We start from the raw sequence: 115,343 nt of genomic DNA on the forward strand, positions 1-115,343 counted from the left end.
ACAACCAACGGACAAAAGAAGCTAATCTTGTTGTATTCATTTGGAGAATTGAACCGTTTCGCTAATTTTGCACTCCAAACAAGCGCTGAAAAAGGGCCTATAGCTCATTCGGTTAGAGCAACTGACTCATAATCAGTAGGTGCCTGGTTCGATTCCAGGTGGGCCCACTTGAAAATCAAGCACTTACGAGATAAAACTCGATAAGTGCTTTTTTATTTGCAAACAATTTGAGGATTTTTCACTGTGAGTCCAGTGACTCAATCAGACTAATGACACATCGCCCTTGCGCTCCCACCATCTTAACCGACGAGACCACCTTATCAGGTCATCCGAGAACAAAGTAATTGAAAAACAAGCATTTAATTTAGATCCAATTAGTTATAACCGTTTATGTTTCCTATCTTCCAAGATGGAAAACAAACATATGATAGGGGGGTTGGTCTCGTTGCTAACAGACCCCCGGAAGCGGTTGACGATCAAAAAGTATTTGAAGCGTATTTACTATTGTGAAGAAATTGGCGACAGTAACAAAAAGATGCAGGCCTTTTTCGAAAGGGAGTTGATCCCTATTCCAGTGAACTGATTGATGCAATAAGATGATGTCCGGCGAGCCCTAGTGTAATATGCTAGGGCTCGCTTTTTTTCTGAAAGTCTATCCAAACCCGTATGCGCAAACTAGTCCGAGCCGCTCCATGTGCTAAGGCAACAACTTTTCCATGTTCACGGACACTCAAAAAGTCAGGTTTTAACGGCCATCGAGCAGGCCTTGCATCCCCGGCGTGAGGTGTATTAAAGCGTTTTTTGAAAGCGGATTATTCTCCAAGAAATGAAATATTATTCTAAATATTTCTTAATTGATTTTTATTTACAAAATTTTATTCTAAATTTGGTAAATATTTTAAAATAATGTTATGAATAAAGGAACAGTTAAGTTTTTTAATGATACCAAAGGGTTTGGGTTCATTGCTCCGGAAAATGGCGGAGATGATATTTTTGTACACACTAGTGGTCTCAATCACGATATCCGTGAGAATGACAGTGTATCTTACGAAGTAGAAGAAGGGAGAAAAGGCCTGAACGCAGTTAATGTAACTATTATCTAAGCGACCGGACATACAAAGTATAACAGAATCCTCCCGGTGTGGAGGATTTTTTGTTTTAGACCATATATTATGAAAACCAGCATCGAGCAACACCGGAGATCGTTACGGCAGATTGTGGCATCGCTATTAACAGAGCTGCCTGCTACGCTTTTTGGTAAAGTTCTGCTTTGCTCGACTGCGTTCCTTTCTATCCTGCTTTCCTTTTTGCTTCGGTTTGTACTGCAATACCGGAAATCGGTTATTCGAAAAAATTTAACAACCTCTTTCCCGACCAAACCTTCCCGCGAGATTCGTAAGCTTATGAGCGCTTATTACCGTCACATGAGCGATCTGCTACTTGAACCTTTTTTGTTTTACCTGGCCCCCGAGCGACTCAGAAAGCGTCTGGCCAACTACATAAATCCGGAAGTTCTGGAGTTGCTCTATACAGACCGTCGGCCAGTAATAGTATTCGCATCACATTACGGAAACTGGGAGTACCTGATAAATCTTCCGCAAGTGACGGACTACCCGGTATATTCAGCGTATTCGCCGATCAAAAATAGTTTGCTCGACAGCTTGATGATCAGACTGCGGTCATTTTTGGGAGTCAAACTTATCCCCAAAAAGGGATTCTACCGACAGGCGTTGTCACTACTGCGGCAAACTGCTATACCCAACTTGCTGGTTGTCATTGCGGATCAGCGGCCTGCGCCGGGAAACGACAAATTCCATATTTCTTTTCTGGACCAGGATACTGCCGTTCAAACGGGAGGGGAAAGGATGGCGGCATCATCGCATGCAGCAGTCGTCTATGTTGAATCCCAAAAAAGATCCCGTTTCAGCTACGAGTTTACATTTCGGCTGATGGAACATCCCGACCGATCCACACCCCTAAGCATTACAAAGGCCTACTACCATTTTCTCGAAAAGAGCATCAGCCGCGCGCCATCTTACTGGCTGTGGTCACACAACCGTTGGAAGATTCCGGCAGCCAATGCAATTCACGCATCTTAAATACTTACTATGGCCGCACATCTTATTCGGAAGGACACTGTTTTTCAACCTGATTCCAGCCGTGTAATTGCACGATTTCTATACAACGGAGACGATCGGAGCAGGCAGTTAATCTCGCTTATTCTCACCCTCGATACAAGCACCCAGGTACGGCAATTGAACAACGTCCTGAGAAAATACGCTAAACGGCACCGGAATATCCTGAAAGTGTTTGAGCGGCATTTCCGAAAGCTGGACTCCTTGCTAGAGACCATGAAAATCAACCCGCAGGACCTGGAAACAAAGCAGCGTCTGCTAATCGGTGCCTATTTCACGATGGAATACTCTATCGAAGCCGCCGCGTTCTTCAATCCGTCCATTGTGGCCGACCCGGACCAGTCCGGTACCGAGCCCGGTGAAACCCGGATTATCCTCAGCTTCCGTGCTACGGGGGAAGGCCATATATCTTCGATCGTATTCCGGTCTGCACTCATTGACCAAAATAATGATATCACCATCGATACACCGGGGCGATTGCTCGACTCTCCCGAGCATGTCCGGAACCACATATATAAGAAAAAGTCGTTTTTGTCGAAACTTGGCGAAATGCAGGACTTGGATAATCTTGCGTACCCGGCTATTGAAGGAAAACTAACGGAGACCTTCACTTACGAAGAGCTTAAAAGGTATGTGGAAGAAACCAGCAGTTTGCCGGGAATGGATATTCCGGGCGCGCTATTTCTCCGGGAGGTAATGTGGCTGGCCTCGTCGCATTACGAAATGGATTTCTCCCTGGACACCGACATTTCTGAACGCGTGATCTTTCCTATCGCCGATACGGAAAAGCGGGGTATCGAAGATGCTAGGTTTGTCTGTTTTACAGATGACAAGCAACAACAGACCTACTATGCTACTTACACCGCATACGACGGCGCCAATATACTGCCCAAGCTGTTGACTACCCGCGACTTTTACCATTTCAAAGTACTGCCGCTTCACGGAGAAATTGCGCAGAACAAGGGCATGGCACTGTTTCCCCGCAAAATCAACGGCAAATACGCCATGCTTTGCCGTATCGATGGCGTCAACAATTACATTGCTTACTCAGAAAATATTAGTGTTTGGCGAAAGGCAACTTTGATCCAGGCACCAAAGTTCCCCTGGGAATTTGTTCAAATTGGAAATTGTGGCTCGCCCATAGAAACGCGGGCCGGATGGCTGGTAATGACCCACGGAGTGGGACCGATGCGCGAGTACGTGCTTGGTGCCTCGCTGTTTGAACTGGAAAACCCTGAAAATGAAATCGGACGCTTGACTGATCCTTTACTAATCCCCAACGCAAGCGAGCGCGACGGCTATGTACCGAATGTGGTATATTCCTGCGGTGCCTTTGTGCACAACCAGAGTCTGATTATTCCCTACGCCACCTCCGACTATGCTTCTACCTACGCCGCAGTCAATTTGGAAGAATTGTTGGAAGACCTTCTCCGGGACAAAAGTTAACGGCCCAATATTTGTTCATACACCGTCAGGTAATTGTCAACCATCTTTTCTTTCGAAAACATGGCTTTCGCCCATTGGCGGCATTCCTGTCTGTCGAGTTGCCATATCTTTTCAACAGCCTCAACCGCCTCACCGATTGTCTGAACCAGGAAACCGGTTTTTCCGTCGACGACCAGCTCGCACATCGAGCCACGGTTGAAGGCGATTACAGGCGTGCCGCAGAACATCGATTCAGCGACACTTAAACCAAAGGGTTCGTCGAACTGAATCGGATGAAGCAGGGCGAGAGCCTTTCCCAGCAACGTTTTGCGCTCGGATGGCCCTACATTTCCAATATAATAAACGGATCTTTCGTCGATACAGGGTTTGATTTTTTGCTCAAAATAGGCGTCGTCCTGGATCAGCCCCGCGATCAACAGGATCTTTCCCGACTCCCTGGCTATCTGAATCGCTTCCATTGTTCCCTTCTCGGGATGGATACGCCCGAAAAACAGCAGATAATCCTGCGAACTTGTCTCGAAAGGAAAATCCTTGCCATCAACACCGTTATATACTGTTGCGATGTAATCCAGCTCGATGCTGCGGTCGGCATTGCTGATTGATGCGTACGAGCATGAGTCATTATACTTCCGGTACACATCCATAATTTTGGGAGAGGAAAAACCATGGATCGTCGTCAGCATCGGCGTGTGGATCAGTTTTGAGTAGGTCAATGGGAGAAAATCGAAATGATTGTGGATCAGATCAAACCGCCCGGCATTTTCCATTAAGTGACTGATATGCAAGCACTCTGCCACCTTCGGGTCGATATTCCTGTCTTCGGCGTAAGGTACCTCGCAAGTTCCCTCCAGAGTTGCCGCAGTTACCGAATCGGTTGTGGCAAAAAGCGTTACATCTATCCCCTTCTCGACGAGCCCTTCCGTCAGATACGAAGCCACCTGCTCCCAGGGGCCGTACTGCCGGGGCGGCGTACGCCAGGCGATCGATGACAATATAGCGACCTTCATACCAGTTCCGCATCCATTTTGGTGATCTCTTCAAACGCTTCAAGCACGCTCAAATGTGAGATCAGATAGGCCAATGTGCTTTCAGCCCCCTGGTTTCGGTTCACCCCTGAGCTTTCCAACCCGTCGCAACAACCTTTTGTTTCAAAATCGTAGAGGCTTACCCGGAGGTCGTTTTCTCCCAAAAACCACATGAAACAGGTGTATAGCTTCTGAATGTAAGACTGATCTTTGGTAAGCCGGAAAGCCTGATGGAACATCAATACCATGGCAAGCGCATCCAGCGGCTGCTGGGCAAACATCGATTGCTCGCGGTCTCTGCTGTACCAATCCTGGTTGCCCACAACCGATAAATAGCCGTTACGAAGCGTCACATCCGAAAGGAAATCCATACTCTCTCTGGCTACTTCTAAAACGCGGGGATCGTGTAAAAACTCTGCCGCATGCAAGAGTGCCAAAGGCAAAAATGCATTGTCGTAGGCCAGCAGGGATTCAAACCATTGCCAGTCATCGCTGCGGTGGATGTCGTAATCCGCAAGGAGCCTGTTGGTCAGGGTCTCCAGTATCTTGATCATCCCTTCGTCAGTCGGGTTGCTTTTGAGGTAATGGCACACCCCGACAATGGTGTTGGCAATACTTCGGATAGATTTTAGACTGGTAAAATTGGGAACGGCGGCGAAGAAAATCTCGCGGCCTGTCTGGTAATAGGCGTCATTAGGCGCATTACCGAGCAGATAACCCAAAGACCAGATCGTACGACCGAAAGAGTCCTCCGACCCAACTTCATCCAGGAAGTTTCGGTTGAAACTTAGGAAGTTCCGGAACATGCCGTCCTGGGTCTGCATGTAATTGATGTAGCTCAAATAGGTGGGCGACAGTTTTAGGGCGAGCGGATGCTTATTTCTTTTGTAGGTCATCAAAACCATCAGCAAAGCCCTCGCATTGTCATCCAGGCAATACCCTTCTTTCAGGTTTGGGATCCCGTATTTGGCGTGCTGAATAATGCCCGTGTCGTCGGTGAGCCGCTGCACATGATCGAGCAGGAATGGCGGAAGCGTAAGCGGGTCAAGAATCATCGGATTGCCCGATTCAATATCCAGCCCGATTTCCACTATTGACTCCGCCAATTCCAGGTATTTCTCCCCAATTTTCGGCCAGGTTATTTCGCGACCATAATCAAATGCATTTTTTCTGAGCTGCCACATTTGCTCGGGATGATCGAGCAATTCAAGGAGTATTTCGGTAAGTGCCGGCGAATCGTGGAAATTGAACAGGCGCCCCCTGCCATCGGCGAGCAGTTCTGCCGCATGCCAGTAGGGCGTAGAGATCACCGCATTACCGGCGCCGATCGCATAGGAAAGTGTCCCACTGGTGATCTGGGCCTCGCTGGTATAAGGGGTGATGTAGATATCGGAGGCCGAAAGGTATTTGAAAAGCTCGGCCTGACCGATGAACTCGTTCAGAAACACGACGTGCTTTTCAATTCCCAGTTGTTTGACCAGGCCTGCAAGGAAGACGCGGTATTCTTCCCCGGCATGTCTGACTACGTTGGGATGTGTTTTACCAAGCACAATGTAGACAAGTTGCGGGTACTTCTTAACTACCTCGGGCAAGGCCCTCAGGACTGTCTCAATCCCTTTGTTCCGCCCGATAAAGCCGAAGGTTAGCAGAACCTGTTTGGAGGAAAGCTTGAACTCTTTCTTCGCCAGAAGCTGGTCAAACTGTATATCTGGCACACCATGAGCGATCCGGGCGATCTTGTCGGCTGGCACCTGATACACCTCCGAAAGCATATCGACCGCCGTCTGGCTCATGACGACAACTGACTGCGCTATTTTGCATATCTCTGTCATAACAGCCTTCTGATTGTATGAAGGTGTTTTTAAAACGGTATGCAACGTCACTATCAACGGAATTTTTAATCGGTACAAAAGAGGCAGGATATAAATGCCGTTCTGCCCCCCGAATATGCCGAATTCGTGTTCGAGAATACATACATCCGCCCCGCTCAGGTCAATGACATTGGCCGCTTCGAGGTAATCGGTCTGCTCTTCCTGCCGGATAGTAAGCTTCACCTCTTTGGGATAATCGTAATGCAGGCCATTGTCGTCTATGGCGACCACAAAACCCTCAGAACCACTGACCAGGGCATCCGCTCCGACGGTAGAATGAAATAAGTTTTGGGTAAATGTGCCAATTCCGCACTCCCGGGGTGGGTAGGTTCCTATAAACGCAATTTTCATTTTTGCCGTTTGTTGATTTCTCCTAAGATAACCTAATTAAACCGCATTATCCGCGACTATTTCAGCAGCAGCTAAATACTTCCGCGAATCGCCATGAATTAATGAAAAGTGTTGAATATCAAGCAAAAGAACCTACCTTACAACAAAACTAAAAACCATGTCAACAGAAAAAAACCAGCAGAAAACCGACAAGAAAAAGCCCGCCAAAAACCTGAAAGAAAAGCGCGCGGACAAAAAGGAGAAACGGGATACTAAGTCGAAGGACGAATAGATGACGTGCGTTTCCGTCAAGCAATCAACTCAAAAATGATATGGCCAGCCAGCACTAAGTCTGGCTAGCTCTTTGACCGATTGCTATTTTATGGCTGCGACGCCCTTTACCGCACTCGGAAACCGCTCAAACACACGCGAGTCGTGCCCCGGCAAAATGTATTGGGGATCGCCGACGAGCGTTTTCATTCGCCTGATAGCATCCACGTAGCCTTTCGGGTCATGCGTACCGCCGGGAGAAGGCGGGGCGAGGTGATCCAGGCTGTAATAAATCCAGATGTTGTCGGATGCTATGATGACATTCTCCTTTCCATTGTTGACCAGCACATATTGAGAGTCATAAGTGTGCTTTGAACCCGTAAAAACCTTGATACCGGGCAATATCTCTTTGTTGTCTCCATCGATAAGATTGAGCTTGCCTACCAGATTCAACTCCACCACCGAGCGAACATCCTCCTTTGCAAGGCCTCCTTTGTTTCCATCCTTTTGCCATGCAGTACCCACGAAACCCTGGAAATCGAGCCGCTGCATCCATACCTGGGCATTGGGAAACAGGCCTAACCCTCCTATGTGGTCCCAATGCGGATGAGAAATGATAATGTCGGTAATGTCCCCGGCTTTTAAACCCACTTTCAGCAATGCCGAATCTGGCCGGATATAACCTGCAATTTTGAAAAACGCTTCTTCCTTCACTTTCTCAGGAAGAAACCCCGCATCTACCAGCACATTTTTGCCATTGCTTCCTTTCAGTACCCAAAACATGAAGCTGATCGGCACCGGTACGTCCTTGGGTGCCCCGTCGGCCCACTCTCCTTCATAAAACGGCTGGTCGGTTCCGGCAAATTTTATTGCAAAAACCTCGTATGCATTGTTCTGCTGGGCGTTTGCTGAAAACGCGATACAGAAAAGAAACCATAGCATAGCGATGCGGGCGGGCCTGATGCCTAGCGATTGTCTGTAAATTCGAAGCATAGGTTTGAGATAAAAATGTTTAGGTAAAAAACAGCGGATACTTGATCAGGCCGCTTATATCTGAAAACTTGAAGAAGACGAATATAAGGACTTCCAAGAGGAGAAATGGCAGCCGGGAGCACTTTCGGAACGGTAGTTGATGTGGTTTTAACTTATAAACAATCCATAAATGAAATCGATTCTCCTCTATTCTTTCCTTTTGTTCTCCGCAATTCAGGCATCTGCGCAGGCAAAACGAGAGATTTTCTTTGCTGATGTAACCATATATGTTGAGGGAAGCAAGTATTACCTTACCGGATCAAAAGGAGGAAGCGACGGGCCGCAAGGCTTTGCTTTCTTGGAATCCAAGGATCTGAAAACATGGGCAGTACCTGCAAAATCACAAGATTCGTTGGGTACTATTTTAACCAAAGGCGACCACACCTTCGGCACCAAGGGCTTCTGGGCTCCACAAATATTCAAAGATAAGGGCACCTATTACATTACCTACACAGCCGATGAACAAACGGTATTGGCGGAGTCGAAATCGTTATTGGGCCCGTACAGGCAAAGAGAAATCGGGCCTATTGATGGGTCCGAGAAAAATATCGACTCATATGTTTTCAAGGATACAGATGGCAAGTATTACCTCTACTGTGTACGCTTTGATAAAGGCAATTATTTGTATGCAGCAGAGTTCGACATGAATACGGGAAAGATAAAACCTCAGACCCTTAAAAGATGTTTCGAACGGACAGAACCCTGGGAGTCAACGCCTAACTACAAATCAGGCCCCATTATGGAGGGCCCGACCGTGATAAAATTGAAAAATAAATATTACCTGTTTTATTCGGCCAACCATTTCCAAAACATCGATTACGCTATTGGCTACGCCGTCGCCGATTCACCCTACGGGCCCTGGGTAAAATATAAGAATAACCCTATCATTCACCGCTCGATAGTTGGCGAGAACGGTTCCGGGCATGGTGACCTGTTTGAGGGGCTGGACAAGCAATTGTATTATGTATACCACATTCACAACTCCCCCAACAAGGTGGGCCCGCGCAGGACGCGCATAGTACCGGTAGTAAAGCATTGGGACGAGCGGGCCGGTGTTTATACTTTCAGTGTAAAAGGGAATGAGGTAATTGTGCCCGTATTGGCTGGCGAATAGGGAATCTACTTATGAGCCTTCTCCATGTCGAGTAGCCATTGCTTGCGCCATATCCCGCCACCGTAACCGGTTAGGCTGCCATCCGCGCCAACGACCCTGTGACAGGGTACAAGAATTGATATTTTGTTCATGCCATTGGCATTAGCTACCGCTCGAATTGCATTCGGGCTTGTAATCATCGCCGCCTGCTGCTGATAGCTTCGGGTTTCACCGTACGGTACAGTCTGCAATGCTTGCCAGACCTTGTTTTGAAAGTCCGAACCCACTTTATGAATGGGGACAGAAAATTCCTTCCTTGTCCCGGCAAAATACTCCCCAAGCTCTTTTTTCAGCAATGCGAAGTGCTCATTTTCGCCCTGAACGATAATGGCATTCATGGATTTTGAAAGAAAACGGAACTCGGTTTCCAGCATTTTCCTGTCCGTGAACTCCAACAGGCACAAACCCTCCTTTGTTGCGCAGGCAAACATGGTGCCCAAAGGTGTTTCGAGCCTTGTCAGGTCTATCACTTGCCGTGTTTTCCCCCCTAACGGCGAAAACCCGAAAATGCTCTTAAACGAGTCGCCGAAGCCGCTAAGGGAATCGAAACCGGAGTCAAAAGCCGCTGCTGTAACTGATTGGCCCTGCTGAATGTGTTTGAACGCGGAATTAATTCGGTACATTCTTTGGTATGCCTGAAAAGTCATTTGATGATTCTTCAGAAACCAGCGCCGGACCGAATGCGGTTCAAGCCCGAGGACACGCAGATCAGCGTCTTTAAATTTGAGGGATGGATCGTCGGTCAGCTTGTCCAAAAGCGAGCGGATAACTTCCGGCGTCTGATGTGCGTGTTCCAACGGTCTGCAAACCTTGCAAGGCCGGTACCCTTTCTGAAATGCCTCCTTTGCAGAAAAGACAAATTCGACATTTTCAATCTTAGGTTTTCGGGCGGTGCAGGTTGGGCGGCAAAAAATACCGGTTGTTTTTACGGCTGTAAAGAAAACACCTTCAAATTGGCTATCCTTTTCTATAATAGCCTGATACATCCTTTCTTTTGAAAGATTCATAGGTCCGATTTTGATTTGATAGCCAAAATTAGGACAGCTATAACAGGCCGACAACCGGAAAATTAACAAGTATTTTTTTGGCAACAACCGTGCTTTGCCGGCTATTTAAAGGATTACCATGATGTCCGGGTTGGGCCGGTCTCTTTTATCGAGATATTCCCAGGACACAATATCTTCTTCCGGGTAAATGTTGCCGGTATCCTCGGGTCCTTCGTCTCCAATGGCTTCCACAAATGCTTTCGAAGCCTTTTTATAGGTGCCTTCACGAGGAACGCCGTTCATATCTGTAAACAAAACCTGTGATTGGTCTTCCGGGAGCTTTCTGTCTTTCATTATTGTCGCATTTTGTAATAAAAAAAGGCATTTCTGCCCTCTTTTACTGCATTACCTCAAATTTTATGCCTGCATGCCGGATTTAATGACCCAACACAATGCCAAGTGTCAGTTCCAGCCTGGCCAGGCTTTCATATTCTTCTTTTTCAAGCTTAACGGTTTCCTTCCGTCCACCACTTTCTACATTTACCTTTGTAATGGTCCCACTCAGCAGCGAAAGGTTCAGGTATAATTTCGAACCATGGCTCATCCTCATCCCGTAACCGACTTCCAGCCCTACCCCCGCCGTACCACCGGTAATTCCGACGGGAGCTCCGTTGGCGCTCACCTGATCTTTATAGGCCTGATAGCCGATATTCCCTCCCATATATACTTCGCTTCCGGTCCTGAGAATAAACCTGTTCAGCCCGGACACTGCGAAGTAATTGAGATTGACCTTGTCTTCGAAACCGGTAGTTTTATACTGATAATGGCTATGATTGTACTTCACACCTAGTCCGAACGGCTCCGAAATGAAGTAATGGATATCCCCTCCCAACGTGTAGCCCGATTTCATTTTATTGATGTAGCTCCTGGCGCCCGAGGGAACCTGGTCGCTGGTACGAGCGATACGCCGCGAATAACCTCCCTGAAATCGGTACTGCCAGCGGCTGAATGTTGGTTTTGAAACGATTTCGACGGGAGTATCATAGAAGTCGGTACGTTTACTGGCGATGCTGCTGGCGGCCATCAGGGTTTTGGCAGGCACACCGAGTTTTTTGTAAGTAAAATACACATAGCCACCCTGCTCGCGCGTGATTTTGCACGGAATAGAATCCCCGGCAGTGGTTACAATAAGATCCTGGGCATACACGGCCCCGGCCCCGATCAGGCTGATCAGGAATGTTAAAAGAATGTTTTTCATCGGAAGGGCTTATTTACGTTTTTTGCCAATATATTCGATCTTGCCCGTCCGGCGATCAACCAGATCAAGGGTTGGGCGGCCTACTACCACACCCATTCCGACACCGCAGCGTATGTAATAGGTGCGGCCTTTTTTAATGTCGATGGGTATCGACGCTTTCGACTCGGTTTTAGCCCAAAGTTCCTGCGCGCCCTCCTTCCGTATTTCGATTTTCTGGCGGAATTTATTCGTGACACGGCATATTATCGAATCACCCAGACTCAGATTGTAGCTGACCAACGCCCCGGCACCGCCGTTACGGTAAACATAGAGAATAGCATGATCGATCAGCGAATCGGCTTCCGTTTCGACTTGTTTCAGTGCGGCAATCTGGTCCGTGTTGATCCTCAGAACCTCCGCGGTGATGCGGTGACAGGAACTCATAAAGTCCGGAGTTTTATGCTCGATGACCCGCACTGCATTACCGCCCGACTTTCTGGCCTCTTCTTTGGCTTTTTCCAGCACCACGGTATAGCTGCAATTGGTTGTCATGCCTGCATCACCAACCTTAACCGTCCCCAGCACTTCTGCCAGGCCCACACCGGTAGAGTCATTCGGCAGCACCCAAACCTCTTCCCTGAAATCGAGCGGCTCGTACTTTTGAGAAATTTTTGTTTTGATTTTCGGGGCACAGCCCGCAATGAGCAATAAACCGAACAGCGAAGTGATCGTAAACTTTTGAAACATAAATACTGACAGTAAATAGAGGGGAATAGAGATACATCGGTTACTTAGAGCCAAATCTAATTCAAACCGTTGCACTTAACCCATATCAACTATCAGAAACTTTAGAATTTTTTTGCAAACCGGATAAAATTCCCCCAATCGTAGGCTGTCATATTATGCTCGCCTTCCCGGTTATGGTAGCCGAAGTGCGGACCGATAATGGGCTTATCGATCCCGGGCGGGTCTTTGGGTAATTCCGGCTTGATCCCATACAAGGCATACACCGGTTCGGCGGCTTTCAATGCCAGAAATGTACCCCTGGGGTCGGCCCAGAGGTCTTTGGAAGCATTAGTCGCATACACTGGCCGCGGCGCGACGAGTGCGATGAGCATATGCTGGTCCACAGGCAGGGCATTTTCCTTGTCGTTATATTTCTTGTAATTATTGTTAAACCAATGCGGGAAGGTCGTATTGATACGGCTGATCCGCTCGCCGAACTGACGCCGGGCAAGGGCGGCACCCGTATTTCCTGAGCAGTTGGTGACGCAAGCGGCAAAGCGCCGGTCCTGCGCGGCCGCCCACAAAGACGTTTTTCCTCCCCGCGAATGTCCTACTACAATGACCTTTTTGGCATCTATATCCTTGTCCGTCTCAAAATAATCCATCACGCGGCTCGCACCCCACGCCCACGCGCCGATGGCCTTCATGCCATTGTCCATTTTCAATTGCTCGGGATAGAGTTTTTGCAAAACGCCCGTCATATAGGTATCCTTATTATCAGGCGCAAGATCGCTCACATGGAACGCCGCGATCGCAAAGCCACTGTCGATCACCATTTCAGCAGGCCAGAACTCGCTCTTTTTCACCCTTGTCGGGTCGGTATTCTCTTTTCCCCGGTTATTGATCAGCAAAAACACCGGTACCGGCTTCTTCACCTGCGTGGGCACGAAAAGCACAACATTAATCTGTACTGAATTCTTTTTTTTGAAAACCGTGACCCCCACCTGTTTCAAAACCGCTTTCCCGTCCATGACAGGGCGGTCGTCTTCCGTCAATGCGTAGCGGATACTGTCGTAATCGGTCGGCATTTTCCCGTAAATGTGGTCTTCGAAAAGCCTTAGCACTTCTGGCCTTCTCGATTTCTCCCATTTTTCGTCATTCCGGATCTTCTTTCCCGAAGTGGTTTTCAGTACATCGGGCAGCGTGTAATGCGGAACTTTCGCCTCGTCGTAGTTCTGGGCAAGTACCGGACAGGAAATTAGCAGGAGACAGAAAAGCGCTATTCGTTTCATGAAAAGTAATTGGGGTATTCATTTCAAAATAAAACGCGCAAATAACTGGTATTTACTGACAAAGCGCATATTAATCGGCTTTCCGAATATTTTTTTCCTAAACCACCCAACCTCCCGGCCACCCCTTGTAGTTTATTTTATTGGAAGCGCTTCTCCTGATTTATTATTCTAATAATTTAAACACTGATGGTCATGAGAACAGAAAAATGGCTGGTATTGTGCATTGCATTGCTGCTGATCCAGCTGGTCGCCTGCGAACGGGGAAAAATGGAAGAGAATGCGCCGGTGCCGGTTTCGGCGAGGACGGGGACGGATAGTACCGATACGGCAGGAACCGTGAAGCCGTATATCGTACTCGACAGTCCCGACACGATCCGTGCCAGGCAGCCTGCTACATTTAAATTTGTCGGCGGAAAAAAACAGAAAGTAGTGTGGCGTACCGTTCCGTTCGAATTTGTGCTGAACAACCACGGAACCAGCGCCGTTGTAACGTTTCAAAACCCGGGCAATTACCGTGTACTGGCGGTCGATAGCCTCGGTACCGACACAGCGTACCTGGATGTGGTCGTCAAAGGGAGCATCAATACCATCCCGAACTACGATCAGGCGATCCAGGAAGGCGACCAGCTCTACCTGACACCGACATCCAATCCCGACACGGCCAATTTCCTGGGAATCAGAATAGCCACTGCCAAACAGTACGAATGCAGCAATAGCTACCTGCAAATCCACTGGCCCGAGCCAGGCAACGGCCTTACTGTGGATGTAAAAGGTGTGGTCGCAGGAAATCGGTGCGATTCAGGCAAAACCACGGCGAAAGCTTTCATTACTGCGGGCTATATCAATGTAGAAAATTACACGAAGAACTTCGAAATCCGTTTCCAGAACAAAACTTACAGGGGCTCGTTTAAGAAAACCGGTAAACATTTCGAATTTACGTGGCCTTACGACAGTGGCGTGGTGTTCACAACCAAAACGTTATAAAGTTTCTCATTGAAATAAACCAGCCTGACCGGCCCGCATAATGCCGGTCAGGCATTTCAATACAATTTGGATTCATTAAACCAGATATTGGCGGGTTGCAGGCGGCGGGAGCGCCAGAGTCAGGAAAAATTGTACCGGCAATTTTACCCTGTCCTGTTTGCGCTTTGTAAAAACTTTTTTGAGGACAAACACGACATCATAACGGCGATCAACAACGGTATGCTGAAAGTGTTCGCGAACATCGATCAGTACGACGCGGCAAAGGGTGAGTTTTTCAGCTGGATGTACACCACCGTCCGCAATGCCGCCCTCACCCTGCTCCGCGACCGGAAGACACAGGCATTCGACTACGTGGAAATTGAGGATAGCATGGGCTTTGAATCCCAGGAAAACCCGTTTGAACAACTCTCGGCGAACGACATCCACGTGTACCTCATGCAATTGCCCGTTGCCACACGCCGGATTTGTAGTTTGTATTATATGGATGGATTCCCGGTGAAAGAGATAGCGAGCTCGCTGGCCATCAGCGAAGGCACCGTCAAGTGGCATTTAAGCGAGAGCAGGAACCGGCTGAAAGTAATTTTTGAAAACCTCCTCTGATGAAAAGGAACGACAAACATATCAACAAATTTCTCAACGAGCCGTTGCCGGACCCCGAAATTCCGGCGGACGATGCGTGGGCAAGTATGAGCGATATGCTGGCGACCGGTTCAGTCGAGGGAGCTAACGGTCAAAGCCAGCTTTCGAATGTCTGGAAAGCGATAGCCAGGTTCAAAGGATTGCTTATTGGTGCTTCGGTCGTAGTCACATCCGCGGTAGTTGCATTGATTGTCTTAAATGCGGAAACAAAAAATCAAAAACACACTGAAAATCAATCCATTAATTCCAACATTCAGGACTCTGCGTCAGATAATACGGATTTAAAAGCAAATGCTTTGAAACCCGGCACGGAACATACCGGCATTAGCACAACCAGTCCATCCGAGACATCGCCGTCCGAAGCACTAACTTCCGAAACACCATCGTCCCAAAAAATACCGTCTACGACTACATCGCCCGAAACTATTCCGTCAAAAATTACCCACGCGCCAGGTGCCTTCGGAGCAGCGGGTCGGGATGCTTCAAATGTTGCCCCTGAGAATCCCGCCATTTCCGGAAATCGGCGCATTGAAGACAAAAGCAAACGTTCGGGAACATCTCCGGCCAGTTCTCCCCGCATGCGTACGGGTGCCGCACAAGCCCGCACCACGCGCCCACGAGATACAAGCGTCGCAGCGGGCGTACGCGAGGACCAGCAGGACGCATTTCCCGGCCGTGCTGCCCACGAAAACAGAAATGAACCCGGCGCATTCTCCGGCCGCGTTACCCGGGAAACCGAAAATAGCGTATTTCCCGGCCATATTACCAGACAAAACAGCACCGCCCCTCCGGCAAACAAACTGAGCTCCGGACAGGCAGTGCAAGAAACTATTCCATCTTTTAGCCTTGAAAAAAATACCCATGCGGCACCTGCACAAATATCGCTCAACAACCTGGCATCGCTTTCCGGCCGTTTTGAGAGCAAGTACAATGAGCTGGGCAGGCTTGTTAAAAAGCCTGTTTTGCCAAATACGCCGCAACCACCGGTCAAATCCCGCAGTTCGATATGGCAGGACGTCCATTTCGGGCCCGAATGGAACATTAACCGATCTATTGTTTCGACGAACTACATGCTCACCGGCGCCGATAGTATCAAGCATCCGCTCCGACTGGCGGTCCCAAGTGTTTTTGTCTCAAAAAGCTGGAACAAGCACACCGCGACTTTCATATTCAACCCGATGCATTCCTATTTTGGCGATAAACAGGTAGTCGCCCAACGGGTAGATACATTGCGTATCACAGATTCGACCTTCAACCCGGTTTACCGTAATACCAATTTCATCAAGGCATTGGGCATAAATTTTTCTCTTCAATATCAATATCAGGCAACCTACGGGCTTGCTTTGGTAGGTGGAATGTCCTATGCCAGGTACACGGCCGCATTGCTACGAAAAGAAATCGAGTTCCTGGGGAATGTCTCTCCCGAAGCGCATTTAACGGTCAAAGGCCGGGATGCGCTGCAATCGTACATTCGCCCGCAACAATGGAACATCCGTGCCGGGATACTATTCCGGTCACGGACGGTATTCAAGGGTCGGTTGCAGGCCGGCATTACGTTCATTATCCCCGTATCAAACCTGTCTGCGAATGACCTCGAAAGTGTTAAATCTACCAATGTTCAGGGTTCGATCAGGTTTCTGCTTAAATAGCTAAACTCAGGCTGCCCCTTTCAGCTTCGCTACCGGCATATCCGGGTCATATTTCCCGAAAATCACCGGGACTTGCCCTTTATCTTCCGGTCCGCTTTTAGGAAGCGACGCCAGGTGCAGGTACAGGTAGTCAAATGCCTCTTTGATCGTCACCAACTCGTCCTTATTCTTGTCAGCGCCGCCTTGCAGGCCGTCCACCAGAAACTTCGTAAAGTATCCATGCCCAATGCTGACATTCTCGCTGGAATACTGATACGATCTCGCCGCCATCAGCACTACCAGACCCGACTCTTCGTCTTCAAACGACCGCACCGATACCGGCACCGGTTTCATTTCCACAACTTCCCGTGCCCGGTTTTTCATACTGCCCGACATGCACGCGTCTGCAAAACACAGCCTTGTTTTCGCACGGCATTTCCTGAAAACCTCCTTCACTTCTTTATGTTTAAGACTGGTATTCATGTTGCGCATATCGATATCGTAAGTCGCGAAGAAGCCATTGGCACCGTGACCGGCGAAGTAGAAGATAACGCGGTCGTCGGGGCCGGATTTTGCAAAAAACGCCTCCATTTGATTGATAATCTGCAACTTACTTGCCTGATTATCGATAAGCAGTGCGATATTTTCGGCCGGCACCGACCCTCCCGCAGGGCTTCTGAGAAAATCATAGAAAATACGCGCGTCGTCGTCGCAATACCGCAGGTCGTTGAGCTGGGCCTGTACACCGCTCTGCGGATCGGAGCCATTGAGGTAGTCGGAGATTCCGACAACAACGGCGTAGGTATTGCCTTCGTTTCCCGAGAAATCGGCGCCTTTCAGCCATTTATAGCCGTAGAATATCCCGGCGGCAACGGCTATGAAAATCAGGATGTTGGTTATATTTTTCATTGTGGTAAAGGTCAAAAAATGTTCGATTTGGTTTAGATTCAATTATCTCCTTGACGCTTCTTTGAAAAGCTCGGTACCCACTTTTTCCCAGAATGTCCCGGTATTGGTTTTAGGGCGTTGCTGTTTCGGTTTGGCAACGGGCTGATAGGGGCTCGATGCGTGCGCAAATGCTTCGTTAGAGCGGCCACGGTTGAGATTATTCAAAGCCTGTTGGGCATTGCGGTTGCCCTGGCCGGCCGACAGGCCGTAATAATATTTGGCGCGGGCTTCATTCACAGGCATCCCGAGCCCCATCTGGTACATTTTGCCAAGCTCAAACTGCGAGTAGCTCGAATTGCCCGCTACCGCTTTTTCAAACCAGTTTTTGGCCAGAGCGTAATCCTTGGTAACACCGTAGCCGCCTTCTTCATAAATGTATCCCAGGTAATCGGCAGCGCCGGTGAGCTGCTTTTTATCATAAGCTTCTTTGAAATACTCCGCAGCAGTTTCGAAGTTTTTAAGCGTTCCTTTGCCCCAGAAATGGAGATAGCCGATATTGTATTTCGCCCATTCAAAATCACCGCCTCTTTCATAGAAATCCATTGCTTTCTCATAATCCTGCACCGCCCCTCCCCGGCCATTCTGGTAAAATATGCCCAGGATGTTGTTGGTAGTGTCGTCCATCGCGAACGTACCGGCATATTTGTCAAGTATTTGAAACATCTGCTGGTAAGTGTTCGCAGAATCGGCAGCAAGGATGTTCGAATAGTTTGTAGACTTCGCCCAAGCCAGCTCTTTACGGGCAGTAGAGCGCCATAAAAAAAAATACACCAGGCCCATTCCGACCATCACCGCCGCAGCTGCGATCATTCCTTTTTTTGAAAGTACCCTCGGTATTTTGAATCCCGTTTTCTGTTTCAGCTTGATGCTGCATTCGCCGATCTGGTACCGTGCGTGCATATGTGCCGGGTCGAGCCGGAGGATTTCTTCATACAACCCAATCGCATCGCGTAAAGTCTGTTCTTTTTCAAAACCCGTTTTCGATGCGGCGAGCTGCACGAGGTGATCGGCGCGCACCGTCAGCTCCCTGGTATTGGCGAAAGGCTCGTCAATCCGGATCGTGCCTTCGTCGTTGACGGGTCTTTTCTCCTGAGGCTGGACGGAAGGGCTGCCCAGGATCTCGAGCAATTCCTCGGCACGCTGCACGCGTTTCGCATTATCGGGCACGAGGCATTTCTTGATCATGGTCCTGAACGGCTCCGGCACCTGGCTGATCTTATCAGAAACCTTGCCTTTTACAATCAGCTTGCTCACTTCCAGATTCCAGCTTTCCTGGCTCATCGAGCGCGAAGCATCGAACGGCAAATCGCCTGCGAACATCTGGTAAGCGATGATGCCCACCGCCCACAAGTCCACATTATGCCTGATCTCGCGGTTTTGGATTTGTTCGGGGGCAGCATAGGCGATGGAGAGCCCGATCGACGAATTTTCTACCGAGCGCGTATTGGTGTCGGCGAGCTTGCTCAATCCGAAATCGGTCAGTTTGGGCACCCAGCGATCGCCCTGCCGGTCCATGAGCACATTCTGCGGCTTCATGTCACGGTGGATAATGTGGTGTTTGTGCAAATGTCCTACGCCTTTGAGGATGCCTTCGAGAATCTGGTGTTTTTGGGGAACGGTTAATGCGTATTTCTTCAAAACATCGGCCAGATTGCCTTCCTGATAAAAGGTAAGGACCGCGAAATCGTAACGGACAGGCATAAACTGGAACCGGTAGCAATTACCGTAGCGCGCCACATTCTCATGCGAATCGAGTTCGTCGACGATTTGTTTCTCGTAAAGCAAATTAAATTTCTCATGCTTCACCTCAGCCACTTTAATAGCCACAAACCGTTTCTGCACCGAATCGAAGGCTTTATAAACCGAGCCGAAACCTCCTGCGCCGAGCATTGCCTTCTGGTCCTGGGTATCGAACTCGTATCGTTTTAAAAATTCTTCGTAAGTCATGATCGTAGGGTTTTGAAGTTCTTTTGCCCTTTGTCGGAGGTTCCGGCAGGAGGTCACCGCATTTTTTTATCTTTTTTTGAATGTCCTTTTTGTTTACCCTGCTTGACCGATTTCGATGGTTTCACCGGGTGCAATGCAATCACCGAATCCTTGGCGACGGCCACCTGCACAGGCTTGGGTTTCACCGGCTCGGGCTTGCGGTGGTGCCAGAAGTACCAGCCCGACGAGAACATGAGCACCGCGAAAACGATCCACACGTTCGTGCCGAAGGGTTTTCGTACAGAATCCTTTTTCCCAACCGTTTTTTGAGCCATTGCTTCGGAAGGCAGCAACTCCACCATCGGCATTTCCACCGATTGGATCGGCACGAGGTAGGCGGTAAAATTATCGTTACTAAATTGCTCGCAAAGCTTCCGCACCTGCTCCATTTTGGCATGATCCGACGTGGGCGCCGAAAGGATTTCCAGCAATGCATGCTCATCTAAACTTTCGAGAATACCGTCCGAGCAAAGAAAGAAATAGTCGCCCGCTACGAGGTCTGCAATGTGGTGGATATCGGCTTGGGTAGCCGGGTCGCCACCTTGCAACGCACGCATGATCACGTTCCTGCGGGGGTGCGTGCGGGCCTGTTCCTCGGTGATCACGCCCGCTTTTACAAGGTCGTTCACATAACTATGGTCACGCGTGCACCAGAGCACCTTTCCATTTCGCACGTGATACACGCGGCTGTCTCCAATGTGCGCTACTGTGGCCCCGCGCTCGTGCAGGTGCAGGAACGTGAGCGTAGTCGCCATTCCCTGCGAACCGGGATTTTCGTTACCATATCTTTCCATTTCCGCCTGGGCAAATGCGATGGCATTGTGGACCGCGGTATCATCGCTCACCGTAATGCGGTGGCGCTGATAATAAGCTGAAACGGAGCGACAAGCGAGGTCACTCGCGATTTCACCCTTTTCGCTGCCTCCTACCCCGTCGCAAACCATAAACAATGTATCGGCGGTAGTAGCCGCCCCGGGCGGGGGGAAAAGGTTGTCTTCATTATTGGCCCGTTTGCCCATTCCATGAACCGGAACGGGCTGATTTATCTGGATTTTCATAGCGTCGTCAGAAAAGTACTGTTTTGGCAAAATCAGTATTAGCCACGGTTTCGGCGGCCTTGCGGGCAGTTCCGGCCGCGGCGGCGGTCTTCAATGCCACTTTGGTTTTACCCAATTGCATAATGACCCCATCGACCAGTTCGACGGTCGTGCCGCGTTTGAGTGGATAGGTATCGATGAATGTAGGATTGGTACAATCGGGATGTTCGGAAACCCAGTATTTGTACACCCCTTCCTTACTTTTCACAACCTCGATCACCAGATGCCGCCGGCTCATATACCGATCCTGCGATTGGATCATCACTTCGCAAGGCTTACTCTCCGAAAACCGGCCCACAATCTGCAAGCCGGGTTTCAGGGGAAGCGTTTGTGATTCGGTGTATTCATCGTGGACGATCACCCAGCCTACCTCGGCGGGCTCGAAAATGAGGGTAGCCTCTTCAAATGCCGGGCGCTCCGCCGCAGGCAGTTCAATGCGGATGGGCGACTGGCAGCGAACGCAGGAAATCACGGGGTTCTGCGGCGACAATGCCTTTTCATTGACCCTCAGCCTAGCCTGGCACGATGGACAAACAACGATCATAGTTGTTGCGGTTAAATGTGGCTATTACGCGATGTCTTCCGGGTTCACCCACTCGTCCAGCCCGTCGAAATCACTGTCGTAATCCTCCTGGGTGTACACAATGTCGTATTCGTCGGTGTCCATGCTCACGCTATCCTCTTCGGCGACCACGGTCGAATCTGTTGCAGTGGAATCAGTAGTTGAGTCGGTCGCTACGGATGGGTCTGTTACTTCCTCCACCGCAGGCTCCACCTCGTAGTCATAGCTCACCATGGAGCCTTCGGCAGGCAGTTCGGCAAAACCGAACGCATTATCCAGCCACATATCCTGGAAAATCTCCTTCATTTCCTGCGGTAATGCAGCATACTCGTTGGGATGGCAGGTGTGATACAACTCTCCTTTCCATTCAAAAAGCTGCGCCGGGCCGGCTTTCTCGCGCGACCATGCGAAAGCCTCGTTGAAACTCATATCATCCGGCGCATTCACAATGCTGAGGTGGTCGGGTATGAGAAACACATTGGGCTGGCCGGCGGGGATCGAATCCTGTACCGGATTGTTTTCCGCAACGACCGTATCGGCAGGGGCAGTGGATTCGGTACTGTCCGACTTCGCTTCATCATCGCCAGCCGGAACGCCGCCCGGCGTGGTTTCATCCTTTTTAGTGTCGTCGCCCGTATGCACGTCGCCCGTATGCACGTCGCCCGCATACGCGTCGTACGCGATCGCGCCCATACCCGCGGCAGCGCCCGCGGCGATGGCTGTACCGGCTTTGCCTTTTGATTTTTTAGGGGTAACGGTTGCTTCCCGCGACAGCTCGCTGTCTTCTTCGATAATCTGGGTTTGCTCTGACATGGTCGTAGATTTTAGAAGTTTTCATTCATTTGAACCTTTATCGGAGCCGCTTTCAGAAGGTCACCGATTTTTTTGAAAAAAATTCTAAAACCATCTTGCTTTGCATTTCGGGCACTTTTTGAGGTGCTCGCAATCGTTCCATGTCAGCCAGTCGTAGTCGCGGAGCGGTTGTTGACAGGCCGGGCATACCCACAGGCGGCGTATATCTTCCTTCCATTTCACACGCCGGTTTTCCAGCCCGTAATGTCTGTTCATCAACAAAATGATCACCCGCCCGATGTACGGAATGGCGAGCATCACGTCGATCTTTTTCTGAATGTCGATCATCGCCACGCGCTCGTCTTCAAGCTTTTGCCAGACCGGGCGCATTTCTCCAAACTCGAAGGTGTAATCGTCGGGCTGCTTGTCGAAGCGGAATATCTTGCTGGCTTCAAAAGGCATTTTGCCCAGCAGAATGCTGCTGCGCGGGGTAAACTGCGTCTTCCGGATGCGAACGCCGTCCACAAATGTGCCGTTCGACGAGTCGTTGTCTTCCAGAATCCCCGAATGGTCGGGGCCGAGGGTTGCCAGGGCGTGGTAGCCGCTCACGCTCGGATGGTCCACCACAATATCATTATCCGGCTTGCGGCCAATGCGTAATTTCTGCGGACTCATGGTAGAAATGGGCTATAATGTTCTCAGGGCTGGGTCAATGGCGTGATCTGCTCCGCTTTGCGGATGGGGTAACTGTTATTTCCGATATGGAGGCGATATTGCTTCGTGTCCACATCGTACGCGATGCTGATCTTCTGCTGCTTTTCAGTCAGCTTGTCGGAGTATATTTCAAGAATGTCGTTGAAGCGGTAATGTGAGCGGTATTCCCTGCTTCTGATGATCGTAGCGTCGATCAGCTGCTTGTCTTGCAAAACCGGTTTGAAATCAACGGTTTTCCAGCTTAGCAAAGGCACGCGGAACACCTCGTTGCGTTCGTCCACGCGGATTTCCTGGTTACCAGTCGCATTATTACCCGCCGGGTTTATGTTATTCCAAACAGTCCACACGCCAATGATCAGGATCGCAACAGAAGCTGCAATGGCTGAATATGACCAGTTGCTCCATTGCAGTTTACGCAGAATGCCTTTTTTCTTCTTCGAACTGCTTTCGTCCGCAGCGATCGGTAGGGCATCCAATTCATGATGAAATGTCGTGAACATTCGGCGGAGGTCTTCTTTTTCTGCCTGGCTGCTGATGAGGTTTCGCACGGCTTCCTGCGCTTCCATTTCGAACCGAAAATCGGGATTGGCGGCCATTTCTGCTTCGAATGCGATCTTTTCCTCAGGCGTAAGCATGTCGTCGAGGTAGCGGTCAATGCGTTCGGTTTTGTCTTCGTTTTCCATGGGGTCAGCTGTAATGTTGTTTCAGCACATTTTTTCCCAGAAACCGCGCTTTGTCCATACACTTGTTCTTCTGGCTTTTGGCAGAATTTTCATCCGCAAAACCAAGCTTCGAAGCGATCTGCGTCATCGTCAGCTTTTCGTAGTAAAAGGCTTTCAGCAGCAGCATGCATTTTTCACCTATTTGTGCCAGCACTTTTTCAAGCGCGGGCAGGTAGGGTGTGCTGTCGTCCTCCTCTTCGATCACCGCCGTTTCCAGGTCCTCGTCGAAACCCGTCTGCATTTGTTTTCCCTTCTGCCGCAGCCGGTCGATCCACTTGTAATAGCAAACCGAGTACAAATAGGTAGAAAGCCTGCTGCTCAACTGGTCCAGCCGACCACCCCTGATCTGCAAAACGACCTCCATCATACAATCCTGGTACACGTCGCGCGCGTCGTCATCGCTTCCGCTGTTTTTCAGTACCAGGTGCAGGATTTTACCAAAATTATCCTTGTAAAAAAGCCCGAGGGCCTTTTCATTGCCATTCTTGATAGCCTGGATCAATGGAAAATCCGGAGAACCGATTTCTGTTGTCATAGGTAAGTCGTGAAGAAGAGGGAAACGTCACTATTAATTTAAAATATTTTCCTTTTAATATTCATAACAAACTGATTATAAAATCATTAGACAACAATCAGATACATCATCGGTTACAAAAAAGCGAACGAGGAGTGGCGCGAAGCTCCGCTTCGTGCTTAATATTCGCAGGGCTCTGGCCGGTCGTGCACACGTGACCGGCCAGAGCCCTGCGAATAACGTGCGCGAACGTCTACGTTCGCGCTATCGCTTAAATCTTGACCGCGAACGAAACCCCTAGGCTGCGGCCGTCTGAGCTCCAAACCCCGGCGCCGGGGTACATCGTAGGACGTTTGGTGAAGTATTGCTTGTTGGTGATGTTGTTCATACCGAAACGCAGCTTGTAATGCTGACCGAGGTAAAGCGTCGCATTCAGGTCGAGCAGACCGTAACCCGGCACTTTGCCGATAGTACCATTTACAGAAGGCTCTACGGTATTCAGCGGGTTAGCGAAGTTGGAGCTTACATAGCTATATTGAGCAGTTACCGAGAGTTTTTTATATTGAAATTGAATACCGTTTCTTGAAATCCAGGTAGGAACGCCTTCCACACGATTGCCGGATACGCTTTTGTTCTCACCGCCAGACACGGCTGTTCCGCGAACGTATCTGGCATCGAAATAGGATGTGGAAGTGAAAAACGAGAGTTCTGTCTGGGCTTCGCCACCATTGTATTGCCTGAATGCTGTGTATTCAAGATAAGCCTCTACGCCGCGGGTTCTGCTGTCGCCGGTGGTGGTGCGGTACAGGTAGGCGGTCCCGTTTTCGTCCTTCATCGACACAGTGCCCATCCGGTGGTTGATCATCACCTGGAACAGCCCGATATCATATTTCAAAACATCTCTGATATTACCGCCGACACCCGCTTCCAGGTTGTAGCCCGTCGCATCTTTCAGGTTTTTGTCCACCTTTTCCAAAACCGACCCGGGAATAATGTCCTTGAAAACCACCGGGCGGTAAGCCTGCGAGAAGCCTGCATAAGCCCTGCTATGCTCCCCGATCTTGTATTGCGAGCTAAGCCCGAAGAGCGGGAAGCTGTGCCTGATGGTATTGGGCAGGTTCTGCGGATCGTAGTAAGTGATCTTGCCCGTCATGTCGGTACCGCCTTTCTCCACACGTACACCTGGCGAAATGCTCAGTCGCGGGGTAATGAAAATGAGGTTTTCTACAAAAACGGCTATGTTATTGGTGGTCAGGTACATATCGCGACCGAACTGAGGGTCGGTTAGCGACAGGTCGAAATCACTGCCCGTCGTGCCTTTGCCCAATTGTCGGCGACGGAGCTTGTTGTGCATGTACTGAACGCCGCCCGAAACCACATGGCGGAAACCGAGGAAATCGTACTGATGCACAAGGCGCAGCTCGGAGGTGAAGCTTTTGAAATGATCAATATCCACCTGGCGCGTGCGGTAGGCATTGGTAACGCGGCTGATCGTGTCGGGAACATTGGCGAATGCATCGAACATCACGCTGTTCCGCGCACCGTAAACGCCCGAGGTGGTCAGTTTCAATTGCGTATTCGGGTTGATTTTCCAGTCCAGGACGATCGATGGCACATAAATGTCCGGATTGAAATAGTTACGTGAGCGGGTCGACTGGCGCGGGTCTTCTTTAAACATCGCGTCGGTCAGCGGCCCCGGGATTTGGTATACATATTCAGAACGGCCGAGCTCCGCTTTGATGCGGAAAGATTTACTGAATTCGTACATCAGGCTCACGTACTGCGACTCAGCGTCAGACTTTGCATTCTTGCGATAGCCATTGGAATGGCGCTTCTGGTAATAGGCTGAGTAGGTCAGCTTGCCCACCTTGCCGCCAATGGCATTGTAGGAGCTGAAAAGCCCGAAAGAACCTGCCCAATTAACGGTTTCGAACGTGAATGCTTTGGTCGTATCCGGGCTTTTAGTCACGTAGTTGATCATCCCGCCGAACTGCGCGCCGTATTGCAATGAGGATGTTCCCCTTACCAGCTCCACGCGCTGGATCGATTCCATAGCCGGACTGTAGTGGCTCGCGGGATAGCCGTACATGTCGGAGTTGGTGATGATGCCGTTCTGCCGGATGTTGTATTCCCAGGATCGGTGCGGGTCGAGGCCTCGGGTGGAAATATTGACCTGGTTGCCGCTGCCGTCCATATCGTACACGAATACGCCCGGGATTTTGGCAAAAATCTGCCGGCCCGTTTTCTCCGCGATATTGCCGTTCACGCCGTCGATCTGGACCACTTCGCTCTTTTTACCGGCGGTAATGTAAGTGTTATGGACGTCGGGGAGGCGTTCTGTGTGGATAGTATTCTTGCGTTCGCCTACGGTAACTTCGTTGAGGTCAAGCACTTTGTGGTAATCCTTCGTTTTGTCGGTTTGCGCCTGGGCACTTGGGAGAAGGGTGCAGAGAATGAGGATAATTAAGTAAAGTTGTTTCATTAGCGTTTGTACTTTCTGATGCCACGGCGGCCGCCGGCCGTGAAGACACCGTTGCGGCCGACCGCCAATTTAGTATTGTTCGGTACCAGGGTGGAAAGTGCGCCAGCTGTGCCAAAACTCCTGGTAGGCGTTAATGCGTTTCAGGTCATTGCCGGTGCCGGTGAGGCGTCTGCCGAGTAGGTCGTGGGAGCCGGTTTTGGTAAAAATGGTGTCGTTTCTGAATGTAAATGGCTCATTGATTGCTTTATCGAATGCGAAAAAGCTGTTGTTGTCGGCACCGAGTACCAAAGCAACGGCGGCCGGCCCTACCTGGCTGTTGATGATGCGCTCCTTTTTGAGGCGGTTCCAGTCGAATGCCTTGGCTGCGCCGCCGGCCTGAATGCCCACTACCCACGATTTTTCTTTCCACGGAAGCGTGTCGGTTTTAGTGAGTGCCGACTTCCCGCGACCAGATTCGTAGCGGCTCATGGAGTCGTATATGGCCTTATAAACCGGGTCGGGCTGCATTACCTTGCTATTTGGATGCAGTTTCAGCCATTGGCTCAATGAAGTTTGGGTACTGGCAAGCTCGGGAAGCATTTTGCCTTTCAGCGGACCGGCGATCGCCTCGCCGTTGACCTGCCGCCACCAGCTGCCGGTTTCGCCGTCTTCGAACATCGCATTGAAATGGTCCATTCCCACGAGCCTGAAAACCTCCGGTTTGCCATCGACCGTTGGCTCAAAAACCCGGCCTGTACGGCAAACGGTACAATAGGTTACCATGATGGGCTTCCCGCCGAGCACGTCGCGTACCTGATGATGGTAGCCAATATATTGGATCGGATAGGCCTTTGCTTCGCCATTATGCTCCACGCCGATCACCAGTCGGTCCATATCTACTTTATTAGTTGCCGCATCGTGCTGGATTACCTGCGAAGGTTGGTAAAACATCGTATCCGCAGCCATTTCGAAGTTCGTCGTGTAAGTAATGCCTGCCGCCAATAGCAGAAAAATGGCAGGCAGCCATTTCATTTTACCCGAAAAAACTGAAAACCCACCGACCACAACCATTGCCCAGAACAATATCCGTAGCGGCCAGCGCCATGTATGGAGTATATAGGAGGCATCAATGCTATTCATCTGCTGGCTGCCCGGCATGGGCATAATGAAGTAGACCTTCGCGATTTCGTAGAGGATAACACCGAGAATTCCGAGGTAAAAGAGCTTCTTCATATAGGATATTTCGAAAAAGAATCAGTGGAAGAGGCGCAGCGCGCCGAAAGAATTGTAGCAATTGTAAGAAATGGGTCCGCCAAGCGGCGAACCCGTTTGCCCAATATATTAACCTATGATAATACGCAAAACCACGTTCATTTGCTTCTGAATGTGACAAACAGCGCGACCAGGAAAGGCAGCGAGAATACCAGCAGGGCATTCCCGAAACCACCCAGCACCGTCACCAGGGAGCCAATGAAAAACACCGCCGTCGCGGTAAAGAACCGCCCGACGTTAAAACAAAAACCTGTGGCCGTGCCACGCACCGCAACCGGAAACAGCTCGGGAATGTAGCTGGACAATGCGCCCTGGCTGATCCCGAAGCAGAATGCCAGCATCGCCGTTTCGATGTAAATGATGCTGGAAAATGTGCGGTTGGTGATAAACAGCACGCCGCATAGCACTACGCAGCCAGTGAATGTGGCTATCAATGTATTTTTCTTGCCAAACCGGTTTATCAGAATGCCCGAAAAAATACCACCGGTGATGCCGCCCATTCCGAGGAGGATCATCAGCAACCCGCGCTCCTTCTGGCCGTCCTGCCCGCTCGCGAGCAACGACTGCGCCCACGTAGGCAACCACGAGAATATCCCCCAAAGTCCAATAAGCACCGCACCGAAAATCAGTGAGCCTTTAATGACATTAGGCCGGTTTTCAGCGTCGAAAATCCCCTCACTACCTTTCTGACCATCCCTCACTTGCTTTATACCTTTCCACCTATCCGATTCCGGCAAAAGCAGGAAGATCAGCAATGCCGCCACAACCGGGATCAATCCGATGCCGAATGCCGTCCGCCAGTCCGAAAACAGCAGGTTCAGACTGCCGGTGGTTACGATCCCGATGGGGAAGCAAACCGCCAGAATGCCGAGGATTACGGCCTTGCTACGCACATCCCATATTTCGGAAATATACACGGTCGTGATCAGCAGCACGCCGCCCACGCCCATTCCGGCCGTGAAACGAATGGCTAGCAAAGAGTACCAATCGGGCACGATGGTAACGAGGCAGGTGGAAACGCCGTACAATGCGGTCACCAGCGTCAGCGATTTCTTCCGGCCGATCCGATCGCTTACGACGCCGAACAGCAATCCGCCACACATCCATCCGTAGAGAAATATCGCGTTCACATACGCCCCTATCTCGCCCAGCTTCGCCTCACTCACCGCCGCGCCTTTCAGCTCGGGAATGGCTACCGGCAGGTATACCGACATCAGCGTCGAGACCGTGCCGCTTAATGTATAGGCGACCACACAAAGCGCGAATGCAAGCCATTTCCGGCTTACGCTGGTGGATTCTACGCGGGTTATTTCCAGAGTTTCCATAGCGGTTTAGCGGAAAAGTTGGTCGAAATTCAGACTGATATAATACAACCCTCCCACAGCCGGTGAGCCGTATGCCTGCACGATGTATTTGTTGGTGATATTGGAACCACCCAGTTTAACAACCGTTTTCAGGCTGGGAATGCGATAGCTAACCTGCGCATCGAGCAAGTTGTAGGCATTCACGCGGCCCGGACGCATTTCGGTAAATGTGCCGTACCAATCGAATGCTTCCTGCCAGTGCCAGGCCACATTGAAACCGATGCGATCTGTCAGGCGTGAATTGCCGAAAATCACATTGGACTTCCATTTCGGCGTGTTGAATGCCGGGATATTATTCGGATCGGCCTCGCCCATGTTGAAATCGATCCAGGTTGCATTCGCCGATACTTTGTAGTTTTTAGGTAAAGAGTAGGTCAAACCGGCGCTTACACCCTGGATCGACACTTTGTCTTTCGCATTGGTATATAACTGGTACAACTGCCGTCCCGCTCCCAGCAACTGCATAGCGGCCTCCTGGTTCACCGAGCCGTCGGCAGCCAAAATATTGGATGGCGCCGCAGCTACCACCGTGTTGATAATAAAATCAGTATACCGGCTGTAATAATAGTTCACATCAAATAACAGTTGTTTCGCAATCAGTCCCTTATACCCAATCTCATAGCTTTTCACTTTCTCCGATTTGATATAAGGCACATTCGATTTCACCAGCTTGTCCTTGTTGTTCGCAACGGCCTGGGGGAACGGGACTCCTTTTTGCATATCGGCTCCGAATGCCGCCGCAAATTGTGAGAACGAAGCAATCGTCACCGAGTTGGAATAGGCATTCAAACCCACAGAATTGACGGGCGCACCGCCGAGAATGATGATCGGGCCAACATTCAGCTTGATATACTGATCGCCGATCGTCGGGTTGCGAAAGCCGGTTTGGTAAGATGCGCGGAAATGGTGGTTTTCGCTGGGGGAGAAAACGGCGGAAGCACGCGGCGTGAAACGGCCATCGAAGTTCTCGTTCTTGTCGTAACGGCCCGAAACGGTCAGTTTCAAACGATCTTTCCAAAACGATTTCGAAGCCTGGGCAAAAACGCCGTACTCTTCGTTGGTCAGGTTTTTATCCTTGTCGTCGAAAAGCGTCCCGCCCGTGTTGAGAAAATACTTCCGGTAGTTGGCGCCGACCTGGAAATTGACCACTCTCAAAAGTGAACTGAAATCGTACATTCCTTCCACGTGATTCAGGCTGCACTGGCTGAGAATACCGGCACCTGCCAATCCACGTGTTTTAATCAACTGGTCTTTGGCTGTATTAAATGCGTCGGAACCCGGCGCAATGCGCCCCTGATCGGCGAAGCCGCGTGCGGCGGTATGGTTCTGCTGCGCGACACCGGTAACCGCGCCATTATAAGCTGCCGCGTACCTCGCAAACCAGGTCGAATCGGCTTTGTTGGGAGCGACGGTGTTGCCCGCGAGGTCTTTCACCCAGCTACGGTTGATCTGCTGGCCCAACGCCCGGGTATTGTAGGAATTGGTGGAATACTCGTGGTTGGTATAGGCACGCACGTAGAAATTACTTCCCCGGAGTTCCAGCCTGTGCTGCACGAATTTGAAATCGTTGATCACAAACCGGTTTGAACCGGTATACTGAGCCGTTCCCTGGTTGAAGTTGCCCTGGTAAATGGCTTCCAGCTTGTCGGTGATGCGGTAATGCAGCGCACCGCTCAGTTTCAGGCTGTAAACACCATAGGTAGCAAGGTCTTTTTCCTCGTAACCCGTGCGCGACACGCGGCCGATGTTCGGCAATGTCTGCGCCACTTCGTCGCCGTAGATGTTCAACGCATTCCGGCCGGGGTTGTTGGGACCGCGATTTTCCGGGTTGGTATTCGGATCAATGTCGGTGTAATCGTTGGCATACCAGTCGGTCCCTTTCAGATAAGATGCATTTACTTTGAATGCGAGTTTGTTGTTGAAGGCTTTCGCGTAACGGATAGCCAGGTCGTAAAGCGGCTTCGCTCCAAGGCCGGTACCATCGCCGAGGTGATTGATACCAAACTTCGTCTGGGCGCTCAGTCCCTGGTATTCAAATGGATTTTTGGTGCGTGTATTGAGCATTCCGTTGAATGCGATCGGGCCGTACAATGCGGAGGCTGCGCCGGGGATCAGTTCCGCACTTTCGACATCGATATCGTGCGGCCCGAAAAGATTGCCCATCGCAAACCCAAGGCCGGACGGCTGGTTATCAACTCCATCCACGAGTTGCAAAAAGCGGCTGTTGCCCGTTGTATTGAACCCGCGGGTGTTGATTTGCTTGTAAGTCAGACTGCTCGTTACCATATCGAGCGATTTCAGGTTTACCAAACCATCATAAAAATTGGCGGATGGCGTCTGCTGAATTGCGCGGGAATCCATTTTTTCGATGCTCACCGGCGACCGCAAAATGCTCTCTTCCACGCGTGAAGCCGTTACCACCACCTGGTTCAGCTCCTCGATCGACGGTACCAGGTTGATCCGCAACGCTTCCGAAGAAGCCACTTCTTTTTCCTGCCTCGCATAGCCCACGAGCGAGATGATCAATGTAGCGGGGATATTGGTTTTTAATTCAAAATAACCCTCAGTATTGGTAACGGCACCGGTATTCTTGCCCTTGACAGAAACCGAAACGCCCAAAACCGGCTTTTGCGACTCATTGTCAAAGATATGGCCCGAAATTTTCGTGTTCTGCGCTTCCACAATCTGCGCGGCGGCGCCCGGCGTGAAACACAAAGCAATGATGATGTATAGAAGAGGTAAAATTCTTTTCATAGGTTCGATTTAAATAGATCAGGAAGGTTAGTTCTGTTTTTTCAAATGGTCGTAACCGTTGGTCAGCCGGTTGTAACCGTGGTCCACTAAACGTTGGCCAAGGCCGGTATAAAATTGGGGGTCAGCCGGCGCCACGGTAGCCATACCGTCGACGTACCGGTTGTAAAGACAAAAAAGGCCTGCGATTAGTACCGTATCGTGGATTTCCACGTCCGTAGCACCCTCCGCCTCAGCATTCGCTATCGATTCGGCCGTTACTGCCTTGCCGCTCACCTGCACCTGCTTCGCGATTTTCAACAAAGCTTTCATTTTACTGCTCACCGGGGCTGCGTCGATATCCTGTTTCATGATCTCACAAGTTTCGGTTTCCCCCAGCAGCAGATCCGCGGCAGCTGTGTGTGCAGCAGTGCAAAACCGGCATTCATTGTTATGCGATACGATGGTCGCGATCAGTTCACGCTCCGCGGGCGTCAGCGAATTCTCGCCACGCAGAATAAATTGCGTCAGCTGACGTATAGGCTCGGCAGTTACCCGGCTGTATTCCAGCAATCCGGTAATGCCGGGCAAATGCTCCGGTAGTGGGATATGTGGCATGAGTGCTTTTGCTTAATGATTACGCCTCGATGGCATCTTGCTTGATCGGATACCGTACATAACCCGTAAACGCCATACGTTGCCCCATTTCGCGGTAGGCCTCGTTGTCTTGCGGTGCCCAGGTACCCAGTCCGTCCACATAGCGGTTGAACATGCAGAATGCTGCGGCAATGAGTACCGTATCGTGGATCTCCTTGTCGGCGGCACCTTCGGCTCGGGCCGCAGCAACGTCGGCGTCGGTCACTTCCTTGCCGCTTTTTTGCACTTTGGCAGCGATATTCAGCAATGCGCGGAGTTTGGGGGACACCTCAATCACCTGGAAACCCTGTTTGATGTCGTCGATCAAACTGAGGTCACAGCCTAAATGCGCCATCGCAGCCGAAGCGTGCGACGTATGGCAGAAATGGCAGTTGTTGAGGTACGATACGTGTGCCGCGATCAGTTCGCGCTCACCACTTGTGAGCGGCGATTCGCCGCGAAGCAGCGTTTCAGCCAATAATTGCAGCGGGCCAGCCGTTTCAGGCCGGAAGTTAAACAGTCCGACAATGCCGGGCAGCGATTCATCGGGTAGAGCAATATGCGCCATTGTGAGGGAAGATTTCTGGGTTAGTAAATCGGTCTTTCCTCCTGTGTGCGGCATTCACATGTGCAGCCGGGAGCATATACGCATCCACACATACGCGCGGGGAACGCAAGGCTCTTTACAGGAAGGATGAGAGGGGATGAACTAGGCCAGATCCGGCGGCGGGGATGGTATAGAAGAATATCTTTCAGGCAGAATAGATCTGACGGGAAATTGCAGGGCCATATCATCGGATGGCTCCCATTCCAGCACATAAAACGTATGCTGGCGACCAGCAGTCATGTATTCTTTAAGGAAATTCTTTAAAATGCTCGAATGCGCGTCTTTTTGTGGATCTAATGCCTGGCCGGTAACCTGATCGTTGATCTTCGAAACGAGGTCAGAAAAGCGGTCGCGGGCGTTCTGGTCAAACTCACAATGCACATATAACGTATCGTTGATGAGCTGCTGGCTTTTCATCTGGTAAAACTGCCCTTCGTGCTCGATCTGCCCCTGGACAGGCTCCGGTGCGTCCCAGTCATTCTGGTAAGGGACAGCCACGGGCACTTTGATCACAATATCCACAGAACCTGCCGCCTGCTCCACCAGGCCCTTTCCCTCAGAACTGATGGTATAGCGCTCCTCCGACAGGTAGACTATCGAATAGCCCACCATATTGTAAAGCAGCAGCCCCAGCAACAATATGGAAATGATCCTGCGCAATGTTGAAATATTGAAATTTTATGCTGTATGTACAAATGTATGGAAATGGTATTGAAATTTATGGAAGTAATTTAAAATTTTTGGTGTTTACCTCCCCGGGGCACATCGTTGGTAAGGGAGTCGCCCCCAAGTACTACATTTGTTCTGAACAATTCCTTATTAAGCCAAAACAACACAATGCCTTTCGTCAACTTCAAAACCAATAAAGTAATCAAAATCTGGGATGGAATCTATGGCACGCTGGGCCATTCGGAGCAGCAGACCTTCGGGCATTTTACGATCGATGCCGGAACGGTGCTGCCCGAGCATAGTCATTTCCATGAGCAGTGGTGCCATGTGCTGGAAGGCGAGCTGGAGTTTACCGTAGACGGGGAGACCGTGCTGCTCACGCCGGGGATGACGGCCCACATTCCGCCGCACGCGCCCCATTCCGCGATCGCGCATACGCAATGCAGGGTGATCGATTGCTTTACGCCCGCGCGCCAGGATTTTATTGAGCTCGAAAAGCAATCGTAACTCAGAGCCTTACGCCGGTGGTCCCACCTTTTTCCATGGAAATATCAATGGGCGCATTGGTTTTCCAGGCGCCGCGGGTGAAATCCGGGACATCGATGGAGTTGGAGCGGTGCGCTACCGACCATTCGCTGAGCGGACCAATGGAACTCCACAACGCAGCGTCGTACACGTCCTGATCGAGCGGTAGGCCGTTGCGCAGACAGTCGATGGTGCGCCAGTCCATGAGGAAATCCATGCCGCCGTGGCCGCCGACTTGTTTGGCAACCTCGCCTATTTTCTTCACAATAGGCGGTGTATGCGCTGTTTCGAGCGCTTTGTATTCTTCGGGCGAAAGCCATTCATGGCCTTTGGAAATCCGTGCCGGTTCGGGGTATTTTAATGCGGCGCCTTTGGTACCGCTCACAAGCTGAATGCGGGAGTACGGCCTCGGCGACGCGACGTCGAACTGCACCACAATCGTTTTACCCTTTTTGGTCCGGATCGTCGAAGTGTTCATCATCCCGTTAAATGGCTTCCCTACGAACGGTTTGAAATCCGGATCACTTATAGCCAGGCGTTTAGCAGTATCGCCCATCACAAAATCGTTGTTCGACATCGACACCAGGTAGTCCATCGCGTCGCCGCGGTTGATGTTCATTACCTGACAAATGGGCCCCAAGCCATGCGTGGGATAGAGATTACCAGTCCTTTGCGAAAGTTCTTTCAGCTCCCAAAACTGGTAAAAACGCTCCTTGTCAAATACATATTCCTGCAAATTGTGAATATAGGCGCCTTCCGCATGGACGATCTCCCCAAAGAACCCGTTGCGTGCCAGATTTAATGTAAGCAGCTCCGAAAAGTCGTAGCAACAGTTTTCGGTCATCATGCAATGCCTGCGCGTTTTTTCCGAAATCTCTACGAGTTCCCAGCATTCATCGATCGTCTTGGCCGCAGGCACTTCCACACACACGTGCTTGCCGTGGTTCATCGAAAACACGGCCATCGGCGTATGCAATGCCCATGGTGTCAGAATGTAAACAAGATCCAAGTCGCCTCGCTCGCTCAGCTTTTTCCAGGCATCTGCGTGGGTATGGTAGCCCTGCGGCTTGTGGCCATTACCGGCCACCAATTGAATCGCTTCGTTTACTTTCCCTTCCCGCAAATCACAAACCGCCCTGATTTCCACGCCTGCGATCTTGTTCAGGCGCTCCACCGCCGCCATTCCGCGGTTTCCCAGGCCGATAAAGCCTACCCGCACCGTTTCAAGCTTCGGGGTAGCGAAATTGCACATATTGAATTGCTGCGGACTCGTCGCGTTTGCCAGCGGCATTCCGGTCGCCCCTGACGGCAATGCCGCCGAGGCAAGTCCGAGACCGGTCATTTTAATAAAATCTCTGCGATGCTGATTCATCGGCGGCGCGGGTTATGCATTTGAAATGGATTCGCTCAAAAACTGCGGTGTATAACCATTTTCTTTCGCCCAGCGGACTGCGGTGAGAATTTTGTTCCGAAAATCGGGCTGGTAGTTGAAATAGGACGGATAGAAATATTGCTCATGTACCAGCAAATCGAGGTAGGGTGGCTTGGAACCGCTCTTTTCATGCTCGTCGAGGTGCGGTTTGATATCTTCCAGCTTTTTGGTATCGATCACGATGCTGGCACGCACGAAAGTGATATCCTCTGCCGTGTCGCGCCATACAAAGCGCTTTTTGAGATGCCTCCGCTGCTGGGCTGTGAGGTAGTATGAAGCAGATGGCAGGTTATCGTCCACATTGAAATATCCAACCTGCCCCACGTAACCCGCATCACGCATGGCCCGCGAGCCTTCGACAGTCGCTTCGCCCCAGTGAATGGTCGTCACCGAATGCATAACTTCCTGACCGGCAAACCTTCGGATTTCATTCATAATAAGGTCACAATCGCGTTTCACCTCCTCATAACCAGCATTCACATACGGCATGTCGGGAAACTCCTGCAATGCATGGAAGCTAAGCCGAAGCCAGTCTGCATTCGCTTTCCATTCATTTTTGTATTGGTCTGTAAAATCAGAGAGGTTGAATCCGTCCGTCTGGTAAAATAAGTTTAAATGGATTTTGGTCCCGTATTCCGCATTGACCTGTTTCAAAAAACCGAGATAGGGGTTATCGAAAAGGGAGTGATAGTGCTCTTTATTCTGCTGAATGTCACGCAAAAACCAGATATTATCATCAATCGACAACCGGTAATGCCCGGCGAAATCACTAAGCCAAAAAACATGAATGCCGATTTTTTCGCCGCTCACCCGATCTACCGCTTCCAGCCGGTTTTTATGTCCTTCTAAAAACACCTCTGCCTCGAAATGGCCGTCGGCACGCTCGGCTTGCACGCCATTTACAAAGATTTCAGCGTCTTCCGGCGCGGCAACTTTTACCGTAATTTTCAGTTTACCATCTAAAAAACGGCCGTCGAAGGCATGGAGCACGTCTCCTTCAATGGGAGCAATGAAGTTTAGTGGGTTATTCTGCATGATGAAAGTCGTTAGTAAGTCGCCCTGCCGCCCGAGAGATCGAATGTAAAGCCGGTTGTAAAACTATTCTCCGGTGAAACAATGAATGCGGCCATGTTAGCAGCTTCTTCGAGCGTGCCGCAACGTTTCATGGGAATTTTGTCGGTCATGTATTTAACCTGCGCTTCGGGCATTGCGTCCACCAGGGGTGTCCGGATCACCGCCGGCGCCAATGCATTCACAGTGATGCCAGTCTCGGCATATTCTTTCCCCTGCACTTTGGTCATCCCGATCACCGCCGCTTTCGAGGCCGAATAGGCCAGCATACCGGCGTTTCCTTCCTTTCCGGCAATGGACGCAATGTGTAGGATCCGGCCGTAGTTGTTTTCAAGCATGTACGGAAGCACCGCCTTCGCCGTATAAAAGCTAGCCATGAAATTGATATTGAACACCTTCTGCAAATTGACCGTATCTACCTCGTGACTTTTGATGTTGGTAGCACCCGTAATCCCGGCACAGTTGATCAGGATATCGATTTTACCAAAACGCTTCGCCACGCGCGCCACCGCCGCCGCAACCAGCTGCTCGTCGGTAACATCCACGCCGATGAGCTCCTCGCGCTCCTCATTACCTACGAATTCGTCATCCAATGCCTGCTCGTTCAAATCGAGCAAACCTATTCTGGCGCCTTCATTCAGTAACTTATGGGCGATTACGAGCCCAAGACCGGAAGCGGCACCCGTAATGACGGCCACCTGATTCTCGAAAGTGTTCATTTTACCAGCGCGTTTAGTGGTGTATTTAGTTTTGCTGGTTTTAAAAATACTCTTTTCTTTGTTTCTAATCACGCTTTCGATAAGGTTGTTTCCAATGACCTGATTTCCCACGTTTCGTCGTTTAACACATCCAATACCCTCTGATTTAATTCCTTAATATAGGAAACCGATGATGGATCGGGTATATACGCCGCCTTGCGTGCAATGCTGTTTTTAAGGATGCCGCGGGCCATTAGCAGCTCCTTCTCTGCATAATGGAACAGTTCCATGTTTTGGAGGGAGAAAAATATCTGGGGCATCACCTTTTCGAACAGGTCAAAAGCCTTTTGGTGTGCGCCCTGGTTGCGCAGCGTGAACACTTTCTGCAAAATGTCCGATACCGCCAGCCCCGGCATTACACCGCGGATACCCAGCGGAATCAATTCGAGCATATACAATCCTCCCCAGCCTTCAAAAAGCCCGATTTTCCCGCCGGTTTCTCTGATAATACCTTCAAACTTGGGCGCACAAAGCGGCTCTTCGAGTTTGAGGTATTTAAAATTCAGGTTTTCAGCCATTAATTCAGTGATAAAACCAACGCTGATAGATGAACCGCCGGGATTGAAATCCTGAATTAACACCGGGGTATCGGGTATGGACTGCAAAAATTCGGAAAGGTAGATTTTGAGCGACTCCTCCGGCAGGCTGAAAATCCGGGGCACCGCAAGCGATACCACATCCGCACCCGCAGCCACATTCGCCTGCGCCAGCCTGATCGCCTGTTTCAATGACGGGTGATTTGACTGCGCGACGATCTTCACGCGCCCGGCCGCATGCTCCACGGCTACGCGCACGACCTGCAATTTTTCGTCGTCGGTCAACTTGTAGAATTCACTGGCATAAGCAGGCAGGCATACCGCCTCGATGCCGCTCGAAACGGCAAAATCGATCAGGTCGCGCAGGGCTGCTTCGTCAATCTCTTCGTTTTCCGTAAATGGCGTCGGGATAATAGGCACGACGCCGAACAATTCGCTATCTGCATTCATACTCTTTGTTTTTTTATGGATTGACATTAACCAGTTCTTCCTCCTTCTTTTGCCGTGCCGCCTTGCTATCTACAATCGTGAGGATCAATGTGGAAGCGAGTACCAGCGCACCGCCGATAATGGCTTGGGTCTTCAATGTTTCACCCAAAACGAAAGCGGCGATAGGCAATCCCATGAACGTTATGAGGTAATTGGACAATGCGACCTGCGTGGCATCGAGATATCTGAGCACTTTAAAAAACAGCAGCATCGACAGGAAGTTGTGAAAGAGCGTGAGCGCGATCATGCCGGTCCAGGTTCTGGCGGTATAATCCGGTATCACGGAAAACATTTCCGGCTCGTAATACCACACCAGCGGCGCCAGCAGGATCACCATCACGAGGTAGGTGTAAAACACCATTTCCATCTCGGTGTATTGCTCGGCAACCTTTTTACAGCCTACATTATAATAGCCATTGCCCAGGATTGCGAGGAATATGAGCAGGTTACCCACCGCATATTGCGAGCTCATGTCCATGTTACGGATATCGTCCGTCGAGCAAAGCAGCACACCTACGATCGCGATCCCGAAGCTGATCCACCGAATGCGGTTCATTTTTTCTTTTAATATAAAAAATGCGAAAACTGCCGTCACGACCGGCAATGCGAGGATCAGGATGGCTGCATTGCTTGCAAGAGAATATTGCGTGCCCCAGGTCATCAGTACCTGAGAGGGAAATGCGCCTATGGCAGCCAGTTGCACGAAAATAAGAACGTCCCTGATTCTCTTATTTCCCTTTTTGAAGTCTCTCCATGCATAGGGCGCGAGAAAAATCGTAGCCAGCAACATCGGCAGCCACACCGTAAAATATGGCCCCACCTGATCCTGCGTAAGTTTAATGCACGTAAAATGGAACGACCAGATCAGGTTGCAGAAGAACAGGATAGTCCACGATAAAAAGGCTTTCTTCATAAGTGCGCCGTTAGGATTTTTCCGGTTTGATATTTTTTGAGCGCTTCGCAATCGAGCGCGACGCCGAGACCATCTCCCTGCGGCACTTTCGCGGCTCCGTTTTCGAATGCAATGGGTTCGGCCAGCAGGTCGTCCACCCGCACCAGTTCGCCGAAAATGTCCGACGGGATAGTACAATTAATGCTCGCCGCCGCGATATGCAGGCCCATTGCTTCCGAAACCCCCAAATCCACCTCCGACCCGCGCCAGCAGGGCTTGCCTTCCAGATGTGCGATCTCAGCCAGCAGCACACAATTGTATGCCGAGCCATTGAAATTGTAGCCATCAGCCGCGTCGGCACGTACGAACGTGATCATGTCGCGGATATCCTGCGTGTACGGGAGCGAAATGTGCCGGTATAATGGTATTCCAAGATGTTTTTTGAGGTATTTAAAACCTTCGACATCCGCATGCCGGACAGGGTCTTCCAACCCCAACATCACCTCCATTTCGACTCCTTCCATCAATTTCATCGTCGTGCCTACATCGTCCCAGCGCTGGTTCGGATCGAGCAGGACTTTAATACCCTTACCGCACTTCCGTTTGATTTCTTCAGTCCAAAGTCGCACCGGGTCTTCGTCGGAGCATTTGAATTTGAACACCTTATGGCCCTTCTGCATCGCTTCGAACGCCTTCTGAGCGGCGTCTTCCGGTGTTCGCCGGCCCGTCCAGCCCATGCAATCGACCGTTTCGCGGTAACCGCCTCCGAGTAACTGGTACACCGGCACATGCAACAGCTTTCCGGCCAGGTCGAGCACACAGCTTTCGAATGCCTCGTAAATACGCTGGTCGGTCACAGGCAGCCGGCGCCAGTTCAGTTTCAATATATCCTTGCCTACGAATTCCTGCATACTTTCGCGAATGAGGTCGCCGGAAGCGCTGCGATAGGTCTCGCCTATGCCTGTAAGCCCGTCCGCGAGGGTCATTTCGACGATCCATTTCGGCTGGTTGGCAAACTCCGTCCAGCTTTCGCCAGTCAGGAACTTTTGGGCGAATGCGCTGTCCTTGTCGAGTACCGTTTCCGAATTGAGGCTTCCCGGCCTGGCCGGCACGATCACTTCCGTGGCGCGGACCGATACGATTGTTGTCATTCCTGCGGGTATTTTTCTGCCAGCTTCCGAATGTCGTAGCTGAATTCGCTAAATGCCTTTTCCCATGCTTCGGCGCTTTCTTTGGTGTAGGGATAAAATCCCTGCGCATTGCCCACGCCCCTCGCACCCGAGGCTACCAATTTTTCCATCATTTCAGGGGTAGTCTGCCGGTTATCGAGGTCAGGGAACAGATCCTTCATTACCGTCAGATAAGCCGGAATGCCCGTCAGGTCCATGAAACGGAACGGCCCGGCGAATGTGATCCAGTAGCCCAGGTCGTTGCGCAGCGAGCGGTCGACGTCCTCGACCGTCGCATAGCCGTTTTCCACCAGATTGAATGCCTCTCGCAGCATTGCATACATAATTCGGTTGGTAATAAACCCGCGAATATCCTTCCGAAGCAGAGAAGGTTGCTTCCCCCAGCTTTCGGCCAGCTTCACCATCTCCCCGGCGTATTTCACATCCGAATCCTTTCCGCAAATCACCTCCATAAACCGGGTAATATGCGCCGGCTCCGCCCAGTGAATGCCCAGCAGCCTTTCGGGATGCCATAAACCGGCCTGCAAAACCGAAACCGGGATGGCCGAAGTGTTGCTGCCGATAATGGCGGTGTTTGAAAGCACATTTTCCAATGCCTTGTAAACGGCCTTTTTAGCCTCCACATCCTCGGTAATCGACTCGATTACCACTTCATGGTCGACCAGGTGTGCTATGTTGGTAGTAATGGTTAAACGTCCGACCGCCGTTTCGGGTAATTCTTTCAGCAGGCCTTCGTTGTGAAGTTCTGCCAGGAAGCCCAGAATACGTTTACGGGCAGGTTCAATCTCACTTTCTTCCCTGACCAGCGAGGTAACTTTATGCCCCGCCGCCAGGATACAAGTCGCGATGCTACTGCCCATTAACCCAAGTCCTACTGTGCCGATGCGTTCTTTTAAGCTCATTGTGATTAATGCAAAAACCAAGTGCGTAAACTAGCCGATCAGCGCAATGGCGTCGATCTCGATTTTGATGCCGTCCGCCAATACCGACTGAACGGTCGTCCGGGCGGGCAGAATACCTTTGAAAAACGAGGCGTAAGCGACATTATAGCGGTCAAAATCATTGATATCCTCCAAATGCACCGTGCATTTCATAATATCGTCGACCGTGCCGCCCGCCGCCTCCACGACCTTCTTCACGTGTTCGAGCGTAAGCAATGTCTCTTCCTCGATGGTGCCATGTTTTACCTCGCCCGTCGCCAGGTCCAGCGGCCCCTGCCCGCTCACGAACAGTAAGCCGTTTTTCAAAACACCGGCTGAATACGCGCCGGTGCTGACATTTTTATCCGGGTGCTTGATTTCTTGTTTGGGCATGGTGTGGGGCGTTTGCCGGGTTTTGTGAACGATTGGGCTGTTTGACCGCCGACCATGGACTGCCAACTGCCGATTACTTGTCGTTTATCTGATAAGATATTTTACTTCAACTGACTATCTCTCACTCATTCTGGCCATCCCTGACAACACCTGACTACAACCGCCCACCTATCTCCCACCCTGCGAAAGCCTGCAGAAACGTCACCAACGCTTCCGTTGCCTTACCGATCAAATGCGCGCCCTTTTCCGCTGTGGCTTTTTGAGGCTCTCCGCTGCTGCCATTGCTGGAAATGTACGCCGTTTGTTTAAAGAGTGTTACGCCCCGGTAAGGCTCATCGTCTTCCCAGGGAATGTAGCCATTGCTGGGTGGTCGTTCGGCGCGCGCAGCTTTCTCCATCCATACTTTTTCAGGAAAGAGGTGAAGCATCATGCTTGTTTCGTACTCGCAGGCGTGGCTCAGCGCGGGACTTTCCATCGGCGCTTCGCCGGCGAACGGCTTTCCGGCCATCTCCCAATACGTCACCAGGGCAATATTGACAGCATTTGCCTGCTCAAAATCGGCACTGAGGACCGCCAGGGCCTGTTTCACCGGGGTAATGTTACCGCCATGGCCATTCAACAGCACGATCCTTCGAAAGCCATTTTGCAGCAAAGAGCCCACCATATCCACAATTACCTGTGTGTATAATGCCGGATTGATGCTGATCGTCCCGCCGAACGACAAATGATGGTGACTGGAACCATACGGCAATGCCGGGCAAAGCAATATGCGATCAGGCAACGATGCCTCCGCGGCACCTGCAAGGTGCGCAACGATATCCGTATCCGTCGACACCGCCATGTGCGGCCCGTGCTGCTCGATCGCGCCGAGTGGAAGTATTACTACCACGTCTTCAATCAATGTCCGGATCGACGGATAATTCAGATTCGCGAATAACATAGCGGAAGTTCAGGACAGGCTGTTGATCAAAAGTATTGATTAATTTTTTGTTTACAAAATTTATATAAAATAGTTTACAAAAAAACTTTGGTAGTCATTTTATCACTAATTCTTCATGGCAAATTCATAAAGTAGCCGCAGCAATCCAGCCAGCTATTTTCTCTCGAAACCTAAAAATCAGGCTTGAATAACACGTCAAATGGCTGGTCAGCGACGTGATCGGACCTGTTTTCAATGCGATAGCTAACCACCTTAAGGTAAAGCTTTTGCCATAACCCGTACTCCACGTCGAATCGGCCGAGCATCGTATTGAGGCGATAGGGCATGTACTCCGAACGCCAGGCCTCGGAATAGGCCGTTTTGAGCTCGCCGGCTTCATCCATCACATCCACAAGCAGGCCATGACATGGATATGCGAGGTCATAAACCACGAAATCGTTCTTCTTCCGCACCAGCATCGACTCGTTCCACCTGTCGCACACCGTTTTAGCCCACAGAAAACGCGTCGCCGTGTAGGCCATCAACCTTGCAGTAACAATCATGGAGTGAATGAATGCGGTATCTTGCGAGCTGCATTTAGCCAATGCCCCGATCAGCTCTGCCTGCGCCGCCTCGCCTGATTTACGTGCATTCCGGAAATCGGCGGCATGTTCGTTCGTGTTTTTGAGGTAGTAAGGCAAAAACGGGTTCGACCAACTTTCGATGATCGTTCCGCGCGGCATGCCGTTCGTATTACGCCCGAGGCATTTATCGAGGGAAGCATTCGCAGCAGCAAGATGATCAAACGCCTTTTGCATTTCCCCGGCCACTTTCGGATACATCACGCGACTGTACATTTCCGTAAAATGCTTTTTTTCCGGCACCGATCCTTGCCATGCCCCGATGCAGCCGTAAGCCATAAACAGCCACGAAGCCCGCACAAACGGCTCCACCGGGTCCGTCCACACCGAATGGATGAACCCGAGTGCATGATGCTTCACCCCGGCTTGCAGGCAGAGATCTATATTGTCGTAGGTATAGGCGGCATCGGGATAGATATGGCCCCAGCCAGATACGGCAGGCTGGATAAAAAACGGCTTTTTCTCCCTCAAAATCGGGTTAAGATACCGGTTGATCTCCACCGTGTCCGGCTTGTATTCCCACAATACGGGGATTACTCCCTCCGGGATCCTTTTAATAATATCCGGATAGTAATTGTTCATATCCGTCCACGCAAGCACGGTTTTACCATACTTTTTCAACTCCCCCTCTACGAATGCAAGCTGCTGCACCCAAAGGTCTTCGGCATTGATACGCACGTCTTTATCGTCGGCAATACGCTTCGTTTCCCAGGTTTCGTCAAACCCGACATGGATAAATGGCCCCGGAAAAAGTTCGGCATATTGGCTGATCCAGTCTTTCAGCACTGCATTTGTTGCCGGCTTGCGCGGGTCGAGCTCGTGGCCGTACTGCCCGATCGCCAGACCAGCATATTGCTCGTTTCTCAGCAGTTCGTGCAAATGCCCGTATAAGTTCAGGAACGGCACCACGTCCATGTGCCGCTGCTTTCCATAGGCAATAATGTCGCGGATTTGCGCCTGGGTGTAACCCGAACGGTACCCGATTGCCGGATAGCCTTTCAATTCAATACTAACCTCATTATAAAAATAGTATTGGTTGGTCTTCCACCGTACCAGAAAGTCGATCTGCCGTTTGATTTCCGCGACAGTCGGCAGGCCGCCGTGCGCAAAATCCATCATCACTCCGCGGTAGGTGAGCGCAGGCCGGTCTTCGATCACTACTCCGGGGATAAATGCAGTTTTGCCCTGGCCGGTTATCAGCTGTCGCAATGTCTGCACGGCATAGTACAATCCCGCGGAAGTACGCGCATCCACACGTACACCCCTGCCCGAGATGGTCAGCTTGTAACGCTCCCTTTCACTCTTGCCGTTCATTTCAGAAACTTCCGGCAATGCACCACCTGGCTCCCGTACAACCCATTGAAATGTTGCCAGGGCAGCAGACGGCGCTTTTTTTATACTTTCCCCGGCAGACTCACCAAGCATGGCCTTCAACTCCTCCAGAGCAAATCGTACCTCACTAGGCGCCGAAGCGGGAATCCAAACGGTCAGCCTCGATACCGGCAGTTTTTCGTCCGTATAGCGTACCGTTTCCGGCTGCGGGAGAAGTACAGGTGTGTTTTGCGCAAAAGCACGGGTAATGAGCAGGCAGGCAATGAAAAGGCGGTTGAGCATTTGTTTAGTGTTCAGTTTTTATCCCACCAAAGCGGTGTCGCTGCATTGTCGGGCCCGCCGAGCATTTTAACGGCCTTTTCAACCTCAGCGGCATTGGTTTGTTTTTCAGTATCCAAAAAAGGCATCCGGCGAATGAATGTACCTTCCGGCAAATCTGAATTTTCACTGTGAACGACCGGATACAGCTTCGGAAGCCCTGTTCTTCTTACCTCAGCCCAGCCTTCCATGCCGTCCGGGAACAACGCGAGCCATTTCTGCTGTGCTACCTGCTTGCGCTGCATGCTTTCCGAGGTACTCCATTTCACGGGATAGTCGTTTACCGCAGGCGAATTCATCCCATCCTTTGGCGCAATGGGCAGGGCTGTATTCGAGATGTATTTCGCAATAGCCGCCTGGTCGGCGACACCCCATTGTGCCATGGAAGTTTGAATGCCTTTTTTGTAAAAATCTTCGGCCGTCCCGCCCATATTCCAGCCATTAAGGGCACCTTCGGCCCGAAGGAAATAGGCCTCAGCCGCGTGCAGGATGTTTTGCGGCACGTTGTAAGTGGTTTTCCAATCGTTTCCTACCCAGGTGGCCCAGCGGGTTCCCATATTGGAATTGAAAAGCCGGGAGTTGATATCGACGATTTTTTCCGACGTGAACAATCCGTTACGGACACCCTCGTAAGTCCCCGTCGAAACGGACGGTTGGAAATAAATCGGCAGTCGCGGATCTCCATACCCTTTCAGAATCGATTCCATCGAAGCACTCATGCGCACATCGTCCCAGCCGGCCGTAACGGCTAAACCATTGTACTCGGCATAAGTAGTGGTCGATTTCGGCATATATGCATCATCGGCGATGTCGGTAATCACACCTGCCGCAACAGCCGCTTCCGCCTGCTGCTTTGCCATTTCCGGGTTCACTTTCGAGATCCGCAATGCCAAACGCAAGCGAAGGGTGTTGGCAAATTTCATCCAGGCCGTCGCCGGCGCTGCATTTTTGTTATAAACCAGGTCGTAAGTACCGAACGGCTTGTCGCCTGAACGCGATTTGAGGACTGCCGAAGCTGCGTCCAGCCGTTTAAAAAAGTCGTAATAAACCGAGTCCTGCGGCGTGTAGGAAACATACCGCTTACCCGAAGCGGCATCGGAGTAGGGAATCGGCCCGAAGTAATCGGTAACGCGGTGAAACATCCAAACCCACCAGATGTTCGCCAGCGCATTCTCGGCGCTTTGCGTTTCCGTTCCGGCGATAATCGTTTTCAGTTGCGGTGCAGCCGCCGTGTACACCGGGTTCCAGCACGCGGGCATCCAATCCTGCCGGATCACGTAGCGGTCGGTCGGGAACGAATGCGCGGCTTGCGACAAAAACTGGGAGTACACCGAGGCGATCGTCCCCTCACCCACCTCGAAGTTGTCGGGACTGAGTGTTGGGCTCATTAACGCATAGGCGAACATGAACGGATATTCCTTGCTACCCACGCTGCTGATCTTGGTAGCGTCGGTATTCAGCGAATCGAAATTGTCGGTACAGCCCGCCAGGATAGCCACAATGGCCACTGGCAGCATTTTCGTGAGTCCCCGACCTATATTTTTAATCCTGGTCAACATAATGAGCTGTTTTTAGAATGATAGTTTGAGGTTCAATCCTATGTTCCTGGTCGATGGCAAATTAAAATACTCGATACCCTGATAATTGCTGTTACCGAAACTCATTTCAGGGTCGAAATCCATCTTCCGCTTGCCAATGCCGGGAATGTCGAGTATCGCATTGCCGCGGTAAATGAAGAAGAGGTTGCGGGCGACGACCGATAGCCTTGCCGAACTGAGCAAGCCGGGCAGGTTTTTGAAATCATAACCAAGCGATAATTCGCGTACACGAACGTTGGTGGCATGGTAAGTAAAAAACTCTCCCCAGGAGTAATCACCCTGCGCGACCGTCTGCCAGAATGCCTCCGCATTAACCGGTTTGGTATTCGGAGCCCCCTCAGCCGTTACACCTTCGACTACCCACGATCCCGCGTCGCGGAATTTTTCGGTATCTATACCCGTACCGTTAGCGGCCATTTGCGCGGCAGTACCCGATGTGATCACACCTCCAAACTTGCCGTCCACGAGCACATTAAGCGCCCAGTTCTTGTAGCTGAAATTATTGCTAAAGCCGGCTGAGAATTTCGGGTTATAGTTACCCAGTTTCTCGACCGCGTCCGTTTTGACAGGCACACCTTTGTCGCTCACCACATATTTACCGTTCAGTGTTTTCCATTTATAGCCGTACAAATCCCCGAAAGCGCCGCCTTCCTTAATCAATGGCGTTGCCGTACGCACGCTCGTGGACGACCCCAGGTACAACTGGCTAACGCCGTCGTAGAGCTCCACAACTTTGCTGTTATTCACTGCGTAGTTCAGCCCGATATTCCAGTTAAAATCCTTTCCAACAACCGGTTTTACCGAAAGCACTGCTTCAAATCCTTTGTTCTGAATATTCCCGGCATTCACATTCAACGTCGAATAGCCCGAAGAAGCCGGTGACGCTACGCGCAGTAGTTGGTTTTTAGAATTGGTTTTGTAGTAGGTCAAATCGATGCCCAGGCGATTGTTATAGAACCGCCATTCGGTCCCCAATTCAATCGACTGAGTCAATTCCGGTTTCAGATTCGCAATTGCTTTGGTGCTGCTGCTGGCTATGTAGCCCCCAAAACCCCCACGGATATAAGTATACGTCTGACCCAGCAGGTAAGGATCCGCGTCATTACCGACCTTCGTAAATGATCCCCGTACTTTACCCAGGTTCACCCATTGCGGCAACTTCACCATCTCGGAAATGACTGCCGACAGACCTACGGACGGATAGAAATAGGAATAGGGCGATGGCAGTGTGCTCGACCAGTCGTTGCGGGCGGTCAGGTCCAGGAAGAGGTAATCCTTGTAGCCGAACTGAACTGTTCCATACAGCGACTGCAATTGTCTTCTCGCCGTAGCAGTTTCCGTTTTAAGTGTCGTGGCATAGCTCAGGTCATATTTGTTGGCGAAGCCAAGCCCGTCGGCTGCATTGATCCGGTGCCGCATACTCCGGTTGAGAATTGAACCACCCAGGTTATACGTCAGTTTCAAATCCGGCGCAATGTGGTTTGTACCGGTCAGCAAAAGATCGGCATTACGCTCGGCGATGTAATCATTGCCTTCGGAATAATATCCACCCGGCTGGCGGGCATAGTTGACGGTATTGTTGGCGTATTTCTGGCTGATAAAATCATTGTAACTATCCGAACTCACCCTTCCCTGGATGTTCAGCCAGTCGGTCAGTTTGTATCTCAAAACAAACAATCCTGTTACGCGACTGCGGTTTTCGTCGCGATGGGTATTGTTGATCGTCCAGTATGGATTCATATAAACCGCGTCGGGGGTGGTCCAGAAAGTAGGTGTTTCCACGCCGGTAACATCTACTTTTTTATAAGACTTAAGGGTTTCGGGATCAACGCTGCGCGGCATCCGGTATGTATTGGCCACCACCATACCGTCGCCTCCCACGCCGGGCTTGTTGAAAATATTCTGCAGCATATAGGTCACTTTGGCATCCGCAGAAAGCCGGCTCGTGATATCGAAGCTCAACCTTGCATTGAAAGTATTCCTGGACAGCCTGTTGTGGGGCACGATTCCATTGATATAATTATTGGCATAAGAAAAATAGGACTGCACTTTCTCCGAGCCGCCACTCACTCCCACCGAGTTATTTGTGGACACCGCAGTCTTGAAAAAATCCCTGACATTGTCGGGATATGCTTTCAATGAAACGGTATTACCCGTCCAATCCTGCACGCTCTGGCCGGTAATGGGAGCACCCCAGCTTCCGTTAGTAAGTGTTGAGTAAACGCCGCCCGATCCCTGGCTGTAAGTATTCTGCAGAGACGGTGTAACAAGTGCCTTATCAATGGTCACGCCGGAATTGACATTCACATTAACTTTCCCGCTTTTTCCCTTTTTGGTCGTGATCATAATCACCCCGTTTGCAGCGCGGCTACCGTAAAGTGCGGCTCCCGCGGCACCTTTGAGCACATTGATCGACTCAATATCGTCGGGATTGATGCTCGATGCCCCGTCGCTCCCGCTATGCCCGCCCGCGTCGTAGCCTACCTGGCCTGCGGGCGTGGAGTTATCGATAGCCACGCCATCCACGACGATCAGCGCATTGTTAGAGCCCTGAATCGACCGGTTTCCCCGCAAAACGATCCTGGTGGCACCACCGGGGCCGTTCGCAGAAGGCGTAATGGTAAGCCCGGCAATTTTTCCTGAAAGTGTGTTGGTAAAATTGGCATCCCGGATCTCATTTACCTGATCGCCACCTATTTTCTGGGTCGCGTAGGTGAGCGTCTTGGCTGCCCGCTCGATCCCCAGCGCCGTTACCACCACTTCCTGCAAGCCCATGGCGTCGTCCGCCAGCGTAATTTCTCCCAGTGCGCTCTGGTTCCCAATCGGCACCTCCTGCGTCTTCATGCCGATATACGAAACCACGACGGAGGCGGCGCTTTCCGGCACCGAAATGTCGAACATGCCATCCTTGTCGGCAATGGCCCCCAAAGTAGAATGCTTTACCACGATAGACGCCCCGGGCACCGGCGCGCCCTTCTGGTCGATGACTTTCCCTGTGATCTTTTTACTCTGCTGTGCATAGGTCTCACTGACGTGGGCTGCTACCGCCAGCACACATATCAGCAGCGAGAGAACCCGAAAACGGTTACGTATACGAAACCGCAGCAAAGGAATCTCAGAAGGAAGAGATTCCGGGAATTTTAGAGATTTTTTCATAAACGAAGATTTCGGAACAGTAATGGGTTTAACAGGGCAACGGAAAACGCCTATCCCCGGACGAGGTGGGCGCACAAGAGGCTATCTAAATTATGTTAACAAATATATTATTTTTTTGTCAACAAAAAAATTTAGAAAAAATTATTGTTTGTCACTTAAAGCAAACGATCTATCGAGAATACGACAGCCAGCCAAATACGCGTCGACCGCAATCCTTTTGAACAGAAATTCCTTTGGCAAAAAAAAGCCGGTTTCAAGAGGAGAAACCGGCCTGTGGAACACAAAATGTATTATTGATCTGTCACGCCAGATCCATTGACGCGACTTCACCGCGTATGAGATGTTTTAAAAGTGCTTCCTCCGCGCGCTTGATATCACGATCCTTAATTCCCGCAACGATCTCACGATGCTCCTGGTCCGTCAGCTCGTAGTCGTCCATATGCGTTTGGGTTTTACCCAGTTTCTGGTGAAACAAAGGAATATTACTGGCCTGGTACAAATCAACAAGCCGCTCATTACCAGCACATTCTATTAATGTCTCATGAAATTTAACATCCGCCTCACATGCACCGCCAAAATACCCGCGCTCAACCATCGAGGAGAAGTCATCGCAAATACGGTCGAGTTCGGAAATCTGCCCGGCTGTGATTTTCTGGATCAGCAACCGCAATGCACCCACTTCCAGGATCTCGCGAAGCTCGCGGATCTTGTGGCTGTCTTCAAGCGTTAGCGTCTTCACAAAAAAGCCTCCTTTTTCCCCTTGCACAATCAGCTGTTCACCTAAAAGCCGCGTCAGCGCCTCCCGGATTGCCATTCTATTGACATCCAACTTCTTAGACCATTCATCTTCTTTGAGCCGCGTGCCCGAAGTGAGCTGGTTCGAAAGTATCTTTTTCCGCAATTCTGTGTAGGCCCTGTTCGAAAGTGAGTCTTCTTTCATTCCAATGTAAACAATAATTCAAAATTTAGTAAACCAAAACTTTTCATATAAAGGTAAGCAATAATCATAAACTTCTGTATCGGCGTAAGATCAACACTCGGAGACTTAACTCGAAAAGCATTTCAGTTTTAAGTCATTTTTACCGTATTTTACTCTGGGAATATCGCCCGGTTACAAATACCCACTACCTTGTCTACCCGTATTCAATCACTGCTGCTGCTAGCTTTGACACTTTCAACTATATTGTCGGGCTGTTTGCGCAAAAAACAACCAAACCAATCGGCCAAGGTGTACATCGACGAGCGCGATGGCCACTACAAGGTGGTGAGAAACGGAGTACCCTACGACATCAGGGGTGCCGGAGGCTATTCCCATTTCCGCGAACTACGCGATGCCGGCGGAAATACCCTGCGTACCTGGGATACCACAAACCTTGCTCAAATTCTCGACAGTGCGCAAAGACACGATCTGGCGGTAATCGTAGGCCTTCCGCTACCTAATAGCGGCGATATCCCTTTTTATACTAATCCTCAAATTACCAAAACCCGTTACAGCGCATTGCAATCCGTTATCAAACGGTACAGAAACCATCCTGCGGTGCTAATGTGGTGCCTGGGGAACGAACTGGACTTCCCTTACAAATGGACATACGGAAATTTTTACGACTCGTTCAACGAGCTTACCGACATGATCCACCGGGAAGATCCCGACCATCCGGTCACAACCACCGTTTTGAACTTCAATAAAAAATACATTTTCAATATCCTATTGCGTTGCGACATCGACGTGATCTCTTTCAACATTTTCAGTAATTTACCCTTGCTGCGCAACGACCTCGACGATTTTGCCTGGCTTTGGAGAGGCCCTTACATGCTGCTCGAATGGGGTATCAACGGACCATGGAAGGGAACTGAGCAAACGGCCTGGGGGGCATACATCGAGGACACCAGTAAAAAGAAGGCCGAGATTTACCAAGAGCGGTATCAACGATACATGCCGCTGGAAGATCCCCGTTTTTTGGGCGCCTGTATTTTCTTCTGGGGTAACAAGCAGGAAACGACCCATACGTGGTTCAGTATATTCGATGAAAACGGCAATGCTTCGGAGGCTGTTGGTACAATGCAGAGGGTTTGGACGGGCCAACCATCGCCGGTTATCTATCCCCAGGTAAAATATATGTTGCTAAATGGCCAGGGCGCGCGCGACAATGTGCTGCTGAACCCGGCTGTACCGGCATCGGCGGAAGTGCTGCTTTTAAAAGGGCACGACCGCATCCGATCGATCCGTTGGCAGGTCTTTCGGGAAGACTGGTATCGCAAAAACGGGATCAACAGCACGCGGAAGCTAATGCCGGTCGCAACGGCAGAAAACTCCGGCCAAAACCTCCGCCTCACATTTCCAACACCGAAGGAGGAAGGGCCCTACCGGATTTTTGCAACGATTTATGACAATGAGGGGAATTTCGCTTCATGCAACACCCCATTTTATGTTGTAGGAGCGCCATGAAGCAAGCATTATACGTAAAACCTCCCTCCCGGAAGCAGCTGATCATGCTGCGGCTGATGATCTTCTTCGGATTGGTCTCGATGGGATTTTTTCTTTCCAGTATTCTCTCCGAGGCGGTCAGGGGCTTTGCACCGCTATACTGGATGCTAGTAGTGACGTTTGTTTTCACCTGCCTGAAAGTGCTGCACGAGTGGTATCATTACCTGTTCATCACCGTTCCTGCGACACCGACGCTCACACGCCGGTATACGGTTGACATTTTCACGACTTTTTGCGCAGGCGAGCCTTACGAAATGATCGTAGAGACACTGACTGCGATACAGGCCATTACCTATCCGCATGAAACTTACCTGTGCGACGAAGCTGATGATCCTTACCTGCGGGAGGTCTGCGCGCGACTGGGTGTGCATCACGTAACGCGCACTGACAAACGGAACGCCAAAGCCGGGAACATTAATAATGCATTGCGCATTTCAAAAGGAGAACTTTGTGTGGTGCTCGACCCTGACCACGTCCCTTTCCCCGACTTCCTCGACCCGATTGTCTCGCATTTCGACAACCCTGAAATCGGCTACGTGCAAATTGTGCAGGCCTACAAAAATCATGACGAGGGCCTTATAGCGAAAGGTGCCGCTCAGCAAACCTACCAGTTTTACGGCCCGATGATGATGACCATGAACCACTATGGAACGGTGCTCGCAATCGGCGCGAACTGTACTTTCCGCCGCACCGCGCTGGAATCCATTGGCGGACATGCGGCTGGGCTGGCGGAAGACATGCATACCTCCATGCAACTGCATGCGAAGGGGTGGAAGTCGATGTATGTGCCCGCCGTGCTGGCTCGCGGACTGGTGCCTTCGACCCTATCAGCCTATTACAAACAACAGTTGAAATGGTCGCGCGGGGTGTTTGACCTGTTTGTGCACGTTTATCCGAAGCTTTTCTCCAAGTTTACGTGGAGCCAGCGCATCCATTACGGGACGATCCCCTTGCATTATTTATCGGGCTTCATTTTCCTGATCAACTTCCTGATTCCCATCCTGGCGCTGATATTCGACGTCAGCCCGATGCATTTCGACCTTACCGATTTCCTGCTGGTCAGTCTGCCGATGGTTTCCTGCATTATCCTCATCCGGCATTTTGTGCAATGGTGGGTAATGGAGGATGAGGAACGCGGATTTCACGTGATAGGGGGCCTGCTGATGATCGGGACCTGGTGGATTTTCATTCTGGGTGTCCTTTACACGATTTCAGGCAAGAAAATTCCCTACGTACCTACGCCAAAGGATGGCAACGAAGCCAACAACTGGCCGCTGAACGTCCCGAACCTGGCAGTACTCGGCATATCCTTAATGGCCATCGTTTACGGCCTGTATCAGGACCTGAACCCATACAATCTTATTATGGCCGGGTTTGCAGGCCTGAACTGCTTCTTCATGTGCTTCAATATCGCCGCAAGCCGACAACAGCAAATCCGTCAATTTTCCGGCTCTTCGCGCTTCCTGAGTACTGCATTTGGGGCAATTAAGGAATTGAAGGGCAATTTCTGGATTCTGCGCAGACGCATTTACAGTGGTGTGAGGACTTCGGCTTTTCTGATCACCGTGCTGCTTATCAGCTTCATCGTATATTTCAGACGTTTCAATCCCCAACTCGAACAAAACCTGGCCATCTCGATTGAAAACCAGGTATATGCCCTCAGCCTGACAAAGCGAAAACCTCCACGGCAGCCTGATGTTCCCGCACTTTTCCGCGCGATGGGCGTTCGTGAGCCTAATGCAAAAGGCACACAAAAATCCGTTGCATTTTTTAAAGGGACGCGTGGGGTGAACTACACCAAAGGCCATAACTGGTCGCGCCGGTACCCGGCATTCACAAAGCACGAGCTTGAAGCCGACCTCGCGCAAATGAGCCAGGCGGGCATCAATGCGATCCGGCATTTCGGTCCCGGCATTTATGATTACAATATAATGAAGGCAACGGGGCGGGCGGGAATCCGGGTGCATTATACTTTCTGGGTACCCGAAACGCTTGATTTCGTAGCGGATAAAAGCGGTGCCGACGACCTTGCCAGTGAAATACTGGCCACCGTGAGCCGGCTCCAATATCAAAAACACATTGTGTCCTGGAACATCGGCAATGCCGCCATTCAGCGCCACCGCCGTTCAGAAAGTACCGAGGAGCAAAAGCAATATCTGTATTGGTTAAAAAAAACCAGCGAAGCCATTAAGAAAATCGACGGTTCACGTCCGGTTACAGTAGATCTTGAAATAAATGCCGAAACTCAAAAGCTCGCCTATCTGATCAAGCAGGTTGCACCCGCGATTGATGCATTCGGGCTGGTGTTGACGGACGTGGGGGAAAAACCCGTAGAAGGGACCCTTCGGAAGATTACAGTTCCTTACTATTTCAGCTACATCGGCGCAGATGGACTGGCAAGCTCCCGGGAACGGCAGGCCGGAACATTTATTTCCAACTGGCAGGACGAAAAGATTGTCGAGCACGTAAGTTTTGATGGCCTGCACGACTATGCCGGCAGGCCGAAGCATTCATTGCAAATACTGAAGTCGATATGGAGCGGCGGAGAAGCCCCCCTACCTGTCCCACATTTCAAAATTCTTAAACCAGCCATCGCTACATTCGAAGGTACCCTGCTGGATTACCACGCGATTATCCTCCAAAATGGCCAATGGAAAGTTCTTAATGGACCAATAAATGGCATTCAGCTTGAATGGAAACTTGTCAGAACGGACGGCTTCAACAATCCTGTTGAAATGACCGATGCCGGAAACGGGCCCCGGTTGACTTTGACCATTCCGAAACATCCGTCCTTGTATCAATTGTACCTGTACGTCCTGCGGGGCGAAACGGTAAGTGCCATCGTCAAATCAGAATTGAATACGCCGCTGGAACCTGCGAAAAAAGCCTGGGACCGTTAACGCCCGGATTTCAATGCCCCTACGAAGCGATCGAAAGTAGATTGGCTGATACCCCAGTCAGGCGGCGGGATATCACCCCAGACCTCCGGGTTATCGGCAAGATTGAAATAAGATACACCGACCACTTCCCCGTGGGCAGCTAATACCGCCCCGGCTTTTTCCAACCATTCGGCCTGGAAGTCTTCCGGGCCTTTCACACCAAATTCCGTTATAAAAATTGGTTTGGAGGTCCAACGCATGCGCCATACCTTGCGGTTGAAAATCGTTTCGAAAGATTCCTGTTTCGTCGGATCGGTAATATTTTTATCCGGCAAGCCGTAGATGGCGATACTGACGAAGTCGACCGCGTCGCCACCCGGATACCATTCCATAGAACCTCTGTCCCCGGCAGGGCCCCACACTTTATTAACATTTTTCACTCCTTTCCCCAGCTCCATAAAATGCCGATAAGCCTTGATGTACAAAACAGGGTCCTGGCTTTGCCATGAATACCTGTGTATGGGTATTTCCATTTCGTGTGCAAAACGGACGTAAACCGGAAGATTAGTCTTCGAAATCGTGTAAAAGAGCGATTTGAACTCCTCATCGTAAACGCCCAGAATAGTATTTTGCAACACCGAAGAATCCTTTCGGACCTTGCCGTCGCGCCAGGGCTCTACGGACACGATCACCTGGTGCCCACGCCCGACGATTGCCTCGAAATCCCTCGCAAAACTGCCTGTTTGAATATTCACCAGGTCGACAAACAAATGCTCGGCCTGCACGACTTTGGAACCCGCAAGTGTCTGCTTCGGATCATACACGCCCAAAAGCGGCGGAGCATTGGCTGGTCTGCCCTTCGGCGGGTTAATCGTGTATTCCTGAAAAAGCCATGTAGAATCACGTTTGAGCTCCTTTGCCGCCTCCCTTAAATCACTTTGCAATGCATTAACAAGACTATCGTTACCGGTAGCAAACACCCAAACCGGTTTGTTCATCAACCGCGTCCGAATTAACTTTCTCCGGAGCGAGGTCCTTAGGTCAGGATCCCGTGGAAAAGCCGTCGCCGCCAGCTCGCTTGGGCCATTCACCGAGATTCCAATCGCGTCTACCACATCGCCTCCCGGCCAGTACTCTTCCGTCCCCGGGTAACCGGCCGGTGACCACATAATTTGCAAAGCGGGCTTTGTATTCCGGCAAGTTTTAGCCACATGCCTGAATGCCCCGATATAATCGACCGGAGATTGGTATTGCCACGAATAGCGTTGCACGGGCACTTCCATATCGGGGTCCCAGCGAAGGTAAACGCGTTTTGCGTCAGGCAATAGCCGGCAGAGGGAACGCAGTGCATCGTCGAATGCACCGTCAGTCACCATACCTAACGCCCCGTCCTGGCCGGCCACTACTGTCAGAAGTAAATCCTTGTCGGCAACGAGCCCTTTTAGCGCAGCAGCAAGCGGCGCCTCTGTCGTATTTGGATGAAGTTGAATTGAAATATGTTGGAGGTCCGGGTTGGCCACGCCTATGGAATCGGCCCTGTTGATATATCCAACAGGCTGCTCTGCAAAGGCGGCGTTCAGCACGTCAGCAGAATGGCCATCCGATTTAAAAAGTGGAGAGAACCTTATTACATAGCCTGCGGTTACCGCGGTCAATGTCAGCGCGGCAATGAGTAAAACACCTTTAAACTTCATAGAGGCCCGAAAAAATGCATGACGGGCTTAAATTAGTAAATTCAATGACGTCGAAGCGCAGAAGGTAGCTAATATATGTACAAAAAAGAACCGGGCAATGATTAGACTCTGCGGTGTCCACCATGCCCGGTATTAGTGTGCGTTATTTAATTCTATTCAGTGCCTGATGTGAAAATTTAACCGTTGCTTAAACCAGCTCGCTTTCATAGAGCATCCCGATGTGTGCTGGCGGGTAACTGAGAATCCGGTTAAATTCGGTAATGGCCTGGTTGATCTGGCGCTGCGTGATCCCGCTGTATTCCATCAGGATCACCTTGGCCTGTTGTGCGCTGGAACGCTTCATTTTCCAGTATTGAGGGTGGTTGACCCCGATCGGTGTGCGAAAGTATTTCTCTTTGGGTTCGCGGATTAAAATCTCGCAATCCGTATCGCGCTGCGGATTATCATGGAGGAAGTAACTTTTTACAACGACTTTGACCTCCCTGCCGCTTTTTAGTTGAAAAATTTTCTCGTGAATCATGACTTGTCTTTTAAGAATTAAGGATCGGTGAATATGCTGAACTGCTGACCAAGCTTGGGCTCCCTTAAAACTTTCATACCAACAGCACTTGTAAAACCTGTACAAACTTCGCTGCTGCCATGGACATTTCAGCAAATTGATTAGTAAACGGTCGATTCAATGATCCTTCGGTAACATTCTGATTTATAGGCAAGTAAATTTACGTACTATATTAGTCAACTACGTGCCCCACAAATTGTGCCGTGTTGTCCAATATCTTCCCACCCCTTCTGAACCCCAGCCCACAGGCTTCCCCCGCATAGAATACACCGGCCTGGTAAGTACGGCCATCGGCGTCCATAGGAAGGGCAACGTATTCCTGGTAAATGCGCGATTGCCCATCGTATTCCCCTGCCGCAGTTTCCAGTACCTCGCCCCCCTTGTCGTGGATGGTAACATTCGCACCTTCGCGTCCCAGCAACACCTTGCTCACCGATTTTTTATGTGGCAGCACGTAACGCTCGGTTTGTAGCAGCAAGGGATGATATGGGTAAAGGTCCCACAGAATTTTTAAAATGTATTTGGATTGAAATAACAACGTGTAGGCGGGGTTCAGAACGACCGCCTTCCTGTTCTTCACGATCTCAGTGAGCATGGCGGCCAGTTCCGGCTCGTCGGTTCCAATGTGTTCCCAGGGCACCAGCCTAAACCAGAAATCAAACCGGACAAAATGCCCGTGTTCTGCCTCCTGGCTGAATATTCCCTCACCGTTTGAAAATTCCACATCGTCGATGTACGCGAATTCGGCATCGAAACCTGCTTCTTTCGCCGCTTCCATCAACACGGCCACATTGGTGTCGTCTTCGGGGTAACCGCGCATGGCCGAGAACAACATCGACGGTGTGAGATCGCTGTTTTCTTCCTTTAAATAAACAAACTGGCCTACCAGTGTTTCAAACACCGTATTGAACTGTTTCGATTCGTCCATCCCGTTCATACGCAAATGCGCCCATTGCACAACGGCCGTTTCGGGAATGCAGGTGGCGGTATCGGCATTAAACTCGATCAGTTTGACCGGCTCATCGTTAAACCCTCCGGCGAAGTCAAACCGGCCGTACAGGTGGATTTGCCTGTCGTCGCTCCAAGAAAATTTGATTAGCTCGATGAGGTTCTCCGGGATACCCATTTCCTTGAAAAGGCCTTGATCGATGGCATATTGCCCCGCTTCGACCAGCATATCGTATAATGTACCCGCAGCTTCATAGTAGCTCTCGGCCTGTTGTTCGCTAACGACTACCATATCATTGACAACGTAGGGCGACGTGTCGGTGCCCAGAGCCCAATCCCAGCCGGCTTTTTGCAACGCATCTTGCGGCGGATTGGGCAGTGATTTCAGTTTTACCATTGTTGGAGTATAAAGTTTATGAGTAACTCCTCAGCCGCCACTTCGGCTGGACGACCTCCCGAAGAACCCTTTGCGACCTCCCGCGGGCCTTGTTGTGACTGTCCGCACCGAACGGGAAGTTTCCACGCCCAACGCCGCGCTGCGCGAGCTCGCCCATGCGCCCGGGTTGGCGTAGAAGGACCGGCTGCGTTCGGCGCCCATTCTGTCGCGGTAGTTGTTCATGTAAGAATAGGAAGAATTGCGGCCGAGCAGATAACCTATTCCGCCGTAAAGCAACATGCTCGAAAGCCCGCTATGATGGCTCATGTTGGGATTCGATCGGATTTCTTCGTCGATCAGCGCCTTCGCTGCCATCGGGTTCAGCGTGTCTTTGTGGCCGTCGAGGTACGAGACGATCGCCTGGGAACTATCGGCCGGGACGTTTTCTTCGCTGATAATCTTGAACTCACCCGGGCTTACCTCCCTGATGAAGGAGCGGATACCTTTGCCGTACGATGTCTCTTCGTAACTGTACTCCGATTCATCGTCATTTGAAGAACAGGAGACGAGCGCCGTGCCGGACAGCAATGCCAGCGCCAATGCACCGCCCATACTGATGTCTTTTACCTTCCTGATAAAAGATCCCTTTCGTAAATGTGACATAGTATTGATTTTCTGTTGAGGATTTTTCAAAAGTAATGCATGAAAACCGGCCCCGACGAATGAATCGTGCCAGTGGTTTTTCCGGTGGATATCGCAACCTGTGGACTTACAGACGGCAAAAAAATTGAGCATAACCGGTAGTTAACCCAGCTATGCTCAATGTACATTAACAAATAAGAATATCAGGCCTTTTTCGCGATTTTCTCGATGGCACCGACCAGTTTATCCAAATCGCTCAGCTTCGTGTACACGTGTGGCGTCACGCGTACGCAATGGATATTTTCCCAGTTTATCCCCACCGTATGGATCTGATAATCTTTCATCAGCTTGCCGTCCAGCTCCTCCGGTTTCATGCCTTCGATGCTTACACCGGCTATGGCGCAGGAGAATTCAGGTTTAAGTGAAGTATGGATTTTCACGCCGGGAATTTGTGCGGCCTTTTCTGCCCAATATTTTTTGAGATAATGAATCCTGTCCTGTTTACGTTTGCTGCCGATCCCTTCCTGAAAATTAATCGCTTCGCCTATGGCCTGTTCGATCGGAAAGCTACGGGTGCCAAGCGTTTCAAACTTGCGGATATTGCCGCTTTTTGGCTCGCCATTGCAAAGCAGCGGCCATATTTTCTCGATTTTATCCTTTTTGATCCACATCATCCCGCTGCCCACCGGTGCGCTGAGGAACTTGTGCAGGCTCGTGCCAAAGTAGTCGCATTCGAGGTCGGGAATTTTATAATCAAGCAAACCAAATGTGTGCGCGCCGTCGCAAACCACCTCGATACCTTTGGCATGTGCCATTTGGGCGATCTTCTTCACGGGCATGATTTGGCCCACCCAGTTGATAATGTGGGTTACATGAATGATTTTGGTTCTGGGAGTGATCGCGTCGGCATAAGCCTTTACGATCTGTTCGTCGTTTTCAATGGGAAAATCGAAGGAGAGCTGCTTGTAGACCAGGCCATCTCGCATTTGGCGCTGTTTCCAGGCTTGCACCATGTTCGGATAATCCTGCAAAGTGCCGATGATTTCATCGCCTTTTTCGAGCGGCAAGCCGAAAATGATGGTATTCAACGCCTCCGTCGCATTGCGGTTAATCGCGATTTCCTCGGCATCGGTACCCGCCAGCTTGGCCAGGCGCTGGCGGAGCGGCTCGCGACCTTTATCCATAATCCGCCACATATAATAGGAAGGCCCTTGCGCAGCGGCTTTGTTGTATTTATCCAGAGCCTCCTGCACGACGATCGGCGAGGGCGAAACGCCTCCATTGTTAAGGATAATGATTTCGCTTTTGCTGGCAGTGTAGGCATCCTGAATGACCGACCAGTATTCCTCGTTGCTTGCGCTGGCTGGTTTCCAAAGGCTTTCTGCTTCGAGGAATTGCTCCGCGTGGAGCTCGTTGAAAAGGCTGTTGATTCCGAAAGCACCCATACTGAGGGCAGCACTCTTCCGGAAAAAAGAACGGCGGTTGTTCATAAAATTTCGTTTAAGGAATAGTAATGGAGTGAAGTACAATATATTGAATATCTACTTCAAACCCAATTACTCAGCCCCTAAACCGTCCTTCACGGCGGCTTCTTTCAGCCATTCGTAGGTATTTGCGGGCATGGGAAGCCCGTCAGCGTCAAGTTGGAGAAACATCAGATGCAAATGTGTGGGCGACCGTTTCTGGTAGGCATTGTAACCCGAGCGGCCCATCTCCGAGATCTTGTCCCCGGCATTGACCCACTGCCCTGGCTGCACTTCCACGATGTTGTTATGGGCATAATAGAAAAGACCGTCGAGGCAGGGGTCGTAGATCCATATCCAGTTCCCGCCACGGTACTCACTGTCGTATTTCCAGCTCGTTTCAGTGGCTACCACCAGGCCGGAAGTGAACGCAAGAACATCGATCGGCTGCCAGGTACGGTCGTCCAGCACGTCCTGGTCTTTGTCTCGTACGAAAAGATCGTGGGCAGGATGGCTACCGGTGACATTCATATCGAAAAGGTCGAAACCATCGGGCCGGTAACCGCGGCCTCTTGCCCCTACCGACTCTCTGGCCGAGTAAGATTTTACAGGAAAAACGAAATACGAGGAGTCAATGGACCTGCAGGTATCTCTTCTGAATTCAGCCCTGAGGTTCCGCATGACGGCCCCGAATGCCGCACGGGCCGAATCGGGAGAGATCACATTATCGCGGATATCCATCTGTATCTGATGGAAAGTCCGGCAGTATTCTGCAATTTTATCGGAAGATTCGCTCTGGTTCGTCAAACCGGCCATACAGATCACCAACACAATCCCGGCAATTCTTTTAAATGTCATCAACAATGCGTTAATCAACCCCTTTTCTTTCACTTAAACCCTGTTTTTAAAGAACGATAGCGAAATGGCTCACTAATAAAAAAGTCTTGCAAAGGTATCCGTTCTATATTAAATAAATGCAGAGAAGTTCTTTATTGGTCAAACACTAAAATCAGATTACAATGCAAAAACGTCGTTTTGGACGCACTGGCTGGGAAATCAGCGAAGTAGGTTATGGCATGTGGGGACTGGCAGGTTGGACTGGCTCCGACCGCAAGGAAACGGACGACTCCCTCAACCTGGCCGTTGAATCGGGTGTCAATTTCTTCGATACGGCCTGGGGCTATGGCGAAGGCCTGAGCGAGCGCATCCTGGGCGAGCTGATCAAACGCTATCCCGATAAGAAGTTGTACGCCGCTACCAAAATACCGCCTAAAAACCGCCAATGGCCATCGCGCCCGGAATTTGCGTTGAAAAACGTGTTCCCCGCCGACTACATTGTCGAATACACCGAAAAAAGCCTTCAAAACCTGGGTACCGAGCAGATAGACCTGCTGCAATTCCACGTTTGGGAAGATGCGTGGGCAGAAGAAGACGAATGGAAAGAAGCCATTCAAAAATTGACGAAAGAAGGAAAAGTAGGGGCCTGGGGCATCAGTATCAACCGCTGGGAGCCAAATAACGCTTTGAAAACGCTTGAAACCGGCTTGATCGACGCGGTTCAGGTGATTTACAACATTTTCGACCAGGCACCGGAGGATAATCTATTCCCCCTTTGCCGGAAGCTGGATATCGGCGTCATCGCCCGCGTGCCGTTCGACGAAGGTACGCTCACCGGCACGTTGACCAAGGAAACTACATTCCCGGCCGACGACTGGCGCTCTACCTATTTCGTCCCCGAAAACCTGAATAAGAGCGTGGACCACGCCGAAGCATTGCGCGCCGACATTCCCGCAGGGATGACGATGGCAGAACTTGCGCTGCGTTTCATCCTCAACAATCCCGACGTTCACACGACGATTCCGGGCATGCGGAGGCTTCAAAATGTACGCGCAAACGTAGCCGTGAGCGACGGCGTGAGACTCGATACAGCAGTGGCCGAAAAAATGAAAGCCCACCGCTGGGACCGCCAGCCTACCAAGTGGTCGCAATAGCTATTTAAAACGAATGCCTTCCCAACCAGGAAGGCATTCGTTTTTTTAATCAACCAATTTTAACGGTATAACTTGCTATCGACCGAAAACCGCCCTGGTCCGGTAAGCAGCAATGCGATGTACACGAACAGAAATGAAAGGCCGTGTTCCTGCTTATCGATCCCATCCGGCGCGTGAACGATAAATATGACCACGAGCATCGTGAAGATAAGTGGCAAAAGCGCCGCGCGGGTCACCAACCCGAGAATCACCAGAATAGAACAGCCGAACTCAGCACAGATCGTCAGCAGATAGGAAAGCTCCTCACCTATTCCGATCGGGTCAGCAAATGAATGATCGCCGCCCAGGAAATTCGTCAGTTTGGCATAGCCGTGGATGAGCATGAGACATGAAATGCCAACCCGAAGGATCAGCACCGCCCAATCCACCGACACAGGCAGTTTGATTGGTTTCAAAAATCGTTTGAGCATAGTGGGTTAAATTGGTTTATAAAACTGGATTCGCAAAGGCTAAACCAATGCCATGGCGAAGATAGTTTCGCAATCGACCCCATGTAACCGAATTTTTAATTTCCTTATATCAAGTTTTATTTTTAGGTTTGTCTAAATTTATATTAAGATGAAAGTAAATTAATTATTCGACCATACTATGATACTACGCATACTCTTACTGTTCAGTTGCTTGCCATTTACCGCCTGGGCGCAGTTTTCACTTTCCGGAAAAATCTCCCTGGAAGGACAGGCCGACCCGGCATTCGGTGCGTCGGTTTATATCAATGAGTTAAAGACCGGCACAACCGCCGATACTGCGGGTTATTTTCGCCTGGCGGGCATTCCCAAAGGCAGCTATACCATTCGCGTGAGCTACATTTCGCTGCCTACGATCACCGAAAAAAATGTACGGATTGACCGGGACATCAAGAAGGATTTTGTAATGAAATCGGGTGCCAATGCATTGGAAGAAGTGGTTGTAACAGGCACAATGAAGGAAGTTTCGAAGCTCGACAGCCCTGTGCCGGTCGATATCATTACCTCTAAATTCCTTTATAAAAACCCCGTCCCCAGCATATTCGAAGGATTAAGTTATGTAAATGGGGTGCGGCCACAGCTCAATTGCAATGTCTGCAACACGGGCGATATCCATATTAACGGGCTCGAAGGCCCCTACACAATGGTCCTCATCGACGGCATGCCGATGGTGAGCGGGCTTTCCACGGTATATGGGCTTTCTGGCATTCCAAACAGCCTGATCGAGCGCGTTGAGATCGTCAAAGGACCTGCGTCTACACTGTATGGTTCGGAGGCCGTGGGTGGTTTGATCAATATTATCACCAAAAATCCCTCTAAGGCGCCGCGGTTTTCCGCCGATGCATTCAGCACTGCCTGGCGAGACTACAATGTGGACCTGGGCGTTAAATTCACTCCCGGCGAAAAAAGCAGTTCGTTGCTGGGCATCAACTATTTCAATTACCAAAACCCCATTGACAATAACAAAGACGGGTTTACCGACATGACCCTGCAAAACCGCATTTCGATCTTCAACAAATGGTCGTTCGACCTGAAAAACAACAGGCAAGCCAATATAGCTGCGCGCTACTATTACGAAGACCGCTGGGGCGGCCAAATGCAATGGAACCGATCGTACCGCGGTGGCGATCAGGTTTATGGTGAAAGTATTTATACCAAACGTTTTGAGGTACTTGGAAACTACCAGCTACCGATGCCGGAAAAGGTAACGCTGCAATACTCTTTCAGCTCACACAACCAGAATTCGGCATACGGCCATGTGCCATTCAATGCCGACCAAAAAATCGTGTTTGCACAGTTTTTGTGGGACAAAGAGATCGGCAAGCACAGCCTCTTGATGGGAACGCCGTTCCGTTATACATTCTACAACGACAATACGCCTGCTACCCGCTACGCCGACGGCCAGGACCACGCCGACAAGATTTACCTACCGGGAATATTTATCCAGGACGAGATCAAAAGCGGGCCGCATTCTATTCTTTTGGGCGCGCGCTACGACTATAACAGCCGCCACGGGAGCATTTTTACACCAAGAGCTGCGTACAAATACAAGTTTAACCAGACAGACGTGGTCCGTTTAAACATCGGCCGCGGCTTCCGAATCGTGAACCTATTTACCGAAGATCATGCCGCATTGACCGGCTCGCGCGAGGTAATTTTGAAAGAAGCACTGAAACCCGAGCAAAGCTGGAATGGAAATATCAACTTCGTCAAGAAGATCGTGACGGGCAATTCGTTCATCGGAATCGACGCTTCGGTGTTTTATACCTACTTCACAAACCGAATCCTGCCCGACTACGATACGAATCCCAACGAAATTATTTACGACAATCTTGACGGTTATGCAGTATCGAAAGGCATTAGTATGAACCTCGATTTCAACTTTCCATTCCCTCTGAAAATCATCGCCGGCGGTACCTACATGGATAATTTCCAGAAAGAAAACGGCGTGCGTTTCAGGCCGGTACTCACCGAAAAGTTCACAGGTACCTGGTCGGTTTCCTACGAAATTCAAAAGGCGGGGCTCTCGATCGATTACACGGGAAACATTTATGGCCCGATGCGCCTGCCGATCCTGAGCGAGGACGATCCGCGCGCCGCGAACTCGCCGGTATGGTCTTTGCAGAATATCCAGATGACCAAAAAGTTTGACAATGGACTGGAAATTTACGGGGGTGTCAAAAATCTGCTCAACTTCACCCCCCCCGCCAATTCGATCGCCCGCGCGAACGATCCGTTCGACAAGAACGTCAAATTTGACGGGCAGGGACAGGTTATTGCAACGCCTGAGAATCCTTACCGGCTGACATTCGACCCATCGTATGTTTTTGCCCCAAATCAGGGCATCAGGGCGTTTTTGGGGATGAGATACACGCTCAGATGAGGTTAATGCTCTTTGTTAAAAAATGTCGAATGAAATGTTATTATATAACTTTTCAAAGATCACAAACATTTAGCATGTTGATATTCATTGATTTGAATAATTTTTGATTGTATCTTTGAGCCATCAACCAATTAACACTACAAGTTATGGCATTAGCAAAACAGTTTGTAAAAAGTAAATCTGTTTACAAAGTGACGTTTACAGTTCCCGCCGAGGCAGCCTCGGAAGCGAAGAAAGTTGCCCTCGTAGGCGAGTTCAATGGCTGGAACCCGGAAGAAGCAATCGCATTGAAAAAACAGAAAGACGGTTCATTCAAAGCCAGTCTCGAGCTGGGTGCCGGAGAATATCAGTTCCGCTATATACTCGACGGTGACAAGTGGGAAAACGACTGGGAAGCAGACAAATATGTCCCGGCCGGTGTAGATGCTACCGAAAATTCAGTAGTAGTTCTTTAATCGATCAGGAATCAATAAAAAAACCGGAAAGCAGCGACGCTTTCCGGTTTTTTTATAGGTTAAATACAAATAGCGGTTATCAAATCGCGAAGCTGTCACTCTCCACATAGGCCTTGATCAGCGCTTCCTCACCTTCTTTGCCTTGCTGCGAATTGCCGTGTTCCATACCCATGATGAACGACTTACCTTCTTTCTTGCTGCGGTCGTAGATGTATTTGAAGATATTTTTATAGTTGATTTCGCCGGTTGTCGGTTCTTTACGGCCTGGTTCGTCCCCAATCTGGAAGTAGTCGATCTCGCTCCACGTCCGGTCGATATTATAGATCAGGCGACCTTCATTTTTCTGCATGTGGTAAATATCGTACAGGATCTTGCAGGACTTGCTGTTCACACCGCGGCAAATTTCGTAAGTCTGATCAGAAGTTCTCAGGAACAGGTTCGGTGAATCGCTCAGCGGTTCGAGCACCATTACCAGCCCGTGCGGTTCGAGGATTTCGGCACCCCGGCGCAATGCGTCGATCACATGGCCGGTTTGTACGCCTATCGGCAGGTTTCTTTCAAAATCGCCCGGAACGACCGTCATCCATTTTGCATTCACGCGTTTTGCCACTTCAACAGCCTTTTTACAGCCATTGAGGAAGATATCGATATATTCCTTTTTGCCAGCCGCTAATGTATTGGCCCCGTTACCACCTTTATCAACTACAAATACGCCCATTTCCATACCCAAGCGGCTCATTTCTTTGGCGATCGCCTCCTGTTGCTCCACAGGACGACCCATCATACCGTTGTCTTCCAGCGCCATAAACCCCTGGTCTGCCATAAATTTAAGCTGGTCGATCACATCCTTCCCGGCGCTGTTCTGGAACATACCGAAGTGAGAAGCGTATTTAAGCTTAAACTTGTTTTTGGCCATCGGGGCGGTGGCAAATGCATCTCCTGCTGCGATTGCGGCACCAGCCAAACCAAGCGTAGATTTTACAAAATTTCTGCGGAGCATAAATGTTTCGATGTTATTTGTTTCAGATTGTAAAGCTGTACAGTTCGGAAATATACCCCAAAATCGCCCTTGAATCTTCGTCCTACTCGCTTTTTCTGCGTTTGCGGCGCTCTTTTTTACCACTTTTCGGCTGTTCTTCGGGTGTGGTCACCACTTCCTCCACGGGAGGTTTAGGCAAATAGGGAGCCAATTGAGCTTTAATCTCTTCCCGGAATGCATTCTTTACCCCTTCCAATGCGGCCTCCTTCACTTCTCCGCTGATCTGGTCGGATCTCAGCAATTTCACGACCGCCTCCTCTCCCGGCCAGCTTCCGCCGAGGTAACGCGCGGCATTCTTACGGACGCTCATGGGTTCGCCTGCATCTAGCAATGTCGATCGTAACAGGTACACCGATTCGGCACTTCCAACCGTCTGAATAGAAGCCAGCAGCGCCGATTTATTCACCTCATTCATACCCGCCAATTTCTGCGTAACATAAGAAATACCGGCTTGTTCCAGCAGCAATGCACCCGCATCGCGACCGATTACTTCATCGGATTTGCCCAATGCAAGTTTCAACAACCGGCCATTCTCCGATTCCAGCTCGTAGCGTGTCATCAGATCGATGTAATGCTCGGTACCGTAAGTTTCGTCGAGGAGCTTGTTCAGCGCGGTCAACCCCTGTTGAGAGTTTGTTACAAATGATTTATCCAAGTGCAGCAGCGCCAGTTTGCTTACTTCGATGCGATCTGACGAAGGAACATTTAAGACACTCAAAAGCGCCTGTGTTTTCTCGTAACCCGCATGGAAAAAATCGAAAGACCGGAAATAGCGGAGCCGGCTTTTGAAACTCACCGACGTGTCGGCTGCCAGTTCGCTTAAATAGGGAATGGCCTTGCGTGTACGTGCGAGCCAGATAATGTCCTTGCCGGCGTCGGTCATCCACGGTTTTGTGCCTGCTCTTTCGAGCCACGCGGGGAAAAGGCGCTCCCACTGGTCGTAAGCACCGATGCTGAGTGCTTCCACGGTCCAGCGGTCGTTGCCTTTGTATTGTTTTGCCAATTGCAACCACACATCCAGGGCTTCGTAGGTGTGGTTATGGTTGATGGCCAACGCACATTCGCGGCGCACCTGCGGGTCGCGGTCGGAAGTAAGGCGTTTGATATATTCGGTCGGGTCGCTGTTACGCTGACGCACGGCGCGCAATGCGGTAATGCGCAGGTTTGGGTTCAGCTCGCGGAAACCAATATCAAGATTTCGGTAGTTGAAGCCTTCAATGCGATTTAATACCCACAATGCGCGGGCACGAAGCTTCGGATTGCCATTATAAAGCCTGAAAAGCTCTTCCAAAAACGGCTCGGCAGCCCAGCCGTGCTTTACACATGCATTCCAGGCCAGGTAGCGCTGCGACAGATTCGGGCTTTGCAATGCCTTTACCGCCTGCTCGGGAATTGTAAGGTCAAAAACGGGTATTTTATAAGGCGTGCCGGTTGGCGCGACGCGGAAAATGCGGCCACGGCTGCGGTCTTTCATTTTGTTGGAGCCTATAACAGGGTCATACCAATCGGAAATGATAAGTGAGCCGTCCGGCGCGACGCAAACATCCGTCGGCCGGAACCATTTGTCTCGCTTGCCTTCGAGAATAGGCAGAATACCCGTGGATTTATAGCCGGCACCCTCATTTTGGACCGGAAATGCGCTCACGTAGCCTTGCCCGGCATCGGCAAGCAAGATCTGGTCCCAATAGCGTCGTGGCAACAGATCTCCTTCGTAGATGGTCATACCCATTGGAAAGCCGGAACCGGTTTCCAGCAAATCAGGCACTACGCCAGGGTCATTCTGGTGCCAGTGGCGGCGTGGAATTTCGTCTTCCAGATTGGTACGGTTGAGACGCCAGCTTGCACTGGTCATTTCATCGATATAGCCAAAATTACCATTCTCCATCACATACGACACCCTGTCGGCCCCATTACCCGGTTCCTCCTGGTCCGACTGCCACATGGTACCATAGCTATCCACAGCCACTTCCCAGCCATTGCGGAAGTTTTCGGCCATAACCTCGACTTTGGTAAAATCCTGCTCGCAGCGGAACACCACGCCTTGTTTATATTGCCTGAAATCAATTGGTCTTTCGTATTTGTCAAGCAGCGGGCGATCCTGGCCATCGACCAATTGCCGGCCTGCATTACCGAAGTTAAAGTAAAACTTGCCGTCCGGCCCGAACACAAACGAATGCACACCCGCATCGTGCTGCGTGCCGCCGATTCCTTTAAAAAGAATTTCCTTTGTATCTGCCTTATCATCGCCGTTAACATCCGTAAAAAGCCAAACATACGGGCTCTGCGAAACCACCGCTTTATTGCCCATTACCCAAATACCCAGCGGCGCATTAAGCTCCGGTCCCTGGTAAAATACTTTGGTAACATCCGCCTTTCCGTCACCATCCTTATCCTCCATGATCACAATGCGATCGCCCTGCCCGAGCTCCGATTTACCGTTCACGGCCGGCCGGTAATTGTACGACTCGCATGCCCACACGCGCCCGCGATGGTCGACATCGATATTAATCGGGTTGATCACATTCGGTTCCGAGGCAAAGAGCGTAGCTTCCAGCCCGTCCGCTGCCTGTACGCCCGCCACTGCATTACGCGAGAAGCGCCGCTCGGTCTCCGACAGCGCCGCATAGGCACTATCCGGATCAACAACTACCAATGAATCAACAACTTGACTAAAACCTTGAAAAGAAAGGGAAAGAAAAAGGCACGCAGCACACCACGCAGATCTCACGATAAAGAATTGTTTCAAAACGAATTTTTGATGATGCAGATAATTTCCAAAACGATATAAAAATACCTTATGTTTTGGGAATTACGAAATGGAGTTTTGGAAAGTTGTAACCTTTCGGCGATTTGAAGTGGCTTGATTCAGAAGTGAAAGGTGATTAAATTTCTTTAAGAATTACATGCACTATCAGTATTTATGAAGGAAAAATCAGGCATTTGCTAAACAAAAAGAGGAGCCCTTCGGCTCCTCTTTCATCTCTATTTCTTCTTCAAACTACTCAGGTAATCCACCAAACTCACCAACTCCTCCGTACTCATCGCATCCTGCAAGCCCGACGGCATCATTGAATCTTTGAGTTGTTTAATGGATTTAACTTGCGACATTTTGAATTCCTGGGTCGAGCCGCCGGGAAATTTGAGAATCAGGTCGGTTTCAGTTTTGCTTGAAATGATTCCTGAAACGGCGGTACCGTCTTTTAATGTCACCTCAAAACCTTCGTAACCAAAACCAATACCCGCGCTCGGATCGAAAATGGCTGAATATTGTGCCTCTTTTGGGAGCTTACTTCCGATTTCAGAGAGTTTCGGGCCGAAATCCATGCCTTCTCCGTTTACCTGGTGGCAAACCGAGCAATAGGATGTAAATACCTGCTTGCCTTTCGCGATATCACCTTTCATACCTACGAGTTCTTTCACCTCAGGGTGCTTTTTGGCAGCTACGGCCGGTCCATCCAGGTATTTGGCAGCTTCCAGCTTGACCGATTTTCGCCATGCACCATTCAGGCCTTGTACCGCGGCGGTTTTTGCCTCACCGTTTAGTTTTCCTTCTTTCAGTAACACCAGCACCTGGTCTTCGCCGCTCATTGTTCCACCCAACGATTTGGCCGCGATCGTACGCAGGTCCTCCGCATAACTATCCTCAGTAGCAACGGTTTTCAATATTTCGAGCGCGTCCTTACTTCCTACGGATCTCAGCGACGCCAGCGCGTTCGCACTCTTACTTTTATCCGAACCTTTCACCACATTCCAAACCAGCGGTGCACCACCTTGTTTAATCAATTGCGAAGCCGCGGCCGATCCGGCGCGACTGGCCGATTGCTCCAATGCCATCGCAAGAAGCCGCTGATTTTCAGATGAAAGCTCATATTTTGCAACGAGTTCGAGGTAGGCTTGTGTGCCGTAGGTCGCGTCGAGCATCTTTTTCAACGCGGCCATCGCCTCAGGCGTTTGCTTCACAAATGCGGGATCAAGATGGCGCATGACCAGTTCATTCACTTTGTCCTGGTCTTTACCGGATCCGTTCGTGAGTTTCAGCAATGCCATTGATTTTTCGCGACCAGCCGAATTGAAGTCGAATGCCCGGAAATAACGAAGCCTGCTTTTCAAATCGACTGTCGGATCTCCGGCAAGCGAGGCCAGCAACGGAACCGATTCCTTACCGCGCGAGCGCCATACGATGTCCTTACCTGCCTGCGTAGCTACCGGATTTGCACCCGCTTTGGCAAGCCAGGCTTTAAAAAACGAATCCCACTGCCCATCAGCGCCGATCCCGAGGGCTTCGAGGTACCAACGGTCTTTTCCATCATACTGCTGCGCAATCGATGCCCACAACGCGGGGGCATCGGGCGACGGGTTATGGTGCAATAGCAACACGCATTCGCGGCGAACCTGTGGCTCGGCGTCTTTGGACAATGTTTTGATGTAAGGAATCACATCCAGGTGTTTCGATTCGGAAGCTGCGCGAAGGCCCGCAATACGGATGTCCGCATTAGCATCTTTAATTGCCAGATCAACTGCTTTTTTCGCAGTTAACGGCCATTTGCTAAGCAGCCAAAGCGCCCGGGCACGCATGCGTGGCTCGGCATTTTTGTTGGTAAATAGCTTTTCAAGTGCAGGAGCTGCTTTTACACCCATCCCATTTAATGCAGTCCAGGCCTGGTAACGAATGGATAAGTTTGGATTCTGCAATGCTTCCACAGCACCTGGTACCGTTGTAAAATCAGCTTTTTGAATGCGGTAGGGTGTATTTAAAGGTGCAACACGGTAAATGCGGCCTTTCCCCTGGTCACCGGCCTGGTGACCACCCACGCCCGGATCGTACCAGTCGGAAACCAGCAGCGAGCCGTCGGGCGCTACGCAGACGTCAGATGGACGAAACCACTGGTCACGCTTACCGTCTACCACGTTTACGATTTTGGCTGAATAACCTGCACCTGCTTTCTCGACGGGATACGAGCGTACCACATTATGGCCCGGTTCGCAATGGATCATTTGTCCCCAAAATTCCTTTGGAAGCAATTTCCCCTCGTAAACGACCATACCAGTCGGTGAACCCGAGCCGGTCTGCAACAGGTTTGGCACCACGCCCGGGTCGTTCAAATGCCAGTGGCGGTAAGGGATCGAGTCTTCCATATTGGTGCGGTTCGCACGCCAGCCAGCACCGGTCATTTCGTCGGTATAGCCGTAGTTACCGTATTGCATGACGTAATTGATGCGCACACCCTTGTTACCATCGTCGTCGTTGTCCGACTGCCACATTGTACCATAGCTATCGACCGCCACTTCGAAATTGTTCCGGAAGTTGTTGCCGAGTACTTCAATATTGGTAAAGTCAGGATCGCAGCGAAAAACCATACCCTGTCTCAACTTTGAGAAATCGATAGGCTTGCCATCTTTTCCCACGACAGGATTGCCCTTTCCGTCGAGCAGATGGTCACCTTCATTTCCAAAATTGAAATACAATTTACCGTCCGGCCCAAATACGAATGCATGCATACCGTGATCGTGCTGATCACCGCCGATGCCTTCGAAAATGACTTCTTTTTTATCCGCTTTCAAATCGCCGTTCTCGTCGGTGAAGAGCCATACATACGGACTTTGGGAAACAATTACCTTATTACCCATCACCCAAACGCCCAGTGGCGCATTGATTTCTGCCCCTTGATAAAAGACCGTCGATTTATCGGACTTGCCATCACCATTGGTGTCTTCCAGTACCATAATGCGGTCGCCCTCATTTTTCGTAGGATTCCCGTTGATTGCCGGACGATAGTTATACGCTTCGCAGACCCACACCCTCCCGAGGTGGTCCACATCGATGTTCGTCGGGTTAGTGATCGCCGGTTCCGATGCGAAAAGGGTTGCTTCCAGACCATTGGCAGTCGTCAGGCCGGCTACGGCATACTTCGACGACCGTTTTTGGGCATCGGTGAGGTCTTTGTAAAGCGTGTCCGCCGAAGCGGCGTCAATCGTACTCGGATTCGAACGCTGATAAGAGGCGACCATCAAACCGGCCAGCATGCAGCCCGCGGGGAAGAGGATAAGCGATTTTTTGAAGTTCATGGGTAAATCGAGCGCTTTTTGGCCTTGAATCAGAAAGCATTAGCCTGATCCAGGGCCTATACGTGTCATTTTTACAATAATAATTTTAATTACGTGTATAAGAGACCACCTACTTATATTTACTATCATGAAAAAGACTTTTTTTTCCTGCATTGCACTTTGCATTGCTGCTGAAATTTCAGCCCAAAATATTCCATCGCCGGATATTCAGATCAAAACAGCGGTAATGGCCGCCCCTTCGGACAAACAGGCTGGTGCCAAAGTTTATGGTTACGGCACCGACGGTACGTTCAAGATCCTGCGCGAGGGCAGCAACGATTTCGTTTGCCTGGCCGACGACCCTAAAAAAGAAGACATCGGCGTATCGTGCTACCTTGCCGAGCTGGATGCATTTATGGAGCGCGGGCGTGTGCTGGCCAAAGAGGGTAAGAATCAAAAGGAGATTTTTGACATCCGCGAAAAAGAAGTGAAAGAAGGCACATTGAAAATGCCGAAGCAATCATCGACACTATACGTTCTGTCCGGCTCGAAGGATAATTACGACGCCGCCACCGGTTCGCTCAAAAATGGTTACCTGCGCTATGTCGTTTATATTCCGTTCGCCACAGCCGAAAGTACGGGACTACCCCTGAAACCCGATGTTCCGGGTATGCCGTGGATCATGGACCCGGGCACGCACCGCGCGCATATAATGATCAATCCGCCGAAACCGTAGACGCTTGACGGGCATTTTGAGGGTATATTACGTCAGCGCGCGTCTTTTCGAGGAAAAGCAACGAGAAATCGATGAAAAAAACTGCACGTATACTTACCGTTTTGAGCCTGCTCGCGTTATCAAGTCCATCTATGGCACAAACTGAGACCATTAACCTTTGGCCGGAAGGCAAAATCCCCAATTTTAAAACGAGTGACATTGAAGAAAAATCGGTAACCGACGCGCAGGGAATCCTGCGGATCAGCGGCGTTACCGTTCCGACCATTGCAGCCTATATTGCACCGAAAGAGAAGGCGACAGGCGCTGCGGTGATGATCTGCCCGGGTGGCGGCTATGGCATACTCGCTGCTTCGCACGAGGGAAGTGACTTTGCCAAATGGTTTAATGACCGGGGTATTTCCGCATTTGTCCTTAAATACCGGCTGCCCAACGAGAAAGCGATGGCGCATCAGCACGAAGTACCGCTGATGGACGCGATGCAAGGCATGAAACTGATCCGGCAGAATGCCACCAAATGGGGTATTGATGTGAACAAGATCGGCGTGATGGGCTTTTCGGCCGGGGGGCACCTTGCAGCAACGCTTTCGACCCATCACAATATGGGTGAAAAAGCGTCCGCCGACGGCAAACCGAATTTTTCGATATTGATTTACCCGGTAATCTCGTTTCAGCCGGCGATCTCGCACGGAGGCTCGCGCGACAACCTGCTTGGACCGGAAAAATCGGACGAATTGATTAAATATTACTCCAACGAATTGCAGGTTTCGGATCAGACGCCGCCCGCATTTCTCGTTCATGCGATGGACGATACGGGCGTGCCGGTCGAGAACAGCATCGAATATTATCTGGCGCTAAAAAAGAAAAAAATCCCTGCGGAGATGCATTTGTACCCAAAAGGCGGGCACGGCTACGGCATGCGCACCGAAGGAAAAGGCTCTCTTGCCAACTGGCCTGCGGCCATGGAAGGCTGGCTGAAAGCAATGGGATACCAGAAAAATTGACCGCGACGATGAATTAATCCCTAGTTTTGAAGAAAAATCAACGCTAGGGATTAGTCATTTTATGAATGCTTTTAACCGTCTGGTGATCAATAAGCGATCGCTCCTCTTTATTGTATTGGCTATTGCTGCCTTTGCCACGCTTCAATCGGTATTCTCCCACCCGAAAACCTTTGCGAACCAGCCGCAACTTTACACTACTTATAATAATTATGTCATCTTCAAGCAATCCTTCTTCCATTTGATAGAAGGGAAAAACCTGTATAGATGGCATGTCAACGAGCATTGGGATCTGTTCAAGTACAGCCCGGCATTCGCGCTTGTTTTTGGTATACTCTCCATTATGCCAACGTTTGTCGGCCTCTTCTTCTGGAATCTGATCAATGTGGCCGTACTCTTCTTCTCGGTGTATTTTCTTCCAAGAATCGGCCTCCGAACAAAGGGACTTATGGTCGCCTTTATGCTGGTAGAGTTGCTTACAGCCACGCAAAACGAACAAAGCAATGCATTAATCGCCGGCTTGCTGCTATTTGCGTTCGGATTCCTCGAAAGGGATAAATACTGGATGGCATCGCTGTGTATCGTTAGCACAATCTTTATTAAACTGTTCGGTATTGTAGCGCTGGCATTGTACCTGCTGTATCCGAACAAGTTCAAGCTGGCCTATACGACCGCGGCCTGGGTAATTTTGCTTACGATACTCCCGATCGTCGTGGTAAGTCCCGAGCAATTTGTGGTCCTCTACAAAACCTGGTGGAAGCTGCTTGCGGCCGACCGTGACTTTTCTGATGGCTTATCGGTAATAGGCTGGCTGAAAATCTGGTTTTCCATGAATGTGAACAAAACTTACGTCAATTTAATAGGTGTTGCACTGTTCTGCCTACCCTTACTTAAAATCAAATCGTACGGCAATTTCGTTTTCCGGGCATTGATGCTGGCTTCGGTACTGGTATGGGTGGTCATTTTCAACCACCGCGCCGAATCTCCGACCTTTATCATCGCTATTGCCGGAGTGGCGGTCTGGTATTATTTGCAGGCTCCTACCAAACTCAATTACGTCCTGCTCGTGCTCGCGTTTGTGTTTACCACACTATCGCCTACCGATCTGTTTCCTCCATTTGTCCGCAATCAGTACTTCTGGCCGTATGTAGTAAAAGCGGTACCCTGCATTATTATCTGGGGCAAGATCATCTATGACCTCCTTTTCACCGAGTTACTTCCACGACCAACCGAAGCAGAGATAGCGCAATAAAATCAGCGCAAAAAAATGCGTTACAGGAGTGCTGCGGCTGCATCCTGTAACGCGTAAAAATTATTGATACTGAATTAATTCACACCCAAAAGCGTACGGTTTACTTCCCGCACTTCTTTGGTAGACAGGTAAATACTTTTGACGATCTTCTCATTGTCGTTGGAAATTTCGAGGGTATAAACGCCGTCACCCATTTCGTCGAAACTTATTTTCCGCCCGGTTTTGGTGATATACTTGGGCACAAATTCCTCATGAATCAGCTTTCCTTTGCTGTCCATCAAGCGAATAGCTACTTTTTCACCCTTTTCTTTTTCCATCATCACATTCATCGACATGGTGTTACGCACACGATACATGCCTACACGAAATTTCTCACAAGTGTTGTTTTTGCATTCCGCCTTGGGTGAAACGATTGGGTCTGCTTGTACCTGGGCAGCAACGGTAAACAATGCGAATGTAGCAGCAACGGCGGTTTTTAAGATGTTCCTCATGGCTCTTGAAGGTTAACTGATTGGTTCATTAAAGTTGATTTCGAACCAATGAGGTAACCGCCCGGGCCATTGTTGCATACAAAGTTTGGACGGCAAAATAGGTGGTTAAGCGGAGTCAGCCCCCGATCGCGATCATCTCCCGATTCTGCTCATACTCCGATTTGGCTTGTTGCTTGGAGAAGCTGGCGTGGCCGCCGTGAGCGAAGTGTTTTTTCTGGAAATGCGCGTAAATGAGTTGGCGGACATCATCGCCTCTACGCAATGGCGTAAGAAGATCTACTTCGGATGTATCGAAAAGGCAGTTCTTCAACTTGCCGTCGGCGGTGAGGCGGATCCGGTTGCACCCTTCGCAAAATGGATGGGTTACAGTGCCAATGATCCCGAAAGTCCCCAGGCCATCATTTACCTGAAATCGCCGGGCAGTGTCGTGCAATTCCCCAGCGACAGGCTGAAATTCATACTCCTGACCAATCGCTGACAATAAATCGGCATAGGAGACGATTTTGGACATATCCCACTGATTGCCTTTGAAAGGCATGAATTCAATGAAACGCACATGAAGATTAGGCTCGGCCAGCGTCATTCTCACGAAATCGTTCACTTCGTCATCGTTCGTTCCGCGCATTACTACCATGTTGAGTTTCACAACAAACCCTTCATTTAAAAGCAGTCGAATGTGGTCAAGTGTTTTGACGAAGTGGTCCCTTTTCGTGATCGACTTGAACCGTTCCTCCTGAAGAGTGTCCAGGCTGACGTTCAGGGAAGTAACCCCGGCCGTCTTCAATTGCGGAATAAACTGATCGATATAAACCGCATTGGTAGTCAACGTGAGTGAGGCGGGAAGTTTTCCCAGCTCGGAAATGATTTCGGCGGCATCTTTACGGACCAACGGCTCTCCTCCGGTAAGCCGGATTTTCTCAACACCCATTTCAACAAACAAACCGGCCAGGTAGGAAATCTCATCGGCTTGCATAAGCCATTTGGACGGCATGAATTGCATATCCTCCTGCGGCATACAATAGGTACAACGAAGATTGCACTTATCCGTCAGTGAAATACGCAGATAAGTGTGCTTGCGACCAAATGTATCCAGAATAGGCAGTGCCATCGTTTGTTGTTAATCGTGTTTCTTTCCTTCTAAAACATTAAAAACGTGTAAAACATGCGGGAAAAGCGCGTCAATATATTCAGTTACGCCGCCTGTGCTTCCCGGCATGGTGATTACCAGCATTTCGCCAATAAAACCGGCCGCAGATCTCGACAACATAGAGGTCGGAACCCGCTCCTGGCCATAGTGGCGGGCGGTCTCGGCAATACCCGGAATTTCGCGGTCAAGCAGTTCGGAAACCGCTTCGGGCGTCACGTCACGGGGTGACAAACCAGTACCGCCGGTGAGCAGTACCATGTTGTAGCCCGCACTTTGTAATGAAAGCAATTTGCTTTGAATACCCGCCCGGTCGTCCGCGATAATGCTGTAATCGCCTACTTCCAGGCTAAAAGCAGCTAGTTTTTCTATAATCTTCTTACCGGATCTGTCTTCACCGATCCCTTTCGAAATACTATCGGAGCAAACTACCACAGCTACTTTCAAACCTTCCGGCGCCGCCTTGCGGTCACTTTTTCCACCTTTTTTCTCCAACAACCGAATATTCCGTATTTCGACGCCCTTATCAATCGGTTTGAGCATGTCGTACATCGTCAGTGCCACCACCGACGCGCCGTGCATGGCCTCTACTTCTACGCCCGTCTTATATATTGTCTTGACAGTCAACTCAATGACAATCGTCAAACCTTCGATCCTATATTGAACGCCGGTATATTCCACCGGGATCGGATGGCAGTCGGGCAGCAAATCGGGCGTTTTCTTCACTGCCAGAAAGCCGGCTGCTTTTGCCATTTCAAAAACATCGCCTTTCGGCACAGTCCTGTTTTGAATCGCCTCCACCGTCTCCGGCTTGCTTACCTGCACAATTGCCTGTGCGGTGGCAATGCGGAGTGTGTTGGTCTTATGGGTAATGTCAACCATTAATAATCTTATTTATTCTCCTTCCAGACATGCTGCCCCGCCTCACCTATCAGCTCTTTGCCAAAAATGGGCACGTTGGCCTTAATCTCTTCCACAATATATTCCGAAGCCTCAAATGCCGCCCTTCGATGGGGGGATGACACGAATACGAAAAGGCTAATCTCGCCTGTCGGAACAAGGCCCAGGCTGTGGTAAATATGCATACACGTAAGCTCGAATTTCGCAAACGCGGCCTCACGGATGTCGTAAAATGCCTGTTCGGCCATTTCCTCATAGGCCGTATAGTCGATTCCCGTTACCGGTCCGCCTTCCTTCTGATCCGCGCGAATCTGCCCGAGAAAGATCGCATGAGCACCAATCCCCGTTTTGGATTGATGGCTTGCGATCGACTTCGCGACAAAATCAGGGCTGATAGGCCCTTGAATAAAAACCTTTTTGGGTTTATGTGCTTTTTCCATGTCCTCCTGTTATCCTCCTGCAAACGGCGGCAGCAATGCAATCTCGGCCGGGGTTTCTATCAATAAAAAATCCTCCGAAATTCGCTGATTGACCGCTATTTTGAATTTTTTCTCCCGCATAGCCGGGTATTTGTCCAGTATTTGTTCACGGAACTGCCCCACCGTCAGGCCACCGGCTGCGTTCCAGACTTCGTCCGAAAGCCCGGCGATCTCGGCCAGCATTCCGAAATATTTGACTTGAAAACTCATTGGTATCTTATCATCATTCAATCCAATAACCCGCAACTGGTTCCCCGGGTTCAGAACGGAAGCAAATGTACTTCTACGAGCTCGCCCGCTTCCACACGATTCTGCCCGACAGGTAAATAGATAATCGCATTCGAAACTGCGAACGAGCCTATCACAAACGATTCCTGCCCGTCGAGCGAGACGACTTCGCTACCTTCAACCCTTGCTTTCAGAAACTCGTCGCGCTCTCCGTCGAAACGGTAAGCATCCCGCAAGGGCAACCGCACAGACCTTAAAAACGGCTCCCTGCTCCCCATTATTTTTTTCAATGCGGGCAGCACATATTCATAATAGCAAACCAGCGATGACGCCGGGTTACCCGGCAACGCAAAGATCAACTTTTCCTCTTTTTTGGCAAAAAGAAGCGGCTTGCCGGGTTTTTGCCTTACTTTATAAAAGATCGTTTCGGCGCCCAATGCCTCCAACGCCTTTCCTACGAAATCATAATCTCCCACCGAAATGCCCCCGGAGGCCAGGATGACGTCGTGTTCCTCTAATAACACTTCAAGCGCTGCGATGGTAGCATCCAGATCATCGGACGCATAGCTTATCGAAAAGTCCCCGATGCCGGCTTGCGCCAGTGCGGCTTGCAGCATGGCAGAATTGGATTCATATATCTTTCCCGGCACCAACGCTTCGCCCGCTTTCAGCAACTCGTCACCGGTAACGAGGAGGCCAACCTTCGGCTTGGAATAGACCGTCACCTCATTTACATTCATTCCCTTCAAAAAACCGACAGCACCCGGCGAAACGAGCGCTCCTGCACGTAATGCGACTGCTCCCTGCGCGATCTGCTGTCCTGCCCGGCGGACATTCTTACCTTCCGCAACCGGAAATTCATGAATTTGAACAGACCGATCACTCAATGACGTATTTTCCTGCATCACCACGGCAGTCGCCCCCTCAGGTACCGGTGCGCCGGTGAATATGCGCACGGCCGTGCCCGCGCTCACAACCGGCAAATCGGCCTGCCCGGCTTTCGACTCTCCTGCGAGTCGCAGCATGGTACCTGATTCCGAAACATCCGAATGCAGGATAGCATAACCGTCCATCGACGACTGCCTGAACGGTGGAAGCGCTATCGGCGAGATCACATCTTCCGACAGATAACTCCCTATGGCCTCTGATAAGGGCATTTGCACCGCTGGCAATGTTCCGGTGTTGGCAATAATTCTCTGTTTCGCCTCGTTGACTGTGACCATATTATGAAAAATACCATGCAGAGGTGCAAGTTAACACATTGCGGATGCAAATGGAGAAGCTTAAAAATGTCTCCCGAATACCGGTTTTTGCTTACAATTGGCGACATTTTCCACAATAATACCATTATCCCCACAAAACACATTTTGTAACCAACTGACCATCAACTGTTAAAACTTCTATCCAAAAACCGCTCTCTTACTATAATTACATTCAATGCAAGGTTTCACATTTTGTGCTTAGCGCTTTTTACCAATTAAAATTTCACGTTCCGTTAGCCTGGCGCGGTTTTTATTCAGCATCACTAGCCGGATACAGAATGTAGCGATCTTATTTTTATCCTAGAATTACTTTTATCAAACCCCTATAAATCAGTTTTTTACCCCAAATTGAAATTTTATTTATTCAATACCGTTATCTTTGCACTTCGGCCATGTGCCTAAAATGATGTTTCACGAAATACAAAATGCATGATTAGACTTATCTTTATGGCCTTCTCAATCGCAATATTCGGCAAAAGTCCGGTGAGCGAGGTGGGGGTGGAAAAGAAGGAACTGAAAGAAACTAACATTATTGATTCAGATCTTCTTGCTATTGACTTCTGTGGCGAAGCCATTCCTTTATCAGAGCTTCGAATCGCCGAGCGATATCAAAACACGATCAGAAATTACGACAATCCCACTTTTCGTAAGCTGATGACCACAACAAGAAAGAGGATGCGGGTTATAGAACCCATTCTCAGGAAGTACGGAGTACCAGCCGATTTTAAATATATTCCATTGATAGAGAGCGCCATGAAGGACGAGGTAACATCCCGTCGCGGCGCAGGCGGATACTGGCAACTGATGCCTTCTACTGCCAAATCTCTCGGGCTGGTTGTAAACGAAACCAGGGACGACCGCAAACATTTGGTCAAATCGACCCACGCCGCAGGAAAATACCTGCGCGACTTGTATAAACAACTGGGTTCCTGGACATTAGTAGCTGCTGCTTACAATGCAGGCCCGACGCACATCCAGAACAGGATGGATTCGCAGAACAAAGATGATTATTTCAAGCTCCGTCTCAATTCCGAGACTGCGCGGTACATCTATAAGATCCTTGCCGTAAAAGAATGGTTCTCCAATCCCGAAAGAAGCCGCGAATGGGGAAGCGGTGAGGTGGTAGATCGTATTTCTGCATTCAAGATCGCGCAGAAAAAAGCCGCAGCATTGGCCAAAGCCGAGATCTCGTCCGAGACCGGATCATAATCCCCACTATTTTATTTGAAAGTTGATAAGAAGAAAAGGATACATTATCCTTTTCTTTGTGTTGTTATGGCATGGGCCAAAACGTCCCCGGTAATACGTTCTTTAATTTTTAATACTCACTTTCAGACATGACAAAAGCGGAAATGATCACCGATAAGGGTACGATGCTTATCGAATTCTACGATGAGGATGCTCCCAATACGGTGAAAAACTTTGTTGATCTTTCTAAAAAAGGCTTTTACGATGGTGTAATCTTCCACCGCGTAATCCCTGACTTCATGATCCAGGGTGGTGACCCTACCGGCACCGGCCGTGGAGGACCTGGCTACAAAATTGATTGCGAACTGACAGGCGGCAACCAGTACCACGATCGTGGCGTGCTTTCTATGGCACACGCTGGCCGCAATACAGGAGGTTCACAGTTCTTCATCTGCCACAGCCGCAACAACACCGCACACCTCGACAGAAACCATACCTGCTTCGGCCGCGTGGTAGAGGGTGTTGAAACGGTTGACGCGATCCGTCAGGGTGACAAGATCCAGAAGATCACGATCATCGAAGAACAGGCGTAAGCTTTTCTGAATTATACAAAAAGGGGCCGGAATCAACTTCCGGCCCCTTTTTGTATGTATATGTCGGCTATCTCACCAGAAATGTCCGTACAAGTATGAAATGATAGCGATCACGACTACCGCGCCGATTACAAACGTACGGTGTGGCATGAACATCGACGCATCGATGGCAAGGCCTTTCTTTTCGTCGGGCATGATCAGACCGAGAATTACCATTACCGCTACGCATATCAGGAACACTAGGCCCATGCGGTCGAGGAAAGGAACTTGCGTCCAATCGGCGAATGGGAAGTAGTTGTTGTGCATCGCCAATGCGATCAGGAACCCGCCCACGATCGCGAACAATGCGCCCGCTGAGTTGGTACGTTTCCAGAAGAAACCCATGATGAAGGACGCGAAGATCCCCGGCGACAACAGACCTGTCATTTCCTGAATAAACTGGAAACCACCTTTTTTATCGATGCCCATATAAGGAGAAACGATGATCGCGAGGATCATTGAAATCACAACCACCGCACGGCCGATACGCACGAGCGTTTTCTCGTCGGCATTCTTGCCAATGTAGTTTTTGAAAATATCCAGTGTGAAAATCGTCGAAATACTGTTCGCCTTACCTGCCAGCGACGCCACTACTGCGGCTGTCAACGCTGCGAACGAAAGCCCCTTTAATCCGGTAGGAAGCAGGTTCAGGAGCACAGGATAGGCCTTATCTGCATTAATCACGCCGTCCTCACCGAGCATTTCCGCCTGGAACATGCCTTTGCTGTACAATGCATAAGCCGCAATACCCGGCAATACCACGATCACCGGCATTAGTAATTTCAGGAACGCAGCGAAAAGGATACCGTTACGCGCAGTTTTCAAATCAGCTCCCAATGCCCGCTGGGTAATGTATTGGTTACAGCCCCAGTAGTTCAGGTTCACGATCCACATACCGCCCAGCAATACCGCCAGACCCGGCAGCTGCATATAGAACGGGCTCGATTTTGGGAAAATCATATGGAAGTGGTCGTCGTGATTGTCGCGCATTACTTTGAAACCCTGCACAATTCCTTCAACACCTGCATTATCGGATACCAGATTGATGGCCAGATAAGTGGTAGCCAACCCGCCGATTACAAGGAAAAACACCTGAATTACGTCAGTAAAACCGATTACCTTCATTCCGCCGATCGTAATGATAATAGCAAATGTCGCCAACGCGATCATACAGAACTGAAAATCAAGCCCTGAAATACCTGAAACGGCCAATGCGCCCAGATACAGAATCGAAGTAAGGTTAACAAGAATGTAAAGCGCCAGCCAGAAGACCGCCATAATCAAGCTCACCGATTGGTTGTATCGCTGGCTGAGGAACTGGGGCATTGTGTAAATTTTGTTTTTGAGATAGATAGGCATAAAAAAGACGGCCACTATCACGAGTGTTGCCGCCGCCATCCATTCGTAGGTGGAAATTCCTAGCCCCATTGAGAAACCATTTCCGGACATTCCGATAAACTGTTCTGCTGAAATGTTCGACGCGATCAGCGAAGCACCAATCGCCCACCAGGTAAGCGAGCCCTCCGCCAGGAAGAAGTCCTTTGTAGATTCAACTTTTGATTTTTTCCGCTGATAAATCCAATAACCGTAACCGGAGACTACAATGAAGTAAAAGAAGAAAACGACATAATCCAGGGTTTGTAATTGTTGCATTTCAAATAATAAAATAGATGAATGAATGAAATTGATCAGCTTAGATTGAAACGTACAGTATATTCAAAAAATAATACAAAATCTGAACAAACATGCCAATATTCGTTCCTCTTTTGAAAAGGAGCGCATAAATATAGCCTACAAGCACATATTCATAATGCTTTACTCTGATATTTTCTTTGAATCTTTAAAATGGTGCGGGCTCATGGGGCCATAGGCATCTTCAAAAGAGTTGCCTTGCTGCATACTCGCGATAAAACGCTGCAAACCAGCATCTCTGCGAAGCAAAAGCCAGTAGGAAACCTCCATTCCGGCTGTCATATAGGCAGTCATAACATGCTTCTGATCGCCGAGAAAGAACTCGCGCATGGTAGAAATATCTTTGAGCAAAAGCAGGTCGCGGCCGTTGCGGGTGTAGTAACGCCACTCGTAACGGTAGGCCCGGTAACGCTCACGCGGCGTGGCTTCACTCACGAAACGCCGGTCGAGCATGAGCGCCAGGCCTTCGTTGAACCATTGGGGAATGTCATTAGTAGTGCGCCACCATCCAATGCGCTTCAACAATTCGATATGGCTCATTTCGTGCGCGATCACATCGGTGTTCATTCCCTGGGCATTCAGGATCACGTACGAACTTCCCCACGGCGTGCCAATACTGCATCCGGCACCCTCGTTGCTGCTGCAATACTTTTTGTATTGCTGCGCCGTCAGGCAGATGATGATTTTAGGATTGGATTTTTTACCCTGATAAAAAGAGTCAACGCGCGCCTCGGCGAGTGCAACGGTGCTTTTAAGGGTTTTGTATTTATTTCGGTTGATATCCGGGCTGAAATAGACCTTTTTATCGGTTGAATTAAATTTAGAGAATGCGATGAGCTCGCAGTAGAATATCTGAGGATAAAGGAAAAAGAGGCTGCCCAACAGGACAATTAATCCGGTCAGAAGGAATCTGGAGACTTTCCGGAGTGGGTTGGGTTTCAAGAGAAAATATTTTTGCCACGAAGGGACCGCGATGGCGCCTTCGTGGCAATATAAGTGTTAATGCTTAAAGTGACGAACCCCCGTAGTTACCATCGCAACGCCATTCGCATTGCAATAATCCACAGAATCCTTGTCACGAATAGAGCCACCCGGCTGAACAACCGCAGTAATGCCCGCGTGATGCGCGATTTCCACGCAGTCAGCAAACGGGAAGAATGCGTCGGAAGCCATTACTGCCCCATTCAGGTCAAAGCCGAACGCTTTCGCCTTCTCGATCGCCTGGCGCAATGCGTCTACGCGTGAGGTTTGGCCGGTACCGCTTGCCAGCAACTGGTTTTCTTTCGCCAGAACGATGGTGTTCGACTTGGTATGCTTGCAAACTTTCAATGCAAATTCAAGAGCTGTAACCTCGCTGGCAGTCGGCGCCTTCTCGGTAACAGTCGTAAACTGCGCCGCAACCTCGGTTGCAAGGTCTTTATCCTGCACCAATACCCCATTCAAAATGGTTTTGAACATAATCTGCGGCAACACCACTGCATTACGTTTCAGCAAAATGCGGTTCTTTTTGGATTTCAAAAGCTGCAACGCATCGTCGTCATAAGCAGGCGCGATGAGGATTTCCATGAACAGCTTGTTCAGCTCCTCCGCAGTGGCCAGGTCGACCTTCGTATTGGTAATAACCACGCCACCGAATGCTGAAACCGGGTCACAAGCCAGCGCATTGTCGTAAGCCTCTTTCGCAGTAGGTGCCGTAGCGATACCGCAGGCATTGGTGTGCTTGATGATCGCGAATGTAGGCTGAGCATCGGCAAATTCGTCGATCAGGCTCACGCACGCATCCACATCCACGAGGTTATTGTATGAAAGCTCTTTTCCGTGCAGTTTGTCGAAAATACCTTCCAGGTCGCCATAGTAGGTCGCATTCTGGTGCGGATTCTCGCCATAGCGCAGCGTTTGGGAAGCAAGGTTCGTAAAATCGAACAACTCTTTATCGGTCGTTTCTTTCCCGGATGTGAAGAAGCTGTTGATCGCTCCGTCATAATGCGAAGACACCCCGAATGCAAGGCCGGCATAGTAACGACGGTCTTCGATGTCGGTAGCACCCGCTTTCGCATTCAAAAGTTCAACCACTTCCGCATACTGGCTGCGGGATGATACAATCAATGTATCTTTAAAATTCTTCGCCGTTGCGCGGATCAGGGAGATACCGCCAATGTCTATCTTCTCGATAATGTCCTCCTCGCTCGCTCCGGATGCCACCGTTTCCTCGAAAGGATAAAGATCCACCACCACCATGTCGATGGCAGGGATATTGTATTGCTCAGCCTGCGCAACATCGCCCGCGTCGTCGCGACGGTACAAGATCCCCCCCATGATAGCCGGGTGAAGCGTTTTAACACGCCCGCCGAAAATCGAAGGATAACCGGTCAGCACTTCGGCAGCGGTTACGGGAATGTTGAGATTTTCAATGAAAGTCTGAGTTCCTCCGGTCGAGTACAGCTTTACACCGTTGTTGTGCAGGAGGCGGACCAAAGGCTCAAGTCCGTCTTTGTAATAAACAGAAATAAGCGCGGATTGGATTTTTTTAGACATTGTGCAACGTTTGCTCTAAGATTACAAATGCGGGATTTTGCTTACATTCGGCATTTCGGCTTGTCCCATATGGAAAAATAAACCGCAAAGATAGCCGAAAAATCAACGAAACCGGAAGCGGAGCAGACGAAAAACAAAACGTTATCATTCTGAAACCAAGTTTAAAAAGCTAAAACCATGAACCTCGACCTGACCGGAAAAACAGCACTGGTATGCGGAAGTACCCAGGGCATCGGGCTCGCAGCCGCCGTTGAACTCGCATTGCTGGGTGCAAATGTGACCCTCGTCGCCCGGAATGAAGAAAAACTGCGGGAGGCCGTCGAAGACCTGGACACTTCCCTTGGCCAGCTCCACCGGTACGTGGTGGCCGATTTCGCCGACCATGAGGCCTTAAAATCCGCTATTGAAAATTACCTCCGTCTTTGTCCCGAGGTGCATATACTCGTCAACAACACAGGCGGTCCCTCCGGCGGGCCGATCATCGAAGCGGAAACCGGGCAGTTCCTGAAAACTTTTCAAATGCACGTCATCAACAACCAGTTCCTGGCGCAATCGGTAGTACCGTCGATGAAGAAGGAAGGTTTTGGCCGCATTATCAACATTATCAGCACCTCGGTGAAACAGCCGATTATCGGCCTGGGGGTATCCAACACCATTCGCGGGGCCGTAGCGAGCTGGGCCAAAACGTTGTCGCTCGAACTCGGACAATATGGTATCACTGTCAACAATGTACTGCCGGGTTACACCGAAACGGCACGGTTGGATGCTGTGCTGGAAATGCGGGGCAAAAATCAGGGCAAAACCAGGGAGCAGGTGGCCGAAGAGCTGAAAGCGGGCATTCCTATCCGTCGGTTCGGCGAAGCGAAAGAAGTGGCTGCCGCGGTAGCTTTTCTGGCCAGTCCGGCGGCGGGAAGCATCAGCGGGGTGAGCCTGGCAGTGGATGGAGGAAGAACGGAGAGTTTGTGATCGTGATTTACAATTGGTTTATTTTAAACAAAACGGGCGCAGCATTATTGACGAGGTTGATCAGGAAAGGATGCCCGGCAATGGTAATCGCGCTGATTTGCTTCACCTCGCCGTCTAGCGCATAACCGCTTTCCCTGGCCTGTAAAACTTCAAACTGCATATTACCTTTATTGATCAACACATTTCCGCGGCATGCATCGAGCGCCCCTAGCTGCGGAATGAAATGGGTAAAATTTCCGCCCACAATGAGGTCCGGCTTGCCATCATGGTTCACGTCCTCGCTCTGGATCGCGTTCAGGCAGGAGAATTGTGCCAGGTATGGCAGTGCCACCACTTTAAACTGCCCTTTTCCGTCATTCACCGCAATGCCCGATTGCAGGTAAGTTGCCGATTTCTCCACCGCCGATTGGATCAGGTCGTCCGGAAAAAGGTCTTGAACCGTGAGCACCGCATATTCCGAGTGCTTGATACTTTTCTTTTTGAGAAAAGGGAATTGCGCGGTCATTTCGCGTTTCAACAACACGGGAATGTCTTTCGAATCGATGGTTTTGGAAATGACCTTTTCTATGGTTCCGTTTTTATTGAAATCATTGATCCACATTTTTAGTGGCGCTCCCACCGCGGCTTTGAGTGTGAAGTTCTCTCCTATATTTCCCAATGCCAGGTCCTGATCGCCATCACCATCGAAGTCACCGGTTTTCAGCGAACCCCAAAAACCCGCGTACGCTTCGAGGCCAGTTGCTATCTTTTTGAAGCGACCTCCCGAAAACCTGAAAGCCACAGGTGCCATCCAATCTCCGACAACGATCAGCTCTTTCTGCCCCTCGCCGTCGATATCAACCCAGGCCGCGTCGCGTACCATGCCTACCCGCGCCAACTCGGGGGCCATTGTCCTGGCAACGTCCTTGAAATTACCTTTGCCGTCATTCTGGTAAATGTAACTCGAAGGGCTCGAACCATACTCGCGGGGAACGCTCCGGCTGCCTGCGAACAAATCGAGGTCGCCGTCGCGGTCGAAATCTTCGGCCACGATCACCGCAGTGTTCATCGCATTGGGCGGCAATGCGCGGTTACTATGCGTAAAATTGCCTTTCCCGTCATTCAGGTAGAGGCGCGTGGGCAAATCGGGTTTACCGGCAAGGCTCTCATTTCCACCACTTCCAACAACCAGGTCGCGATCGTCGTCTCCATCCGCGTCGAAAAACAATGCCGCCGTGTCCTCAAAACCCACCGCATCACCGAATGCCTTCTGCGGCGACTTCAAGAACTGACCGCCCTTTTGCAAATACAATTGTCCGCCCTGCCCTTTTCCACCGCACACATAAAGATCTTCGAGCCCATCACCATTCACATCACCGATCGCCGCTTTCGGACCTTCCTGCGAGAGCATTACTGGGATATTTCTTTCATTGTAAAAATCCTCGTACCGGTTTTCCTGATGCGCATCAAGCCCCTTCACCTGCACATTCGTGAGCATTGGGCTCTGCTTGTTCATCCGTCCATTGTACGGGTCTTGGGCGTCACCCATAACCAGTGTCAATGTCGTATCACACTTGGCAGCGCGGATGGTGGTCACTTTACTGCTCGGCCAGAGCACGCGTACCGAATCAATCGTCGCAATTTCCCCTAAACCGATCGTCAGCGGGTATTCCGTACTCGACTGAAATCCGCGGGACGGGCTCACCTGCTTGCTGAACACCTGCCCGCCAGCGTAGACCTCCACTTTGGCCCCGATAGCCCGGGTGTTCAGGCCAGCACCTTTGAGAATGAATTTAATGTAATGGTTTTTGTCCTTCTGCGCTTCCGATTTGTTTTTATAGACAAAACAGGGCTCATTTACATTATTGACCACCAGGTCCAGGTCGCCGTCGTTGTCCAGATCGGCATAAGCTGCGCCATTAGAAAACGATGCCTTCCCGAAGCCAAATTCCTTCGCCTTTTCCTTGAATTGCAGGTTTCCTTCATTATGGAAAAAATTGTTGGCAATGGGCGTAGAAGGCATGCGGTCGATGATTCCCTGCATGTTTTCCTTTTCGCCGGACATGACCATCTTACGTGTTACCTCGTTGGCAAAAAAGTCGATAAAGTCCTGATCGAGAATGTCGTGGTAAATACCATTGCACACGTAAATATCCGTCTTAGAGTCATTATCCGCATCGAAAAGCAATGCGCCCCAGCTCCAATCGCTCGCGGCCACGCCCGAGTAATTGGCAATTTCGCTGAATGTGCCGTCCTGATTGTTGAATTGGAGGCTGTTCTGCATAAACTGGTTATAGAAACCCTTCTCCTTTTTCAGATTAAAGAGGTAGTGGTTCTCAAACGAGGTAGTTGTTTTATAACGGTACTCGTCGCGCGGTAGCATGTCTGTTACGAACAGCTCGGGATAACCGTCATTGTTAATATCGGCCATATCGGCTCCCATCGATGCGAGGCTCGTGTGCTTGATGCGCTTTTCGAGCTCTTCCGAAAAAGTACCGTCTTTTTGATTGATATACAGATAATCCTTCTCGTAGAAATCGTTGCAAATGTAAATATCGGGATAAAGGTCCCCATTGATATCACCCACGGTCACGCCAAGCCCGAAGCCGATCAGACTTCCGTAAATACCTGCTTCCTCGCTTACATCCACGAATTTCCCTCCGTCGTTACGAAGCAACTTGGCCCCGCCGCCTTTGAGAAAGTCCTTCACGGGCCAGTCTTTCGCGCGGCGGTTGCGGTCGTTGGCGTAATTGAGGGTATTGACGGGAATAAAACTGTTGTTCAGCACATAGGCGTCGAGGTCGCCGTCAAGGTCGTAATCCAGAAATGCGGCGTGCGTGGTGTAGCCTGTTTCATCCAAGCCGTATTTTTTGGCTGATTCTGTGAATGTCAGATCGCCGTTGTTGATATAAAGTGAATTACCCTGTTTATTCAAAAACTTCTGATAACCCGCATTACAGACGTAAATATCCAGCAGGTTATCGCCATTCACATCGGCCATTACCACGCCGGTACTCCATTTGTCGGATTCGGCTACGCCTGCTTTCGCAGTGATATCCTCAAACTTCCAATTGCCTTTATTAAGGTAAAGTTTGTTTTCACCCATGTTGGCGGTGAAATAGATATCGGGAAGGCCATCATTGTTAATGTCGCCGATTGACACGCCGCCGCCGTTATAGAAATTACGGTAATTGAAAATGTTGATATCCTCCCGGTCCTCAATTTTGTTCACGAAGCCGATGCCGGTTTCGGATGCGTCCATTTCTTCAAAAAGGGCGTTCGTATTTTTTTCGGAATCGGTGCAGGAGAACAAGGCACACAGGCCGCCGAGCAAGACCAGCATGCGGAAAGCGGCAAAACAGTTCGTCGTCATTATACCGGAATATTACTTGCCACTCCCTGATGCGGGCTTTCCGACTCCCGCACCTTCCTTTTCGAAAGTGTCATAAAAATCGGCCAAAGTCGTAAACCCGTTCCAGCCCGACGGCGCATCCGAAGCGAAGATGCTATTCTGATCTGTACAAGCGCCAAAATCATTATTGCCAACAGAGCCTATCTTATCAACTTTCAGATCCGTATGGAAAAAAGAAGCAGCCAGCAGCAGGGTGAAAATTCCGAATTTCAAAAACAACGGTTTTGTCCTGGCGCGTGGAACAGCAGCCGGGAATTCATGTTGGCGGAGTACATGAAAGGATAAATTCATCATAGGTTAAATATAACTGGGGCTCAAAGGAGGTGATGATGTATCATTTTAACATTCGTTCCATACTTTGTTCAACAACACGCGTAGACCAAAACCTTCATTATGAATTTTAGTATGAAAAAATATAAACTTTACACCATGCCTTATACAAAATAATACAAAGAATCTGGATAATACAATACATGGAGCAAGCCCGAATGTCTCGCTTCCCACTTTACCCAACTTTTTGCTGGACTTCCTTCGCGGTTGTGCGTAACTTTGACTTCGTTATTTTTCCAGTTAATTGCATTTATGACATCCCTGTCTCCAGTATCAGATGCAGATCTGAGTTTGCTTGCACAACGCCTCGAAGGTGATCTCTTTTATGATAATACCATGCGGACGTTATATGCAACAGATGCGTCCGCCTATCGCGAAATGCCGATTGCCGTGGCGATCCCTAAATCGCTCGGTGATCTCAAAACGCTCATTTCGTATGCCACTGACAAGAAAGTTTCACTGATCCCCCGCACCGCAGGCACCTCGCTGGCCGGCCAGGTGGTAGGTAACGGTATAATAGTAGACGTTTCGAAAAATTTCAACAAAATACTTGAAATAAATGCAGAGGAACGCTGGGTACGTGTGCAGCCGGGTGTCGTGCGCGACGAGCTGAACATGGCCCTCAAACCCTATGGACTGTATTTCGGCCCCGAAACTTCTACCGCAAACCGCGCCATGATCGGCGGAATGGTGGGCAACAATTCCTGCGGCTCCAACTCCATCGTATACGGAAGCACGCGGGAGCATTTGCTGGAAGTGAAGGCGATCCTGGCCGACGGCAGTGACGCCGAATTCAAGAATGTGAACAGCAACGATCTGCAGTCGCTCCTGAACAACGCCCGCCAGAAAAACGGCAGCGCATCGCTTCTGGATAAAATATACCTAAAAACCGACGCTATCCTGAACTCGCCTGAAAACCAGGCCGAGATCCGGAAAAACTTCCCGAAACCATCCGTAGAACGTCGCAATACAGGCTATGCGCTCGATATGCTGCTGAATATGGCGCCTTATACCACAGGCACCGCTTCGGACAGGCCGTTTAATATGTGCAGCCTTATAGCGGGCTCGGAAGGAACATTGTGTTTTCTGACAGAAATTAAAGTCAATCTGGTACCGCTGCCGCCTAAAACGCAGGGCCTGGTTTGCGTGCATTGCGATACGATTGACGAAGCTCTACGGGCGACCATTCTCACCCTCAAATACGGCCCGCAAGCGGTGGAGCTCATTGACGAGTACGTGCTGGAATGCGCGGCGACCAACGTCGAACAACGTAAAAATGCTTTTTTTGTCAAGAACAAGCCGGACGGCAAATTTCCCGCGATCCTGGTCGTAGATCTTTCGAGAGAGACCAGAGAAGAAGTGGAACAGCTGGCCGCCGATATGGAAAAGGAATTCAGAGCAGCCGGCATCGGTTTCCACTACCCGCTGCTTTTCGGGGACGACACCAAAAAAATATGGACACTACGGAAAGCCGGGCTCGGTTTGCTGGGCAATATTCCCGGTGATGAAAAAGCAGTAGCGGTGATCGAAGACACGGCGATCGACGTGTACGACCAGCCGGAATATATCCGTGAGTTCAACGAAATACTGAAAAAGAATGGGATGTCGGCCGTGCATTACGCACACGCAGGCTCGGGCGAACTGCATTTGCGGCCGATTATTAACCTGAAAACCAGCGAGGGACACCGCCAGTTCAGGATGATCGCAGAGGAAATCGCGGATCTGGTTAAGAAATACGACGGCTCGCTCTCGGGTGAGCACGGCGACGGCCGTCTGCGCGGGGAATTTATCCCGAAAATGGTCGGCCAGCATAATTATCAGTTGTTTAAAGACATTAAGAAGGCCTGGGACCCTAACAATATCTTCAATCCGGGCAAGATCGTCGATACCGCGCCGATGGATACGTTCCTGCGCTATGAGGCGGACCAGAAGACACCTGAATTCAAAACGAATTTCCGCTTCCACGACCAGGATATCCTCCAACACGCCGAGCAATGCAACGGCTCGGGGGACTGCCGGAAAACGCATTTGAGCGGCGGCACGATGTGCCCGAGCTTCATGGCCACCCGCAATGAAAAGGATACTACCCGCGCCCGCGCGAATATCCTGCGCGAAATGCTCACGCGCTCGCCCAAGGAAAACCGGTTCGACAACAAGGAGATCAAGGAAGTGTACGACCTATGTCTCGCCTGCAAGGGCTGCAAAGGCGAATGCCCTTCGAACGTGGATGTGGCGAAGTTGAAAATGGAGTTTTTGCAGCAGTATCACGATGCAAACGGCATTCCGGTACGCTCATGGCTGGTCGGTAATTTCTCAAAAATGACAGGTATTGCCAGCTACGTTCCCTGGGCCTACAACCTGATTTTCAAGAACGCGCCGCTCCGCAAGATCGCGAACACCGTCGTAGGTTTCCACCCCGAACGTACCATGCCGTTGCTGCACAGCACGACATTGAAAAAATGGTACGATCAGCGGAAGAGAAACGCCCCGAAATCGGAACGGAAAGTATACCTGTTCTGCGATGAATTTACCAATTACAATGATGTCGAGATTGGTAAAACCGCCATTCTCGCGCTCGAAAAGTTGGGTTATGAGGTTATTATTCCAAATCACGGTCCTTCCGGGCGGCCGCAGCTTTCGAAAGGCTTGTTAAGGGACGCAAAAAAAATCGCGGAAGAGAATATCCGTCTGTTGAAAGACATTATCTCGCACGATACTCCGCTGGTAGGCATTGAGCCGTCGGCGATTCTGACATTCCGTGACGAATACCCCGACCTCGTGAGTGACGAATTGGTAGAAGACAGCAAAATGATTGCCCAGAACGCATTGCAATTCGACGAGTTTATCGCGCGCGAGATCGAGCTGAAAAACATTTCAAGAAACCAGTTTACCAAAGAGAAAAAGCTGATCAAGCTACACGGACATTGCCAGCAAAAAGCGATTTCGAGTATGATACCGACGAAAAAGATGCTTTCGCTACCCGAGAACTACACCGTACAGCTCATTCCCTCGGGATGCTGCGGTATGGCGGGCTCATTCGGCTACGAGAAGGAGCATTTTGACATTTCCATGCAGATCGGCGAGCTGGTATTGTTCCCAACCGTTCGCCAGCAGCCGGAAGAAGTGATCATCGCTGCGCCAGGCACCAGCTGCCGCCACCAGATCCACGACGGAACCGGCCGGAAAGCGCTGCACCCGGCGGAAATCCTTTGGAATGCATTGATTTAAAAATATTTGAAATACAAGAAATGGCCGGCGAAATTCATTTGCCGGCCATTTTCTATTAATTGGATATGAAAGGCGCCTTCCGCAGCCAGGTATCATCCGTAAGCTGCCTGATCATAAATGCGGCAATATCCGCCGCGTCGATCTTCGCTCCGGGCGAATCGGTGGCATTTACCTTGATCTCACCACTGACTCCATTGAATTCAATATAAGGCACCCGCACCATGATCCATTCTGCATTACTTTCCGCCAGTATCGAATAGGATTTCTGACGGTCGTTGTGAATAGCCGGAAAATTAGCGCGCATCCACTCGGTCGCTTTCGCTGTTTCCTCACTTTTCCGGTCAGATGGCGTATCCACGTTCAAACCCGCCAGCAGCACAAACCGAGCCGGACTGTCTCCTATCGCTTGCAGGATATTGACACTAGCCTGGCTGGCAACCAGTGGCTCACCCTGCCGCTGCCCCACTGTGCTCAGAACGGCGTCACAGCCTTCCAGCAATGCCCGAACAGCCTCAGGATTGAGTGCATCGCCGTGCACGATCTCTATCTGCGGACTCTGAATCGTAAAACGTTCAGGATGCCTCAACAGCAATTTTAACGAATAACCTTTTTCAATTAATTGATTGACAAGATATTGCCCCGTACGACCTCCGCCGCCGATCACAGCTATTTTTTGTAGTTTTTTCATTTCTCTCTGATAAAATTCGGATGTAACAAATTATCCCAGGTGAAGAACCCGGAAGATGACAGAAGAGCATCGCTCAATTCTGTCGTGAATTGTTATTTTATCAGGAGATTTTAATGAGGGTAAAGATAGGTAACCGAACAGTGTTTTTCAAAAAATGTTGTTCTACAAGCTGTTACCAAATGTGAATCCGAACGTCAAAAGGTCAGAACTTAACTGATCTGACAAATGGATATAGAAGACTCGGAAAGACAATTTATTACCAAAATCAAAGAGAAAATACGCTCGGCACAGTATGAGGCTTTAAAGACAGTGAATGTCAAACTCATTCAGTTGTATTGGGAAATCGGCAAATCCATCGCAGAAAAACAAAGCGAAAGTTGGGGTAAATCGATCGTTACTTCGCTTTCCAAAGAGCTGCAAGCGGAGTTCCCAAAATCAGGTGGTTTTCCAACCACCAATATTTGGTATATGGTCCAGTTTTATACTGATTATCACTCAGATACAAATCTCCAACCACTGGTTGGAGAAATTAGCTGGAGCAAGCATTTGGTCATATTGTCTAAGTGTAAAGTGAGTCATGAAAGGCAGTTTTACATTCTGTCCACAAGCAAATACAACTGGTCAAAAAACACGCTGATCCATCAGATCGAGAACAAAGTATTTGAACGGTACCTGCTCAATCAAACCAATTTCGACTATGCCCTGCCACAGCCTGCAAACAAGCAGGCGCTCCTGGCCGTCAAAGACAATTACACATTCGATTTCCTCGATCTCGCAGAGTTGCATTCCGAATCGGACCTAGAACAACAATTGGTGAAAAATATCAGGAAGTTCCTTCTTGAAATGGGAAACAACTACACTTTCGTCGGAAACCAATACCGCATTCAGGTCGGAGAACGGGACTATTGGGTGGATATACTTCTCTACCATCGCAGGCTACCCATTGGCGTCGCTACTTACAACACGACAAATCAATTGCCGAAAAAGTATAGGCAACTACTACCTAGCGTAGAGGAAATTACTGCCAAACTTAGAGATTTCTACTAACAAAGGGGCGGAACATCGACTTTTTGGGAATGGATTCCTAAAAAGTTGGAAACCTTAATTCTTCCCCCACCCAATATTCATCGTAGTCCCCACCCTAAACCCGGTACTCTTATATTTAAACCCTTCAAAATTATTAACCACCTCCACGCGCAGCGGGAAGCGAATGCCAATATCCAAGCCGTAGCCCAGCTCAGCATAATTGTCCGAATCCGGCGTGGCGAGGTAATGCAGGAAGAAATTTTCCTTCACACCTAGAATACGAAACCAGGGAATCTGGGTTAACAGGAACTGGCGGAGCTCGGTGAGGACATGGGCTTCGAAGAATTCCTTTGAAGTACTGTATTTGTAGTAATCGAGCATGCGGAAGGTGCCGACGGGATCGCCGAGCTGGAAGAAAAAGCGGTTACCTGCGAAATGCTGGTAGTCGGGAAATTGAACGGCATTTTTGTTCAGGAATGAACCAGCCGCCAGCTTGTAACGCAGCTTGCTTCGGATACCGGTTTCGAAACCATGCTGGATGCCGATCTGCACAAAGTCGAAATCCACATCGCTGCCGAATGCATTGTGAATTCCTTTGCGATAATTGACCGAGAACTTCGGCGAATCGTCGTCATAATAGGATGTCTTGCCGCTACGCGTACGGTATTTCTGCCAGGGCTTGTACGAAGCAGCAATACCGACTGTCAGTGCCTGGTGGGCTTGCATCGGCGGAGGCAACACGGCCGCATCGGTCCTATTTTCTGAATTATCAGGGATATTGGAAGTAAACTCCCGCCGTTTCCAGTCGATCCATCGGTAGGGCGAGGTCTTTTCGAGATTGGGCAATGCCGAGCGATCGGCGTATTCTATGCTCGCTTTTATTTCAAAATGCTCATTTTCCTGGCTGTTCTTGAAATCGACCCGCAGGAAATCTTTCTGATATTCTTTGATAAAATTTTGTTCTAGAAACAGGGTCGTAAGCGTATTCAGCAACGGGTGCATCGGACTTTCACCGTTGAACTGGGCAATGCCCCGCCCACCGGAAATGCTGATCGCATTGCGCCCCCAGCCATAATCGCCCACGCCTGTCGCAAGCAATTTATTCCTCCCAAACGAATAACGCGTCAGCCCACCTACTGACCACTCCTGACCATTCCTGGCTACACCAGACTTGCCTGAAGTCTTCTTGCGCCCGCCCAAGTGCCGCAATTTCAGCCCGGCACCATTCAGTACCAATCCTTCTACCGTATTTACCTGCACACCCGGCAACGGCCCGATGTAATCCAGCCGGAAAGGGCTTTCCTTGCCCAGGCGGAAATTATGCCCTGTCAGCAAGTCTCCGAAACCAAATTTGCTTCCCTTCTTCAATTTGGTTGTATCGCCTTTGCTGGCTTTCAAGCTATCCTTCTGTTTTTCAGATCCTTCATGGGTGATCACCAGACTATCGAGCCGCGTGTAGCTTTTCACCTCGGCCACGGTAAGCGGGACCGTCCGCAACGAGTCCCAAAAAGCCATCGTCCGCCTGGTAGCCATTGAATCCACCTGCGTTGAATCTTCCCGGCTCATTCTCAAATCAATATCCTCTCCTTTCTTCTCTTTCTCTTTAAGGTCCTGCTTTTCATACTCTTTCATCATTTTCCGCAGGTTTTTGGCCGAAAATTCTTTCTGTTTGCTCACCACCTGCTCCATACTCTGTGTCTTGATCTCCCGGCCGGTCAACCGCACTTTCTTGGCCTCCTCGGCGTATTTCTTGTCATCGATCACGACGATATCCGGTTTGAATGCGGGATTGACCTTCACATTCGTGAACGACTGAGAGATCACGAAATCGCCTTTTCCTTTCAGACCGTAAATGCCTCCCTGCACGTGAAATTGCTGGTTAACCGGCATCCACACACCCTGCACCGGGCTGTAAACCTGCTTGATATCGAGCCGAAAACCGGTATTGACCGTTTGCAGATCGAGGCTGTAAATGCTCCATTCGCCCTCGATGATCTGGATTGTGCCACGGTAAACACCCTCGCCCCAGTTGCGCGGCGTGACCTTGATTTTGTTGACTTCAATACCATTCTCGCGGAACGCACCCAGGTATTCAAATTTGTAGTAGGCGAATGCACGCGGCGAAAGCGGCGAAACGGCCTTCACAACTTCCGGCTGGTAGAAACTGGCCAGGAGGTACATATTCGGATCGGCCATATTCTTGTCCATGCTGCTCCGCGTGGCCACCACCCGCTGTTTGTACACGCTGGGCTGGCGGAACGTCACCTCCGAAACTGTCTCATTCAGCATGGGTACACCCTTTTTGAAATTGGCCTCCTTTTCCATTTCCTTCAATTCCTTTTTATAAAGGAATTCCATCGGCAGGTCGGTGATCACAAACGACGATTTGGAATATACCTTGGCCGTGTAACTGTCCACTTGCAGGAAATGATAGCGGCTTTTGGCAATGGCGCTCCGCATAATGGTGTACGCGGGGTCTTCGTCCCGGGCGCCGATGCGAACCTCCCCGAGGTTAAGCGCCTGCTCTTCCATCGTGAGGTCGAAGGTTTGCATTTTCTCCTCGACGGTAAAGTTTTTCTGACCGGTTTTGTAGCCCAGGTATTGGAAGATCACTTCATAATATCCCGGTTTCAGATCGAGCTGGTACTGGCCTTCCTCATTTGAAATAGTACTGACACTCGTGCCTTTGACGATAATGGCGGCAAATGGTAGCGGTTCACCTTTTTTTGTTTTAATTAAACCCTTTATCCCGCTTGCCGGTGCCTGCGCAAGAGCTGTAAAAGAAGTGACAAGGGCCAGGCAAAACGCAAGAAGATACTGTCTAAGCATACGGTTTTGAGCAAGTCGGATGAATGTCTTTGTGTCAGCTAGATGCTTTTAAAGTTAATCCGGTTGCTTTGAAAAGAAAATCCGCTCATCACATAATTACAAATCCGAAAACTCCCAGGCGCTCTGATAGGCATTCAAACCCTCGGCATAGGCTATGAAATTTTCATAAAAGGGCAACACCGAAAGCGTCGCGCTATCGCCGATCACAACGAGTTTCTTACGTGCACGCGTCATGGCCACGTTCATGCGGCGAATGTCCGAGAGGAAGCCGATCTGCCCTTCGGCATTGCTGCGGGTCATGCTGATGTACACCATATCCCGCTCCTGCCCCTGGAAGCTATCGATCGTATTGACGGCTATTTTGTCGAGATAGGGTTTCAGATCGGCCGTATGCGCGAGCTGGTCTTTTAGAATGTTAATCTGCTCTTTATAAGGCGATATAATGGCGATGCTCGGGAAATCTTCCCGATTTGGATTAACCGCTGCAAATTCCGCAGCGAGTTGTGTCAAATGCTTGAAAAGGAATACGGCCTCTTCCGGGTTGGTGGAGCTGGTACCTTCCAGTTTTTCATCAAAACCACACCCGGCGGTATCGATAAATGCCAGCGGCGCCTCGCCGGGGAACAGTACACGGCCCGCTACCGATTCATGGGCTTTGAGCTTATCCTCATAAAAAACTTTGGACGAATAACCCATAATCACTTCATTCATACGATACTGCTCTTCCAGCAACACCACCGATTCCGGGTGTAATGCCACGCATTTTTCAAGCAGCGTAGTGCTCAGTCCACCTTTGGCCGCGTCTTCCGACTTGATCGTCGGAGGCAACTGCAAATGGTCGCCGGCAAATACCACTTTCTCTGCTTTCAGGATCGGTATCCAGCACGCCGGTTCCAACGCCTGCCCTGCCTCGTCGATTACAACGGTGCGGTACTTCATATTCCGGACGGTGAAATGGTTGGAGCCCACGAGCGTAGCCGTCACCACCTGCGTTTTGGTAAGGAGGTCATCGATAATGTACTGCTCCATATTTGCGACGTCCTTCATAATGCGGTGCGCCTCATCGAACAATGCTTTCCGCTGGTCGCGCTCGGCTTTCCCGAAATGGCGCTTGTACTTGTGCGCCATGTTTTTGTACTCGTTGGCCTGCTTTTTCAATGCCTTAATGTCCTTGACACTGGCGTGCAGCGCCATTTTACTATCCAGAGTCAATGCCGACAATCGCTCCGAAACGCGCACCGGGTTCCCGACCCGCAGCACATTCAGGCCTTCCTCGCTCAATTTTTCACTGAGCAGATCCACAGCAGTGTTGCTCGGAGCAACTACGAGAACGGGCCTGTTATCTTTTTTAACCAATGCCTTGACCGCCTGCACCAAAGTAGTGGTCTTACCCGTGCCCGGAGGCCCGTGCACGACCGCGAGCTCCTGCGCGGAAAGGATTTGCTGCACGGCACGCTGCTGCGAAGGGTTCAACTTGGGTAAAGTAACAGGGTAAATGTCCTGATCAAATGACGGCGCTTTCTCGCCCGTCAACACTTTGATCAAATGCCCCTCTTTATCCGACGAACCAAGCGAATCCGCCGCTTTTAATGCCGACTGCATTTCGTCGTAGCTATTGTCATCGAAAAGCAGGTCGATACCCAACTTACCGTCGCGCGACCATTCGGGCAGTTCGTCGGTGCGCAATGTGATTTTCAGCCGGTTACCGCCCTGGTGTGAGATTACCCCCTCGACGCGGTCTTTTTTAGGTTCATGATTACTGAATAAAACCGCCGGCATCCCGAACCGCAACTGATGCGGCAGGTCTTGATGCGTGGTGCGTTCTACTTCCACGGTAAGGTAATCGCCGCGGCTCATTTCCTGGCCGCGGATCGCGATTGGATACCACGCCAGCCCGCTGGCACGGCGTTCGGAAACAGAAGACCGTTCGATCAATCGCTGGTACGATTGCTTGTCTTCCTCCCTTTCAACTTTGAGTAATTCGAGTAGTCGCTTGAAGTAATCCATTTACAAATTAAATAAACCGGCCGCTTAATGCATCACACCGGCATCGGCTCCCTGTTGCACTTCTACCTTGTCGGTGATGAACCGCCTGCCAATCACCAGCACAATCAGCGCGAGCGTAGCCGAACCTGCCATGGCCGTCACCATGGGAATAATCGAAGGCTCATCGAACAAACTGATCGCAATGGAGATCAGCGTACCAGCGCCCATTTGAAATGCGCCCATCAAAGCCGACGCGCTCCCAGCATTACGCGTGAACGGTGCGAGCGAGAGCGCGGCCGCGTTCGGGTAGGTGTAGCCTACGCAGCAAAGGAACAGAAACAGAAATACGAGTGTGGAGGTAAGTGTAAGCGAGTCGGTTAATGCGGCGGCCAGAAAGGTAAGGCCTATCACAGCCTGACATATCAGCGCCACATTGATGATCTGTTCGCTGGAAAATCTTCTCAGCATTAAAGTATTGATCTGCCCCGAACCAATAAAGCCGACCGACAGGAACGCGAAAATCCAGCCATATACTTTCCCATCAACATGAAAAACCTCCATGAACACGATCGGCGAGCCAGACACGTAGGCAAACAGCCCCGCGAAGGCAATGGCGCCCGTAATGGCGTAGGTGTAGAACTGAGGTTCCCTAAATACTTCGAGGAAGTTCATAATGATCGGCCTCGGTTTCAAAGAGAGCGTTTTATCGGGTTTGTAGCTGTCGGGCAGCCATAACGCGGTTGCCGCGAGAATAGCCACGCCCATGATCGTCAAAATGATAAATACGGCGTGCCATCCAAATGCATCGGTAACATATCCGCCGGCCGTCGGGGCGATCATGGGTGAAAATCCTACGACAAGCAGCAAAAGTGAAAACACTTTGGCGCTCTCGCTCACCGGGAACAGGTCGCGCACCATCGCTACCGAAGCCACTGTCGCCGCACAGCTGCCTATCGCCTGTATCACGCGGAGCAGGATCAATTGCTCGATCGTGACCGCTACCGAACAGCCCGCCGAGGCGAGAATATAGACCGTCAGCCCGATAAATAGTGGTTTTTTTCGCCCAAACCGGTCGAGTAACGGCCCGTAAAGCAGCTGGCCCAGCGAAATACCGACAAAAAAGCCGGATAGTGACTGAGAAACTTTCGCAGCAGTAGTATTCAAATCACGCGCAATGGCCGGAAAACCCGGCAGGTACATATCGATTGAAAAAGGGCCAAGCGCAGTCAGGCTCCCCAGAATGAGGATCAGGAAAAAATAAGTCTTTTTGGACATGGATTTTGTGGTGTGGGAAATTTCGGTGTTTGGGTAACACGGAACCTTGCAGCTGGGTTCGGGGAAGGGGGAATTTAAGTCGACCGCCAACAAAAAGGCCCCGGTTATACACCGGAGCCCGCTCTTATTTTCATGGCAACAGACCGAAGATCATGCTGCGACCCAATTCAGTTTCTTCTGCACCTCTTTTTCGCTTTCGCTAACTGTGTAGGGAACTTTGTTTTTGAGATAAATAATGCACCCCTGTCCTCTTTTATTAGGGGCAATCCTAAGAACGTCTTCTTTGTGAATGATAATATTAATGAGCTTTTGCCCAAGCAATTTGAATGTACCCTTCTGTACCATGTCCTTCTTAAAATGAAAAGTTAACGCTTACGCAATTCCACTAATCGAACTTCCCGATTTCAGGTAGAGCAGGAAATAATCCTTTGAAATAAGGAAATAGCCAAGGTCGCTCCGGTTACTCAATTGTAGAAAATCAGCCACTTCTCTTTGGGCTTCCGATTCAGATCCGGCACCCGTGACGGTAAGCACTGCGCCGGGTTTCAAGTTTTTCGCTGGGTTGTTACCTAGTGTCGCTACCATATTTATATCCGATTTAAGAGTTAGTCTTGTTGTGGAATTGTTTTCGCGAAGCACATATTAAAGAAATATGCCAGATTACGGAATCCAACTAACGTATAAGGATAACTTGGGGAGGCTTACGTAGTAACTTTTAAGGAAGATATAAATCCAAACAATTGATTACAAGCATTTTGCCAACTTTTTAAAAAAATTTACCGGTGCTACGCAAAATGGCCTTCAAAAAGCGCGCAGGTTGTCCGTTTTTGAGGAAGTATTATCAATTTGATCGCATGACGGCACACGCCTCGTCTGATAAAGGCACGGATTTTGCTCATCAACCACTTTCAACCGAAAGAAATATGAGAGCAATATGGTCCGGGGCGATCGGGTTCGGCCTTGTGAATATCCCCGTCAAACTTTTCAGCGCAGTGCAAGCCAGCGAGCTTGACCTCGATATGCTGGACAAAAAAGACCACGCTAATATCCATTTCCAGCGCGTGAATGCCAACACGGGCCGGGAAGTGAAGTGGGAAAATATCGTCCGTGGCTACAAAGTCGAAGACAATTACGTGGTACTCGATGAAACCGATTTTGAAAAGGCCAGTCCCGAAAAATCGAAGATCATCGAAATAGCGGAGTTTGTGGACGAAAAAGAGATCGACAGTATATATTATGAGACCCCCTATTACCTACAACCCGAAAAATCGGGCGCGAAACCGTACGCATTGCTCCGCGACGCATTGAAAAAAACCGGTAAATGCGGCCTCGGTACCTACGTGCTCCGCAACCGCGAAAGCCTCGTACTCATCAAGCCGCAGGGAGACTTGTTGATCCTCAACAAAATCCGGTTCGCAGAGGAGATCCGTGACACCGACGAGCTGAATATCCCCGATGTGACGATCAAGCCCGCCGAAATGAATATGGCCGTGCAACTCATCGAGCAGCTTACCACCGACTTCGACATTGCGAATTACAAGGACACCTACAATGAGAAATTGCTGGAACTGATCATGGCCAAAGCGAAAGGCAAAAAACCGGCTGCTTCCAAAATGAAGGTTGTTCATTCGAAAAGCCGCGATCTGATGGCACAGTTGAAGGAAAGCCTGACCGCGCCTAAAAGAAAAGCATCATGAAAAAGAAAGCAGAGATCACGCATCCGGAAAAAATTTACTGGCCGGACGAACATATTACGAAAGGCGAGCTGATCGACTATTACCGTAACATCGCGCCCTATATTTTACCTTATTTGAAAAACCGGCCGCTCTCGCTGCGTAGGCAGCCCAATGGCGTAAAAGACGAAGGTTTTTTCCAAAAAGATGCCGGCGATTCGGTGCCGGAATGGATCAAAACTGTGGAAATATTAGCTGAGTCGACCGGAAAAATGGTGAACTACCACGTGGTCAACGATGTAGAAAGCCTGCTGTATGTTGCCAATCTGGGCTGTATTGAAATGAATCCCTGGAACTCGACCGTGGGCAAGCTGGAAAATCCGGATTATATCGTCATGGACATCGACCCCTCCGACAAGAATACATTCGAAGATGTGATCGACGTGGCGCTGGCCATCAAGCAACTCCTCGACGAAATGGATGCCGAAGGCTTCTGCAAAACTTCCGGCGCGAGCGGAATGCACGTTTACATTCCATTTGGCAAAAAATACGACTATGACCAGGCCCGCGACTTCGCCGAAATGCTGGCGCACATGGTCACCGAACGCCTACCGAAGATTACCACATTGGAAAGGTCGCTTTCGAAGCGCAGAAAAGACCAGATTTACGTCGATTACCTGCAAAACCGCATTGGTCAGACACTCGCATGCGCGTACAGTGCCCGCCCGAAACCGGGCGCCACCGTTTCCACACCCCTCGAATGGAGTGAAGTAGCGCATGGCCTGAGCCCAAAGGATTTCACGATCAAGAATATCTTCGACCGGCTCGAAAAGAAAGGCGACCTCTTCAAAGGCGTGCTGGGCAAGGGTATTAACCTCAATAAGGCTTTACAAAAGCTTTCGCTCCCCGCGCAGGATTAGGAGATGATTTGCAGGTGTGCTTAATTTAAGCCTTCAAACAAAAACTAATACCATGCGCCTGACTCCCGCTCAAAAAAACATTGGCATCGCTTTGCTGATGGTGCTCCTCATTGCCCCTTTGCTGGTGCTGAACAGTTGCTCGTCCGACAAAAAAGATGAAGGCTCGTCGGATTCCACGAACCGCCCTGTGGTGATAGGTTATGTCGGCGGTTTCCACGGCTTATTGAACACCGGCAATATTGAAGCCAAAATGCTGACGCACATTAACTACGCGTTTGTCGACATTAAAGATGGCAAGGCATTCCTCAGCAATGAAAAAACCGACACGACCAACTTCCGCCAGCTTAATCTGCTTAAAGCCGACAATCCCGACCTGAAAATTCTGATTTCCATCGGCGGCTGGGCATGGAGTGAGAACTTCTCCGACGCGGTACTTACCGACTCGTCTCGTAAAGTGTTCGCGAAAAGCAGCGTGGCAATCATCAAAAAATACAATCTCGACGGCGTCGATATCGACTGGGAATACCCTGCACTACCCGGTGAGGACGGTAACGTTTTCCGTCCCGAGGACAAGCAGAACTACACCGAGATGTTCCACGCAATCCGCAACGAGCTCGACCTGTTGGAAGAAGAAACAGGCAAGAAAAAACTGCTTACCACCGCTGTGGCCGGCTGGGTAGAATTCCTGAAGGCTACCGAAATGGGCAAAGCGCAGCGTTACCTGGATTATGTAAACCTGATGACCTACGACTTGTTCCAGGGCGACACAGCCGTTCACCACGCGAGCTTATACCCTTCTAATAGCTACAAAACTGCCAAATCGGTGGATAATGCTGTAAAGGGCTTCCATGCCGCGGGTGTACCTATGGAGAAATTAGTGGTTGGCCTGCCGTTCTACGGCCGGATGTTCACGGTCTCGAAGCTCGAAAAAGGGTTGGGGCAAAAGCAGGTGAAGCAGCAATACATCGATGGCTATTCCTACATCAAGGATAGTTTGGTTAACAAAAAAGGCTATAAAGAATACCGCGACACCGTGGCCAAAGCACCCTACCTGCTCAATGCGGAAACAGGCGATGTGCTGAGCTATGACGACGAAGAATCAGTAAGGGAAAAATGCAAATATGTACTGGCCAATAAACTTGGCGGTGTCATGTTCTGGGAGTACGATTCCGATCCCAAAAAGTACCTCCTAAACGAGATCGATAAGTCGCTCAAATAACCCAAGGTTTCAACCTTGGGAGGCGAGACCGGCGAGCGGGAGCGATAGCGGCGGCGACACCGAAGCGATAGCAGCGGCGACACCGGAGCGATAGCGGCGGCAACGCCGAGTGCGATAGCAACGGCGACACCGGAGCGATAACGCCGCCGCCGGGAGCGACAGGTAACACCCCTGTTTCCCCTCACGGGCCGCTCAAAAGAGCGTCCGGCTATCAAACTCGTGGTAACCTTCGGTTAGTGTTCCAATTCTGAATCGGTTCACGTACTCGTGTGCGCGGCGCGTGGGCTCGGGAAGGCGGTGCTTACCGGTACATTTGAGCGCCAGGGTGAGGCTGTCTTCGAGGCTCATCTGGTGACCCGGTGAGATAAACACGGGTTTGACATTGTCCTTGGTCCGTACCGCGTAGCCGATTACCTCGCCTTTATCGGTTACTTGCGTGTATTCCCCTTTTGAAGGGCCAGGGTCGACATATTGTCCGGCGAGCTTCTTCTTGGCGCAGCCCATTGTGATGGCGTCGGTAATGACGCCAAAATGGGAAGCGATACCCATTCTGCGGGCATGCAAAATGCCGTTTCCATCGAACATCACGATGTCAGGCTTCACAGGAAGTTGTTCGTAGGCTTTCAGAATGGCTGGAATCTCGCGAAACGCGAGGTAACCGGGAATATAGGGGAATATCGTGCTGCTTTTCACAAGTGAATAGGCGATCGGTTGCAGGTCGGGGTAACTCATTACCACCAATCCCGCATAAACGGTCTCACTGTAAAGATCGAGTGAAATATCTGCGCCTGCGATCGTTTTGGCCTCGATTTGTAATGGTTCCAGATTTAAATGCCCACGCAGCTGCTGCTGAATAAGCGTCGCCTCGGCGATCGTCAGCTGGTCGTAGTTCAGCTCGGGCGTGATAACCATCCGGTTCAAAAAGTCTGGCATGATATTTCGTGGTTGTGTGTGAAAGTTATTTACCCTATCTATTCAAAAACTACGCCACCTCCATGGAACAGACCTCCGTCAGACGCAAATGGGCGAACTGGAAATTCATTTCGTTCATTGTAATACTCATCGCCATTTTTGTCAAATTCTACGTCCTGGACGAACACGACGAAAACGCGACGGTCATCGTCGCGCTGGACCTGCCGCAGGTTGCCATGCGAAACGAGCTGGAAGTGGCGGCGATTCTCGGCAAAGGCCAACTCCTGAGTTTTTATACAGATGAAAAAGCCGGCTGTGAAAAATGCCCGCGCATCAGCTACCGCGACGGAAAGGTCGAAATTATCTACATCAACGACATCGCCGACCAGATCAGACTGAACAAGCTGGCTGACTACCCTTTCGAAAACCGAAGTATCCTGGGGCTACTTAACCTGAACGAGAATATCGTGCCGAACGTCGACGAGGACGGTGTAAAAACGTGGGACAACTACCAGAAATACACCCAGATTAGCGCGTTTTCCAAAAGCGGTGATCTGGATTACATTCTTGTTAAAAGTAAGTCCGAATAAGTGCTGCTGAATTTACCTTTTGCTCACGCTGCTCAGCATTACATAGCCCAATATCCCCGAAAGGATAGAGCCGGTAAGAATGGAGAATTTTGCTTCCGACAGGATCAGGTGCTCGCCCGGGAAGGACAGTAATGCGATAAAAACCGACATCGTAAACCCGATCCCACCTAGCATTCCTACGCCGATAATATGCGCCCAGCCAGCCTGGCTGGGCATACTGCTGATGCCTAACTTCACCGTCAGCCAGGACAGAATACCGATACCCAGAGGCTTGCCTATCACCAATCCCAGCACGATGCCCACCCCGAGCGAGGTGGTGAGGCCTTCGAGCATACCCGCTTCGAAAGTGATATTGGTGTTGGCTAATGCGAAAACCGGCATGATGAGAAAGTTCACCGGCTTGACCAGGATATGTTCCAGCTTTTCGAGCGCCGATTCTTGCGCGTCGGGCGTGGTGGGGATCGCAAAGGCCGTGAGCACGCCGGCGATGGTCGCGTGGACGCCCGAGTGATGTACAAAATACCAGATGAATGCGCCCGGAATGAGGTAGGCCGCCAGGTGTTTGACCCCTGCACGGTTCATCGCCATCAATACCGCAAAAACTCCTCCCGCATAGAGCAGGTAGTTGTAATGCAGCTCCGAGGAATAGAAAACAGCAATCACCAGAATGGCCATCAGGTCATCTACAATGGCGAGTGCTGCGAGGAAGATTCTGAGCGAAGCCGGCACTTTTTTACCCAGAAGTGTGATAATCGCAATCGCAAAGGCGATGTCGGTGGCCATGGGAATGCCCCACCCCGCCGCCGTGTTGGTGCCTTTATTAACCAAAAAGTAAATCGTGGCCGGTGCCAGCACACCCCCTATTGCCGCAAAAATTGGCAGTGCCGCTTTTTTAAAGGACGACAGTTCGCCTTCCACCAGCTCCCTTTTGATTTCCAGCCCTACGAGCAGAAAGAAAATGGCCATCAGCCCGTCGTTGATCCATTGAAGCGCAGGGTAGCGCAAATGGACGCTTCCGGTTTGGAAGCCTAGTTGAGTAGACAGCAGGTTTTCGAATGCACCGGCGAAAGATGAGTTGGCAATCAGGAGAGACACGATCACGCTGATGATCAGTATCACGCCGCCTAGCGACTCCGATTGTATAAACTCTTTGAAGGGTTTGAGGTTGATCATTTTAGCCATGCCGCCAATATAGCAAATCGCTCCCAATCACAATTTTTAAATATATTGTACTTTTACAATAAAAACCATCTCATTAACAGGTTTGGTTATATTTGAATATTTCAAAAAATAAAATCAAAACAAATGCCGTTAAATCACTCATCATCAATAAAAACCATTCAAGTAGCCGTTCGATCACTCATTGAATAAATACCTTACTATTCATAAAATACCATTTATATTTGTATCATCAAATAAGACAAAGACAAGAAACAAAAATAAATAGAGCTATGAAGACTTTGATCACAACCCTCGTTAGCGTTATCGCATTGACCAGTTCAGTTGCATTTGCGGACGACAATAAATCAACCAATACCATCAAGAATACGTTGCCAGTATCGACCCCAATAGTAGAAACTCCGGCACCACCGAAAGCGACGAAAGTGAACCCATATAAAACGCAAACACCGGCTCAGAAAGCAGCCATTGTGGATCTGAAAGCGACCAAATAAAGAATAGCAGAAATTGAAAAGGTGAAATTGAGATGTTAAAAAGGAGGGCAATTGCACCTCCTTTTTTTATGCCCTGTTTGCGGCGCAGCTATGCAGCTACGAAAGGCGTACCGCTCTTGTGTGCCGAACGGCCGGCGCGATATTTATCGAAGTAGTTATTACTCACCGCCAACAGCAGCAACCCGAGGCAGAATTGCAGGTAGGAGAACTGCATCAGCACCCGCGACCAGCTCAGGTCTTTCATAAAAAACTCCTTATACAGCAGCAGTCCCACGCTGCCCATATAACCAATACTTTCGCAGATGTATACGAAATACCCCGCATTGGCCTTAATGCGGAACAATGCGATCATGCGTTCGAAAACGACGGTTTGCAGCACGGTGTATGCCAAAAACAACCCAAGCCCAACCAGCAACATCCAGTAGAAGCCACTAATCAGCGACTTCTCGAACAGCAGCGTCCCAACGCCGATCAGGGTAATGCCGGCGAAAAGGATCAGATATGCCAGTTTGAAGCCGGTCAGATTATCCCGCACAAATGCTAGTGCGCCGATGATTACGAGCACCACAATACCGGTGATCATTTCGGTGGTGGTAAGTACGCCGCTACCCCAATGCGAATCGATTTCGTTCCAGATTTCGATTGTGAAATTGTCGCGGAAATCGCGGACGACGACGAGCGTAGCGTAGAAAATAACCAGGCAGACGATCGGGAAGCCAAATTGCCGCATGACCAGCCGCTTGTCCTCGCTCGTCATGGGTACGCGCTCCGTGCGTAAGGCAATATCCTCGTCTGTCGGCTTCGGAATCACCGAAAGCATCCACACGAACAGCAGGAACAGCGGCAGGAAAAGTAAGCCCATCAAAAACGGCATCCAGAATTCCGTAATACCGGGAAATAGGGCGTGAACTTCTATGTAGGTGGTTTTAAGAACCCCCGACGCGATAACGACACTGATATTGAGCCCCATCGAGAGCATTTCGGTAAACCGCCTACCTTCGAGAAAGCTGAACACCACGCCCCACACCATCCCCAGCGGGAGGCCATTCATAAAAAGGAATACGAAATTGTAAGGATTAGGCACCAGTCCAAAGAACAACAGGGCCAGCTCTGCGGCGAGAATCAACCCTATTACCAGCTTCACCCGCGCATTGTGTTTCAACTCCGAAATCACTTTGATACCCGCAAACTTGGACAGCGTGTAACCTGCTACCTGCGAAATGATCAGGATCGCTTTATAGCTCACGTTGCCGAGTTCGAGCCCCTGGTAAAGCCCCGCATTGAATGGCTTGCGGAAAGCATACATGCAAAAATATGCCCCGAACGAAGCGATGACAGCCCAAATGATAAAAAACGTATTCGATCGAGTAAGTGCTTCTTTCAGGCGCATGTGGTCAAAATGTTGAGTTTTTTATACCAAAACCGAAGCCGTTTCGATGGCTTTTTCCAGAATCCGCAATGCTTCCGTGAGTTGCTCGCGGGTTATAATCAGTGGAGGCGAAAGCTGCACCACATTTCCTTGTGACACCTTGAAACTCAAACCATTTTTAAGGCATTCATACATAACCGTTTCCGCTTCGAGCACCGCCTTCTCTTTCGTCTCGCGGTCCTTTACGAGCTCCACTCCCCACAAAAGCCCTATCCCACGAACCTCGCCGATGATCGGATATTTGTCTTTCAGTTTTTCCAATTCCTTACGCATGAAGTCCGCGTCGGCGTTCACCTTGGCGAGCAAGTCGTTTTGCTCAATAAAATCGAGCATTGCCAGAGCGGCCACACTGCCGAGCGGGCTTTTTTCATGGGTAAAATGCCCCAGCGAAACACTTTGGGCCACATTGTAGCCATCTCGCGCTACAATAGCGGCCATTGGCATTACGCCTCCGCCAAGTCCTTTGCCCAGGCATACTATATCAGGCTCGAAGCCATAGTGCTCGAACGCAAACATTTTACCGGTTCGCCCGAATGCGATAGGAATTTCATCCAGAATGAGCAGCACTTTATGCTTTGTGCAAATCGCGCGTACACGCTCCCAGTAGGCTCGCGAAGGGATTTGCACATCAGTATTACGTATTGTTTCAATAACGAACGCGCCAATATCACCCTCTTTTTCAATTACATATTCCAGGTAATCGGCATAAGGAACATCGCCATTGCCGGCCGTCGCGAATGGTCCGCGATAAGTCATCGGCGGCGGAATGCGCTCCACACCTGGCATCAGCGGCCCCATATCCTTCCGAAAATCGAGCTCGCCGCCCGCAGAAATCGCATCCAGCGAAGCGCCGTGGAACGAATCCCAAAGCGACACAACCTTATGCTTACCCGTTACGACGCGGGCGAGTTTCAAAGCCATGCTGATCGCCGAAGTCCCCCCGGGCGCAAAGAGCACGCGGTTGAGGTCGCCAGGCATGAGTTTACCGAGCTTTTTGGCCAGTTCAATGGCAGGCACATTGGTATAGCGGCGAGGAGAAAACGGCAGGATATCCAGCTGCTCTTTCAACTTTTCGATCACGTAAGGGTGTCGGTAGCCGAGCTGGTGTACATTGTTGCCGTGAAAATCCATATAGCGCTTACCCTGCACGTCGGTCAGGTAAATACCCTCACAAGAAGCGAGCACGTCCAGGCAGGGAGTAGACAGCGACTGGTGCAGAAAATATTCCGCATCCTCGTGCAGATAACCGGAAGTCTCAGGGTCGTTAATGACCGCATACCAATCCTGGCGCGCGGATGATAAGTTTATGTCGCCTTCCGTTCGGTTGTGTACAGCTGCCATGCAAACATGCATTAAGATTCAAGATCGGTAAGTTCCGCCAACTACTTCATCGCAAAGGCCAAAAGAAAGGGTCATACCGTTCCCACCCAGTCCGTTAATGATCGTCACGCCGCTTTCGGGCCTAATCACGATCTCCGTTGCGCCATTGGTCATTTTGGGATAGATACCATGCCAGCTCTGGAACACTTTCGGCGATTTGAACTGCGCGAATGTCCCCAGGTAATCGAGGATCATCGTATTGATAAATTCACGGTCGAACGGGTCGAAAGTGAGGGCATATTCGTGCGAATCGCCCACTGTGATCTCACCAAGGCCGTTTTGCGACGCCATCACATGAATACCCCATTTGAGATATTCGGCATATTCGCTTTCGTACCTGGCTTTCAGGCCGGGCAACGATGCTGCCGCCTTAAATCCGTGGTAATGGATAAAAGACAGCCCTCCGCACAGCGCCGGACCGATGCGCCAGTCGTCGGGCTGGGCTTCGAGACGCATCATCTGCAACTTGCATTTGGTCAATGGGGCGGTAGAAAACTGATCCGGGTAAAGTGTTTCGAAATCCTGTCCGCTGCAAACGAAGATTTCATCCGCCGACCAGCTATTTTCACCTGAATACACAGCCGGGTACGCCACTTTTGAAATAGCAGTATCCCAGATAAATGTAACACCCAATGCAGCCGTAAGATAACCCGGAATGGCCGCAATGGCCTCACGCGGGTCGACGATCATTTCATCCGCCGAATACAGCGAACCTAACAGCCCTTCCGGATTCACCGCCGGGGATTTCGCCAGCGTTTCTTCCGCATTCAGGAAACCGACAGGCCGGTACGCACTTACTTCCACAAATTGCTGGATTACTTCCAGCTCATCCTGACGGTAGGCCATATGCAGGCTTCCCGCTTCCTGCGACCAGCATTTTGCGCCCGCAAGCGTTTCCTTCCAGATACTCTTGGCATGCAACGCCCTTTCATACAATGCACCTTCCGGTTGACCGATCGGCCATACCATTCCGAAATTACGGATAGATGCGCCCACCGCTTTCGAGGAGCGCTCAATAACTGTTACTTTATAACCCCTTCTGGCCAAAGCCCTTGCCGTCGCCAACCCGACAATTCCTGCCCCGATGACAATCGCAGATTTACTCATGCTCTTCAATCAGATATCAATGTGAGTGAATTAACCTTTCACAGCCATTTCGTGGCTGGCCGAGATAATGCCGGGAACCTCCGCAATATCGTCGATAATATGGGTAGGCTTGTAAGGCAGCAGCTCATCACCGGTGAAGGCCCCCGTCGTAACCCCGATCACATATTTGCAGCCTGCATTAATGCCCTCATTAATATCGACTTCGGTATCACCCACTTTCGCAATGCGGTCAGCCGATTCGATACCCAGTTCGGCCATGATCTTGCGGATCATATCAGGATAAGGTCGCCCGAAAGGCACTTCATCACTGGCTACGAGGCAATCTATCTTATCTTCCCAACCTAGTCTGCTTACAATCACGTCGGCAATGTCGCGGGAGAAACCCGTATTCAACGCAATTTTCACCCCCTCTTCACGAAGCGCGCTGAAAGTTTCCTCTACATTCGGCAGCGGTGCAATTTCGGTGGTCGTTTTGTAGAAATCGATCATCCCGTTTACGAAATGGGTGTGAATGGCATCTACCAGCGCTTCGGTAATCTTTGACTTGTCGGGCTCGCGCACTTCCAGCATCATTTTAATCGCCAGCGGCTTCTCGTAACCCATCAGCGGGTTCACATTTTCGATCGCGATTTCATATCCCTGCGACAGCATGGCTTGCTGAAACGCGATCCCTACAAAATTTTTGTCTCTGACAGTCGTACCTGCCATATCGAAAACTACCAGTTCTATCGACATCTTCACTTAGTATAATTGGTGAACTAATACTTAACTTTCTCGCAATCCCTGTCGGCTTTCGGGTTTCAGGGCCTTTTAGCCTCAAAGGTTTAGTAAAATTTAACTTAAACATCTTTCAACTCCGACACATACATTGATTTACAGCTGAAAAATACTTGAAAATCTTTTTAAGTGCAATAAAAAGTTAACTAATATTTAAAATTAGACATAACAAAACCCTCATCACCGCAAAACTAGCGAACCAAATTCAGTCAAAAGTTAAGTAAATGTTAATTAATATTTAACAAAATAGATTTCCGTAAGGCCTACTGCGCCTCGTTGAAGAAGTAGATAACCAGCAGCATCGCCTCGTCACATTCGTGGCATTTGAGGTTATGTAGCTCATTGGCGTCAAAAAACATCGAATCGCCCTGATTCAGGATGTACTTGTTCTTTCCGACGGTGTACTCCACCGCCCCGGACAGCATATATTTGAACTCAAACGCGTTGGTACGCACCATCGGCCGCTTCGCGTCTTTTTCGAGTCGCAGCAGCACGACGTCGATATGGTTATCCTTGAATTGTTTGCTGAATATTCTCTGGTAGAAGTAACCTTTCGCATTCTCTTTCGTGAAAGGCTGGTAGTCCTCTTTTCGCCGGATCAGCACACTTTCGCCGGGGGCGGTCGAAATAATATCCTTAAAAAACACATTCAGGTCGATATCCAGCGCTTTGATCAACCCCAACATGACCGGTAGCGAAGGGATAGTGCGGCTATTTTCGATCTGAGAAACCAGACTTTTCGTTACACCCGCCTCGTCGGCAATCTCCTGCAGGGTAACACCCTTACCTTTCCTGACTTCTTTTAATTTATTGCTGATCTGAAAAAGAATGTCTTCCTGCATAGCCCTGAGTGTGATAACCGGTTAAGTTTGTTGAATATAGGAACAAAGTAACTTCTAATTTTGGTCTAAAAATAGAAAATC

Annotated in this window: 95 protein-coding genes and 1 tRNA gene; 27 read left to right on the plus strand and 69 right to left on the minus strand. The window is 50.1% G+C overall.

Going from position 1 to position 115,343, the window contains the following annotated elements:
• Nucleotides 1–93: 93 nt before the first annotated feature.
• The 4 genes from IEY24_RS23385 (at nt 94) to IEY24_RS23400 (ending at nt 3,581) form a co-directional block, all read left to right on the plus strand.
• A tRNA-Ile gene (locus IEY24_RS23385) sits at nt 94–167 on the plus strand.
• 744 nt (nt 168–911) lie between these two features.
• Nucleotides 912–1,103, plus strand: coding sequence for a cold-shock protein (locus IEY24_RS23390; protein WP_188936635.1), 192 nt, complete (start codon nt 912–914; stop codon nt 1,101–1,103).
• Nucleotides 1,104–1,172: 69 nt separating this feature from the next.
• Nucleotides 1,173–2,099, plus strand: coding sequence for a lysophospholipid acyltransferase family protein (locus IEY24_RS23395; RefSeq protein WP_188936637.1), 927 nt, complete (start codon nt 1,173–1,175; stop codon nt 2,097–2,099).
• A gap of 9 nt (nt 2,100–2,108) precedes the next feature.
• The gene (locus IEY24_RS23400) at nt 2,109–3,581 is read left to right on the plus strand and encodes a glycoside hydrolase family 130 protein (protein WP_188936639.1); all 1,473 of its coding nucleotides are present in this window, start codon (nt 2,109–2,111) and stop codon (nt 3,579–3,581) included.
• Here the strand turns inward: IEY24_RS23400 and IEY24_RS23405 are convergent.
• The 3 genes from IEY24_RS23405 to IEY24_RS23415 all read right to left on the minus strand — a co-directional run bounded on the left by IEY24_RS23405 (nt 3,578) and on the right by IEY24_RS23415 (nt 8,070).
• Nucleotides 3,578–4,588, minus strand: a complete 1,011-nt coding sequence (locus IEY24_RS23405) for a glycosyltransferase family 4 protein (RefSeq protein ID WP_188936641.1) — start codon at nt 4,586–4,588, stop codon at nt 3,578–3,580. The genes IEY24_RS23400 and IEY24_RS23405 overlap by 4 nt on opposite strands.
• Nucleotides 4,585–6,828 (minus strand): glycosyltransferase family 4 protein, encoded by a 2,244-nt coding sequence (locus IEY24_RS23410; RefSeq protein ID WP_188936643.1) that lies wholly within the window; start codon nt 6,826–6,828, stop codon nt 4,585–4,587. Before IEY24_RS23410 ends, IEY24_RS23405 begins: the two co-directional genes overlap by 4 nt.
• 354 nt (nt 6,829–7,182) lie before the next feature.
• Complete coding sequence (locus tag IEY24_RS23415; RefSeq protein WP_229222923.1) at nt 7,183–8,070, minus strand: N-acyl homoserine lactonase family protein; 888 nt, start codon at nt 8,068–8,070, stop codon at nt 7,183–7,185.
• Between the two features lie 169 nt (nt 8,071–8,239).
• Between IEY24_RS23415 and IEY24_RS23420 the strand changes: the two genes are divergently transcribed.
• Nucleotides 8,240–9,223 (plus strand): glycoside hydrolase family 43 protein, encoded by a 984-nt coding sequence (locus IEY24_RS23420; RefSeq protein ID WP_188936645.1) that lies wholly within the window; start codon nt 8,240–8,242, stop codon nt 9,221–9,223.
• Nucleotides 9,224–9,228: 5 nt separating this feature from the next.
• Here IEY24_RS23420 and IEY24_RS23425 read toward each other — a convergent pair whose 3' ends face one another.
• The 5 genes from IEY24_RS23425 to IEY24_RS23445 form a co-directional block, all read right to left on the minus strand.
• Entirely contained in the window at nt 9,229–10,269 is a 1,041-nt protein-coding gene (locus tag IEY24_RS23425; protein ID WP_188936647.1) for a bifunctional transcriptional activator/DNA repair enzyme AdaA, read from the minus strand.
• 105 nt (nt 10,270–10,374) lie between these two features.
• Entirely contained in the window at nt 10,375–10,602 is a 228-nt protein-coding gene (locus tag IEY24_RS23430; protein WP_188936649.1) for a hypothetical protein, read from the minus strand.
• An 82-nt stretch (nt 10,603–10,684) separates the two neighbouring features.
• A complete protein-coding gene (locus tag IEY24_RS23435) occupies nt 10,685–11,506 on the minus strand; it encodes a putative outer membrane beta-barrel protein (RefSeq protein WP_188936651.1) in 822 nt (273 codons plus the stop codon).
• Between the two features lie 9 nt (nt 11,507–11,515).
• Nucleotides 11,516–12,232: a hypothetical protein gene (locus IEY24_RS23440; RefSeq protein WP_188936654.1), complete on the minus strand. Its 717-nt coding sequence runs from the start codon at nt 12,230–12,232 to the stop codon at nt 11,516–11,518.
• A 101-nt stretch (nt 12,233–12,333) separates the two neighbouring features.
• Nucleotides 12,334–13,503: a glucuronyl esterase domain-containing protein gene (locus IEY24_RS23445; protein ID WP_188936656.1), complete on the minus strand. Its 1,170-nt coding sequence runs from the start codon at nt 13,501–13,503 to the stop codon at nt 12,334–12,336.
• 192 nt (nt 13,504–13,695) lie between these two features.
• On the opposite strand from IEY24_RS23445, the gene IEY24_RS23450 reads away from it, so the two are divergent.
• The 3 genes from IEY24_RS23450 (at nt 13,696) to IEY24_RS23460 (ending at nt 16,775) form a co-directional block, all read left to right on the plus strand.
• Nucleotides 13,696–14,487 carry a hypothetical protein gene (locus tag IEY24_RS23450; RefSeq protein WP_188936658.1) on the plus strand — a complete coding sequence of 264 codons (792 nt, stop codon included), beginning with the start codon at nt 13,696–13,698 and terminating at the stop codon, nt 14,485–14,487.
• Nucleotides 14,488–14,553: 66 nt separating this feature from the next.
• Nucleotides 14,554–15,087 (plus strand): RNA polymerase sigma factor, encoded by a 534-nt coding sequence (locus tag IEY24_RS23455; RefSeq protein WP_188936660.1) that lies wholly within the window; start codon nt 14,554–14,556, stop codon nt 15,085–15,087.
• Complete coding sequence (locus IEY24_RS23460; RefSeq protein ID WP_188936663.1) at nt 15,087–16,775, plus strand: hypothetical protein; 1,689 nt, start codon at nt 15,087–15,089, stop codon at nt 16,773–16,775. The genes IEY24_RS23455 and IEY24_RS23460 overlap by 1 nt, the downstream gene beginning before the upstream one ends.
• A 6-nt stretch (nt 16,776–16,781) precedes the next feature.
• Here IEY24_RS23460 and IEY24_RS23465 read toward each other — a convergent pair whose 3' ends face one another.
• The 15 genes from IEY24_RS23465 to IEY24_RS23535 form a co-directional block, all read right to left on the minus strand.
• Complete coding sequence (locus IEY24_RS23465; protein ID WP_188936666.1) at nt 16,782–17,663, minus strand: caspase family protein; 882 nt, start codon at nt 17,661–17,663, stop codon at nt 16,782–16,784.
• A 42-nt stretch (nt 17,664–17,705) separates the two neighbouring features.
• The gene (locus tag IEY24_RS23470; protein ID WP_188936675.1) at nt 17,706–19,649 is read right to left on the minus strand and encodes a serine/threonine-protein kinase; all 1,944 of its coding nucleotides are present in this window, start codon (nt 19,647–19,649) and stop codon (nt 17,706–17,708) included.
• Between the two features lie 53 nt (nt 19,650–19,702).
• A complete protein-coding gene (locus IEY24_RS23475) occupies nt 19,703–20,746 on the minus strand; it encodes a PP2C family protein-serine/threonine phosphatase (protein WP_188936677.1) in 1,044 nt (347 codons plus the stop codon).
• Nucleotides 20,747–20,753: 7 nt separating this feature from the next.
• Nucleotides 20,754–21,329 (minus strand): FHA domain-containing protein, encoded by a 576-nt coding sequence (locus IEY24_RS23480; protein WP_188937362.1) that lies wholly within the window; start codon nt 21,327–21,329, stop codon nt 20,754–20,756.
• 24 nt (nt 21,330–21,353) lie between these two features.
• Complete coding sequence (locus IEY24_RS23485) at nt 21,354–22,160, minus strand: hypothetical protein (RefSeq protein WP_188936680.1); 807 nt, start codon at nt 22,158–22,160, stop codon at nt 21,354–21,356.
• An 84-nt stretch (nt 22,161–22,244) separates the two neighbouring features.
• On the minus strand, nt 22,245–22,814 hold the full coding sequence (locus IEY24_RS23490) for an FHA domain-containing protein (protein WP_188936682.1): 570 nt from the start codon (nt 22,812–22,814) through the stop codon (nt 22,245–22,247).
• Between the two features lie 23 nt (nt 22,815–22,837).
• A complete protein-coding gene (locus IEY24_RS23495; RefSeq protein ID WP_188936684.1) occupies nt 22,838–23,536 on the minus strand; it encodes an anti-sigma factor in 699 nt (232 codons plus the stop codon).
• 4 nt (nt 23,537–23,540) lie between these two features.
• The gene (locus IEY24_RS23500; RefSeq protein ID WP_188936686.1) at nt 23,541–24,110 is read right to left on the minus strand and encodes an RNA polymerase sigma factor; all 570 of its coding nucleotides are present in this window, start codon (nt 24,108–24,110) and stop codon (nt 23,541–23,543) included.
• Nucleotides 24,111–24,360: 250 nt separating this feature from the next.
• The gene (locus IEY24_RS23505) at nt 24,361–26,571 is read right to left on the minus strand and encodes a TonB-dependent receptor family protein (RefSeq protein ID WP_188936688.1); all 2,211 of its coding nucleotides are present in this window, start codon (nt 26,569–26,571) and stop codon (nt 24,361–24,363) included.
• Between the two features lie 69 nt (nt 26,572–26,640).
• On the minus strand, nt 26,641–27,783 hold the full coding sequence (locus IEY24_RS23510; RefSeq protein ID WP_188936690.1) for a DUF3179 domain-containing (seleno)protein: 1,143 nt from the start codon (nt 27,781–27,783) through the stop codon (nt 26,641–26,643).
• Nucleotides 27,784–27,920: 137 nt separating this feature from the next.
• On the minus strand, nt 27,921–29,147 hold the full coding sequence (locus tag IEY24_RS23515) for an MFS transporter (RefSeq protein ID WP_188936692.1): 1,227 nt from the start codon (nt 29,145–29,147) through the stop codon (nt 27,921–27,923).
• A 6-nt stretch (nt 29,148–29,153) separates the two neighbouring features.
• Nucleotides 29,154–31,940 carry a TonB-dependent receptor gene (locus IEY24_RS23520; protein ID WP_188936695.1) on the minus strand — a complete coding sequence of 929 codons (2,787 nt, stop codon included), beginning with the start codon at nt 31,938–31,940 and terminating at the stop codon, nt 29,154–29,156.
• Nucleotides 31,941–31,967: 27 nt separating this feature from the next.
• A complete protein-coding gene (locus tag IEY24_RS23525; protein WP_188936697.1) occupies nt 31,968–32,534 on the minus strand; it encodes a carboxymuconolactone decarboxylase family protein in 567 nt (188 codons plus the stop codon).
• A 19-nt stretch (nt 32,535–32,553) separates the two neighbouring features.
• Nucleotides 32,554–33,120, minus strand: a complete 567-nt coding sequence (locus IEY24_RS23530; RefSeq protein ID WP_188936706.1) for a carboxymuconolactone decarboxylase family protein — start codon at nt 33,118–33,120, stop codon at nt 32,554–32,556.
• A gap of 141 nt (nt 33,121–33,261) precedes the next feature.
• A complete protein-coding gene (locus tag IEY24_RS23535; RefSeq protein WP_229222925.1) occupies nt 33,262–33,819 on the minus strand; it encodes a hypothetical protein in 558 nt (185 codons plus the stop codon).
• 177 nt (nt 33,820–33,996) lie between these two features.
• Between IEY24_RS23535 and IEY24_RS23540 the strand changes: the two genes are divergently transcribed.
• Complete coding sequence (locus tag IEY24_RS23540; protein WP_188936709.1) at nt 33,997–34,335, plus strand: cupin domain-containing protein; 339 nt, start codon at nt 33,997–33,999, stop codon at nt 34,333–34,335.
• Between the two features lies 1 nt (nt 34,336).
• Here the strand turns inward: IEY24_RS23540 and IEY24_RS23545 are convergent, their stop codons facing one another.
• The 13 genes from IEY24_RS23545 to IEY24_RS23605 form a co-directional block, all read right to left on the minus strand.
• Nucleotides 34,337–35,725 (minus strand): Gfo/Idh/MocA family protein, encoded by a 1,389-nt coding sequence (locus tag IEY24_RS23545; RefSeq protein ID WP_188936711.1) that lies wholly within the window; start codon nt 35,723–35,725, stop codon nt 34,337–34,339.
• 12 nt (nt 35,726–35,737) lie between these two features.
• A complete protein-coding gene (locus IEY24_RS23550) occupies nt 35,738–36,820 on the minus strand; it encodes a hypothetical protein (RefSeq protein ID WP_188936713.1) in 1,083 nt (360 codons plus the stop codon).
• Nucleotides 36,821–36,831: 11 nt separating this feature from the next.
• Nucleotides 36,832–37,575, minus strand: coding sequence for an SDR family NAD(P)-dependent oxidoreductase (locus IEY24_RS23555; RefSeq protein WP_188936714.1), 744 nt, complete (start codon nt 37,573–37,575; stop codon nt 36,832–36,834).
• 68 nt (nt 37,576–37,643) lie between these two features.
• Nucleotides 37,644–38,600 carry a dihydrodipicolinate synthase family protein gene (locus IEY24_RS23560; RefSeq protein WP_188936715.1) on the minus strand — a complete coding sequence of 319 codons (957 nt, stop codon included), beginning with the start codon at nt 38,598–38,600 and terminating at the stop codon, nt 37,644–37,646.
• A gap of 13 nt (nt 38,601–38,613) precedes the next feature.
• The gene (locus IEY24_RS23565; RefSeq protein WP_188936716.1) at nt 38,614–39,552 is read right to left on the minus strand and encodes a DMT family transporter; all 939 of its coding nucleotides are present in this window, start codon (nt 39,550–39,552) and stop codon (nt 38,614–38,616) included.
• On the minus strand, nt 39,549–40,682 hold the full coding sequence (locus IEY24_RS23570) for a mandelate racemase/muconate lactonizing enzyme family protein (RefSeq protein ID WP_188936718.1): 1,134 nt from the start codon (nt 40,680–40,682) through the stop codon (nt 39,549–39,551). Before IEY24_RS23570 ends, IEY24_RS23565 begins: the two co-directional genes overlap by 4 nt.
• Nucleotides 40,679–41,623 (minus strand): 3-hydroxyacyl-CoA dehydrogenase family protein, encoded by a 945-nt coding sequence (locus tag IEY24_RS23575; RefSeq protein WP_188936721.1) that lies wholly within the window; start codon nt 41,621–41,623, stop codon nt 40,679–40,681. Before IEY24_RS23575 ends, IEY24_RS23570 begins: the two co-directional genes overlap by 4 nt.
• A gap of 30 nt (nt 41,624–41,653) precedes the next feature.
• Entirely contained in the window at nt 41,654–42,034 is a 381-nt protein-coding gene (locus tag IEY24_RS23580) for a RidA family protein (protein WP_188936723.1), read from the minus strand.
• A gap of 154 nt (nt 42,035–42,188) precedes the next feature.
• Nucleotides 42,189–42,974: a creatininase family protein gene (locus tag IEY24_RS23585; protein WP_188936725.1), complete on the minus strand. Its 786-nt coding sequence runs from the start codon at nt 42,972–42,974 to the stop codon at nt 42,189–42,191.
• 170 nt (nt 42,975–43,144) lie between these two features.
• Entirely contained in the window at nt 43,145–45,208 is a 2,064-nt protein-coding gene (locus IEY24_RS23590) for a glycoside hydrolase family 20 zincin-like fold domain-containing protein (protein WP_188936728.1), read from the minus strand.
• An 11-nt stretch (nt 45,209–45,219) separates the two neighbouring features.
• Nucleotides 45,220–46,803 carry a SusD/RagB family nutrient-binding outer membrane lipoprotein gene (locus IEY24_RS23595; RefSeq protein ID WP_188936730.1) on the minus strand — a complete coding sequence of 528 codons (1,584 nt, stop codon included), beginning with the start codon at nt 46,801–46,803 and terminating at the stop codon, nt 45,220–45,222.
• A 12-nt stretch (nt 46,804–46,815) separates the two neighbouring features.
• Nucleotides 46,816–49,998 (minus strand): SusC/RagA family TonB-linked outer membrane protein, encoded by a 3,183-nt coding sequence (locus IEY24_RS23600; RefSeq protein ID WP_188936731.1) that lies wholly within the window; start codon nt 49,996–49,998, stop codon nt 46,816–46,818.
• Between the two features lie 301 nt (nt 49,999–50,299).
• On the minus strand, nt 50,300–50,938 hold the full coding sequence (locus IEY24_RS23605; protein WP_188936732.1) for a GntR family transcriptional regulator: 639 nt from the start codon (nt 50,936–50,938) through the stop codon (nt 50,300–50,302).
• A 255-nt stretch (nt 50,939–51,193) separates the two neighbouring features.
• Here IEY24_RS23605 and IEY24_RS23610 point away from each other — a divergent pair, with 255 nt between their 5' ends.
• Entirely contained in the window at nt 51,194–52,444 is a 1,251-nt protein-coding gene (locus tag IEY24_RS23610) for a glycoside hydrolase family 2 TIM barrel-domain containing protein (protein ID WP_229222942.1), read from the plus strand.
• Entirely contained in the window at nt 52,441–55,383 is a 2,943-nt protein-coding gene (locus IEY24_RS23615) for a glycosyltransferase family 2 protein (RefSeq protein ID WP_188936734.1), read from the plus strand. The genes IEY24_RS23610 and IEY24_RS23615 overlap by 4 nt, the downstream gene beginning before the upstream one ends.
• Here the strand turns inward: IEY24_RS23615 and IEY24_RS23620 are convergent.
• The 6 genes from IEY24_RS23620 to IEY24_RS23645 all read right to left on the minus strand — a co-directional run bounded on the left by IEY24_RS23620 (nt 55,380) and on the right by IEY24_RS23645 (nt 61,902).
• Nucleotides 55,380–57,056, minus strand: a complete 1,677-nt coding sequence (locus tag IEY24_RS23620) for a glycoside hydrolase family 26 protein (protein WP_188936736.1) — start codon at nt 57,054–57,056, stop codon at nt 55,380–55,382. The genes IEY24_RS23615 and IEY24_RS23620 overlap by 4 nt on opposite strands.
• Nucleotides 57,057–57,243: 187 nt before the next feature.
• Nucleotides 57,244–57,576, minus strand: a complete 333-nt coding sequence (locus IEY24_RS23625) for a hypothetical protein (protein ID WP_188936738.1) — start codon at nt 57,574–57,576, stop codon at nt 57,244–57,246.
• A gap of 211 nt (nt 57,577–57,787) precedes the next feature.
• Complete coding sequence (locus IEY24_RS23630; protein WP_188936741.1) at nt 57,788–58,960, minus strand: glutathionylspermidine synthase family protein; 1,173 nt, start codon at nt 58,958–58,960, stop codon at nt 57,788–57,790.
• A 30-nt stretch (nt 58,961–58,990) separates the two neighbouring features.
• Nucleotides 58,991–59,602 (minus strand): Cj0371 family chemotaxis-regulating polar lipoprotein, encoded by a 612-nt coding sequence (locus tag IEY24_RS23635; protein ID WP_188936743.1) that lies wholly within the window; start codon nt 59,600–59,602, stop codon nt 58,991–58,993.
• A gap of 182 nt (nt 59,603–59,784) precedes the next feature.
• Nucleotides 59,785–61,071 carry an aminotransferase class V-fold PLP-dependent enzyme gene (locus IEY24_RS23640; RefSeq protein WP_188936745.1) on the minus strand — a complete coding sequence of 429 codons (1,287 nt, stop codon included), beginning with the start codon at nt 61,069–61,071 and terminating at the stop codon, nt 59,785–59,787.
• A gap of 66 nt (nt 61,072–61,137) precedes the next feature.
• On the minus strand, nt 61,138–61,902 hold the full coding sequence (locus IEY24_RS23645; RefSeq protein ID WP_188936748.1) for a M23 family metallopeptidase: 765 nt from the start codon (nt 61,900–61,902) through the stop codon (nt 61,138–61,140).
• Between the two features lie 161 nt (nt 61,903–62,063).
• Between IEY24_RS23645 and IEY24_RS23650 the strand changes: the two genes are divergently transcribed.
• Nucleotides 62,064–63,035, plus strand: coding sequence for an aldo/keto reductase (locus tag IEY24_RS23650; RefSeq protein ID WP_188936751.1), 972 nt, complete (start codon nt 62,064–62,066; stop codon nt 63,033–63,035).
• 59 nt (nt 63,036–63,094) lie between these two features.
• On the opposite strand, the gene IEY24_RS23655 is transcribed toward IEY24_RS23650, so the two are convergent.
• Complete coding sequence (locus IEY24_RS23655) at nt 63,095–63,505, minus strand: DoxX family protein (RefSeq protein WP_188936754.1); 411 nt, start codon at nt 63,503–63,505, stop codon at nt 63,095–63,097.
• A 178-nt stretch (nt 63,506–63,683) separates the two neighbouring features.
• Between IEY24_RS23655 and IEY24_RS23660 the strand changes: the two genes are divergently transcribed.
• Both IEY24_RS23660 and IEY24_RS23665 read left to right on the plus strand, forming a co-directional pair.
• The gene (locus tag IEY24_RS23660) at nt 63,684–65,945 is read left to right on the plus strand and encodes a TonB-dependent receptor (RefSeq protein WP_188936757.1); all 2,262 of its coding nucleotides are present in this window, start codon (nt 63,684–63,686) and stop codon (nt 65,943–65,945) included.
• A gap of 146 nt (nt 65,946–66,091) precedes the next feature.
• Nucleotides 66,092–66,400, plus strand: coding sequence for an isoamylase early set domain-containing protein (locus IEY24_RS23665; protein WP_188936760.1), 309 nt, complete (start codon nt 66,092–66,094; stop codon nt 66,398–66,400).
• A 79-nt stretch (nt 66,401–66,479) separates the two neighbouring features.
• Here IEY24_RS23665 and IEY24_RS23670 read toward each other — a convergent pair whose 3' ends face one another.
• The 3 genes from IEY24_RS23670 to IEY24_RS23680 all read right to left on the minus strand — a co-directional run bounded on the left by IEY24_RS23670 (nt 66,480) and on the right by IEY24_RS23680 (nt 73,505).
• Nucleotides 66,480–67,400 carry a hydroxypyruvate isomerase family protein gene (locus IEY24_RS23670; protein WP_188936762.1) on the minus strand — a complete coding sequence of 307 codons (921 nt, stop codon included), beginning with the start codon at nt 67,398–67,400 and terminating at the stop codon, nt 66,480–66,482.
• A gap of 82 nt (nt 67,401–67,482) precedes the next feature.
• Complete coding sequence (locus tag IEY24_RS23675; protein WP_188936764.1) at nt 67,483–70,092, minus strand: PVC-type heme-binding CxxCH protein; 2,610 nt, start codon at nt 70,090–70,092, stop codon at nt 67,483–67,485.
• Between the two features lie 329 nt (nt 70,093–70,421).
• Nucleotides 70,422–73,505 carry a PVC-type heme-binding CxxCH protein gene (locus IEY24_RS23680; RefSeq protein ID WP_188936766.1) on the minus strand — a complete coding sequence of 1,028 codons (3,084 nt, stop codon included), beginning with the start codon at nt 73,503–73,505 and terminating at the stop codon, nt 70,422–70,424.
• 127 nt (nt 73,506–73,632) lie between these two features.
• On the opposite strand from IEY24_RS23680, the gene IEY24_RS23685 reads away from it, so the two are divergent.
• The 3 genes from IEY24_RS23685 (at nt 73,633) to IEY24_RS23695 (ending at nt 76,470) form a co-directional block, all read left to right on the plus strand.
• Nucleotides 73,633–74,220 (plus strand): hypothetical protein, encoded by a 588-nt coding sequence (locus IEY24_RS23685; protein ID WP_188936768.1) that lies wholly within the window; start codon nt 73,633–73,635, stop codon nt 74,218–74,220.
• A gap of 71 nt (nt 74,221–74,291) precedes the next feature.
• Entirely contained in the window at nt 74,292–75,221 is a 930-nt protein-coding gene (locus tag IEY24_RS23690; protein ID WP_188936771.1) for an alpha/beta hydrolase, read from the plus strand.
• A 61-nt stretch (nt 75,222–75,282) separates the two neighbouring features.
• Complete coding sequence (locus IEY24_RS23695) at nt 75,283–76,470, plus strand: glycosyltransferase family 87 protein (RefSeq protein WP_188936773.1); 1,188 nt, start codon at nt 75,283–75,285, stop codon at nt 76,468–76,470.
• Nucleotides 76,471–76,544: 74 nt separating this feature from the next.
• Here the strand turns inward: IEY24_RS23695 and IEY24_RS23700 are convergent, their stop codons facing one another.
• The 6 genes from IEY24_RS23700 to IEY24_RS23725 form a co-directional block, all read right to left on the minus strand.
• Complete coding sequence (locus tag IEY24_RS23700) at nt 76,545–76,961, minus strand: T9SS type A sorting domain-containing protein (protein WP_188936775.1); 417 nt, start codon at nt 76,959–76,961, stop codon at nt 76,545–76,547.
• A 115-nt stretch (nt 76,962–77,076) separates the two neighbouring features.
• On the minus strand, nt 77,077–78,069 hold the full coding sequence (moaA, locus tag IEY24_RS23705; RefSeq protein ID WP_188936776.1) for a GTP 3',8-cyclase MoaA: 993 nt from the start codon (nt 78,067–78,069) through the stop codon (nt 77,077–77,079).
• 9 nt (nt 78,070–78,078) lie between these two features.
• Nucleotides 78,079–78,987 (minus strand): bifunctional molybdenum cofactor biosynthesis protein MoaC/MoaB, encoded by a 909-nt coding sequence (moaCB, locus tag IEY24_RS23710; protein WP_188936777.1) that lies wholly within the window; start codon nt 78,985–78,987, stop codon nt 78,079–78,081.
• Nucleotides 78,988–78,995: 8 nt separating this feature from the next.
• Entirely contained in the window at nt 78,996–79,445 is a 450-nt protein-coding gene (locus IEY24_RS23715; protein ID WP_188936778.1) for a molybdenum cofactor biosynthesis protein MoaE, read from the minus strand.
• A gap of 9 nt (nt 79,446–79,454) precedes the next feature.
• Nucleotides 79,455–79,694, minus strand: a complete 240-nt coding sequence (locus tag IEY24_RS23720; protein WP_188936780.1) for a MoaD/ThiS family protein — start codon at nt 79,692–79,694, stop codon at nt 79,455–79,457.
• Between the two features lie 50 nt (nt 79,695–79,744).
• A complete protein-coding gene (locus IEY24_RS23725; RefSeq protein WP_188936783.1) occupies nt 79,745–80,935 on the minus strand; it encodes a molybdopterin molybdotransferase MoeA in 1,191 nt (396 codons plus the stop codon).
• A gap of 468 nt (nt 80,936–81,403) precedes the next feature.
• Here IEY24_RS23725 and IEY24_RS23730 point away from each other — a divergent pair, with 468 nt between their 5' ends.
• Together IEY24_RS23730 and IEY24_RS23735 are read left to right on the plus strand one after the other, a co-directional pair.
• Complete coding sequence (locus IEY24_RS23730) at nt 81,404–82,183, plus strand: lytic transglycosylase domain-containing protein (protein ID WP_188936785.1); 780 nt, start codon at nt 81,404–81,406, stop codon at nt 82,181–82,183.
• Between the two features lie 128 nt (nt 82,184–82,311).
• The gene (locus IEY24_RS23735; RefSeq protein WP_188936787.1) at nt 82,312–82,755 is read left to right on the plus strand and encodes a peptidylprolyl isomerase; all 444 of its coding nucleotides are present in this window, start codon (nt 82,312–82,314) and stop codon (nt 82,753–82,755) included.
• 72 nt (nt 82,756–82,827) lie between these two features.
• Here IEY24_RS23735 and IEY24_RS23740 read toward each other — a convergent pair whose 3' ends face one another.
• The 3 genes from IEY24_RS23740 to purH all read right to left on the minus strand — a co-directional run bounded on the left by IEY24_RS23740 (nt 82,828) and on the right by purH (nt 87,021).
• Nucleotides 82,828–84,447, minus strand: a complete 1,620-nt coding sequence (locus tag IEY24_RS23740; RefSeq protein WP_188936789.1) for a sodium:solute symporter family transporter — start codon at nt 84,445–84,447, stop codon at nt 82,828–82,830.
• 162 nt (nt 84,448–84,609) lie between these two features.
• Complete coding sequence (locus IEY24_RS23745; RefSeq protein ID WP_188936791.1) at nt 84,610–85,428, minus strand: hypothetical protein; 819 nt, start codon at nt 85,426–85,428, stop codon at nt 84,610–84,612.
• 57 nt (nt 85,429–85,485) lie between these two features.
• Nucleotides 85,486–87,021, minus strand: a complete 1,536-nt coding sequence (purH, locus tag IEY24_RS23750) for a bifunctional phosphoribosylaminoimidazolecarboxamide formyltransferase/IMP cyclohydrolase (RefSeq protein WP_188936793.1) — start codon at nt 87,019–87,021, stop codon at nt 85,486–85,488.
• Nucleotides 87,022–87,198: 177 nt separating this feature from the next.
• Between purH and IEY24_RS23755 the strand changes: the two genes are divergently transcribed.
• Nucleotides 87,199–87,987, plus strand: a complete 789-nt coding sequence (locus IEY24_RS23755; RefSeq protein ID WP_188936796.1) for an SDR family oxidoreductase — start codon at nt 87,199–87,201, stop codon at nt 87,985–87,987.
• A 7-nt stretch (nt 87,988–87,994) separates the two neighbouring features.
• Here IEY24_RS23755 and IEY24_RS23760 read toward each other — a convergent pair whose 3' ends face one another.
• Together IEY24_RS23760 and IEY24_RS23765 are read right to left on the minus strand one after the other, a co-directional pair.
• Nucleotides 87,995–91,339, minus strand: a complete 3,345-nt coding sequence (locus tag IEY24_RS23760; protein WP_229222944.1) for a VCBS repeat-containing protein — start codon at nt 91,337–91,339, stop codon at nt 87,995–87,997.
• 12 nt (nt 91,340–91,351) lie between these two features.
• Nucleotides 91,352–91,591: a hypothetical protein gene (locus IEY24_RS23765; RefSeq protein ID WP_229222946.1), complete on the minus strand. Its 240-nt coding sequence runs from the start codon at nt 91,589–91,591 to the stop codon at nt 91,352–91,354.
• A gap of 369 nt (nt 91,592–91,960) precedes the next feature.
• On the opposite strand from IEY24_RS23765, the gene IEY24_RS23770 reads away from it, so the two are divergent.
• Nucleotides 91,961–94,936 (plus strand): FAD-binding and (Fe-S)-binding domain-containing protein, encoded by a 2,976-nt coding sequence (locus tag IEY24_RS23770; RefSeq protein ID WP_188936800.1) that lies wholly within the window; start codon nt 91,961–91,963, stop codon nt 94,934–94,936.
• Nucleotides 94,937–94,991: 55 nt separating this feature from the next.
• Here the strand turns inward: IEY24_RS23770 and IEY24_RS23775 are convergent, their stop codons facing one another.
• Complete coding sequence (locus tag IEY24_RS23775; protein ID WP_188936802.1) at nt 94,992–95,624, minus strand: NAD(P)-dependent oxidoreductase; 633 nt, start codon at nt 95,622–95,624, stop codon at nt 94,992–94,994.
• 225 nt (nt 95,625–95,849) lie between these two features.
• Here IEY24_RS23775 and IEY24_RS23780 point away from each other — a divergent pair, with 225 nt between their 5' ends.
• Nucleotides 95,850–96,671, plus strand: a complete 822-nt coding sequence (locus IEY24_RS23780) for a PDDEXK nuclease domain-containing protein (RefSeq protein WP_188936804.1) — start codon at nt 95,850–95,852, stop codon at nt 96,669–96,671.
• Nucleotides 96,672–96,725: 54 nt separating this feature from the next.
• Here the strand turns inward: IEY24_RS23780 and IEY24_RS23785 are convergent, their stop codons facing one another.
• From IEY24_RS23785 to IEY24_RS23800, 4 genes are all read right to left on the minus strand, one after another.
• Complete coding sequence (locus tag IEY24_RS23785) at nt 96,726–99,479, minus strand: DUF5686 and carboxypeptidase regulatory-like domain-containing protein (RefSeq protein ID WP_188936806.1); 2,754 nt, start codon at nt 99,477–99,479, stop codon at nt 96,726–96,728.
• Nucleotides 99,480–99,575: 96 nt separating this feature from the next.
• A complete protein-coding gene (locus IEY24_RS23790) occupies nt 99,576–101,486 on the minus strand; it encodes an AAA domain-containing protein (protein WP_188936808.1) in 1,911 nt (636 codons plus the stop codon).
• 24 nt (nt 101,487–101,510) lie between these two features.
• A complete protein-coding gene (locus IEY24_RS23795; protein ID WP_188936810.1) occupies nt 101,511–102,740 on the minus strand; it encodes a multidrug effflux MFS transporter in 1,230 nt (409 codons plus the stop codon).
• Between the two features lie 372 nt (nt 102,741–103,112).
• Nucleotides 103,113–103,325, minus strand: a complete 213-nt coding sequence (locus IEY24_RS23800) for a hypothetical protein (RefSeq protein WP_188936812.1) — start codon at nt 103,323–103,325, stop codon at nt 103,113–103,115.
• Nucleotides 103,326–103,663: 338 nt separating this feature from the next.
• Here IEY24_RS23800 and ku point away from each other — a divergent pair, with 338 nt between their 5' ends.
• From ku to IEY24_RS23815, 3 genes are read left to right on the plus strand one after another with little or no spacing between them, the layout of a single operon-like run.
• Entirely contained in the window at nt 103,664–104,437 is a 774-nt protein-coding gene (ku, locus tag IEY24_RS23805) for a non-homologous end joining protein Ku (RefSeq protein WP_188936819.1), read from the plus strand.
• Nucleotides 104,434–105,333 carry a non-homologous end-joining DNA ligase gene (gene ligD / locus IEY24_RS23810; protein WP_188936821.1) on the plus strand — a complete coding sequence of 300 codons (900 nt, stop codon included), beginning with the start codon at nt 104,434–104,436 and terminating at the stop codon, nt 105,331–105,333. Before ku ends, ligD begins: the two co-directional genes overlap by 4 nt.
• A gap of 52 nt (nt 105,334–105,385) precedes the next feature.
• Nucleotides 105,386–106,552: a glycoside hydrolase family 18 protein gene (locus tag IEY24_RS23815; RefSeq protein WP_188936823.1), complete on the plus strand. Its 1,167-nt coding sequence runs from the start codon at nt 105,386–105,388 to the stop codon at nt 106,550–106,552.
• A 192-nt stretch (nt 106,553–106,744) separates the two neighbouring features.
• Here the strand turns inward: IEY24_RS23815 and nfi are convergent, their stop codons facing one another.
• A complete protein-coding gene (nfi, locus tag IEY24_RS23820) occupies nt 106,745–107,485 on the minus strand; it encodes a deoxyribonuclease V (RefSeq protein ID WP_229222955.1) in 741 nt (246 codons plus the stop codon).
• A gap of 62 nt (nt 107,486–107,547) precedes the next feature.
• Between nfi and IEY24_RS23825 the strand changes: the two genes are divergently transcribed.
• Nucleotides 107,548–108,054: a hypothetical protein gene (locus IEY24_RS23825; RefSeq protein WP_188936825.1), complete on the plus strand. Its 507-nt coding sequence runs from the start codon at nt 107,548–107,550 to the stop codon at nt 108,052–108,054.
• Nucleotides 108,055–108,066: 12 nt separating this feature from the next.
• Here the strand turns inward: IEY24_RS23825 and nhaA are convergent, their stop codons facing one another.
• Nucleotides 108,067–109,236 (minus strand): Na+/H+ antiporter NhaA, encoded by a 1,170-nt coding sequence (nhaA, locus tag IEY24_RS23830; RefSeq protein ID WP_188936827.1) that lies wholly within the window; start codon nt 109,234–109,236, stop codon nt 108,067–108,069.
• 269 nt (nt 109,237–109,505) lie between these two features.
• Here nhaA and IEY24_RS23835 point away from each other — a divergent pair, with 269 nt between their 5' ends.
• A complete protein-coding gene (locus IEY24_RS23835; RefSeq protein WP_188936829.1) occupies nt 109,506–109,727 on the plus strand; it encodes a hypothetical protein in 222 nt (73 codons plus the stop codon).
• 88 nt (nt 109,728–109,815) lie between these two features.
• On the opposite strand, the gene IEY24_RS23840 is transcribed toward IEY24_RS23835, so the two are convergent.
• The 5 genes from IEY24_RS23840 to IEY24_RS23860 all read right to left on the minus strand — a co-directional run bounded on the left by IEY24_RS23840 (nt 109,816) and on the right by IEY24_RS23860 (nt 115,262).
• The gene (locus IEY24_RS23840) at nt 109,816–111,117 is read right to left on the minus strand and encodes a DUF5690 family protein (protein WP_188936831.1); all 1,302 of its coding nucleotides are present in this window, start codon (nt 111,115–111,117) and stop codon (nt 109,816–109,818) included.
• Nucleotides 111,118–111,138: 21 nt separating this feature from the next.
• Complete coding sequence (locus tag IEY24_RS23845; RefSeq protein ID WP_188936834.1) at nt 111,139–112,497, minus strand: aspartate aminotransferase family protein; 1,359 nt, start codon at nt 112,495–112,497, stop codon at nt 111,139–111,141.
• Nucleotides 112,498–112,515: 18 nt separating this feature from the next.
• Nucleotides 112,516–113,643, minus strand: coding sequence for a TIGR03364 family FAD-dependent oxidoreductase (locus IEY24_RS23850; protein WP_188936836.1), 1,128 nt, complete (start codon nt 113,641–113,643; stop codon nt 112,516–112,518).
• A gap of 30 nt (nt 113,644–113,673) precedes the next feature.
• On the minus strand, nt 113,674–114,378 hold the full coding sequence (locus IEY24_RS23855; RefSeq protein ID WP_188936838.1) for an HAD-IA family hydrolase: 705 nt from the start codon (nt 114,376–114,378) through the stop codon (nt 113,674–113,676).
• 305 nt (nt 114,379–114,683) lie between these two features.
• Complete coding sequence (locus tag IEY24_RS23860; protein WP_188936840.1) at nt 114,684–115,262, minus strand: helix-turn-helix domain-containing protein; 579 nt, start codon at nt 115,260–115,262, stop codon at nt 114,684–114,686.
• Nucleotides 115,263–115,343: the final 81 nt, after the last annotated feature.

The sequence above is a fragment of the Dyadobacter endophyticus genome (genome assembly GCF_014641595.1).
Taxonomy (GTDB): domain Bacteria; phylum Bacteroidota; class Bacteroidia; order Cytophagales; family Spirosomataceae; genus Dyadobacter; species Dyadobacter endophyticus.

Coding starts and splice junctions, on each gene's coding strand:
- IEY24_RS23495 (WP_188936684.1), bottom strand. CDS start 23,536: ATGGAAAACGAAGACAAAACCGAACGCATTGACCGCTACCTCGACGAC.
- IEY24_RS23565 (WP_188936716.1), bottom strand. CDS start 39,552: ATGAAGAAAGCCTTTTTATCGTGGACTATCCTGTTCTTCTGCAACCTG.
- IEY24_RS23485 (WP_188936680.1), bottom strand. CDS start 22,160: ATGTCAGAGCAAACCCAGATTATCGAAGAAGACAGCGAGCTGTCGCGG.
- IEY24_RS23585 (WP_188936725.1), bottom strand. CDS start 42,974: ATGTTATTCGCGAATCTGAATTATCCGTCGATCCGGACATTGATTGAA.
- IEY24_RS23815 (WP_188936823.1), top strand. CDS start 105,386: ATGCGCCTGACTCCCGCTCAAAAAAACATTGGCATCGCTTTGCTGATG.
- IEY24_RS23435 (WP_188936651.1), bottom strand. CDS start 11,506: ATGAAAAACATTCTTTTAACATTCCTGATCAGCCTGATCGGGGCCGGG.
- purH (WP_188936793.1), bottom strand. CDS start 87,021: ATGTCTAAAAAAATCCAATCCGCGCTTATTTCTGTTTATTACAAAGAC.
- IEY24_RS23470 (WP_188936675.1), bottom strand. CDS start 19,649: ATGACTTACGAAGAATTTTTAAAACGATACGAGTTCGATACCCAGGAC.
- IEY24_RS23395 (WP_188936637.1), top strand. CDS start 1,173: ATGAAAACCAGCATCGAGCAACACCGGAGATCGTTACGGCAGATTGTG.
- IEY24_RS23590 (WP_188936728.1), bottom strand. CDS start 45,208: ATGCTCAACCGCCTTTTCATTGCCTGCCTGCTCATTACCCGTGCTTTT.
- nfi (WP_229222955.1), bottom strand. CDS start 107,485: ATGCCAGACTTTTTGAACCGGATGGTTATCACGCCCGAGCTGAACTAC.
- IEY24_RS23720 (WP_188936780.1), bottom strand. CDS start 79,694: ATGAGTTTTCAAGTCAAATATTTCGGAATGCTGGCCGAGATCGCCGGG.
- IEY24_RS23775 (WP_188936802.1), bottom strand. CDS start 95,624: ATGAAAAAACTACAAAAAATAGCTGTGATCGGCGGCGGAGGTCGTACG.
- IEY24_RS23490 (WP_188936682.1), bottom strand. CDS start 22,814: ATGAGTCCGCAGAAATTACGCATTGGCCGCAAGCCGGATAATGATATT.
- IEY24_RS23625 (WP_188936738.1), bottom strand. CDS start 57,576: ATGATTCACGAGAAAATTTTTCAACTAAAAAGCGGCAGGGAGGTCAAA.
- IEY24_RS23800 (WP_188936812.1), bottom strand. CDS start 103,325: ATGGTAGCGACACTAGGTAACAACCCAGCGAAAAACTTGAAACCCGGC.
- moaA (WP_188936776.1), bottom strand. CDS start 78,069: ATGGCACTGCCTATTCTGGATACATTTGGTCGCAAGCACACTTATCTG.
- IEY24_RS23475 (WP_188936677.1), bottom strand. CDS start 20,746: ATGAAAATCCAGATAAATCAGCCCGTTCCGGTTCATGGAATGGGCAAA.
- IEY24_RS23605 (WP_188936732.1), bottom strand. CDS start 50,938: ATGAAAGAAGACTCACTTTCGAACAGGGCCTACACAGAATTGCGGAAA.
- IEY24_RS23755 (WP_188936796.1), top strand. CDS start 87,199: ATGAACCTCGACCTGACCGGAAAAACAGCACTGGTATGCGGAAGTACC.
- IEY24_RS23725 (WP_188936783.1), bottom strand. CDS start 80,935: ATGGTCACAGTCAACGAGGCGAAACAGAGAATTATTGCCAACACCGGA.
- IEY24_RS23850 (WP_188936836.1), bottom strand. CDS start 113,643: ATGAGTAAATCTGCGATTGTCATCGGGGCAGGAATTGTCGGGTTGGCG.
- IEY24_RS23390 (WP_188936635.1), top strand. CDS start 912: ATGAATAAAGGAACAGTTAAGTTTTTTAATGATACCAAAGGGTTTGGG.
- IEY24_RS23405 (WP_188936641.1), bottom strand. CDS start 4,588: ATGAAGGTCGCTATATTGTCATCGATCGCCTGGCGTACGCCGCCCCGG.
- nhaA (WP_188936827.1), bottom strand. CDS start 109,236: ATGGCTAAAATGATCAACCTCAAACCCTTCAAAGAGTTTATACAATCG.
- IEY24_RS23860 (WP_188936840.1), bottom strand. CDS start 115,262: ATGCAGGAAGACATTCTTTTTCAGATCAGCAATAAATTAAAAGAAGTC.
- ku (WP_188936819.1), top strand. CDS start 103,664: ATGAGAGCAATATGGTCCGGGGCGATCGGGTTCGGCCTTGTGAATATC.
- IEY24_RS23630 (WP_188936741.1), bottom strand. CDS start 58,960: ATGGTAAAACTGAAATCACTGCCCAATCCGCCGCAAGATGCGTTGCAA.
- IEY24_RS23645 (WP_188936748.1), bottom strand. CDS start 61,902: ATGACATTTAAAAGAATTGCCGGGATTGTGTTGGTGATCTGTATGGCC.
- IEY24_RS23795 (WP_188936810.1), bottom strand. CDS start 102,740: ATGTCCAAAAAGACTTATTTTTTCCTGATCCTCATTCTGGGGAGCCTG.
- IEY24_RS23480 (WP_188937362.1), bottom strand. CDS start 21,329: ATGATCGTTGTTTGTCCATCGTGCCAGGCTAGGCTGAGGGTCAATGAA.
- IEY24_RS23700 (WP_188936775.1), bottom strand. CDS start 76,961: ATGAGGAACATCTTAAAAACCGCCGTTGCTGCTACATTCGCATTGTTT.
- IEY24_RS23790 (WP_188936808.1), bottom strand. CDS start 101,486: ATGGATTACTTCAAGCGACTACTCGAATTACTCAAAGTTGAAAGGGAG.
- IEY24_RS23410 (WP_188936643.1), bottom strand. CDS start 6,828: ATGAAAATTGCGTTTATAGGAACCTACCCACCCCGGGAGTGCGGAATT.
- IEY24_RS23730 (WP_188936785.1), top strand. CDS start 81,404: ATGATTAGACTTATCTTTATGGCCTTCTCAATCGCAATATTCGGCAAA.
- IEY24_RS23595 (WP_188936730.1), bottom strand. CDS start 46,803: ATGTTGACCAGGATTAAAAATATAGGTCGGGGACTCACGAAAATGCTG.
- IEY24_RS23440 (WP_188936654.1), bottom strand. CDS start 12,232: ATGTTTCAAAAGTTTACGATCACTTCGCTGTTCGGTTTATTGCTCATT.
- IEY24_RS23840 (WP_188936831.1), bottom strand. CDS start 111,117: ATGCGCCTGAAAGAAGCACTTACTCGATCGAATACGTTTTTTATCATT.
- IEY24_RS23670 (WP_188936762.1), bottom strand. CDS start 67,400: ATGCTCCGCAGAAATTTTGTAAAATCTACGCTTGGTTTGGCTGGTGCC.
- IEY24_RS23655 (WP_188936754.1), bottom strand. CDS start 63,505: ATGCTCAAACGATTTTTGAAACCAATCAAACTGCCTGTGTCGGTGGAT.
- IEY24_RS23855 (WP_188936838.1), bottom strand. CDS start 114,378: ATGTCGATAGAACTGGTAGTTTTCGATATGGCAGGTACGACTGTCAGA.
- IEY24_RS23635 (WP_188936743.1), bottom strand. CDS start 59,602: ATGTCACATTTACGAAAGGGATCTTTTATCAGGAAGGTAAAAGACATC.
- IEY24_RS23540 (WP_188936709.1), top strand. CDS start 33,997: ATGCCTTTCGTCAACTTCAAAACCAATAAAGTAATCAAAATCTGGGAT.
- IEY24_RS23600 (WP_188936731.1), bottom strand. CDS start 49,998: ATGAAAAAATCTCTAAAATTCCCGGAATCTCTTCCTTCTGAGATTCCT.
- IEY24_RS23695 (WP_188936773.1), top strand. CDS start 75,283: ATGAATGCTTTTAACCGTCTGGTGATCAATAAGCGATCGCTCCTCTTT.
- IEY24_RS23525 (WP_188936697.1), bottom strand. CDS start 32,534: ATGCCACATATCCCACTACCGGAGCATTTGCCCGGCATTACCGGATTG.
- IEY24_RS23400 (WP_188936639.1), top strand. CDS start 2,109: ATGGCCGCACATCTTATTCGGAAGGACACTGTTTTTCAACCTGATTCC.
- IEY24_RS23785 (WP_188936806.1), bottom strand. CDS start 99,479: ATGCTTAGACAGTATCTTCTTGCGTTTTGCCTGGCCCTTGTCACTTCT.
- IEY24_RS23825 (WP_188936825.1), top strand. CDS start 107,548: ATGGAACAGACCTCCGTCAGACGCAAATGGGCGAACTGGAAATTCATT.
- IEY24_RS23845 (WP_188936834.1), bottom strand. CDS start 112,497: ATGGCAGCTGTACACAACCGAACGGAAGGCGACATAAACTTATCATCC.
- IEY24_RS23430 (WP_188936649.1), bottom strand. CDS start 10,602: ATGAAAGACAGAAAGCTCCCGGAAGACCAATCACAGGTTTTGTTTACA.
- IEY24_RS23580 (WP_188936723.1), bottom strand. CDS start 42,034: ATGCCCAAACAAGAAATCAAGCACCCGGATAAAAATGTCAGCACCGGC.
- IEY24_RS23550 (WP_188936713.1), bottom strand. CDS start 36,820: ATGCAGAATAACCCACTAAACTTCATTGCTCCCATTGAAGGAGACGTG.
- IEY24_RS23545 (WP_188936711.1), bottom strand. CDS start 35,725: ATGAATCAGCATCGCAGAGATTTTATTAAAATGACCGGTCTCGGACTT.
- IEY24_RS23500 (WP_188936686.1), bottom strand. CDS start 24,110: ATGACAACAGAAATCGGTTCTCCGGATTTTCCATTGATCCAGGCTATC.
- IEY24_RS23760 (WP_229222944.1), bottom strand. CDS start 91,339: ATGACGACGAACTGTTTTGCCGCTTTCCGCATGCTGGTCTTGCTCGGC.
- IEY24_RS23520 (WP_188936695.1), bottom strand. CDS start 31,940: ATGAAAAGAATTTTACCTCTTCTATACATCATCATTGCTTTGTGTTTC.
- IEY24_RS23640 (WP_188936745.1), bottom strand. CDS start 61,071: ATGAACAACCGCCGTTCTTTTTTCCGGAAGAGTGCTGCCCTCAGTATG.
- IEY24_RS23715 (WP_188936778.1), bottom strand. CDS start 79,445: ATGGAAAAAGCACATAAACCCAAAAAGGTTTTTATTCAAGGGCCTATC.
- IEY24_RS23460 (WP_188936663.1), top strand. CDS start 15,087: ATGAAAAGGAACGACAAACATATCAACAAATTTCTCAACGAGCCGTTG.
- IEY24_RS23510 (WP_188936690.1), bottom strand. CDS start 27,783: ATGAAGAAGCTCTTTTACCTCGGAATTCTCGGTGTTATCCTCTACGAA.
- ligD (WP_188936821.1), top strand. CDS start 104,434: ATGAAAAAGAAAGCAGAGATCACGCATCCGGAAAAAATTTACTGGCCG.
- IEY24_RS23530 (WP_188936706.1), bottom strand. CDS start 33,120: ATGGCGCATATTGCTCTACCCGATGAATCGCTGCCCGGCATTGTCGGA.
- IEY24_RS23770 (WP_188936800.1), top strand. CDS start 91,961: ATGACATCCCTGTCTCCAGTATCAGATGCAGATCTGAGTTTGCTTGCA.
- IEY24_RS23740 (WP_188936789.1), bottom strand. CDS start 84,447: ATGCAACAATTACAAACCCTGGATTATGTCGTTTTCTTCTTTTACTTC.
- IEY24_RS23615 (WP_188936734.1), top strand. CDS start 52,441: ATGAAGCAAGCATTATACGTAAAACCTCCCTCCCGGAAGCAGCTGATC.
- IEY24_RS23445 (WP_188936656.1), bottom strand. CDS start 13,503: ATGAAACGAATAGCGCTTTTCTGTCTCCTGCTAATTTCCTGTCCGGTA.
- IEY24_RS23835 (WP_188936829.1), top strand. CDS start 109,506: ATGAAGACTTTGATCACAACCCTCGTTAGCGTTATCGCATTGACCAGT.
- IEY24_RS23575 (WP_188936721.1), bottom strand. CDS start 41,623: ATGAGCTTAAAAGAACGCATCGGCACAGTAGGACTTGGGTTAATGGGC.
- IEY24_RS23515 (WP_188936692.1), bottom strand. CDS start 29,147: ATGGAAACTCTGGAAATAACCCGCGTAGAATCCACCAGCGTAAGCCGG.
- IEY24_RS23680 (WP_188936766.1), bottom strand. CDS start 73,505: ATGAACTTCAAAAAATCGCTTATCCTCTTCCCCGCGGGCTGCATGCTG.
- IEY24_RS23650 (WP_188936751.1), top strand. CDS start 62,064: ATGCAAAAACGTCGTTTTGGACGCACTGGCTGGGAAATCAGCGAAGTA.
- IEY24_RS23620 (WP_188936736.1), bottom strand. CDS start 57,056: ATGAAGTTTAAAGGTGTTTTACTCATTGCCGCGCTGACATTGACCGCG.
- IEY24_RS23555 (WP_188936714.1), bottom strand. CDS start 37,575: ATGAACACTTTCGAGAATCAGGTGGCCGTCATTACGGGTGCCGCTTCC.
- IEY24_RS23505 (WP_188936688.1), bottom strand. CDS start 26,571: ATGAAACAACTTTACTTAATTATCCTCATTCTCTGCACCCTTCTCCCA.
- IEY24_RS23685 (WP_188936768.1), top strand. CDS start 73,633: ATGAAAAAGACTTTTTTTTCCTGCATTGCACTTTGCATTGCTGCTGAA.
- IEY24_RS23665 (WP_188936760.1), top strand. CDS start 66,092: ATGGCATTAGCAAAACAGTTTGTAAAAAGTAAATCTGTTTACAAAGTG.
- IEY24_RS23570 (WP_188936718.1), bottom strand. CDS start 40,682: ATGACAACAATCGTATCGGTCCGCGCCACGGAAGTGATCGTGCCGGCC.
- IEY24_RS23415 (WP_229222923.1), bottom strand. CDS start 8,070: ATGCTTCGAATTTACAGACAATCGCTAGGCATCAGGCCCGCCCGCATC.
- IEY24_RS23425 (WP_188936647.1), bottom strand. CDS start 10,269: ATGAATCTTTCAAAAGAAAGGATGTATCAGGCTATTATAGAAAAGGAT.
- IEY24_RS23780 (WP_188936804.1), top strand. CDS start 95,850: ATGGATATAGAAGACTCGGAAAGACAATTTATTACCAAAATCAAAGAG.
- IEY24_RS23560 (WP_188936715.1), bottom strand. CDS start 38,600: ATGAATGCAGATAGCGAATTGTTCGGCGTCGTGCCTATTATCCCGACG.
- IEY24_RS23420 (WP_188936645.1), top strand. CDS start 8,240: ATGAAATCGATTCTCCTCTATTCTTTCCTTTTGTTCTCCGCAATTCAG.
- IEY24_RS23690 (WP_188936771.1), top strand. CDS start 74,292: ATGAAAAAAACTGCACGTATACTTACCGTTTTGAGCCTGCTCGCGTTA.
- IEY24_RS23465 (WP_188936666.1), bottom strand. CDS start 17,663: ATGAAAAATATAACCAACATCCTGATTTTCATAGCCGTTGCCGCCGGG.
- IEY24_RS23735 (WP_188936787.1), top strand. CDS start 82,312: ATGACAAAAGCGGAAATGATCACCGATAAGGGTACGATGCTTATCGAA.
- IEY24_RS23660 (WP_188936757.1), top strand. CDS start 63,684: ATGATACTACGCATACTCTTACTGTTCAGTTGCTTGCCATTTACCGCC.
- moaCB (WP_188936777.1), bottom strand. CDS start 78,987: ATGGTTGACATTACCCATAAGACCAACACACTCCGCATTGCCACCGCA.
- IEY24_RS23450 (WP_188936658.1), top strand. CDS start 13,696: ATGAGAACAGAAAAATGGCTGGTATTGTGCATTGCATTGCTGCTGATC.